This is a genomic window from Mesobacillus foraminis (genome assembly GCF_004340465.1).
Classification (GTDB): domain Bacteria; phylum Bacillota; class Bacilli; order Bacillales; family Cytobacillaceae; genus Mesobacillus_B; species Mesobacillus_B foraminis.
This window is the reverse complement of record NZ_SLVV01000002.1, coordinates 1-115,343: the sequence shown is the minus strand read 5'-3', so window position 1 is coordinate 115,343 and position 115,343 is coordinate 1. Positions and strand designations below refer to the sequence as shown.

Here is a 115,343-nt window from a genome sequence, read left to right as displayed (position 1 = left end):
GCACAAAAGCTGGAAATAAAGGCTGGGAAGCAGCTGCCTCTGCAATTGAAATGGCTAATCTTCTCAGAACTATTGGCTAACGACCAGCACAGGCAAGTTACTTAAAAGAAGAAATAATTTATACTATAATGATAAGGGATAGCCAAATGGTTATCCCTTATTTTTTATGCAGAAGCAAAGAGAGGATAAAGGATGAAACTTGTATCATGGAATGTTAACGGCTTACGTGCCTGCTGCAATAAAGGTTTTTTAGAATACTTTAAGCAAGTGGATGCTGATATTTTTTGTGTCCAGGAAACAAAGCTTCAGGAGGGCCAGATTCAGTTGGACCTCGAGGGCTATAGTGATTACTGGCACTATGCACTGAAAAAAGGATATTCGGGGACTGCCATTTTTTCAAGGATAAAACCTCTTTCGGTTAAATACGGAATTGATATGGAGGAATATGATTCTGAAGGAAGGGCCATTACACTCGAGTTCAATGATTTTTACCTTGTAAATGTTTATACCCCAAATTCACAGCGGGATCTGGCGAGGCTTTCTTTTAGACTGGCATGGGAAGACAGGCTGGCAAGCTATTTGAAGGAACTGGATAAGGAAAAACCGGTCATCCTTTGTGGAGATCTGAATGTTGCCCATCAGGAGATAGATTTGAAGAATTCTAGATCCAACAGGGGGAATTCAGGTTTTACAGATGAAGAAAGAGGAAAAATGACTGCTTTGCTCGAAGGCGGCTTTATCGATACATTCAGGCATTTTTACCCCAATCGGGAAGGGGCCTTTACTTGGTGGTCCTATATGAATAAAGTCCGTGAGCGGAATATTGGCTGGAGAATCGACTATTTCATAGTATCTGAAAGATTAGGATCGTCGCTGGTTGATGCCAGTATCGATTCCCAAGTAATGGGCAGTGACCATTGTCCAATTTTATTAGAAATTGATTGTGTTTAATTGATTTAAACAGGAGAGTACCCTCGTCACACGGATGGGGGTACTCTTTTTTTTTATGTGGTTTGTATCAGGAACTTGACCGGCTTAAGGAGAGGGAAATTATGTTTTTCCCACATAATAAAAAGGGTGTAGAAGATTTATAGCATTTACCTTAATAATCTTTTTGAAATTTTATCTTCCAATTTAATCACCAATATATTAACCTTAGTTTTAATATTTTAAAAATTCACCAAAAACACAAAAATATCTTGCCAACTCAATCAGCTTAAATGTAATATACTATATATTAATAAGTGTAACACATTTGGTGGCTGGTTGTGGCGTTACTAAATTGGTGAAGGCAACTCAACATTTATTCCGGGGCAGTGATTTTACTAGCCTAATATTAAATGAGAAATACCTAAGTGGTAATCGCAGGGAAGATAACGGAGAGAGCATATCCGTACATTTCTTGCTATACATGAAATGAAAGGGAAGGATGCATTGGTGGAAAAGGAAGTAGTATACGTAGTATCGGATTCCGTTGGTGAAACAGCTGAATTTGTTGTGAAGGCTGTTGCCACCCAGTTTAATGGAGGGAGTGTGGATATCCGCCGGAATTCATATGTGGAAGATGCAGAGGATATTGAAGATGTCATCGTACTGGCAAGCCAGAACAATAAATCTGTCATTGCTTATACAATTGTTGTATCACATTTAAAAGAATACTTGGATCGGCGTGCGGCAGAAGAAGGAATCCTTGCTGTCGATCTATTAAATCCTTTAATGAACGCATTTGAACAAAAATTTCATAAAGAGCCCAACCACCAGCCGGGGCTGATGAGGAAGCTCGACGAGGAGTATTTTCGCAAAATTGAAGCAATTGAATTTGCGGTGAAATACGACGATGGACGGGATCCTAGAGGAATCATACGTTCCGATATTGTACTGATAGGGGTCTCGAGAACCTCTAAAACCCCTTTGTCCATGTATTTAGCACATAAGCGATATAAAGTGGCCAATGTGCCGCTTGTTCCGGAAGTAACACCTCCTGATGAACTGTTTAAGGTTTCCCGGAATAAGTGCATAGGGTTAATCATCTCTCCTGATAAGCTGAACGAAATTCGGAAGGAACGTTTGAGAGCACTGGGTCTTACTGCGCAGGCTAACTATGCCAGCTTCGAACGAATTCTGGAGGAATTGGATTATGCTGAAAAAATTATGAAAAGAGTTGGCTGCCCTGTCATCAATGTATCTAATAAAGCAGTAGAAGAAACGGCCAGCTTAATATTAGATCTATTAAAAAGCGGGAGGCGAATTACATAATGAGTAAATTTGTTTATATGTTTGACGAGGGCATAGCGGCATGAAGGAATTATTAGGGGGAAAAGGTGCTAACCTGGCTGAAATGACCAAAATTGGCCTTCCCGTTCCGTTTGGTTTTACCATTTCCACTGAAGCCTGTAATGCCTATTATCAAGCAGATAAAAATATTCCGCCTGACGTTCAAGATCAAATCCTCCAATCTTTAAGAATCCTTGAGGAGAAAACCGGGAAGGTGCTGGGTGACCCAGAACGCCCTTTGCTGGTGTCTGTCCGGTCGGGGGCTGTATTTTCGATGCCTGGAATGATGGACACTGTCCTGAATTTAGGAATGAATGATGAAACGGTTGAAGGAATGGCCCGGCTGACAAATAACTCCAGGTTTGCCTATGATTCTTACAGAAGATTTATTCAAATGTTTTCTAATGTAGTTCTTGATGTGGATGTTTTCTTCTTTGAACAGCTGCTCGAAGAGACACGTGAACTCAAAGGCTATGCCTCCGATCCGGAACTGACGGCAGAGGACTGGAAAGAGGTGATTGAAGGCTATAAAAAAATTGTTAAAAAGCATACAAGAAAAGCTTTTCCGCAGGACCCAAAGGAGCAGCTCTTTTATTCCATTAATGCTGTCTTTAATTCATGGAATAATCAGAGAGCGATTATTTACCGGCGCCTGAATAAAATTCCTGGTCACCTAGGTACGGCAGTCAATATTCAGAGTATGGTCTTCGGAAATATGGGACCTGACTCGGGAACCGGTGTCGCCTTTACCCGGAATCCGTCCACAGGTGAACATCAACTCTACGGAGAATATCTGATAAATGCTCAAGGGGAAGATGTTGTCGCAGGAATTCGCACTCCGCAGCCTATTCATACCCTAAAAACGGAGATGCCTGATGTGTACCAGCAATTTGTTGAAACATGCCATCTCCTTGAACAGCATTATAAGGATATGCAGGATATAGAATTTACTGTTGAAAGAGGAATATTATTTATTTTACAGACAAGGAATGGAAAACGGACTGCACAGGCTGCAATCACAATTGCAGTTGACATGGTAAAGGAAGGAGTTATCGAGAAAAAAGAAGCACTTTTGCGTGTAGATCCTGATCAATTAAATCAGCTCCTTCATCGCAGGATCGATGAAAACTATCAGCGGACTCAGCTTGCAAAAGGACTTCCGGCTTCTCCAGGGGCCGCCACAGGGGAAGTCACTTTCGAAGCAGATGAAGCTGAGCTTTTGGCGAAGGATGGGAAAAAGGTCATCCTGGTCCGCCCGGAAACCACTCCTGATGATATCCACGGTATTGTTGCCGCCCAGGCGGTGCTCACCAGCCGAGGGGGAATGACCAGCCATGCTGCAGTTGTGGCCAGGGGAATGGGAAAAGCGTGCATCTGCGGCTGTGAGGCAATCAAAATTGATTTGCGTGCCAGGGAATTTTATGTTGGTGAGACAGTTGTAAAAGAAGGTGATGTTATTACCATTGATGGTGCAACCGGGGAAATCATGCTTGGTGAGATCCCGATGATTGATCCTGAGCTTTCCGAAGAATTTCAGGTGCTTCTGCGCTGGGCTGATGAAACAAGGAAACTTGGTGTCAGAACCAATGCCGATAATCCTGAAGATACAAGGAAGGCCCGTGAATTTGGGGCCGAAGGAATCGGGCTTTGCAGGACAGAGCATATGTTTATGGATCCTGCAAGAGTGCCGATTGTTCAGGAAATGATTCTTGCTGAAAATTATTCGGAAAGAAAAGAAGCACTTGTAAAACTGCTTCCGATGCAGCAGGGCGATTTTGAAGGAATACTGGAAGAAATGCAAGGATTCCCTGTGACCATTCGTCTACTGGATCCGCCGCTTCACGAATTCATGCCGGAAAAAGAGGAATTGATCATTGAAACAACCATGCTTCGAATCACAAGCCCAGGTTCCGCTGAATTAAAGGAAAAAGAACAGCTTCTTAAAAAAGTGCGCCAGCTGGAGGAATTTAATCCGATGCTGGGGCACCGTGGCTGCAGGCTGGGGATGATTCATCCGGAAATCTATGAAATGCAGGCGAAGGCGATTTTCTATGCAGTCGCAAGGCTTGCGGAACGAGGAATGGAGGCAAAGCCGGAAATTATGATCCCGCTGGTCGGGCATGTAAATGAGTTGAAGGAAATGCGGAAGCTTGTCATCGATGCAGCCAATCTTGTGACAGAAGAAACTGGTTTGAATTTAACCTATAGCATTGGAACGATGATTGAAATACCACGTGCTGCAATAACAGCCGACCAAATTGCCGAGGAAGCGGATTTCTTCTCTTTTGGGACGAATGATTTGACGCAAACGACCTTTGGCTACAGCCGGGATGATGCAGAAGGAAAGTTCCTTCAAGCCTATATTGAAAATAAAATCCTGCCCGAAAATCCATTCGCCGTCCTGGATCGTGATGGAGTCGGAAAGCTCGTTGAGACCGGTGTTCAGCTCGGACGTAAAACGAAACCGCAATTAAAGACCGGCATTTGCGGTGAGCATGGCGGGGAAAAGAGTTCTATTGAATTCTGTTATCAGGCAGGTATTGATTACGTCAGCTGCTCTCCATACCGTGTTCCAATTGCACGGCTTGCTGCCGCACAAGCAACCATTCGCCATGAAGATCTCGCAGGCGAGCGTACCCTTCAAGTACTATAAATTAAATTTACTCAGGATGTACCGGATTTTCGGGCATCCTTTTTTTACGTTGCATTAACTCTTGTATTGTGTATATCCAGTCTTACATGCACTGGAGATTGGGTAATGTGTACGCCTTTTTTATAGTTTTCATAGTCTGGACACAGGTTTTTCAATAAACGGGAGGAATCGATGCATAACCAAAATTTAACGATGCATAACGGCGGATAATCGATCGATAACTTGAACGAATACATCTATAAATGATGAAAAGCCCTTTATTTAGACATCAACTAGTTAAAATCAAGTGTGTTGTTGAGTTACCTGCCCAAATGGAAAAATTGATTTCTTTTTTCTGTTCCTTGACCAATATAACCTTGGTTATGCCCGTATTTGGCCCTAAGTAACCTCCGAATTATTTTATCCTTAGAAGGTGTATGTTTGGGGATCTTGAATGAAACGATAATGTATAAGATTGACAAGAGTGTGGTTAATGAAGGAGGAACAGTGATGTCATGGCTGTTATATGCGATTCTATCTGCGATTTCTGCAGCTTTGGTTTCTATTTTTGGCAAGATTGGTCTCCAGGATATTGACTCGAATACCGCAACAGCAATCCGGGCCGTGATCATGTCTTTGTTTTTATTCGGAGTAGTAGCAGTGGAGGGGAACCTTGCAAGGATCCCTGAAATCATTGGTGATAAGAAGGCTTTATTCTTCATCACGTTAAGCGGAGTGGCAGGGGCGACATCATGGTTATTTTACTTTCTGGCGCTAAAGACAGGAAAGGTATCCCAGGTTGCGCCGATTGATAAACTAAGTGTAGTACTTGCTGCTGTATTAGCTATCCTTTTCCTGGGAGAAAAGATTTCAATGCTAAACGGGATGGGAATTGCCCTTATAACGATTGGCGTCATTTTAACCGCGTTAAGCTAAAATATTGTTAGAGAAAGGCTGGCCGATTTATGGAGTGCTCTTCTAGCGAAGAACTAAAACAACTGGTAAAAGAGGCAAAAAAACAAACCAAATTTGGAAAGGTTGCGGATTATATCCCAGCCCTCAAAAAATCAAGCCCCCATGATTTGTCCGTAGCCATTTACTATCCGGATGGAATTTGCATATCTGCAGGGGACATCGAACAAAAAATTACTTTGCAAAGCATATCAAAGGTGCTGACTCTTGCCCTTGCATTAATGGATTGCGGGGAGGAATGTGTTTTTAATAAGGTGGGCTATGAACCAACAGGAGACCCATATAATTCAATCATCAAGCTTGAGACCAGCCATGCAAAACCGCTGAACCCCATGATAAATGCTGGCGCTCTGGCGGTTACTCACTTAATTAAGGGAGCGTCGGTTAAGGAAAGACTTGGTCGGATTATTGAATTCATTAGAGAACTGGCAGGGGATAAAGAAATATCTTATTCTGCCGAGGTTGCCCAATCCGAATTTGAGACTTCACATCTTAATAGGTCTCTTTGTTATTTTATGAAGCAGGATGGAATCATTGAAGAGGATGTAGAGGACCTGTTGGAGCTATATACAAAACAATGTGCGATTGAAATGAATTGCCTTGATTTAGCGAGAATTGGACTGATTTTCGCCATGGACGGAAGGGATTCGGTAACCGGAAAAGCAATCATGCCTGTTCATGTGGCCAGGCTGTGCAAAACATTTATGGTTACGTGCGGGATGTATAATGCATCTGGCGAATTTGCGGTAAGAGTGGGGATTCCGGCTAAGAGCGGTGTTTCAGGTGGAATTATGGGGTCAGTCCCCAATCGGTTCGGGATTGGCATTTTTGGTCCTGCCCTGGATAAAAGGGGCAATAGTATAGGGGGGATCCGTCTACTTGAAATGATGTCAGAAAGATACAAACTAAGTATTTTTTAAGTTCCCGTCGCTGGTTCAGTATCAGGATTGTAACTTTAGCGAAAAGATATTGAAATGAAGGACTGATAAAATACATCAATAAGCTTTTTTTCTAAAGTACATATGATACGAATGAAAAAGGAGACGAATGATGGAACACCATGTAAAGAAATCATTGGATGAGTGGAAAGAAGAAATATGCGAGCTGTTGAATGAGATTGATAAAGAATATGAACATATTAAACAGGAACTGCAGGTCTATTCTTATAAATTCAGCATTACCAAGCAGGTTGTTCAATCGACTGTTAATGAAGATATCATCAGGAACATCCGGGAGCTCTATCATAAGCCATTTGAACAGAAATTCAACGAGTTAAAAACCGAAATAAAGGACCTGGAAGAGAAGAAAAAGGTATTTCAAATGTTTGTTGATAAAATTGATAAGGTTAATGGCAGCGAAGAAACGAAATCTGTTGCGACTACTATATAAAAAATGTATATTGGCAATATTTTCTCATTTCTCGTTGATTTTTTCTATTTTTCTGATACTATTAAATCAAATGTGAATACATATTGACCACTAGGGGAGCCCTTGTTAAGGGCTGAGAGAAGAAGTATTGACTTCTAAACCCTTATAACCTGAACAGGTTCGTGCCTGCGTAGGGAAGTGACTAGTAATTTTGTGCTTTTTTTCAGTGCAATTTCCAAAACCACTTCCCTGTGCGAAGTGGTTTTTTTGCTGTTAAAAATAGTTGTGGGGGGTGGACGTGCTGGAGCTGCTGGCCATTACAAATGACAGGTTCCCGGTTAAAGAGCTTGCTTTAAGCATCATTGAAATGCAGGAATCCATAGACTATATCCATATACGGGAAAAGTCAAAGTCTGTACAGGAGCTCTATCTTTTGTTGCAGCTCCTGCGACGAGAAAAGGTTCGGGTAGAAAAAATTGTTGTTCATGACAGGCTTGATTTAGCGCTATTAAACGGAATACCGAATGTTCATTTGCCGGGACACGGCCTGCCTGTTTACCAGGTAAAAAAAAGGTTTCCTGAACTCCGCATCGGCCGTTCCGTGCATTCCTTTCATGAGGCAAAAAGTGCGGAGCAGGAGGGAGCCGATTATGTGTTATTTGGACATGTGTTTGACACAAAGTGTAAAGCAGGAATGCCTGGCCGGGGACTTGATGAATTTAGCAAGATCAAGAAAGCTTTGGATATTCCGGCATATGCAATTGGTGGAATAACACTATGCAAATTGGATCTGGTCCGGCGAGCCAATGCTGCAGGAGCGGCTGTAATGTCGGGGATTTTTGATTCTGAAGATCCTGTGGAATCAGCTCTGGAATATTCCATTAAGGCGAAAGCCCATGTAGATATTTCAATTTCACAGGCAAAATAGACAAATCATATTTGAGGGTTTGTGCAGTCAATTCGCTGCAAGATGAAAGAGGTGATTTTTAATATGACCATCCAGTTAAATGGGAAAACTGTAACCTTGCCACAAGAGGTAGCAACTGTACAGGATCTTCTTAGCCATTATCAAATTGAAAACCGTATTGTGATTGTGGAACTTAATAAGGAAATCCCCGGGAAAGAACAGTACGAAACCCTGCTGCTAAACGAAGGAGACAGGGTTGAAATGATTCATTTTGTAGGAGGAGGATAACAATGCTAAATATAGGTGAAAAGACATTTAACTCAAGACTCTTGCTGGGAACAGGAAAGTATCCAAGCTTTGAAATACAAAAGGAAGCCGTCAGGCAATCGGAATCAGAGATTCTAACCTTTGCGGTGAGGCGGATGAATATTTTTGAGGAAAGCCAGCCGAATTTTCTTGAACAGCTGGATTTAACACGGTACAGCTTGCTTCCTAACACCGCTGGTGCAAAGACAGCTGAGGAAGCAGTCAGGATCGCCCGCCTTGCAAAAGCTTCAGGGCTGTGCGACATGATCAAAGTAGAGGTCATTGGCTGTGACAGGTCACTTTTGCCTGACCCAGTTGAAACCTTAAAAGCCTCCGAGATGCTGCTTGAAGAAGGGTTTATTGTGTTGCCATATACCTCTGATGATGTAGTGCTGGCAAAACGGCTGAATTCTTTGGGTGTCCATGCCATCATGCCAGGTGCATCACCAATAGGGTCAGGAAAAGGAATTATCAACCCGTTAAACCTTCAATTCATCATTGAACAATCAACCGTTCCGGTTATTGTGGATGCGGGAATAGGTTCACCTAAAGATGCCGCATTTGCGATGGAGCTGGGAGCGGACGGTGTCCTGTTAAATACAGCTGTATCCGGTGCCAATAATCCGGTGAAGATGGCGGCAGCGATGAAGCTGGCAGTCGAAGCGGGCAGACTGGGATATGAAGCAGGAAGGATAGATGAAAAGAATTATGGCATTGCGAGCAGTCCGGCGGCCGGAATGATTACTTCATGAGCAGCAGGTATTCAAGACAGGAGCGATTTTCTCCAATCGGGATTGCGGGACAGGAAAAGCTCCGTGACGCTCATGTTCTGATCATAGGCGCCGGAGCATTGGGATCCTCCTCAGCCGAGATGCTTGCAAGGGCAGGAGTTGGCAAGATTACAATTGTCGATCGCGATTATGTGGAAATGAGCAATCTGCAAAGACAGCAGCTGTATTCAGAGATAGATGTGATCAACAAAAATCCAAAAGCAGTCGCTGCTCAAAAAAGGCTGGAAGCAATCAACAGCGATATAAGAGTACAGGGCATTGTTGCTGACGTCAATGGCATGAACGTCGAGGATCTGGTAATAGGCAAGGCCTTAATTGTTGATGCCGGAGACAACTTTGAAACAAGATTAATTATTAATGATGCCGCCGTTAAGCATAATGTCCCTTTCTTGTTTGGGGCTTGTGTCGGGAGCTACGGCATCACATTTCCCATGATACCAGGAGAAACTCCATGCCTGCACTGCCTCATGGACCATTTGCCGGCCCAGAATCTTACTTGTGACACGGCAGGGGTAATCTCACCGATTGTCCAGCTTGTTGCATCCTACCAGGTCACAACTGCTTTAAAGTTTCTGACGGGGGCCAAGTTATCTCCACTTTTACAATCAGTCGATATCTGGAATGATGAAAACGCCAAAATCAGAGTCGACCGCTTAAAAAAGGAAAATTGCAAGACATGCGGGAATAACCCTTCATTTCCTTATCTATCTTTCGAAGGTCAAACCAAGACAGAAATACTTTGTGGCAGAAATACCGTGCAAATTCGTCCTGGCGTTGCAAGGATTTTATCTTTTGAAGAACTGGGCCGCCGTTTAGAAAGTCTTGGCTGTGAAATGACTGTGAACTCTTACCTGCTGTCATGCTCCTTTGAGGGCCGAAGAGTTGTACTATTTAAGGATGGCCGCGCCTTAATTCACGGAACGAATGATATAACAGAAGCGAGAGGGATATATAATAGACTTATAGGCTGAGGACAAAAATGCTCCCCTTTTCTAAAAATTATAAATAGTATAATATTGATGTATCAAACGGATTAAGGGAGTATTGATGTCAATATGGATGAAGACAATGATTATGCAAAGAATCCCTGCAATTTGGATGACATGCCACAAATAGAAAAAGACACCTTCCATTATGAGTTAAAAAGTCTCCTTCACCTGCAGAGGGGTATGACCTTCAAATTAGAGAAAATAAACGGCAAGCTCGTCCATACTTTTGTTGCAGGGGAGTTGGTACGGTCAATGGGGTACAGCTGTGAGCAAGTCATCGGCAAAACAATCGAAGAGTTATTGCCTCCTGAGTACACCAGCGAAAAAAATGATTATTACGAAAAAGCATGGGCTGGGGAAGAGGTATCCTATGAAGGATATATGAATGGAATTCATTATTTGGCATCTCTTAAACCCATCGTACATAGCGGATCAGTAACAGAAGTAATCGCCACCTGTGTGGATATTACCGAGCAGAAAAAGACGGAAGAAGAGCTTAGAAAGACGAAGGAACTTCTTGAATCCATCATTCATAATACTGCAGATGCCATTGGTGTTTTCGATCTGCAAGGGCGCATGATTCAAGCCAATCCAGCTTTTGAAGTCATGTATGGGTGGGGACACGAAGAAATACTTGGTGAGGACCTCCCTATTATTCCGTCTTTTAAAATCGAAGAAACAAAAAGGATTATGGAAGAAGTAAAGGCCGGGAATATCATAAAAGGGTTTGAGACGATCAGACAAAAAAAAGATGGAAGTTTAATAGAAATAAGTGCTTCCTATTCCCCTGTCAGAGATATCCAGGGAGAAATCATCGGCGTATCATTTACTGCAAGGGATGTTACAGAGCACAACAGAACAGCCGAACTGCTCCGTAAATCCGATCGCCTTTCCATTATTGGGCAGCTGGCGGCTTCCGTGGCCCATGAGATCAGGAATCCCCTGACAGCCCTGAAGGGTTTTTTACAGCTTTTGACGTCAGGGGATAAAAATAATCCCTACTATCCCATCATGCTTGATGAAATGAACCGTATTGAAATGATTACAAATGAATTTTTAGTACTGGCCAAGCCTCAGGCAAAAGCTTACGAATTGAATTCGCTGCAAGAAATTTTGAGAAGGGTCATCACTCTTGCACAAATCCAGGGCCTGATGAATCAAGTGGACATTCAGACTCTATTCGAACCTGATTTGCCGCCGGTTCTTTGCAATCAAAATCAAATCATTCAGGTATTCCTGAATGTAATCAAAAATGCGATTGAGGCAATGCCAGGGGGCGGAACAATCACTATTTCCCTTGAAAAACTGGAACCAGGCTACCTTCTGGTCCAAGTTATTGATCAAGGGACCGGAATTCCCGGGGACCGGATTTCCAGTCTGGGTGAACCTTTTTACAGTACGAAAGAAAAGGGGACCGGTTTAGGGTTGTTGGTAAGCTACAGAATTATTGAAGAACATAATGGGAAAATTGACATTTACAGTGAGATTGGAAAAGGTACGTTGGTCAATATCATCCTTCCAATTCACTCTCCGTCGGAGTAACAAAAAAATAGAATAAAAAGTCACTAGGGGTGCTTCCGATAAGCTGAGAAAGATGCAGGACATCTTAACCCTTACAACCTGAACTGGGTAATTCCAGCGGAGGGAAGAGGCATGATAAAAAATGATTGTTCCAGCGTAGTTCTGTGCCGGAGCATTATAAACGATCCCGCTTCTCCTATTAGAAGCGGGATTTTTATTTGATGAAATGAAAGGTAGTGGAAAGATGAGCTTCAGCAAAAGATTGCATGAGAAACTGCAGCCAATTTGGAGGAAGAACCACTCACATCCATTTGTCCGCGGTATCGGTGATGGTTCTTTGGATCAAAAGAAATTCAGATTTTACATGGTACAGGATTATTTGTATTTGATAGAGTATGCAAAACTGTTTGCTCTTGGGGCTGTCAAAGCTTCCGATGTAGAGACAATGGCGAGGTTTGCGTCCTTGCTGGATGGTACACTGAACGAAGAAATGAGCTTGCATCGCCAATATGCTGCAAGATTTGGAATTTCAGAAACAGAGCTTGAACAGGCAGCTCCATCGCCAACTACGCTTGCTTATACTCATTATATGCTGCATATTGCCCAGAACGGAACACTTCCCGAGCTCCTGTCCGCTCTTCTCCCTTGTTCATGGAGTTACTGGGAAATAGGCAAAGAGTTAAGCAGAAAACCTGGAGCAATTGATCATCCACTGTACGGGGAGTGGATTAAAATGTACAGTTCCAGGGAATTCGGGCAGCTCGCACAGTGGTGCATCGAACTTCTGGATCAACATACAGCCGGTAAAACTGAGGAGGAGCTGGCAAGACTGGAGGAGATCTTCCTGAATACCACCCGTTTTGAATATATGTTTTGGGATATGGCCTACAATGAATCCATGTGGCCTTTCGATGAGAACGAAAATGCTGCAATTTAGGAACATTTCCTTTCAATATAAACACAATGACAGGACGTCTCCTCTCATCAAGTCTCTGGATATGAATGTTCATAAAGGGGAACTCATTTCTATTCTTGGGCCGAGCGGTTCCGGGAAAAGCACCCTGTTCAGACTGATTACAGGTCTGGAGCAGCCTGATGCAGGTGAGATCAGGCTTGACGGCAGGGTATTTAAAAGCCTGCTTGGCCGGGTAGGCTATATGCCGCAGCAGGATTTGCTCATGCCGTGGCGCACCGTTCTGGACAACGCCCTGCTGCCGCTGGAGTTAAAAGGAATCAAAAAGGAAGAAGCGAGAAAGGAAGTATTGAAGCTTTTGGAGGAATTTGGCCTCTCCGGGTTTGAATATCATTTTCCAAGTGACCTGTCAGGAGGTATGAGGCAGAGGGTCTCCTTTTTAAGAACCATCTTAAGCGGTGCAGATTTGCTTCTGCTGGATGAACCCTTTAGTGCCCTGGACGCAATTACAAGGCTTTCCATGCAGGAGTGGCTGCTGCTTCAGTGGGAAAAGCGAAAAAAGACAATATTGTTTATTACGCATGATGTGAACGAGGCACTGTTTCTGTCTGACCGGATATTGATTGTGAACGGTACGCCTGTACATAATCTCGAGGAAGTTCAAGTGCCTCTTGGAAGGCCGAGGACCATCCAGGATTTAAATCACCCTGCCCTTATTCAACTAAAAGATGACTTACTGCATCAGTTGCGAATGAAGGTGAGCAGATGAAAAAATGGAAGGCGTTCTTGCCGCCGGTTACTTTAGTTATGTTTTTTATCTTTATATGGGAAGCTGGAGCGAGAGCAGTAAACGTTTCTTTCATTCTTCCAGGTCCTTCAGGAATCATTATCAGGCTGTGGGAACTGAAGGAAATTTTATTCTTTGAGCATCTGCCGGCTACCTCGCTGATCATCTTATTGGGGTTGTCCATTTCTGTCTTGCTTGGAGTTAGTTTGGCAGTTTGGATGCATGCAAGCCAGGCAGTCGAGAGAGCGTTTTACCCGATCATCATTTCTTCGCAAATGATTCCGATAATCGCCCTTGCCCCGATATTTGTCCTGTGGTTTGGCTATTCCATATGGAGCAAGGTGGTAGTAACGGTCCTGATCACTTTTTTTCCGATCACGGTCAGTACCTTTGACGGGTTTCGGTCCAGCAGCAAAGAGTTAAAGGAGTTGCTGCTGACTATGGGGGCAGGAAAGAAAGATATCTTCTTGAAGCTGAATGTACCATCTGCACTGCCTTATTTTATGTCGGGTTTAAAGGTAGCAGTCACACTGAGTGTGATAGGAGCAGCCATTGGCGAATGGCTTGGAGCACAAGCCGGCCTTGGCTATTTTAGCAGAAGAATGATGACTCAATTCGACGGGGCGGGGGTATTTGCTCCAATAGTCCTTTTATCAGTCATTGGCATATGTTTATTCTTATTGGTAAATTTGCTGGAAAAGTATGTACTTAAGTGGAGGAAAATTTAATGAAGAAGTGGATTTGTTCATGTTTGAGCATTTTGATGATCGTAATGCTTGCCGCTTGCGGCGGGAAAGAAGCCAATTCAGCAGCACAGAGCGGTGAAAAAGGCTTGAAAGAGGTTAGTGTCATGCTAGACTGGTATCCAAACGCAGTCCATAGCTTTTTGTATGTGGCAGAAGAAAAGGGTTATTTTAAAGAGGAAGGCATCAAGGTGGATATTCAGTTTCCAGCCAATCCAACGGACCCTATGAATCTTGCAGCCGCAGGCAAAATTACTTTGGGATTCTACTACCAGCCAGATGTGGTCATGGCACGTGCCAATGAGGATGTTCCGGTTAAAGCCGTTGGAGCCATCGTCCGGTCCCCTTTGAATACTGTTATTTTTCCCGAAGACAGCACGATCAAGACTCCAAAAGACCTTGAAGGGAAAACAGTTGGCTATCCTGGCATTCCATTGAATGAATCCTTATTAAAAACAATGGTTTCAAGTGATGGCGGGGATTATAAAAAAGTAAATGTAGTGGATGTAGGGTTTGAACTGGGAGCATCTGTCGTCAGTAAACAAACAGATGCAGTCATCGGGGCTTTTATTAATCATGAGGTCCCAGTGTTAAAGCATCAAGGCCACGAAACTCGAAACCTGAATCCAACTGATTATGGTGTCCCGTCTTATTATGAACTTGTAGCAGTGACAGGTGATCAAACACTAGAAAAAGAAAAGGAGGCCATTCAATCTTTCTGGAAGGTTGCTGCCAAAGGCTATGAGTTTATGGCCGAGCACCCTGATGAAGCCCTTCAAATCCTGATGGACAACCAGGATGAGGCTAATTTCCCGCTTGATCAAGAAGTAGAAAAAGAGAGTATGGAGATTTTGCTTCCTAAAATGCACAGTGAAGAGGGATTTGGCACTCAAAGCAAGGAGTCTTGGGAAGAAACAGGAAAATGGCTAAGGGATTCAGGATTGATAAAAGAAGTTCCGGCCGTCGAGGACCTGTTTATTAATCTTAAATAAGAATAAAGCCATTCCTTACATTTGACCTTATTCTTCCTGCGTTTTACAATAAATATATAATATTCATAGTTCTCAACCTTTTTAAAGGGGAGTAGCTGGGAAGCAAAGTCGTCAGTACAGGGTTTTTCCCTCGGCTTTGCTGGCAACGATGGTTGTTTGCGAGACCTTTACCATTTATTTGGTGAGGTCTTTTTTATTTGATTCTTTCAGGAAGGAGAGTGGCCATGATGTCATTAAAGAGAATGTTGAAGAATTATATAAAGAAGGAAGGAGTTAAGTTTGTAAAGGAGAAAGGAATTCCTCTTATAAAAAAAGAGCAAAAAAAGCGGAGCGGGAAGAAATAAGAATGGTATGTGAAATGGGTGAGGGACATTAATGAACATTGGAGGCAGCGAGATGAAGAAAATGATTGCGGTATTATCAGCGGTTTTTATGCTTTTTGCTGGCGGGTGCTCAGCACTCGACCAGGCACAGGATACAATTGGCTACGTTAATGAAGCAACCGATTATCTCAGCAAGGCAACAGAATTTGCGAATGAGGCGCCTGCACTTGCTGAGGAGGCAGTAAAGAATATGGGAAGTGCGGAAGAATTAGAAGCAAGACTGCAGGAAATGAAGGAAGAAATAGCAGCTTTCAGTGAGCTGCAGGAACCTGAATTTGCATCCGAAATCCATCAAGCCATACTAGAACAAAATGAAAAGATTTCTGCAGGTATTGATGGGTTATTAACTGAGCTTGAGGATGGCTTGCTCGACCCTGCTGTTCTGGAAAAAACGGAGTTATTCCAGACCGTACAGGAAATGGGGGACTTGGCAGATCAACTTAAACAATTGGGAGAGTAAAATCGAAAGTATTTCCAACCCTGATTGGGCGATAAATTTAAGCCAGTTTAGAGTTTGTGCTAGACTGCAGAACAATTCGGTGAAAATCGAGTTGATCTGCAGTCTTTTTGTATTGTGAGTATATATATTGCATGGTTGTTTTCCTTTTTCTCTTGTTTCGCCGGGGAATCCTGACCTCCGGCACTGCCAGGGCGTTTAAAGCAAAGCAGGATTTCAATTTCAAAAGACCTTTTTCCCTGGGGGTTGCCCTTATATTCCAAACAAATGTAGTCTAATTTTGGTTATTGTATAAAGGTTACTTTTTGTGTAAAATTACACTATAGTAACCATTTTTTAGTAAATCGTGTAAAGTCAGGGTTTCAAGGGGGGAATCGCCATCAGAATCCTTAGCAAGGCATTGATATTGATATATGGTCTTTTTTTCATTTTATCTGTGACCATCTTCCAACGGCAGCCCATATTTGCTGAAGATGCCGGTAAATTGCTCCCGACGGCAATTAAGGAGATCCGGCCTGCTTCGACAGCGGTGTCACTTGAAAAATGGGTGAAGTCGGCAAATGAACATCATGGGAAACTGTCCGTTGCCGGCATGCAGCATTCACAGGGCGGGCATACCTATTATCCGGGCGCTACCATGATTGATATGAAAAGTTATAATAGAATCTTAGATTACAAGCCTGATGAAAGATTGATTACAGTCCAGAGCGGAGTAACATGGGAACAAATCCAAAGGAAGATTAATCCGGATGGGCTTGCTCTGCGCGTTACCCAATCCCAGGCCATCTTCACGGTCGGAGGATCTCTAAGTGCGAATATTCATGGCCGGGATATCCGTTTTGGCTCAATATATAATACCGTTCAATCACTAAGATTATTGACTCCGACAGGCCAAATCATAGTGGTATCCAGGACAAAAAACCCGGAATGGCTCCCAAATGTTATTGGAGGCTACAGTCTGTATGGAATCATTTTAGATGTAACTTTGAAGCTGACGAGTGATGAACTATACCAAATTGAAACAAAAGAGATGAGTGCCGAAAAGTACCCAGCTTATTTTGCTGAACAAGTATTGCGAGACGATGCAGTCAGGATGCATATGGCGAGAATATCCGTTGCCCCCGATACTTTTTTTAATGAAATGTATGTGATTAATTACAGGCTGGCAGAGAATCAATTGCTGCTGGATAAACACAGGGAGCTGCATCATGAACGGATTATTGCTCTCCCAAAAGCATTGCTTGGATTCTCTCGTTATAGTGAAAAGGGGAAAGAACTGTTTTGGCAGATTCAAAAAGATTACATGCTAAACAAGGGCGGAGATTATATAACCAGAAATAACGTGATGAGGTCGGAAAGTGAGTTTATGGAATACGAACAGGCAGGGCGGACGGAAGTGCTGTCAGAACTCTTCATTCCGGTAAGCAAATTCACCGTTTTTGTTCGGGATCTTAAAGCAATTTTAAGAAAAGAACAATTCAATCTGCTCAATATTACCATCAGGTACGTGGAAAAGGACGAACAGGCAACTTTGTCGTATGCCAAGGAGGATATGTTTGCCCTTGTATTATTGATCAATCAGGGAACCGGACAGCATGAAATCATGGAGACGCGGGAAGTAGTGCAGAAAATGATTGATGCTGCGTTGGTTCATGGAGGGTCCTATTATCTTCCGTACTATCCATATGCGTCAAAGGAACAACTCAGGAAGGCCTATCCGAACATAGATGAATTTTTTAAGCAAAAACAAACAATCGATCCCAATGAAGTATTTGTGAATCTCTTTTATAAGGAGTACAAGTGATGGATTATCATCGTTTTTTGCGTGCGCAAAGTATAATGATTTCTGCAGGAAGTGTGGTCTTTCCTTTTTATCTTTTGTTTATTAGGAACGTCGGGGAAAGCTTTTCTCAATTTGGCTGGGCCTATGGCCTATTTACTTTAATGTCTGCCTGCTCTTTCCCTTTTATAGGGCGGATGGCTGATGCTGTCGGGGAAAGGAATTTGCTTTTGCTTTATACATGGGGGATGGCGCTGGTCATGCTTCTTATCCCCATAGCCGGAGGTATTTGGGCTATCTATGCCATTCAAATTTTGATGGGATTTTTAGGGGCTGTTCAAAAGACGGCAGAAAAATCGGCTCTTTCCCGCCAGGCTTATGAAAAGCGGCATACTGATATAGGGAAGTCGATTGGACATTACCACCTATGGACCTCTGTCTGGTCGGCTGCAGCAATTATTGTAACTGGCTATTTAATTGATTTCCTGACAATCGGCTCGATTTTTTATCTGGCTTCCTTCATGTACGCGTATGCGGGAATAACGCTTGCTGGCAGAGCGAAGCAGCTCGCAGATTAACCTTATTCTTGGGGATAAGGTTTTTATCTTGACGGTATACGGTAAAAATTTGCTATTTTAGTGATAAACAAGCAATATTAATATGGTTAGAATTTACTCAGGAAGACAGGAAAGTAGGGATTCAATTGCCTGATTTTTTATCATTAGGTATTTCAGCATCATTTGCTGACAAACTCCGGGAGCAAGGAATCGTAACAGCTACTCCTATTCAGGAGCACGCACTTCCATTTGTGATGGAAGGCAGAGACGTCATAGCCCAGGCACAGACCGGGACCGGAAAGACATTGGCGTTTGTTTTGCCAATACTGGAAAAAATAAACCGAAATGTTCCTTATATACAGGCTCTTATCGTTACTCCAACACGGGAACTGGCCCTGCAGATTACCGCCGAAGTTGAAAAGTTAATTGCCGGCATGGAAGGATTAAGCGTCCTTGCGGTATACGGAGGGCAGGACGTAGACAAACAATTAAAAAAGCTGAATAAAAACGTCCCGATTGTTGTGGGAACCCCCGGTCGGTTATTAGATCATATTCGCAGAGGAACAGTTCAATTGTCGGATGTTTCATTCCTGGTTCTCGATGAAGCGGATCAAATGCTGCATATTGGCTTTCTTAAAGATGTGGAGGAAATCATCAGGGAGACCCCGGCCGTCAGGCAAACAATGCTTTTTTCTGCGACTATGCCCGCTGAAATTAGAAATTTGGCACGCAAGCATATGAATGAACCGGAATTTGTACAGGTGGAGAAAAAACAGGGGCCGGCGGATAGTGTAAAACAGCTTTCTATCCATACAACAGACCGGGCTAAACAGGGTACCTTGATTGAATTGATCAACACCCACCGGCCTTTTTTAGCTGTCATCTTTTGCAGAACAAAACGAAGAGTCAGCAAATTATATGGCATTTTAAAAGAAAATGGATTTTCTTGTGATGAACTTCACGGCGACTTATCCCAGTCTAAGCGCGAGCAGGTGATGAAGCGGTTTAGAGAGGCGGAATTCCAGCTTCTGATTGCAACCGATGTGGCAGCAAGGGGCCTGGACGTTGAAGGTGTTACACATGTCTTCAATTATGATATCCCTGCTGACGCGGAAAGCTATGTCCATCGCATAGGCCGAACTGGCCGTGCTGGCATGAAGGGATTAGCCATTACCCTTTACTCAACGGATGATCGGCCTATCCTTGATGGTATTGAAGCAGAGCTAAATCTGAGAATTGATAAACAGAATAACGGGCAATCAAACCAAGAAAAAAAGTCTCAAAAAAACCAAGGAGAGCAGTTGCCTTCAGACGGACAAAATCGCAGGAGGAGATCATTCTCAGGACAAAGCAATCAAACCAGAAAACACAGGTCCGGCAGCAATGCACCTAAAGATGGACAAAGACCGGAAAGGGAAGGACAGGAATCAAGAAGAAACCGCGGTCCGAAGGCAGGAAAATTGGAGGCCAAGGCAGGAGCAACCTTTAACGCGGGAGGGAAGCGGCCAGCAAAACCCAAAAAAACTTCATCTGCAAGAGGGGAATCACGCACGAATACAAGAAAACCTAAAGGCAGAAACGAAAGATCCAGGAGGCATTAAAATTGCTTAAGAAAAATTTAGAAAACTATATCTCAGAAACAGTAAAAGAAGATAATGTCATTGAACTTTTTCAGGAGGAGAAGGAGTACGCAGAAAAGAACCATCTGCTTGGAGAAGAGATTATCATAAAAGAACGATCTGAAGATACACGCTTTTTGACTGCGTACATTGAACGTGGCGACAAGGAAACAGAGGAGTTTCTCGGGGAGGAAAATCCAGCGTTTCTGAACCAGTCCATAGATTATTTCAAGAAGAACAAAAATGAGTTCATGTACCTTGAATCAGAATGGTTCGGGCTGCTTAGAGTGGACGCTGTTTCCTTTGAAGCAGATGATGTTTTTGGAACCTATGATGTGATGCTGGGCCTTAAGCTGCAAAAAAAATATGAAGCTGCCCTGAAAAACCGGCTGAAAACATCCTTGAAAGAAGAGGAAGCCAAGTTTGATGTCATGTTTGATGCAAATGAAGGACTGTGGAATGTTAACTTTGCTTTGAACGATGTTGCAGGATATAAGGAAGATATGACCATTCAGCAGGCCTACATCTTGATATATCGTTTCCTTTTCTCACTTGTCGAAGCAGTCGAGAACGCAGAGTAGCAGTGTCAGAGAGTGTCCTCGTTAGGTGAGGCACTCTTTTCTATTCTATAAAACGGCAATGTCCAATGGCATTTACGAACACTAGTATTTTTAGTCATAAATGGAACGGCTTTGCCCGTATTTAAGAACGAAGACAAGCACACTGGCATCGGTCCGGTGTGCCTCTTATTATGGAATCGTGTATATAATAATCGTTTTTGGGAATCAGAATAGTAAGGTGGAAGGCTGGGTTAAGGAGAAAAAATTAATGCCCAATTACTTGTGGTTTTTTTTGCTAGCAATACTTGGATTGTTTTTTATCATTTTTTCTTTAAAAAATTCAAAGATTCCCAAAGCGCAGGCTGTTTGTATATTCCTGGTAATGTCTGGCATGGCCTACGCGTTTGAGTACATTATTTTCATCCTGTTAGGCTCTTATGAATATCATGTCGGCTTCTTCCAGAATCAATGGCTGGATTCTACGTTCGGCTCTATCTTTTCACAGGCGCTGGTAGTGCCGGCTATTTGCATGTGCATCGCCTCACTCAGGCTTAATGTCTTTTGGATGATTGGCTTTGCAGGATTACTCATGGGAATTGAAGAGCTGTTCTTAAGACTGGGATTATACGAGCATCACTGGTGGAGGACCCCTTATACGGGCATGTTTTTAATGCTGGCTTTCGGTATCGCAAAATGGTGGGCCAGGATGCTGTCGCTGCAGAAGTCCTGGATTAGATGGTTTAACCTGTATTTTACAATCAACCTAATCAACCATTCCGTCGCATTCTTTCTAACTGCATTTTTTAACAGCCATAAATTTAATCCTGGCTGGTTCTCTGACAGTTCAAGGGATTCGCTTGCCTTTGAAGCACTTTGGTGGTTTATCCATTCTGTTCCTGTTACGTTCTTAGTTCAACGATGGTTCAAATGGTATTCCCTGTTTATTTTACTTGTGGCGGATTGGATGATGTTCATGCTGATGGAGCAGAGTGGATGGCTTGTCTTAAAGCACGGGTGGAATATCACTCTTTTCAGTTTGCTTCCTGTAGGGGTTGCATTGAGTTCATATTTAATCAATAAGATTATTTTAAGAAAAACTTAACAGAGGGATGTGGTTGACGAAACTTTAACCCATTAACCGGCTGCTTTGGTAAATTACTAAAATTTACCAAAACTGTTGACTTCTTCTTTTGTCCTCCCATAAAATAAAGGCAGCAGATAAGATATTAGTCTACAGTTAAATTCAATAACCGGGGGCTGTTATGAGCCAAAAAATAACAATTGGAAAGCTTGCCCTGCTTATAGCCTCTTTATCAGATGAGGAGCTACAAGCCTTTCGTTCAACTCTGGATGATGTTGCCTTCTGCCAAGGAAAAGTAGGGAGCATGAATTTGCAGAAAGTCATTTCTGCAGTTGAAACAGCTGCAAAGCGGAATCGTATCATTCATGATAGCCTTTACAGAGAAACGCATGCCCTTTATCACGCTATATTGGAAGGGATTGATGGAGTAACAAGGGGGCATCCTTCCATTGGGGAAATGAGCAGGACAGTGGGCCTGCGCTTTTCCATTGTACGGGGGCGACCATATAAGGATCCCGATGAAGGGGAATGGATTGCTGTAGCTTTCTATGGTACCATTGGTGCTCCTGTAAAAGGCGCAGAGCATGAAACATTTGGACTGGGAATCAATCATATATGAACTGCATTGCCTGTGGGTTATTAGACAATAGGAGGCGGTGATGGTATTTCTATGCCATTATCGCCTCCTTTTTCTTTCATTCAGTGATATGGGAGGCAGGTTGAGGGCATGGTCGAACTTACTGGAAATACATTGACAATCGAGCAAGTTGAAAGAGTTTGCTATGGATTGGAGGAAGTCTCCATTTCTCCGGAAAGCCTGGGGAAAGTGGCAGACAGCAGAACAGCTGTGGAAAGAATCGTTATCGATAAAAGAAAAATATACGGAATTAATACGGGCTTTGGAAAGTTCAGTGATGTCATGATTGCCAAAAAGGATGTCAACGCCCTTCAGCAGAACTTAATTAGATCACATGCATGCGGGGTTGGAGAACCATTTCCCGAAGTTGTATCAAGAGCAATGATGCTTTTGAGGCTGAATGCGCTGCTTAAGGGTTTTTCGGGAATCCGTCCAGTGGTCGCCGAACAGCTGGCTGGTCTCCTGAATCGTCAGATCCATCCTGTTATTCCCCAGCAGGGTTCACTGGGAGCCTCGGGGGATTTGGCGCCGCTTGCCCACCTGGCACTCGTTCTTATGGGAGAGGGAAAGGTTCACTATAGCGGGCAAATACTGGATACAGGCGATGTCTTTATACGTGAAGGACTGAGGCCAACTGTTTTGCAGGCAAAAGAAGGTCTGGCTTTAATCAATGGAACTCAGGCAATGACAGGCATGGGAGTCATCAACATGCTTGAAGCCACAAAGCTAGCCTTGCAAAGTGAGTGGATAGCGGCGATTTCGATGGAGGGACTGGAAGCCATACTGGATGCTTTCCATCCGGCTATTCATCAGGCAAGGGGGTATTCACAGCAAACTGAAGTGGCAAACCGCATCCGGATTATGCTTCAAGACAGCAGGCTTATGACAAAACAAGGGGAAAAGCGTGTTCAGGATGCTTACTCTCTGCGCTGCATTCCTCAGGTGCATGGAGCCTCCTGGCAGGCTCTTGATTACGTAAAAGAGAAGCTTGAAATTGAAATGAATGCAGCAACCGACAATCCGCTGATTTTCGATCAGGGAGCCGCAGTGATCTCAGGGGGGAATTTTCATGGTCAGCCAATCGCCATAGCGATGGATTTTATGAAAATCGCTGTTGCAGAGTTTGCCAGCATATCAGAACGCAGAACAGAACGATTAGTTAATCCACACTTAAATGATTTGCCTGCTTTTCTATCTCCAGAGCCAGGACTTCAGTCAGGAGCCATGATTATGCAGTACGTTGCAGCATCCCTGGTTTCAGAAAATAAAACACTGGCCCATCCGGCTAGTGTGGATTCCATCCCGTCTTCTGCAAATCAGGAGGATCATGTCAGCATGGGCACGATTGCCGCAAGGCATGCCTACAGCATCATTCAGAATACCCGGCGTGTACTGGCGATAGAATGCATCTGTGCTCTTCAGGCAGTCGAATACCGAGGGGTGGAAAAAATGTCTTCCAGGACACGTTCCTTTTTTGAAGCCGCGAGAAATGTTGTTCCCTCCATAACTGCCGATCGAGTATTTTCAGAGGATATTGAGAGAATGACAGAATGGCTAAAAACCCAAAACCCAGAAATCACCGAAAATGAGGAAAGGACTAAACCTGCATGAGTGAATAGGCTAAAAAACAAAACAGTGAAAGGGGTATATGCATGGAGACCAGAGCGAACAGGCTGGTTACGGCCAAGAAAGGGTTGAAATTGGAATGCAAGGGATGGGAGCAGGAAGCAGCATTAAGGATGCTGTACAACAATCTTGATCCCGAAGTAGCAGAAAAACCGTCAGAGCTGGTTGTATATGGGGGGATTGGAAAGGCTGCAAGGAACTGGGAGGCATTTGATGCAATCGTCCAGACACTTAGGCGTCTGGAAAATGACGAAACCTTGTTAATACAGTCCGGGAAACCTGTAGGAGTCTTCAAAACTCATAGGGAAGCTCCCAGAGTGCTGCTGTCCAACTCCATCCTTGTTCCAAAATGGTCCACATGGGAGCATTTTCATGATCTTGATAAAAAAGGACTTATGATGTATGGACAAATGACTGCAGGGAGCTGGATATACATTGGAACGCAGGGAATCCTGCAAGGGACGTACGAAACCTTTGCAGAAGTAGCACGCCAGCATTTTGGCGGATCCCTAAAGCACACAATCACCTTGACTGCCGGTCTCGGAGGCATGGGTGGGGCGCAGCCCCTGGCTGTAACGATGAACGGAGGAGTATGCCTGGCGGTTGAAATAGACCCTGAAAGGATTAGAAAACGGCTGAATACCCGGTACTGCGATAAAATGACCGCTTCCCTCGATGAAGCGGTCCGGTGGGGAATGGAGGCCAGGCAGAGGGGCGAGGCACTTTCTATTGGATTAATTGGCAATGCTGCAGATGTTCATCAGGAACTCCTGAAAAAAAATCTGCCATTTGATATTGTCACAGACCAAACCTCAGCCCATGACCCGTTAAATGGGTATGTCCCTCAAGGCTTCTCGATCGAGGAAGCGAGTGATTTACGGAAAAACGATCCAGTGGCCTACACGAGAATGGCATGTAAGTCGATGGCGTCACACGTCGAGGCGATGCTGGAGTTCAAGCGGAGAGGTTCTGTTGTTTTTGACTATGGCAACAATATTCGCCAGGTGGCAAAAGATCAGGGCATTTCTAATGCATTTGATTTTCCCGGCTTTGTCCCCGCCTATATCAGGCCGCTATTCTGTGAAGGGAAGGGGCCATTCCGGTGGGCAGCTTTATCAGGAGATCCTAAGGACATTTATCGGACTGACAGGCTTATTAAAGAGTTATTTCCGGACAGTCCCCGCCTTAACCGCTGGATTGACATGGCACAAAAGAAGGTGGAATTCCAGGGGCTTCCATCGAGGATATGCTGGCTTGGGTATGGAGAGCGTGCAAAAATGGGGCTTGCGATCAATGAACTGGTTAGAACCGGGGAGCTAAAAGCGCCGGTTGTCATCGGACGGGATCATCTTGATTGTGGTTCGGTTGCATCGCCAAATCGGGAAACAGAAGCGATGAAAGATGGCAGCGATGCTGTAGGTGACTGGGCCATCCTAAATGCCATGATCAATGTTGCTGCAGGGGGTTCCTGGATCTCGCTGCACCACGGGGGTGGTGTAGGGATGGGTTACTCCCTTCATGCCGGAATGGTTGTGGTCGCGGATGGTACGGAGCTAGCCGAAAGTCGTTTGAAAAGAGTACTGACTACTGACCCTGGAATGGGCATCATCAGGCACGCCGACGCTGGATATGATCAAGCGGCCGCGGTTGCGAAAAAGTGGGGAATTGATATTCCGATGCTTCCTTGAAAGCGCCTAAGAAGTGAGTGGATATGAAAAGGATGCCAAACCAATAGCCATTGATATAAAGGTATAAAAGGGAGGAAGAGGCGTGATATATGATTTACTGGTAACCAATATTGGCCAGTTGCTTTTGCCTAAAAGGAGCCCGAAGCCACTTAAAGGAAAAGAAATGGCCCATCTGCCAATCCTTAAATGTGCAGCCATGGCAGTTTCTGACGGAAGGGTTGCCTGGATTGGATCAGCCTCGGAGGCAGTTCATGTTGAAGCCAAGTTAAAAATCGATGCCAAGCAAAGAGTGGTATCGCCTGGGCTAGTTGACCCCCATACCCACCTTGTCTTTGGCGGATCCCGGGAAAATGAGCTTCCCTTAAAGCAGGCGGGGGTTCCATATCTTGATATTCTTGCAGGCGGTGGAGGAATATTGGCAACTGTAAATTCTACCAGACTAGCATCTGAAGAGGAACTGATAAATAAAGCTTCGTTCCATGTGGAAAGAATGGTCAGTCATGGAGTAACGGCGATCGAAGCGAAAAGCGGCTATGGACTGGAGCGGGATACAGAACTGAAACAGCTTCGTGTCATAAAAGCGCTGAATAAAAAGTATCCTATTCATTTTGTATCAACCTTTTTGGGTCCGCATGCCATTCCCCCAGGTTTTAGGGGGAAAGAACACATGTTTATTAAGGAAATGGCAGTACTCCTTGACGAAATAAGAACCGAAAACCTTGCTGATTATGCAGATATATTTTGTGAGACTGGTGTCTTTACTGTTGAACAGTCCCGGCGGTATTTGCGGGAAGCAAAAACAAAAGGCTTTGGTCTTAAAATTCATGCGGATGAAATCAATCCTCTTGGCGGGACTGAACTGGCCGTTGAATTAGAAGCCGCAAGTGCAGACCATCTAGTAGCAGCATCAGACAAAGGAATTAGAAGTCTTGCAGAGAGCAATACGGTTGCTGTACTTTTGCCTGGAACGACCTTTTATCTTGGCAAGGAGCTCTATGCCCGTGGGCGATACATGATCGATTCCGGAGCTGCCGTCGCACTAGCCACCGATTTTAATCCAGGAAGCTGTGTAACGGAAAACATTCAGTTCATTATGTCTTTAGCAGGATTAAGGCTGAAGATGACGCCGGAGGAAATTTGGAATGCGGTTACAGTTAATGCCGCCCATGCCATAGGAAAAGGAGACGAAGTAGGTGGGTTGGAGATAGGTAGCCAGGCAGATTTTGTAATCTGGAATATACCAAACTATCAATATTTGCCTTATCATTTTGGGGTAAACCACGCAGCAATTGTTTATTGTGAGGGAAAAAGAATCTGGGAGTGTGCCTCTTATGGATAAGTTCAGTTTCCTTCACCCAGGCATGAAATCTCATTTTAGCGACAGATTTGTGACAAGAATCAGTGATTGTTTAGGATGGTATAAGGAGGGGATGTCTGGTGATGTTGGACTCATTGGCCTTCCAGCATCAAAATCCTCCATTACACCTTCCCATTCCTCCGGGGCACCGCAAACAATCAGGTCATGCCTAAATAGTTATACAACGTATTCTGGTGAAAGGTCCAAAGATTATAAAGACCTTCGTATTTTAGATTTTGGAGATGTACGGATACATCCAACCAATCTTGATGAAACCATCTCAAGGTTGTATATCAGTGTTAAAGAAATGCTTGAAGTGAGAGCGTGTGAGCGATACGTCCTGCTGGGCGGGGATCATGGAGTCAGTTATCCAGCGATTCGGGCATTCCAGGATCATTACGGAACAGTAGGAGTTATTCAATGGGATGCACACCATGATGTTAGAAACCTGGAGGACGGCGGACGGACCAATGGGACACCATTCAGAAGCTTGGTAGAAAGCGGACACCTTAAAGGTGATCATCTTGTGCAAGTCGGAATCCGTGATTTTTCAAATGCAATGAAATACCATGAGTTTGCAAAGGATCACGGAATTAAAGTCTATACAATGGGCGATGTCGAACAGACTGGCATCGTGCCCATTGTAAAAAAAGAAGTAGAGCGCTTATCCAAAATAACCAACATTATTTATCTATCAGTGGATATGGATGCAGCCGACCAGGCATTTGCCCCGGGGTGCCCGGCTATTGGCCCGGGGGGGTTGACGAGCAGGGAGCTGCTGGCAAGCGTATCAGAAGCTGCGAAGCATGAAAAGGTAAAGGCCATGGATATCGTGGAAGTGGATCCCGCCGTTGATTTTCGCGATATGACAAGCAGGCTTGCGGCCCACGTAATGGTCAGGTTTCTGTTTTTATGAGGGAAGCCCCCGATATTCAGGGGACTTCCTTTTTTTTAGTTTCTATTTGGTGCCTTAAAACACATTGCTTGAAAAAGCTTGAATTTATCCTGATAATCAAAAGAGATAAAAAGGAGGTGCCAGATGAGATTAAAAGGAAAGAAGATCATCAGTCTTGTCCATCATGAGTTTGAAGACCTGGAGCTTTGGTATCCAATCCTCAGGCTTCGGGAAGAAGGGGCTATTGTTCACCTGGCCGGAGAAAAGGCAAATGAAAAATATATCGGTAAATATGGGGTTCCTGCCACTTCAGACTTTGCATATAGGGATATAAAAAGTGAGGATTATGATGCCTTGCTTGTGCCGGGCGGCTGGGCGCCGGACAAGATCAGAAGGTTTCCAGAGGTGCTTTCACTTGTTCAGCGCATGGATGAAAGCAAGAAGCCGATCGGGCAGATCTGCCATGCAGGGTGGGTACTAATATCAGCTAAAATCCTTGATGGAAAACGGGTTACCAGTACTCCGGGGATTAGGGATGACATGGAAAATGCAGGGGCCGTCTGGCTGGATGAGCCTGTTGTCGTGGATGGACATCTTGTCTCCAGCCGCCGTCCTCCTGACCTTCCTGATTACCTGAGGGAGTTTATTAGGGCAGCAGAAAAAGATAATCTTTAAAACTATCTTGACATTTTTTCTGCTCCGTCTTAATATTTAGAAAATAGGAGAACGTTAACGAAGGACTAGTACGCGTACCCTTTTGTGCCAGAGAGCAGGATTTTTAGCTGGAAGGTCCCGCCACAGTAAAGCCGCAGAACCTGCCTTCGGAGTCCCATGCGAAAACATGGGCGCATACCTGGCGTTAACAGGCAAAGCGGGATGTGCATTTTTTACATCCAATATAGGTGGTACCGCGGAAGCCAAGCTCTTTCGTCCTTGTTTATGACAGGATGATTAGGGCTTTTTTTATTATTCGCCAGCAGTGAATTGATTAATTTGATATAGGAGCTTGAGCAAATGGAGAAAAAAAGGATCGTTGTTAAAATTGGCAGTAGCTCATTAACGAATGAAAGAGGGGAAATTGATCAAGAGAAATTTAATGATCATGTTCAGGCAGTGGCTGCTCTTCGCAAGGAAGGCCATGAAGTCCTGCTTGTCTCCTCCGGGGCAGTGGCCGCCGGCTTCAAACAGTTGGGATATCCCGCCAGACCTGTAACATTAATGGGAAAACAAGCGGCGGCGGCTGTTGGACAAAGCCTGCTGATTCAATCATACATTGAAAAATTCAGCCCATTCTTGATTAGTCCTGCGCAAATCCTGCTTACACGTACTGATTTTTCGAATCGGGAACGCTATCAAAATGCCTATGCAACCCTTATGGAGCTGCTCGAACGGAAACTGCTGCCAATCATTAATGAAAATGACACGGTATCTGTAGAAGAATTGACGTTTGGGGACAATGATATGCTGTCTGCTCTAGTAAGCGGCCTGATCCATGCCGACCAGCTTATTATTTTAACTGACATCAACGGACTTTATGATTCAGACCCAAGAACCAACCCGCTTGCGAAGAGGTTGGATCAAATCGAAAAAATCACTGATGAAATGGTCGGGTTCGCCGAGGGTGCTGGTTCGAAGGTAGGAACAGGCGGGATGAGGTCAAAGCTCATTGCTGCAAAAACCGCCCTTTCGTTGGGAGTTCCTGTTTTTATTGGCCACGGAAAAGGAACACGCAAGTTAGTAGAAATTCTTAATGGAAAAGGGGATGGTACATATATCCGCAATCACTCTTTATCGTCCATTAATACGAAACGGCAATGGATTGCTTTTCATTCTGAGGTTTCAGGTGCGATCTTTGTGGATGAAGGGGCAGAAAAGGCAATTGTATTTAATGGGAAGAGCCTGCTGCCTGCAGGGGTCTTTAAAATAAAGGGAGATTTCAAAAAAGGCGATGTCGTCGAAGTCATTGGAAAGAGTGGATTGCTAGGCAAAGGGGAGGTTATGTATTCATCTGAAGAATTGACCGGGGTGATTGGGAAAAGAAGCGGAAGTGACAATCCGCTAGTTGAAGTCATTCATCGCAATAAATGGGTAAAAGTGTAGATTGGAGGAAATAAAATGGGTGAGGTACTACAGAAAGGTCAAAAAGCTAAGGCCGCCAGCCATGCTCTTATAGGCATAACAACGGAGGAAAAAAATCATGCTTTAAGGCTGATTTCGGACCAGTTAATTCTCGACAGGGAAAGAATACTCGCAGAGAATGAAAGGGATTTGAAAGAGGGGAAAAATTCAGGGCTGACTGACTCCATTCTGGATCGGATTATGCTGAATGATAAACGAATAAATGATATGGCCGATGCTATTTTGCTTCTCATTGATCTGAAGGATCCAATAGGGGAGACTTTAGAAACCATTCATAAAGAGAATGGACTTCTGATTAAAAAGAACCGCGTGCCAATCGGCGTAATTGGGATGATCTATGAGGCAAGGCCAAATGTTACGATTGACGCTGCAACGCTCTCACTAAAAACAGGGAATGCGGTCATACTGCGTGGAAGCTCGTCTGCACGATATTCCAATATGGTACTCGTGGATTCCATTCACAAAGCACTTGAAAAAAGTGTGCTTCCTGTGGATGCAGTCCAGTTAATCGAAGACACAAGCCGGGAAAAGGCAAAGGAGCTTTTCCATTTAAATGAATACCTTGATGTGTTAATTCCTAGGGGTGGGAAAAACCTGATCGAAACAGTGGTTCGGGAATCAACTGTTCCTGTTCTCGAAACCGGTGCAGGAAATTGCCATGTTTACATCGATGAAAGTGCGGACCTCGAAATGGCCCGATCCATTGTAATAAATGCCAAAACGCAGCGTCCGTCTGTATGCAATTCCATTGAGACTGTTCTTGTACAGGAAGACTGGTTCCATGCTCATGGGAAGGAGCTTTTATCTTCGCTACAGGAAAATGAAGTGGTCATTTACGGCGACGATGCTGTCTGTAAAGAGTTTTCATGGGCTAAGCCTGCAGCAGAGGAAGACTGGTACACAGAATATCTTGGCCTGACAGTCAGTGTTAAAGTGATGAAGAATGTTGAAGAAGCTATTCAGCACATTAACAAATATGGAACAAAGCATTCCGAGGCCATCATTACAAAGGATGAAAATAAGGCAAATCTCTTTTTAACAAAAGTAGATGCTGCCGCCGTCTATCACAATGCATCGACTAGATTTACAGATGGATTTGAATTTGGCTATGGGGCGGAAATAGGAATAAGCACCCAAAAACTGCATGCAAGAGGGCCGATGGGTTTAGAGGCATTAACTTCTAGCAAATTTTTTGTCTATGGGCATGGGCAAATTCGGAAATAAGTGTCATAATATTATTAAAATATAGTTTTTAGACAGGGGTATGAAAAATGACAGAGTACAAGATTGAGATCAATCTAAGTTCATCAAGAAAACAAAAGCCATCATTTGACAGCCTGGAGTTTGGTAAGAATTTCACCGACCATATGTTTATTGTTGATTACACAAGGGGTATCGGATGGCATGATCCACGCATTGTTCCATATCAGCCGCTGACACTGGACCCTGCCTGTATGGTATTTCATTACGGACAGACCGTTTTTGAGGGTCTCAAGGCATACTTGACACAGGAAGAGGAAGTACTCCTTTTCAGGCCGGAAAAAAACATGGAAAGGCTTAACCGCTCCAACGATCGCCTTTGCATTCCTCAAATTGATGAAGACCTGGCTCTAAGTGCATTAAAACAGCTGATTAATGTTGACCGTGAGTGGATACCAAATGCGCCGGGAACTTCCCTGTACATTCGTCCTTTTGTTATTGCAACAGAACCATATTTGGGAGTGGCTCCTTCCGGACGGTATAAATTCATCATCATTTTGTCTCCAGTAGGTGCTTATTACAAGGAAGGAATCAATCCAGTAAAAATTGCCGTTGAACGTCAATATGTCCGGGCTGCTATCGGTGGAACAGGCAACGCTAAAACAGCAGGCAATTATGCTGGAAGCTTAAAAGCGCAGGAAGTTGCTGAAAAAGCTGGATACTCCCAGGTATTGTGGCTTGACAGCAAGGAAAACCATTATATCGAAGAGGTTGGAAGCATGAACATCTTCTTCAAAATAAATGGAGAAGTAGTTACACCGGCTTTAAACGGAAGCATTCTTGAAGGTGTCACGAGGGATTCGATCATTCAGCTATTGAAACACTGGAATGTTCCGGTAACAGAACGCAAAATTTCAATTGATGAAATCTATCAGGCACAGAAGGATGGCATCCTTGAAGAGGTATTCGGTACCGGAACGGCAGCTGTCATCTCACCAGTTGGCGAGTTCTTCTGGCAGAATGAGAAGCTGGTAGTCAATGGAGGAAAAACAGGAGAACTCTCCAAAAAGCTGTACGACACCCTTACAGGAATTCAGCTTGGGACAGTGCCTGATCCATTCGGCTGGACCGTAAAAGTTGAACAGCAGGAAGGTTCCAAATACACTCATAACAGGTGATCAGGCTTCAACACGAAAAAATTTGAAGGAAAACATCTTCTTTCGTCGAATTGCTTTCTTAAGGAGATGAAATGCTTTGGAAACAGTCATTATTGTAACCTTTAAAATTAAGGGTTTGCCTTTGCCGATAAAAATAGCATCACAAAAAGAGCCCAGCATAAATCAAATCTACAAGATGATTTCAGATATCGTAGAGGCAAACGACTTTAGTGGGGAAATCCAATTTAAAAAGTTCCTTCAGGAAAGTGGACAAAAAATGTTCATATATGAAATAGGCGAAAGAAAGTGTGTCGTTCTGGTTGAAAAGCTTGAAAAAGTGATTGAATTTGATAGTTGAGACTTTCTGACAAAACCTGACCTCCCGCTGGGGAGGTTAGGTGCAGTATGTCGACAAAAGGGATTCGGAATGTTCTCAGTCCGAATCTTTTTTAGTTTTAATGGGGTTTTCTTGGAAAACCAGTCTCTTTTGACTTTACTTTTAGGTCAAAAGAATGTTGGCAAAGTCGAATTTTTATCGAGTTTGTCTAGATTCTAAATCCAACCTCCCACTGTGGAGGTTGGATTTTTTTATGCCCTTAAACCCTATAGATGCCATGCAGAATTATATAGTTACCTGGCGGCTCCCTGGAGCACTCTTTGAATGCGAAAGCGCCTGAAAATGATCGTCATAAATGGAAGGAAAAAGGGGATGCTAAGAAAAAAACAGGTGAATGAATTGAAAATATTATGCATTGATGGCGGGGGGATTCGTGGTGCTTTTGTGATTGCGGTCCTGCAGGCAATGGAAGAGGAATATAAACAGCCGATTGCCTCCCAGTTTGATATGGTTTCGGGAACGAGCACAGGAGCAATCATTGCAGCATCGGCCGCTCTTGAAAAAAACATGAGTGAACTACTGAAATATTATCGTACATTCGGGAATAAAATCTTTATCCGGCAGGCTACAGTGGGGCTGTTTAAAAGTATGTACAGCGACCGTTTCCTGAGGAGAATGCTGAAAAAAGCATTCGGGGATCTTGAGCTTCGGGATATAAACAAGCCACTGATTATCCCGGCTGCAGACATCACTCATGGAAAACCTTTTGTTCACCGAACATATAGGGCAGAAGATAAAGATGATTCCGGGATAAAGTTATGGGATGCTGTTCTTTCATCCTGTTCAGCCCCTATCTACTTTCCGCCCAATAATGTCGATAATGATTATTTGTCAATCGATGGAGGTTTATGGGCGAACAATCCTTCATTAGTATGCTTAACCGAAGCGATGCACTATTTTAATAAGGGGATTGGCTCCGTACGAATTTTTTCCCTAGGCACCGGTAAACAGGAAATTGATTTTTCCAGCCGGGAAAAAAAGTACTGGGGAATTCGGCACTGGCTGCCTGTTGAATTTCCATCATTTAAGGTCACCCCAAAACTGCTGGACTTAGCATTGGATCTTTCCTCCGAATCCATTTCCTATTATTGCAGTCATTTGATGGGGGACCATTATTTCCGGCTGAATACTAAGTTAGGAAAAGAAATGCCGTTTGATGATGTGGATTTTATCGATCAGCTTATCGATCTGGGCAGAAAGGCTTTCCGGGTTAATCAGAAGCAAATTGAAGAGTTTCTGGAAAATTGACTCAGTCGTAATTGGTTAAAATTAGGCTTTACTTAACTGGATGGATATGGTAATCTAAGGCTGGAAACTAATTTGTTTACTAAAGGAGTATGTTTTATGTTAGGTGTCGTTCTTAACTAATCCGCTAATTGGATAATTTCATTCCTGGGTGATTTCTGCTCGATTTGTATTTGGCAGAGTCTTCTTTACTGTGGAATGAAAAGTTAAGAACAATGGTCACTACCAGCATACTATCCTTAACCGATTGTAGCTGTCTGCCACTGTGTAGCAGCTTTTTATTTTGGTTAAAAATAGTGCGGAAAAGGGAGCAGGAAACTGCCCCAATTTTGCGTAAGCCGTGTTGACTCTGTTCAGCACGGCTATTTTTATTTTTAGGAGGAAAAAAAGTGAATAAACAGACATTTGGTGTCTTGGAGTTCGGAACCGTAAAAGAATCAATCGCACACTATGCATTGACAGCGGCTGGGAGAGCTAAGGTCATGGATCTTCAGCCTTCAACAAATATAAAGCAGATTAAAGCATGGCTTGATGAACTGTCTGAGGCCACAGAAATCATGAAAGTGTCGACAAGTGTGCCAGTGCATGGCCTTGAAGGAATTGAGGGACTGATGAATGGATTAAATAAAGGAATCGCACTTCGGCCGGAACAATTTGCAAAGCTGCAGGATTTTTTGGACTGCTGCGGAAAGATGCGTAGGTTCATGAAGGATAAGGACTATATTGCACCAAGGGTATCGAGCTACATTTATTCGATTGAGGAATTGCCCGGTTTGGCAGGAGAAATCATCCGCTGTATCAGAAATGGCCGGGTGGACGATTATGCGAGCAAAGAGCTGTTAAAAGTCAGGAAACAAATTTCCATCCAGGAAGAACGCTTAAAAGAGAAAGTACAGCAAATGGTTCGTTCGAGCAAATGGAAGTCATTTTTGCAGGAGAACGTCGTCAGCCAAAGGGATGGCAGGTATGTCCTTCCTGTAAAAAAAGAATATCGGACTAGAATAAAAGGCAGCATCCTCGATAAATCGTCTTCCGGGTCCACTCTATTTATCGAACCGGAAGAAATTTCCCTTTATCAGGAACAGCTGACCTGGCTGAGATCGGATGAAGAGGCAGAGGTTCAAAAGGTACTGATTTACCTGACAGGCCTTGTGGAGGAAAAAGCTGAACAAATCCGGCTGGCTTCAGAAACAATGGTCCATTATGATTTCCTGTTTGCCAAGGCAAAGTATAGCCGTACTATAGATGGCAGAAAAGTAGAAGTCAACGAATCGCACTACATTCACCTGAAGGAGGCCAGACACCCATTATTGGGACAAAAAGCAGTGCCGCTTACAATAGAGATTGGCAAGAAAGAGAATGCCCTTGTCATCACAGGCCCAAATACAGGCGGGAAGACTGTGGCGATTAAAACAGCAGGGCTTCTGACCTTAATGGGGCAGTCCGGGCTGCATCTTCCTGTAACAGAAGGCAGCACGATCTCCATTTTTCAAAACATTCTCGTGGATATCGGTGATGGCCAAAGCATTGTCGAGAATCTCAGCACTTTTAGTTCCAGAATAGTCAACATTATAGAAATTTTAAACGACACTAATGACAGAACTCTCGTACTGCTGGATGAACTTGGGTCTGGGACGGATCCAGGGGAAGGAATGGGGCTCGCAACTGCCATTCTGGAACAGCTGTACGCAAAAGGAGCGACATTGCTGGCAACAACCCACTACAGTGAAATAAAAGAATTTGCAGATCGGCATGAGGGGTTTCTGAACGGATCCATGGAGTTTGACCTTGAAACTCTCAGGCCAACCTACAGGCTCAATATTGGCAAAGGGGGCGAGAGCCAGGCTTTTGCCATCGCCTTAAAGCTTGGAATTCACCCGAAAATAATCGAGCGAGCTCATCAGATTACTTATAAAGAAGAAAAGAAATATCTTCCGTCTGAAGAGGATTTAGAAAGGAACCGTAACCTGGAAAAGCAAATTATGGTTAACAAACACAAGTCCCGAAAACCAAAACCTGCAGCACCAGCTGTCAAGACAAAGACGTATGTGCGGGGGGACAATGTTCTTATTTCACCAACAAATGAATATGGAATCGTCTACAAGGGCCCTGATGAACAAGGAAATTATATAGTCCAGGTAAAAGGCGAAAAAGCATTGTTTAATCATAAACGATTAACTCTCCATGTTCCTGCTCGTGAACTATACCCTGAGAATTATGATTTTGATATTATCTTTGAGTCCAAGGAAAACCGTAAAAAGAGGAAGCTCCTTTCGAAGAAGCACGTTGATGGGATCAGCATTTCTCATGAAGAATAGCGAAAAGACATCCATTTTCGGATGTCTTTCCGGCTTTACTTCTTCAGTTTATGTATTTCCTGTGTAACCACAAAAGCCAGGTCTTCATTGCCGAACAATGATAATACCCCGAGCAAAGTCTGATCAGGAACCTCACCTGCTTCTTCCTTAGGAACGGTTAATTCGATCGCTTCACGCAGGACTGGATTGGCGGCCTGATTGGGATAGGCACGGAGGTAAAGTTCTTCAGGATCCAAATCATGGTTGATGCACCACTGGGCGAAGACAAGAACCATCATCTTCTCTTCCCCTTGATAATTCTGGATAATTTTTTCCTGCAACTCTTTTTGATTCATACGACCTCTCCTTTAAACATGTCATAGCTCATTATAAACGGAAACGAAATAAAAATAAAAAATTGATGTTTATTTCTTTGGACAAGGGAAGATAATGTATGTAGTCCTATGAGATGTAGAGAGGAGATCGTTAAATGGAAAAAGTGGAAATTGGCGAAGTATTTACGATTAGTGACGAAAACGAAGAGGATCAGGAAGTAGAAGTTGTAGGAATTATTGAAATTGAAAGTGGAGAATATGTGGCAGTCAGTTTTGTTGAAGACCTTCAGGAGGAAAACGCAGACGAACAGGATATTGATATTTTCTTCTTAAAGATTGATGAAGAAGGTGATTTTTCCGCAATCGAAAGCGATGAAGAATTTGAGAAGGTTTCAGGTGCATTTGATGAAATGATGAGAGAAGAAGAATAACCTGCTGTTTAAACAAGAGGGGGCATGTTACCGTGCCTCTCTTTATTGTTGCCTGTACATATCCGGAATTTTCATGTCCATAGGAAAAGCATAACTTAATAGAAATCCAATTAATCACGATGACTGATTGTTGATCCTAGATCCTTTTTTATGCTGTTCGTAATCGAACATAAATCAGCAAGAACGGTCCTATCTCATCCGCTTGTAAAAAAGTACTTTGTAACATCTATATTTCGTAAACATTTAAAATGAATGTGAATTTTCTTCCGTCCTCCTTTCCTTCGAAATTTTATAATCAAGGATTTATCATTTTTACCTCCTATTAAGGGAATATTGATATTGTATCAATTCTTAGGAGGACCAGCCATGACATTAGAATCCAATATTGAACATAAGACCGTGTGTTACAGTGAATATGATGAATTAAAACGAGTAATTTGCTGCCAGCCACAGTATATGACCATCAGGGATGTGATCAACGAGACTCAAAAGCACTTCAAGAACGAAGGAATACATATTGAGACTGCACTGGAACAGCATAATCAGATGGTGCAAACTATGCGGAATTATGGCGTGGAAGTGATTTTGCTTCCTTACCATAAAAAGTACCCGGAACAGGTCTTTACAAGGGACATCGGTTTTACACTCGGGCATACTGTTTTTGTCGCCGATATGGCGAGCGACGTAAGGAAAGGAGAAGATAATGTATTAAAACAATGGCTGGAGGACGAAGGATTTTCCTACTATAATATTGTCGGAGACCGGATTGAAGGCGGTGATGTCATAATTGACGGAGACACAGTATACATTGGCTTAAGTAATCGCACCAGCAAACTGGCCGTTGATCATTTAAAGAATCTGCTTCATCATTTTGATGTTAAAGCCATACAATTTAAGGCCGAGTATCTTCATTTGGATTGTGTTTTTAATGTAGTTTCACCGGAAATCGCCCTGATCTTTCCAGAGGCCCTGACAAAAGAAAATATCGATTTATTTGGATCAAGGTATGAACTCATTGAAGTATCCGAAGAAGAACAGTTCACGCTGGGGACGAATGTCCTTGGAATCGGAAATAAGCGAGTACTGAGCCTGCCAGTGAATAAAAACGTAAATAAACAGCTTCGTAACCGCGGGTTTGAGGTAATAGAAGTGGATATAACGGAAATCATTAAATCAGGAGGTTCTTTCCGCTGCTGCACACTCCCTATTCTAAGGTCTGCCCCGGAAGCTTGACACACCTTTGACTTTCCAGAAAAACTTTCCTCCTAACTTATTACGGGGAGGGTTTTTTTATGAACAGTATTCCATAAAGAGCTATAATAAAGATGAACAATATGAATCTAACCTGTAAGAATTTATTGGAGTGAAATTATTCTGTGAGTAAAACATTCTCAAAGTGGTATGATTTTTTTATGATTCCTCTTGAACAGGGGAAGTTTAAAAAAATCCGCCGGCAACTATTGAAAGAGGCAACCGGAAAAGTACTTGAACTCGGTTCCGGAACAGGGATTAACTTTCCTTTATATGATGGTGTGGAGGTTACGGCGATTGAACCGAGCGCTCACATGATTGAACGTTCAGAACCCAGAAAAAGTGCGTCGAAGGTACCCGTCGAACTGATTCAGGCAGGAGCTGAAAAGCTGCCGTTTGCTGATGATACTTTTGACAGTGTTGTGGCCACCCTGGTTTATTGTACGATTCCGGATGCCGAAAAAGCATTTGCCGAAATGAAACGGGTCTGCAAGAACAACGGTAAAATCCTGATGTTTGAACATGTAAGGATGAGACAGCCTTTTTTAGCCCGACTGCAGGAAAGATTAACTCCTTATTGGGGGAATATTTGTGATGGCTGCCGCCTCGACCGGGATACAGTCAGGTTGGCGAGGGAGAGCGGGCTTACCATTGTCCAAATAAAAGAATACTATAAAGGATTGTTTATAGCGATGATTCTTAGGAATGTAAAGTCATAATAGGAAATATATTTTTCAATAATGGTTTCTTTTTTTACAAAAGACCAGTGGAGTTGATTTAATGGATGAAAAAGAAAATGTGCGCCGTCAGTTTGGCGCTAATGCAGCCAATTATGTTACCAGTCCATCACATGCAAGAGGGCAGGATTTAGAAAAAGTGGTGGAAATGATTTCAATTGCGGCTCCCGGCGGGGAATTGCTTGATATTGCGACGGGAGGAGGGCATGTTGCCAATGCGCTTGCACTGTTTTATCAAAAGGTTACGGCTCTGGATCTGACCCCACAAATGCTAAAAAAAGCTCAGGCGTTTATTGAGTCCAATGGTGTATCAAATGTTTCATTTGTCCAGGGAGATGCCGAAAAACTACCTTTTCCCGATGAATCTTTTACTACAGTGACTTGCCGCATCGCGGCTCATCACTTCCCGGACATAGCTGCATTTGTCAAGGAAGCGTACCGCGTACTCAAGGCAAACGGGCTGTTTATCCTTGTGGATAATGTTGGTCCAGAAAGAAATGAATTGGATTATTTTTATAATTTAATAGAAAAGAAAAGAGATGCTAGTCATGTAAGGGCACATAAAAAAACAGAGTGGATCTCACTTATGGAGCACCAAGGGTTCGATATTCATCATATGACAACATTTAAAAAGAACTTTATATTTAAAAACTGGTGTGAGATGATGCGTCTTCCTGAGGAGGAACAAAATGAACTCAGTGGACTAATGAAGTCAGCGCCAGAACATATACGGATCTTTTTTGATATAAAAATAAATGAAAATACGGTACAATCTTTTGAAGGGCAGTCTATGCTCATCGCTGCACAGAGAAAGTGAAGTTTAGCTTTTTATTTGATAGTTTTACAGTCTGGAAGACAATAGTAAACATACAGTCATTAAACGTTTAATCCAACATATAATGATGAAGAATTTAAACCATGCGGAGGATTTTGGCAATGAGATTGGTTGTTCTATCCATATTAACTGTTCTATTAGGTGTTCTGATCTATATCAACTTTTCTTCACCAAATTCTAAAGAAGTGTTTAACGACCAGGAAAAAGAATATTCAACACGAGAATATGTCATTACGAGAATAGATGAAGATGGCTATTATGGAAAGTCTGAGGACGGCCAAAAAATATACTTTAAAAAGGAAAAGGTAGAGTCGGGACAAAATTTAAAAGTAAATGATCCGATTATCGTTTATTTTGAAAAGGATGGACGGGTAGATGGCTTAGTAAAAGTGGAAGAAAAGTCAAGGGAGTAATTGGATAAGCGTCGACGCCATTATGTGACTTCAATCAAAAAAGTGCTTCGATTTTGGAAGATTTTCCGGAATCAAAGGCATTGTGAAAATATGAAAGGCAGAATCCACCGGATCTGCCTTTTTATTAATATTATTTATAGAATACCTTGTCTATATTGTACTTGGCCTGGAGTTTATTGATGATATAGGTCTCATATATTTCTCTCTCCATCGGTTCTTCAACAAGGGCAATTTCTATCTTATATACTTCATCTCGATGCAATTTTATTGGTGAAACTTGATCTTCAAAATGCTTCTTTACTCTTTGTCTCAGCTTCCTGGCTTTTCCGACAAACAGTAATTCGTCCTGCTTATTATAAAACATAAAGATGCCGCCTTTATCCCTGGGGATGAGGTGGAAATCAATAAAGCCATGGATACTAGGGATTTCTGGTTCATTTTCCTGTCTAATTTGATTTCGTTGAACGATTGTAACATCTGGTTTTGGGATTTCAATTTTTATCATCGTATCACTTCCTTCATAATCTAAGGATAAATACTACCATAACCTGAATAGAATTGCCATCATGTCCATGACCTTATATCTTAGAATGCGTAAAAAACCGGGTTTCAATGAGCCCGGTTTTTTGTTTTATTTACTTTTAGTATTCTCAGTATAAAATTTATTCGCTTTGGGTTGATCCAGGACCTCCCTCATGGTGGAGGCTAAGCTATTTTCCCCTGGCGCATCATGCCCAGCCTCCCAGAGCATCATACCCCCAAATCCATGCTCCAGTGCCAGTTTGGTTTTCCTTTTAATTGTCCCTTTCCCATTATAATAATAGGTTGTGTCATTCAGTTCTGTTTTGTCATGCTGCGCATTGGCAGGACTATGGTCAATGATCGCGGCATATGAAACCTGTTTGATGGAGGGATCCTCAGGCTGGGCATACAATGGAACACCTAATACAAGTTTTTCTTTTGAAAGCCTGTACTCGTCAAAAAGAGTTGTCCAATATTGGACGATATTCTCAGTAAACGAATAGGGAGACAGGTTTGCTGCATTGTATCCATCATCCCACTGGCCATCATAGGCCATGATATTCACATGGTCAACTACCTGGAACATTTCTGGTTCAAAGACAACGGAGGTTAATTCCGTGCCTGTAACACTGTGAACCTTGGAGTTAACTGCAATCGACAGTTCTTTATTTTCTGGATGAAGGGCTGAGCTTAAATCGTTCATAAATGCAGAAAGATACTTTGCGTCTTCCTCTGAGCGAGGATGTTCAAAATCGATATCAATCCCGTCCAGATTTTCACGGGCTGTTATATCAGCAATTTCGGTGACTAAATGTTTACGTGAAGCAGGGTTGGCTATAGCCGTCCTAAAATAATCATAGGATTCCCCTCCTTGTATATGAGACCAGCCGCCAACTGCAAGCATAACCTTGGTGCCATGCTTATGGGCATTTGCTGTAACTGCTCTTAAATTTTTATAGGCAGCATCCCCATTTAGTAAAAGATCTCCCGCTGTGGTCGGATGAGCAAAGGAAAAAACAACATGAGTAAGTTTGCTATAGTTAATTTTTGCAGGATCCCGAAAGTCCTGTACATAGCCGATCAGTACCTTAGAATTTTCAGCCTGAACTCCAGGCTTCGGCTTTTTCACGAGGTTCTTGTCGGATTGCGGGGTTAATTCCGCGTTTATGGGTTTGCTGGAATTCATCTTTTCAAGTTTCGCACTCAAGGTCCCTGCTGTGAAGCCCGCGATAAATGTCATTAAAATAATGGATATATATATAAGTTTGCGTTTTGCCATAGGCCTCATTATTCCTCCTAAGCTTTAACTCTAGCATTGTAACAAAAAATGAAAGGGTTAGGGATGGTAATATAAACCTTCCAAAGAATCATTGGTGTATGAAAATGAGGAAAAAGGTGAAAGAAAGAAGTTTTTTCGGGATTCTGTTTTTAAAAAATGAATAAATAAAAGAAAAGATGATTATTTATTCATTTTTTACTTGCTAAAGAAGTATTTCATCCATTATATTAAAAGAAGGAAGTATTTCCTTCGTCATTTTGGAAAGGGGAGTAAATATGGAAGAAAAAACTCTGTTCCATATCATTAAAGAACGCTTTCCTTCCTTATCACCTGGGCAAAAAAAAGTCGCAGAATTTATAAAAAGGCATATGGATGAAGGGGCATTGCAGACTGCCTATCAGATTGGACAAAAGGTTGGTGTCAGTGAAACTACGGTTATTCGTCTGGCTTATGCATTAGGATTCGGCGGTTTTTCGGATTTGCAGGAAAAGATCAGGAAAGACTGGCTCTTCAAACAGCAGGCGGAGAATGAAGGGACAGTTGCAGGAAAAGATAGGGATGTACCAATTTTCGAGAGGATTATTGATCGGGAACGTGTCCTTTTAGATCAATTGCTTCCACAGTTAAACCCTGATGATTTATGGAAGGCTGTTGAGTCCATTATTGAAGCAGACAGAGTATATATTGGAAGCATAGGAAGCACCTATGCGGCAGGATATTGGCTGTATTACAGTTTGCGGCAAATGAGGAAGGATGTATTCCTTTCAAGTCCAAATGGCTATCTGCCAGAAGAAATATGTGAATTGACAGGGAAATCCGTTGTCGTTGTATTCTCCTATCCGCGTTACCGGAGGGAAGTTCTTAAACTTGTAAACTTGGCAAAAAATCAACATGCAAAAATATTAGCTATTACAAATCGACAGTTATCTCCTGCAGGACAAGCAGCAGACATAGCTTTAACAACAGAGGAACAGACGGATTTCAGCCATAATTCCATCGCGTCGGTCATCTCCTTGCTTGAGGTCCTGATTGCGGGGATACAAAGCAGGGACGAGGAGAGGATCAATCTCCGACAGCAGCAATTGGAGCAGCTTTATGCAAACCAGGAGTTATTTTTAGAGTAAACAGAAGCTTATAACTTAACAAATTATGAAATAGAGGTGCACATAGATGAACAGTTTAACAAAAACAGAGGGGAAGCTTGAGGGGAAATCCTTTCCTCTAAAAGATTTAATGAAATTTCTGATTCCTTCATTAATTGGAATCCTTTTATTTGTCATTCCAATCCAGACAAAAGATGGGATCACCATTCCTGTCGCATTTTTCTCTAATAAGATTAATTCCTTTGCAGGAACGTATATTCCGGCTATCACAGTAGCTGCCATGGCGCTTTCGGTCCTTGTTTCTATTGTTGCCCTGGTATTTAAACCTAAAGGAATTATCGAGAATAAATCTATGAACGCATTGTTCAACGTAAGCAAGTTCTGGCTGGGAGCACGGATTCTTGGAACGATTTTTGCTGTCATCACTGTATTCAAGTTTGGGCCAGAAATGATTTATTCGGAAAATACAGGGGGCCTTCTACTTTACGATCTAATTCCCATTCTTTTTACAACATTTTTATTAGCCGGCATTCTTTTGCCGCTGCTTTTAAACTTTGGCCTTCTTGAGTTTTTTGGCGCATTGGTTATGAAGGTAATGAGACCAGTCTTTAAATTGCCCGGCCGGTCGGCTCTGGATTGCCTGGCATCATGGGTGGGGGATGGAACAATTGGCGTCCTTTTGACAGCTAAGCAATATGAGGAAGGCTACTATACAAAAAGGGAAGCAGCTGTCATTGCAACAACATTTTCGGTTGTTTCTATCACATTTTCGATTGTCATTCTTCAATATTTAAACCTGGAGAAGTATTTTGCTCCATATTATTTAACTATTATCCTTGCCGGTCTTGTGGCAGCAATTGTGATGCCGCGGATACCGCCATTATCCAGAAAAGCGGACACCGGGTATGAAGGTACAGATTTGAAGGTTGAGGAACAGATTCCTGCCCATATCTCTAATGTTCAATGGGGTCTGAATGAAGCTGTCAAAAAGGCTAGAAAGAATGACCGTGTTTCTAAAATTTTTACAGAAGGATTTCAAAACGTTTTGGACATGTGGCTGGGGGTTCTTCCAGTTGTTATGGCGATTGGGACCATAGCATTGGTGATTGCAGAGTTCACGCCATTTTTCACCATCATAGGAAAGCCGTTTGAGCCAATCCTGTCTCTCTTGCAAATTCCTGAAGCTGCTGAAGCTGCCCCAACAATGGTCATTGGCTTTGCTGATATGCTATTGCCGGCTGTAATCGGTAGCGGCATTGAAAGTGAACTTACAAGGTTCGTCATTGCCTGTGTTTCTGTCACCCAGCTGGTCTATTTATCCGAAATGGGCGGCTTGCTGCTTGGGTCTAAGCTTCCGGTAAGTTTTAAAGATTTAATCCTAATTTTCTTGCTTAGAACGTTGATTACTCTGCCAATCGTTGTGTTCATTGCCCATTTGATTTTTTAAATAAAAGGAACGGGCATACGTTTTATGTGTTTTAAACAATAGTGCGCAAGAGTGGGAGGTGCCAAGCTTTTATTTGATTTTCAAATGGAAGCTTGGTGCCTTCATTTTATATAAGTATTAATCGTGATAGACAAAGTCTGAAACAAATAGGTATTTAAGCATCACCTGAACAGGGGATGACAGTGCACACAGCAATAAGGGATCCAAAAGTTGAAATACGGTGTTTTTATATACTTGAGAGAAACCCTCGGGAGGGAGAATATTCATGGAAATTAACAGCATCACCCTTAGACAAATTAAAATGGACCTTTTATACCCTTTTACGACAAGTGTCGGTACTGAGTACGATAAGGATATTATCCTAGTAGAGGCATCGGCTTCATCTGGGGTGAGTGGCTGGGGGGAATCGGTTTCAATCTTGGAGCCGATTTATAATGAGGAGACTGTTCAGACAAACTGGCATATAATGACTGATTTTTTAATACCGAAATTGTTGGCGGAACCCATCCTCCATCCGGATGAGGTTACGGATCGTTTCAAAGGAGTACGTGGCAATTATAACGCCAAAGCAGCTTTGGAAGGTGCGATTTGGGACCTCTATGCCAAAACAAAGAATATATCCCTCGCAAAGGCCATCGGGGGAGTGAAAGATAAAATTGAAGTTGGCGTCAGTGTGGGAATCCAGGATTCCGCTCGGGAGATGCTGAAACAGATTGAGGGGTATCTGCAGGAAGGGTATAAGCGAATAAAAGTGAAAATAAAACCGGGGTGGGACCTTAACATTTTGAAAGCTATCCGCCGGGAATTTCCAGATATCCAGCTGATGGCAGATGCAAATTGTGCCTATGGCCCTGAGGATATTGATCATTTGAAGGCGCTGGATGATTTTAAATTAATGATGATTGAACAGCCGTTTGCCCATGATGACATAATTGATCATGCCAAGCTTCAGGCAGCTCTTAAGACCCCTATATGTCTTGATGAAAGTATTCATTCAGTTGAAGATGCCCGTAAAGCTATCGAACTTGGAAGCTGTAAGATAATTAATTTAAAGATAGGGCGAGTGGGAGGGCTGACAGAATCAAAAAAAATTCATGATCTTTGTGAAAAGCATCAGATCCCGCTCTGGTGTGGAGGAATGCTCGAGGCGGGAATTGGAAGGGCACATAATATTGCCATTACTTCCCTGTCCAATTTTACACTGCCAGGGGATACGGCTCCGTCTGCCCACTACTGGAAACAGGACATTATCCAGCCGCAGGTGGAAATGAAAGATGGTTATATCTCAGTCCCTGAAGGCCCGGGGATCGGTTATGAACCTGACTTGTCGAGAATTCAAGAATTGACAATCAAATCCAAAACCTTCAAAAATTGAATAGGAAGAATGACCAATGTAAAGGTATAGGTTTATTTTAGGCTGTATGGTGTTACCAGCACCATCAGCCTTTCCTTAAATAAACTTTTTGCAGTCGAACGCTTTTCGTAATTAAATCGAATGCCTCGTCTTTGATCCTTTTCCTTGCTGGAGATTTTATCAGGGTGTTTTATTATGGTATAATGAATGAATACTCATTCATTACCCTTCAAACTAGATTATAAAGAGGTGAAAAAAATTGCAGCAGTTTGGACCGATCATGATAGTGGAAGGCCCCAACAACAGCAGTAAGGTTCCATACTCCCGAAGTTTGTTCATTGATTCCGATGAGAAGGTTTTGATTGATTCTGGAGGGGACCCGGCAGCCTTAATGGATATTAAACGGGAACACGGAATTGGATTAATTATCAATACGCATTATCATCCCGATCATACAAGACATAACCACCTTTTTCCGGATACGATAAAATGGATCAATCCCATTGAGTTTGAGAGCTCGCTGTCAGTAGAGGGAGTGGCACGAATGAATGGTGTCTACCAGGAATGGGGGCCTGAGGGGGTGGAGCTTTGGAAAAAAAATCTTCCGCAGGAATGGGTGAAGAACCTGGGGGAGATTTCCGGAACTTATGAATATGAAGAGGAGTATTCGTTTGGGGGCGTGAAGGCTGTTTTTTTACATACACCTGGCCATACGAATGGTCTATCCTGCCCTTATTTTCCGGAATTAGGACTTGTATATGTCAGCGATTATGATATGACATCCTTTGGACCATGGTACAACGGAACCGACGGGGATATTGATGCATTTATAAAGTCGGCAAAGCGTCTCCTCGACCTTGATGCGAAAACATACATTACCGGCCATCAAAAAGGAATCTTCAGCAAGGCTGAATTCAAGGAAGCCATGGGGAAATTCCTTGCCATTATTGAAAAGCGGGATGAAAAAATTGCGAAATATGCATCTCGGGGAATAACCTTCGAAGAACTTTCTACAATGGGTATCTTTTATCCAAAGAAAGCATTGGAGCAGCCAATCCTGAACACATGGGAACGAAGCGGCATTCGAAAACACCTGCAGCGCCTTGGCCTGACTGTGGAAGAAGCCGGACCTGTCTACCTAAATGCCCGGTAGCTTTACCACACTAAAGGGTGCCTGACCCGCTTTAGTGTGGCAGGGTACACTTATGGTTTTATTTTTTTCTACTTTAAAGAATTGAGGGTTTTTTTGGCTATTGCTGCGAGCTCCAGCTTTTGGAGTGTCTGGCAGTAGTCTTTTTTTATGTCACCTGTTGTTTCTTCTGCCGAACTTGCCAGGTGGTAAATTATTTTCCAGTTTTTATACCAGTCACCTGATTCTGCTTCTTTATGTTCTTGTTCTTTCCAGGCAAACTCAAGCTTGGGACTGTAAAATTTAGAGAAACCGGGGAGCAGATGGCAGGAAACAAGTCTTGGCAGCAGCAAAACGCCCGGTTTTCCTTCGTGGATGAAATTAAAGAGATGGGGCCAGTAATCTTTTCTTGACCCTGTATGAGGGTATTTGTTGGCCCATCGAATTGTCCCATGTAATCTGTCTTCATCAGAAAATAACAAAGTATATAAACGCTTGCCAATGCCAATCCGCTCCAGCAAGCTTTCAAATTGGTGAACAGTCTGCCCACTAAGCTTAGTGGCATTGTTTTTTAAATAGGGAAACAGGATATGGTTCATCGACAGATAATCCTGCAGTTTGAACTCCAGGCTGCCTAGGACATTTTTTTGAAACTCAGGATGATTCACGACTCTTGTTTCCACATAATTCTGTTCATTTACAATAAGCGCATGAGTAAGGAGTGCGGAGTCGCGGGTCTGCCAAAAATGATTCCAAAGGACCTTCATAAATGATGAAATGTTTAAATGTGGAAGCAGCCTGCTAAGGTTTTTCTTTCTTTGAAGGCCTGCCTGGTAAATGAGGAGCTGTGGGTAGGCATCCTGAAAAATCAGCCAGTTGGCCCGTTCCAAAAACAAGAAAAAACTTTTTTGCTCTTTTTGACTCATAAGCCTCGTTAACAGCTCCCCCTTTAAATCGGTCATGTTCCAGCCGCCGTTCCTTGACACCATATGTGCCAGTAAAGCCCAGTGGATTTCAGGGCAGGCATTATAAAAATCAAGATAAGCTTTGGTCCTTGTCACATTATTTTGGTTCAGTTCTAAAGTCTTTTCCTTTACCTCCTGAAGAATTCGACTGTCTTCTATTGATAGTTGTGAATCTGGATCAGAAGTTTTTCCAATTGCTTTTAATTCTTTTTTGATTGGCAAGAGAGATTTTGGAAGTGGCGATTGTTTCTTTTTGAACATCTTTATCAAGAACTATCCCCCCTAATGAATGTACTGGTTTTGTTGCGAATATGTATGGTGAGGAGGAAAGCATGGGAAAGGTTGATGATAGTGAAGGAGAGAATACAAGAAGGAATGAATCAGATTATAGCAGCATTAAAAATGGACCAATCCCAAAGAGGATCATGGGATTATGCTTTTGAAACAGGAGTTGCCACCGATTGCTATATGATCATTTTATTAAGAACATTGGAAATAAATGAGGAGAAATTAATTCAAGGACTCGCGAAGCGCATCATAAGCAAGCAAGAGAAAAATGGATCATGGAAGCTGTTCCATGACGAGAATAACGGCAATATAACGGCAACTGTTGAAGCCTATTATGCACTCCTTTATTCCGGATATCTTCCTAAAAGTGACAGCAGGCTCCGGGCAGCCAGGCAATTCATTTTAGCAAAGGGCGGAATGGAAGAATCCCATTTGTTTACAAAAGTTCTGCTCTCTGTAACTGGCCAGCAAAATTGGCCGTCATTTTTTCCCTTGCCACTCGAAATCCTGCTCCTTCCCCCATCGTTTCCAGTTAATTTTTACAGCTTTTCCGAGTTCGGCCGGGCAAATATGGCACCGATTATGATCCTGGCAGATCGAAAATTCCAAGTAAAGTCTACTAAAAGTCCCAATTTAACCGACTTGTCGGCCTATAGAAATCCTGAATTTTTTAGCAGGAATGAACAGGATGAATGGCGCGGGCTTGCTTCGGCCATCAGTGAAGGAATTAGCCATTTAATTGGCATCCCGGGCCAGCTTCACCGGATGGCTACAGAAAAAGCAAAGCAGTACATGCTCGATCGTATCGAGCCGGACGGGACATTATTTGGCTATTTTAGTGCAACTTTCATGATGATCTTTGCCCTGCTTGCCCTTGGATACCCGAAAAATCATCCTGTTATCATGAAGGCAGTAAAGGGATTAATGGACATGGAATGCACGATTGATGGATTGCCACATATGCAGTACACCACTGCAGCCGTCTGGAATACATCGTTGATCAGCTATGCCCTGCAGGAAGCAGGGGTTTCTCCGCTTGATTTTGCCGTGAAGAAAGGGAATGAATATTTGCTCAGCCGCCAGCATTATAAGTACGGAGATTGGGTCATCCACAATCCGTCCGGTTTTCCGGGAGGCTGGGGCTTCGCTGACATGAATACTGTTCATCCAGACGTTGATGATACCACTGCTTCCCTGAGGTCCATTGCCAGAATGGTGCAAAGTGACTCCAGCTTTCGCCAGTCATGGGACAGGGGAGTCCTTTGGGTCTTATCCATGCAGAATGATGATGGAGGCTGGCCGGCTTTTGAAAGGAATACAGACAGCAAACTGCTGAAGCTTCTGCCTATCGACAAGGCTGAATTCATTTTGGCTGATCCATCCTCGGCAGACCTGACGGGAAGGACATTGGAATTCCTTGGTGCTTATACCAATCTGCCCAAAAATTCAGAAGCCATAAGGAGCGGGGTCAACTGGCTCTTTAAGAATCAAGAAAGCAACGGGTCCTGGTATGGACGTTGGGGGATTTGTTACATTTACGGAACCTGGTGTGCAGTAACCGGGCTTAGGGAAGCTGGCGTTCCTTCTGAAAATCCATCAATATCAAAAGCCAGCAACTGGCTAAAGGCGATACAAAATGGGGATGGGGGCTGGGGGGAATCCTGCAGAAGTGATATCAAAGGATCTTATGTTCCGTTGCAAACAAGTACCTTGACACATACCGCTTGGGCCGTTGATGCATTAATAGCCTCTTTTGATCAGCCGACAAAAGAAATCGATGGCGGGATCTTATTCATGCTGGAAAATCTCGACCGGGATGATTGGACAACGGACTACCCCAAAGGCCAGGGGATGGCAGGCAATTTTTATATTCATTACCACAGTTATCGCTATATTTTTCCGCTGCTGGCCCTTTCCCATTACCAGAAAAAATATATCCATGATTAAATACTGGAGGGAGCTCTATGGAGAGAAGAAGTGCCGAGCCATTTAAAATTAAGACTGTGGAAGCATTAGCCATGCTGTCACGCCAGGAAAGGGAGGAGGCCCTGAAAAAAGCAGGGTATAATACGTTTTTAATTGATTCAAGTGATGTATACATCGACCTTCTTACCGACAGCGGAACAAGTGCCATGAGCGACCGGCAGTGGGGAGCACTCATGATGGGGGACGAAGCATACGCAGGAAGCAAGAGCTGGAAACGGCTTGAAAAAGCGGTGAGGGATGTATATGGCTATAAGCACGTTCTTCCAACCCACCAGGGGCGCGGAGCGGAAAACATACTGTCACAGCTGAAAATAAAACATGGTGATTATGTGCCGGGCAACATGTATTTTACAACAACAAGGGCACATCAGGAACTGAACGGGGCTTCATTTGTTGACATTATAATTGATGAAGCACACGACCCGACTCTAGAACACCCCTTCAAAGGAAACATTGACTTGAAAAAACTAGAAAATCTTATTTATGAAGTAGGCGCCGAAAAGATTCCATATATATGTGTTGCAGTGACAGTCAATATGGCGGGCGGACAGCCGGTCAGCATGAAAAATCTCAGGGAAGTCTACCATTTTTGCAAATCATTAGGTATAGACGTGATGTTTGATGCGACTCGATGTGTTGAAAATGCCTATTTTATTAAGGAACGTGAAAAGGGATATGAAAATAAAAGTGTAAGTAATATTTTAAAAGAAATGTTTTCCTATTCGGATGGCTGCACGATGAGCGGAAAAAAAGACTGCCTTGTAAATATCGGCGGTTTCCTTGCAATGAACGATGATGAGCTTTATGCACGCTCCCGGGAATTGGTTGTTGTATATGAGGGCATGCCCAGTTATGGGGGAATGGCAGGCAGGGATATGGAAGCTATGGCACAAGGTATTTATGAATCGGTAGATGACCATTATATAGCACACCGAATTGGCCAGGTAAGATATTTGGGACAGCAATTAATTGACCAGGGCGTTCCAATTGTTAGGCCAATTGGAGGCCACGCAGTTTATTTGGATGCAAAGGAATTCCTCCCCCATCTTCAACTGGAAGAATTCCCGGCCCAGGCACTTGCTGCTGCGCTTTACCTGGATTCGGGCGTACGGGCAATGGAGAGAGGAATTGTATCGGCGGGCAGGGACCAGAAAACAGGACAGCACAACAAACCTAAACTCGAGCTTGTCCGTCTGACGATCCCCCGAAGGGTTTATACGAACAACCATATGGATGTGGCGGCAGATTCCGTTCTTTCGCTCTTTCAAAAAAGGCACGCCATTAATGGGTTAAAAATGGTTTATGAACCGCCTGCCCTAAGATTCTTTAATGCCAGATTTTCTCCGGTTAAGTCCAAATTAATAAATGAGGAAACCTGAGCTCGCGCAGGGCACATTACTTCTGGTTTTGAAGGATTGCAGTGAAAGAATCGCCACTTCTTGTTTTATAGAGCCCTTAAACACTGTACGGAAAACTCTGATAATTAAATAATAGTTGTTTGAATAATCAATTAAATTCTAGTATACTATTTTTATATTTAATTTTAAATTTTTGAGTTGAGGGGAGTAAAGCTGAGAATGGCAAGCGTAACCACAGAGACAACAGGGTATTTCGGAGAATTTGGGGGCAGCTTTGTTCCTGAGGATCTCCAAATTGTTATGGACGTTTTGGAACAGCAATTTTTGCGCTATAAAGATGATCCGGAATTTAAAGAAGAATTTAACTTTTATCTGAAAGAATATGTTGGACGCGAAAATCCTTTAACCTATGCTGAAAACCTGACAAAGGAGATTGGCGGAGCCAAGATTTATTTAAAAAGGGAAGATTTAAACCATACAGGTTCTCATAAAATCAATAATGTCCTTGGGCAGATTTTACTAGCCAAACGGATGGGGGCAAGGCGTGTAATTGCCGAAACTGGTGCTGGCCAGCATGGAGTCGCTACAGCCACAGTCTGTGCTATGTTCGGCATGGAATGTGTCATATACATGGGGAAAGTGGATACGGAACGCCAGGCATTGAATGTTTTCCGCATGGAGCTTTTAGGTGCAAAGGTCGTTGCAGTAGAGGAAGGGCAGGGCCGCTTAAAGGATGCTGTAGACGCAGCTTTAGGAGACCTGATTGAAAACTATGAGAACACCTTCTACCTCTTGGGGTCTGCCGTTGGTCCGCATCCTTACCCTACAATGGTAAAGCACTTCCAATCTGTTATCAGCGAAGAATCAAAGCGGCAGGTACTGGAGAAAGAAGGAAAGCTCCCTACGGCTGTGATTGCGTGTGCGGGCGGCGGAAGCAATGCGATTGGTGCCTTCGCCCACTATATCGATGAACCTGATGTAAGGCTGATTGGTGTAGAGCCAGAAGAAGCACCTACACTGTCTGAAGGAATCCCAGCCGTCATTCATGGTTTTAAATGTCTTACCCTGCTTGACGAGGAAGGACAGCCGAAACCTACCTATTCCATAGCAGCCGGGCTCGATTACCCGGGAGTTGGGCCGGAGCATAGCCATCTGAAAGTCACCGGCAGGGCTGAGTATGTGACCGCAAGCGGTAAGGATGCATTGAATGCATTCCAGGTGCTTTCTAAAACAGAGGGAATTATCCCTGCATTGGAAAGTGCTCATGCTGTTTCCCATGCTATTAAGCTTGCTAAAACTCTTTCTGGAGAAGACGTCATCATCGTAAATCTATCAGGCCGCGGGGATAAGGATGTAGAGCAGGTATTTCAAATGATAAATAAAAGGTAATATAAAAATGCAGCCTTTGGTGGCTACATTTTGCTATTTTACTGATTATTTTTGTCTTCATTTTTGCTTCTGACATCCGGTTTTACCACAGCCAGTTCTTCGGATGCCTCTGTCTGGTATTGTAGATTTCCGAGTTGCTGGCCATCGCTGGCTGCATTTACAACATTTTTATTTATATACTTGTGGAAGAAATATTCGAAAAGGGTTACCCCCAGAGCTGCAATCAATGAAGGCCAGAAAGTGTTATCACCATCGGTTAAGTTTTGGCTCATGATCCAGATCAGTAAAAATGCTAATCCGAAGTCGGCAAGTGTCGCCACGGTATTGCTGGTTCTTGGCAAAATCATCATATCCCCCAGAATATATGAAATGATACCTAGGGCTAATGTAATCAAGAATACATTTGTAAATGACATACCAAAAAATAGTCCGAGAATTACATACAAAAGAACCAGGCTGGATACAAATTTGATTGCCATCGCTGTTAAGTGTCTCATTGCAGAAACCTCCTTTTTTAAATATTGTGCATGTTTATTGGAATATTATTCGTTTTAAGGAGGAATGAATTAGAAGACCTGCTTCCCATGCGGGGAAAGGCCAGATAGACTGCCTAAACAAAACGAAGCCGAGAACTAATATTGAATTGTTCTCGGCTCATTATGGCAGTTGCTTATTTGTCTGTACTAAGCAGCTTTTGTATCCCCACTGTTGTTCTGCAAGTTTCTGTGTTTATAAATCTGCACAATATACCAGCTGATTACAACTGTACTTATGACTGAACCAATCACCATGGATGTTTGGTACGAAAGCTGGAAGCCTTCCGGCGCATAAAAAATATATGATGAGACAACTGCAGTCATAAAGAGGGCAGGAAGGCCGCAAATCCAGTGGAATTTCCCTTGTTTCAATAAGTACATGGTTCCTGTCCAAAGCATGACAGTAGCTACCACCTGGTTGGTCCAGCCCACATACCTCCACAGGAATGAATAATCAATGGTTGAAAGGTAAAAAGTAGGAACCCCAACAGCTATCGTAATGAGAAGAACCTTCCATTTACCGTTGGTGTCCATTACAGAAGCAAGGACTTCAGTAAGCATCATCCGTGATGACCGCAAAGCAGTATCACCAGTAGTAATTGGTAGAATGATGACTCCCAGGATTGCTAATATACCTCCGAGCGTTCCCAAAAGGCTTTGTGATATTTCATTTACTGCACCAGCCGGGCCCCCAGCTGCAAGCGCCTCTTGAAGACCGTTCGTCCCGCCAAAAAACGTCATTCCTGCAGCAGCCCAGATCAATGCTATGATACCTTCTCCGATCATGGCTCCAAAAAAAACCTTTCTTCCTTCAGATTCCTTCTTTAAAGTTCTTGCTACGATCGGACTTTGCGTCGAATGGAATCCCGAAATGGCACCGCAGGATATAGTCACCATCAATAATGGCCAGACAGGCAGTTCTGCGGGATGAAGATTTTTCAGTGTCAAATTAGGGATTTGTTTATTGCTGAACAAAAGAGCAATCCCGATTGCTGCAGCCATGAAAATTAAAATTGCGCCAAGGAGCGGATAAATCTTGCCAATAATTTTGTTCACTGGCAAAACAGCAGCAAGAATAAAGTAGGCGAATACTAATACCAGTGCAGCCATAAAACTTAAAGGAGTAATGCTTGAAATTAACTGGGCGGGTCCCGCAGTAAAGGCAGCAGCCACCAGGATCATCAAAACAATTGAGAAAAGATTGATGAATTTCTTCATTGCCGGCCCTATATACCGCCCTACGAGGGCTGGGAACTGTTCGCCATTATGTCTTAAAGACATCATCCCTGAGAAGTAATCATGCACGGCACCGGCAAAGATACAGCCAATGACTATCCATATAAAAGCAACGGGTCCATATAATGCACCACTGACAGCCCCAAAGATAGGCCCCAGCCCGGCAATATTCAATAATTGAATGAGGCTTCCTTTCCACCAGCTTATCGGTACAAAATCAAGCCCATCTGAATGTTGATAGGCAGGTGTAGGATTTTGATCATTAATGCCAAATATTTTTTCCACTGCCTTTGAGTAAATTATGTAGCCTGCGATCAGCAAAAAGACCGATCCCAAAAATGTTGCCATTTGACCATCCCCTGTTGTGTTATTATTCAGAAACTTTTGACTTGGGGTTTATTTTACTAGATTTCATTCTAAAATCAAGTTATTTTCTGAAAAAAATGTTATTTCAAAAAAGTTAAACGCTTTCTTTCCTATCGCAGGAAACAAGTCCTAAATTTTATGGAATGGTGTTAGCAAAGGAACATTAAGTACCGGACTCCCAGTGAGGTGACAGCAGTATTTGCGCAATACAATATTGCAGAGGGGATAAACAGAGTGCTTTTCGATGGATTCTTCCGTGGAGTATTAACCTGATAAAATAAAAAGCTAAAAGACCGCTCTTTTAGCTTTTCGTAATTTTAGAAGGATTGTTGATTTTATACGGAACAGGCTCCTCAACAACCATTTCTTCCTCTTCAATATCTTTTCCTTTTGGCAATTTCTTTTTGACGATCTTCCCGTCGAATTCAAGAACTGTACCAGGAACGAGCTCATGTTTCTTAAGGGTTTTGGAATGTGCACACCAGCAGAGACCGACCTCTATCGGAGATTCTTGCTGAATGACGACATTCTCCAGGACGACAACTTCATCATTTTCTTCATTAAAATGATTCCAGGTCAAACCGAATTGCTTCACCTTTGCGGTAAAATGCACCTTTTCTTCCGGAAGGTCCAGTTTTTGAGGCTTATCTTTCTTTTCTTTCTTTACTGGAGCCTCAGCTGCAGCTGTCTCGGGCTTGGGTCCCGCGGGATTCGAGACTAGTTTTGCTTCAAGTTTTGCGGCAGTGGGACCTTGTTTTGCTTGAGGCTTTGGCGGAGCAGGCTTTTTTTCCCCAGTGTCGGCTGAAAGAGCCTTGCCGAAACTGGAAGCCTGCATCTCCTTTAAATAAGCAGGGTGAATGCAGCTTAGGTTTCCATCCTGAAACTCAATCACAAGAGTATAAAAATCTGCGCTTTCTCCATACACTTGATATCCTTTAATCGAGACAAGACGCTGATGATCCTTTTCCTTGTACCAAAAATTCTTTTTTACATCTTTGGCGGAAGATAAACCCCATACTCTAACCTTTTCTGCATAATCTATCTCGTCCGCAAAAACTTCATAATCACCCTTCGGAGGAAGGTAGGTTGTCCTGTTCAAGTCTTCAATATGTGGCAGTGTAACAGCCATATCTCCACATCCTTTCAAGAGTATTGTACAACATTATTCCCTGGAGAAAAATTCTTTCCGCTTTCGCTCATGATGTTTTAAGGTTTTAAGGAAGGATAAATGGAATATATTCTGTAATATTAAGATAGCCAGAACAATTTAATAGCGGGGGTGTCTTTGTGAATACGTATAAGAGCAGAAATGAAGTGCCAATTGAGGAAAAATGGAATTTGGGTGATCTATACCCAGACATTGATCATTGGGAAAAAGAGTACGGTATAATTGAAAAATTAACAGAATCCCTAAAAGAATACGATGGAGAGATTACAGATGGTCCGAGCCTGTTCGGATACTTAGAAACCAGGGAGGAAGTATCTTACTTATTCAGCAAATTATACGCCTACGCGATGCTGTCTGTTGATGAAGATACAAGGAGCACCAGTGCTCAATCCTTTCTGGACAAAGCAAAGCAGCTTGGTGTCAGGATAAGCTCAGCGACTTCCTTTTTTATGCCCTATCTCTTGAGTCTTAATGAAGAAACATTGAAGGGCTATATCAAGGAAGAAGACGGCCTGTCCTATTTTGAAGAGGATTTAATGGAATCCTTCCGATATAAACCCCATGTTTTGATGAAAGAACAGGAGGAGATTCTCTCGCAGCTGGGAGAGGCATTGTCCGCACCGAGCAATACGTTCGGGATGCTGAATAATGCTGATATTAAGTTTGGAGAGGTAACCACTGAAACTGGTGAAAAAATCGAACTGACCAGGGGGATGTACTCCAGGCTAATTGAGGATGAGGACCGTGAAAGGCGAAGGGAGGCCTATAAAGCATATTATCAGCCTTATCTCCATTTGAAGAATTCAATTGCTTCCACTCTTTCGGCTGCCGTTAAAAACAATGTGACAATAGCGAAAATCCGCCGGTATCCTTCTGCTCTTGAGAAAGCTTTATTTGGCGACAGGGTACCTAAAGAGGTTTATAAGAATCTGATTGAGACTACTAAAAACAATATTGCTCCAATGCATCGTTACAGCAAGCTGCGCAAGGAGAAGCTTGGGCTCGAGGAACTTCGCCAGTATGATATGAGTGTTCCTTTGGTAAGCGGAGTCAGGCAAGTAATTCCCTACGACGAAGCTTATGAAATTATGTGCAAAGCTCTTTCTCCTCTGGGAGAGGAATACATTTCGACGCTAAGGGAATTTAGGGAAGCCCGGTATATTGATGTACGGGAAACTCCAGGAAAGCGTTCAGGTGCCTATAATTTAGGTGTATATGGAGTGCATCCATTTATTTTGCTGAATCACCAGGATGACCTCGACAGTTTGTTTACACTCGTACATGAGTGCGGCCATGGGGTCCATAGCAAACTCAGTTCACAGCATCAGCCACAGATTACGGCAAGATACAGCATTTTTGTTGCCGAAGTGGCTTCCACGGTGAACGAGGTGCTTTTAATTAATTATTTATTGAAGCATGAAAAGGACGAAGAAATTCGCAAGCATCTTCTCAACCATTTCATTGATCAATTTAAGGGAACTTTTTTCACTCAGGTGATGTTTGCGGAATTTGAAAAGAATACACACGAAATGGCAGAAAAGGGGCTGCCGCTTAACGTGGAAGTCTTTAATCAACTCTATGAAACACTCTTCAGGGAGTATAATGGGGATGAACTTGTGTTCGATGATGAAGTTAAACATGGGTGGTCAAGAATCCCTCACTTTTACCGGCCTTTTTACGTATACAAATATGCGACCGGTTTTGCTTCGGCCATTCATCTTGCAACTAAAATTTTCGAAGGAGATAAGGAGACCCTGGAATCCTACCTGGAATTTTTGAAAAGCGGAAGTTCCGACTATCCTCTTGAATTATTAAAAAAAACCGGTGTAGATTTAACGTCATCAGAGCCAATTGAAAATGCGCTAAAAAGATTTGGAGAATTGGTTGAAGAGTTTGCTGTTTTGTAATTCTTTGGAGAGGTCAGTAAAATATTGGATATTCACTTACTTAATACACCTCTTAAGATATTAATAAAATGTATGTTCATAAATATCACTGAAGGGGCATGAGAAAGAAGTGTTTCCCCTAAATTGTGAACGGAGATATATCTTCATACAAATGGGAAGGATGGCCGCTGTCAGCTCTGCTCCTGGCCAAAGAGACCCGCACTAGCATCCAGTGCGGGTCTCTTTGGCTATTATATCCACGGCAAAGGGGAAACAGCAGCTAATGTACTTTAGTAAAATAAAGCGTGCCTGACCCCGTTCACGCTAGCTGTTGTTGTGCGAATTCCCTGTATAAAGGGTGTGACTTGGCCAGCTCATCGTGGGTCCCCGTACCTGTTACTGAGCCTTGCTCAATAAAAATAATTTTATCTGCATTCACGATGGTGGCCAGCCGATGGGCGATGACAAAGGTGGTTCGGCCTTCCATTAAACGGGACAATGCCTGCTGTACCACGCTTTCTGACTGGCTGTCCAGGCTGGCGGTTGCTTCATCCATCATCAAAATTTTTGGATCACGCAGGAAGGCCCTCGCTATCGCAATTCTTTGTCTTTGTCCTCCTGACAGCCTTACTCCCCGCTCACCAACTTCTGTATCCAGCCCCTTAGGGAACGAATGAATAAATTGGTCTGCATATGCCATCTCGGCTACCTTCCATAATTGCTGGTCAGAAATATGGGATGAGCTTTCTAGCCCGTAGCATAAATTTTCCCGGATTGTCCCCGCCATCATGGCACTTTCTTGAGATACGTACCCTATTTGACCGCGCCAGGAGTTCAGCGATATCTGGCTGATGGGGGTGCGGCCAATAAGGATTTCTCCTGAACCCGGCTGATAAAAGCGTTCCAGCAATCCAAAAATGGTGGTTTTCCCACCGCCGCTCGGACCTGCCAAAGCAATCATCTGACCTGGCTGAGCTTCGATTGAAACGTTGTCCAGCACCCGTTCCCCTGAATGATAAGAAAAAGAGACATTCTTAATGGAGATGGGCAGATTCCTAATATCCATGTCCAAGCCATCCTGGCCATCCTCGGAGTACAGTTCAAGTATATCGATAATTCGCTCGGTAGCTCCTTTCGCTTTCTGAAGCTGTGTGAAAAAAGTCGCAAAGGAGGTGATAGGCATAATGATTTGAAAAAGATAAAGCAAAAAAGCTATTAAAGAGCCTGTCGACATGGACCCTTCTGCTACCCGTATGCCGCCGTAAGCGATGATCATGACAATGACAACCATAACTACCAGGTACATGGATGGTCCTATCAACGCAAAGATCCTCGCTTCCTTCAAGCCATAACCCAGCAAATTCTCAATGCCAGTTAGCCCTTTAGCTTCTTCCTTTTGTTCTGCCGTAGAGGCTTTCATTAAGCGTATCTCGCTAAGCGTCTGTTGAATTTGTCCTGTAAAAGTGGCTGTTTCATTCTGAAGCCCCCGGGATATTTTAGCCATTCTTCTTCCGAGCGGCAGCATGATTACTAAGCTGATGGGAACCGAAATCAGCATGAGCAGCGTCATTCGCCAATCCATTATCAGCAAAATGAGGATTGCTCCGAATATGGAGACCATTCCGGTGATGAATTGGGGAAAATGATTGGAAATAAGATCTCGGACTACACTCGTGTCGTTGATAATCCGGCTCACGCTTTCACCGCTGGATTGTTTGTCAAAATAACTGACCGGCAGCTTAATCATTTTCTTCCACATCCGCTCGCGAAGCCCCGCTACAATTTTCTGGCCGACGAAGCTTAACAAATACAGAGAAAATCCGCTGATGATGGCCTGGATCAAAAAAACAGCCCCTATTCCTGCAATGAGCGGGGCGCTTAACGAATCCATGGAAAAGCCATCAACCAGATTTTTTGTGAGTAAGGGAACAATAAGACCTGCCACAGTAGTAAGGACACTCGCCGAAAGTCCCGCGAAAAAAGCTGCCTTTGGGATTTTGGCAGATAAGATTAAAGAAATAAACGGCTTCATTCCCTTTCTGTCATGTCTAACCATTCAGGACTCCTGTTTATTTAGATTTTATTTAAGAATCACTTACATCTTATCTTGACAGAGAGTCCGGAATCAACTAATACATGATTAAACCAATCCTAAAAAGCATATTAAGGGTTGGGCATCCATGTCATGCTTCTAATTGCCTCTAACAGAACGTAAAACCGGGATAGTTAACAGCCGTTTTAGCCTGCCGAACGAAAGTTGAATAAATCAAAAGGTAAATTTGCATACTATAGAGGGGTATGGTAAAATAAGCATATAGGCAAAAACATAATAAATGAGAGGGGCAATAACAGATGGAAAAAGTCAAATTAAATGTAAGTGGTATGTCTTGCGGGCATTGTGTCAAGTCGGTTGAGGGGAGTGTCGGTGCCCTAGAAGGAGTAAGCAGTGTGAAAGTTAATCTGGAGGCTGGCCAGGTTGAAGTGGAGTATAACAAGGAAGCAGTCACTCTGGATAAAATTAAGGAAACAATTGACGATCAAGGCTATGATATTGTCTGATTTTAAGCATATTAGCAAAGGTTTCCTTAATTACTAGGAACAAATTTCTTTACCTTGGATTAAAAAAGGTACTATAATACTATAATGGTGATAATAATCACAGGACCCGGGGCTTCTTTTTTGTTCTTGGTCCTGTTTTATTTAGAATTAGTTAGGTGGTTACTGAAATGGAAACGACAGCATATAGAGTTTTACTTTATTATCAATATGTCCATATCGAAAATCCAGAAGAACTGACTGCGGAGCATTTGGCCTTTTGTAAGGACTTGGGTTTAAAAGGCCGGATATTGATTTCAGAGGAAGGAATCAATGGAACTGTTTCAGGTACAGTGGAACAAACAGAGCAATATATACAAACAATGAAACAAGATCCTCGCTTTGCCAATATGGTCTTTAAAATTGATGAAGCAGAGGGTCATGCATTCAAAAAAATGCATGTCCGCTATAAAAAAGAACTTGTAACCTTAAGGCTTGAAGACGATGTTAATCCGCTTGAATTAACGGGAAATTATTTAAGCCCCGAAGATTTTTACAAACAAATGCAAGAAGAAGATACGGTTATTGTGGACGCTCGAAATGACTATGAGTATGATTTAGGGCATTTCAAGGGGGCCATCAAGCCTGAGATTAATTCCTTCCGTGAATTGCCTCAATGGATCCGGGAGAACAAGGACTTGCTGGAGGGCAAAAAAATTCTCACCTATTGTACTGGCGGAGTACGCTGTGAAAAGTTTTCCGGCTGGCTAAAGCAGGAAGGGTTCGAAGATGTATCACAGCTTCACGGCGGAATTGTCTCTTACGGCAAAGATCCAGTCGCCAAAGGACAGCTTTGGGATGGGCAGTGCTATGTGTTTGATAATAGGATCAGCGTGCCAATCAATAAAGTAGAGCACGTAGTTGTCGGGAAGGATCACTTTACAGGGGAGCCATGTGAACGTTATGTCAACTGTGCAAACCCTGAGTGCAACAAGAAGATTTTTGCTTCCGAGGAAACTGAACACTTCTATATGCGCAGCTGCAGCCATGAGTGCAGGACACACTCAAGAAACCGCTACGTCCAGGAACATGGCTTAACGGAAGATCAGGTAAGTGCACGATTAAAACAAATTGAAGAAAAAAATAAAGTAGTTACAGGGTAAAAGAGTCTCTTCTTTTGCCCTTTTTTTGTTTAATCAACAAATTTGCTCCGCTAAATTTCAAATGATATTATTTCCATACCGAAGAAATGGAGGAGAATGATTTGGAGAACACGATAATCCTGGATGATACGTTAATTCCCGTTGATGAATACCTTGAGGAGAAGATAAATGGATTGAGAAGGATTTCGGTTAAGTTCAAGGTCACAAGTGATGATTATCATGATATAACAACACTATTATATAAAGGGACTTTTTTGGTGAAAGTTCCAAATACGGAAGAATCTTTTAAAGCTTCAATTGACCAATACTCCACCTCAATCACCAATCTATACGAAAAAGGTAACATAGGAGTATTTTCACTGAGCTTGCTTGAAGCCGTGAATTAAAAAGGGTGGAAGAGAAATGAGATTAAGTATACTGGACCAAGCCCCGATTTCCGCGGGTCAGACCTCGAGGGAAGCTTTGAGTGAATCAGTGAAGCTGGCACAGGCTGGAGATGCTCTTGGTTATTCAAGATACTGGATTGCAGAACACCATGACCTTGAAGGATTGGCCTGCTCTGCTCCTGAAGTGATGCTTGGTATTATAGGTGCACATACTAAGAAAATACGCCTTGGTCCTGGAGCTGTTTTGTTGCCGCACTACAAACCATATAAGGTGGCAGAGATTTATAATACGCTGGCTACATTATTTCCAGGCCGGATCGATATTGGGATTGGGCGTGCCCCCGGAGGATCCGCTGAGGCAGCGAATGCTTTGTCCGACCATTTCCTCCAGAAGGTATGGAATATGCCAAACGCTGTAAAGGATCTTCTTCACTTTTTAGAACGCAATTTTCCTAAAGAACAGGAGCATGCCAAGCTGAAAGCATCTCCGGTTCCGGAAATTCCGCCTGTCCCCTGGCTGCTTGGCACCAGCAAAAAAAGTGCTTTGCTTGCCGGAGAAAATGGTTTGCCATACGTTTTTGGAAAGTTTATGAGCGATAGCGAAGGCCAGGATATTATTAGTGAATATTTCGGCAGTTTTAAACCAAGAAAATCAGGCCAGTCGTCTCCCGAGGTAATCCTGACTGTATCAGCAGTCTGCGCGGAAAGTGATGACCGGGCCCAGGAGATTGCCCTTAGTTCACTTGTCTGGGCGCTGCAGAGAGGAAAGGGAGAAGGGCAGCAAGGAGTCCCTGCAATCTATGATGCAAAGAACTATCCCGTGACAAAAGCTGATGCTGAAGCCCTAAAAAAAATGAAGCAAAAGATGATCATTGGAAACCCAGGGAGAGTCAAGGAGAAGCTTATTGAGCTCAAGGATCTGTATAAGGCTGACGAAATAATGCTGGTGACAATAACTCACTCTCCTGAAGACAAGATTAGGTCCTACCAGTTGATTGCTGATGAGCTGCTGAATTCATGAGAAGAATTAATATCACTGTAAAAAGTGCATCTGGACAGATGTGCTTTTTATTTGCCTTCCTCGGACACCCCAATCGTTTGGTGAATATAATGCTAATAAGACGATAGGATGGGCGTGATTATTTTATGGATAATCAAACTAAGATAATAGCCGCTTCCTCGATACAAGCGATAGGCACTGTTGTAGCGGCTTTTGGAACAACCCCGGCAATTATTCCGAAAGAGAATCTCAGAGATCAGCTAATAGTGTATGGTAATGTATTACAGGGTACAGGGAATGCTTTACTAGCCGATACAGAAGAAGCTTGAACCAGGAGGATTCAGTTTAGGAGATGCAAAATCCGACGGACAGTACCTGGATAAGCTGGGCAGCTGGGTCCAAGCCATCGGGGCAATCATTTCAGCCATGGCGGGCCAAAAGGAATTGCTGGAGGAAAATAAGTGGTCAAGATTTATTTCGGACCAAGCTATAAAGTCAATTCGGGTTGTAAATTAGAATATGGTAAAATGGTACTATAAAACATCATGGAGGAACGGCCCATTGTTTAAAAATGTCGTGTTATCCGATGGCACCTTAAATGAACAGGAAATTTTAAAGTCAGAACCCATTTATCAAGGGATGAATGGCCGATTTGTTGAAAGATTTTACCTTACTCCAACAAGAAGCTATATTTTTAAGCCGCTGACTCACTTTTCTCAGTCAGGGAAGGAAGTATGGATTCATGAACATGTTTTACAGGAATTTCCTGCTGTTTATCCAAAAATAATGGCACATTCAACAAGTGATGTCCCTGAAAGGAATTGGATAATACTAGAAGATCTAGGTTCAATCAAGCATGTTTTTGAAGAAAAACTGATCATGGGACTAGTAAAATTGGTTTCAGCGTGGCACAGTCTGTCAAATTCAAAACTGCAGAATGCCGGTTTTAAAGGGCCAAAACCTTACATAGAAGAAATTTCAGCTTCCCTTTCGTGCAATAAACAGGAAGTTATGAGCACCGATTGGGGTCTTGATTTACCGCAATCCGTTATAAATACTGTGTTAAATCAGATTGAGTGCTATACCTTTCATGAAAAAAAAGTGATTTCACATGGGGATTTACATGTGGGCAATTATGGTTATGCCGGGAATAAAATTGTTGTCCTAGACTGGGAGCATGCCCATTTTAATTCACCTTATTGGGATCTGTATCATTTACTGGATATCTCTCATCCGGACTTTCCTAAAAACATAAACATAGAACTCAGGAAGCTAGCCATTGAATTTTATCTTGAGGAAAGTAACAGCTCCGCCGAATCTGCTCACAGAGATACCTTTTATCAAGGTTATTTATTATTTGCAGCAGCTTTTTCGATTTGGATGCTGCTTCTGATTAAAGAGGATTTAAAAAGGGAAGAGGCAAGGTGGAGCCATGAACAGCTGAATCGGCAGCTGCAAGAGACGAAATCAAGTTTGCGGCAATGTGCGAAGGAGCTCGAAAGAATCAATCTTAATAACAAGGTGGTCATACAATGACAAAAGTTGGATTAGTCATGAGAAAAATCCAGTTTAGTGAAGCTCAAGGACCAAGGATCTTCGCTGAACGGCTAAAATTAATTGGAGAAGATTTGGGAATTGAAATTGTATTTATTTCCCCTGAACGTCATGTCAGCGGCTATGATTGGGTTCCAGGATATGAACATGAAAAGGGAGACTTAGTCAACTATGATATCGTGCTTGATCAAATTCACTCCCAAAATATTGAGCATGTCATCTATACGGTATCCGGTTTTACATACTTAAAAATGTTTCTGGAGAAAAGCGTCCTATTTCCCCATAGTTTTCCGGATCCGGCTTTAACTGGGTATGAAATGATGAAGCCTTTCTATCAAATTGTTGATAAGGCAATCGTACAAACCCAGTTTTTGAAAAGGGAAATGGCCCGAAATTTTGGTGTGGATGACGTGTCAGTGATACCAATTGGTTTTAACGAGAATCTGGCCAGTAAATATTATAATCCTGACCAGGTGGTAAATAATCGAATCCTGTGGATTGGGCGTGATGAAGAAAACAGGCGGCCGGATCTTGTCATTGAGTATGCTAGAAAAAATCCTGACAAAGAAGTATTCATGGTTTTCGGGGGTGAGCGTTACCGGGACAGTATGAAAAAGTACCAAATCCCTGAAAATGTGAAACTTCGGTTCGCTCTATCACAGGAAGAAGTTTTCGAGCTGATGAATTCGGCAAAAGTCTATTGGAGCTGTTCCAAGTTCGATACTTTTGCCATGCCTCTTACAGAAGCACTTGCGATGGGAAAAATGGTGGTGAAACCCGAACATCCTTGTTATGACCATATCAGTTCCACTCACTCTTTTGCAGGCAACGAAAAAAACTGGTTCGAGCTGGTGAATATGGCTTCCGCTTTGCCGTTGAAAACATCAAAAGAGAATCGGGAGTATGCGTTTGAAGCATTCTCCAGCAAGGTGATGAAGGAGGGATACCGGAAATTCTTAAATGAATGGATAAAATAATGCAAAAAATCCACCTTCTTTCAGGTGGATTTTTCCTATTTCAGTGTTTCTGCATATTCCCGGACCATCTCTCTGGTAACGATTTTTCGAACCGGTGTGAAGCGAAGATTGATTTTGTTCATGGCATTCGTCACTTCGTTGATTTTATCTGTCGTGAAAGGTTTTCCTTCTTTACATTGCGCAACAGCCTCTTCAATATATGTTTCGCGCATATTGTCCAATTTTAAAAACTGCTGGTACATTTTATTTTGTTTACCTGCATGCTGTGCCAATTCCATATGTACGCTCATTTGAACACTCCCTAACCTATTTGCTGGTGTTGATTTGAAATGGCCCAAAAAGAGAATCATACTGTTTGATTAACTTTAGGTCCAATTCAGTAATCCCATTTGCTCTCCAGGAAGTCAATTTCAATGTAACCACCTTGAAATCAACCGAAATAAATGGATGGTGATTTTCTTCTTCTGATAATTTCGCAATCTGATTCACAAATGAAATACTATCTAAAAAGGAACGGAATCGATATTTTTTAATCAGCCATTTTTCATCTTCCAGCTCCCAGCCCTGACTTTCAGCTAGTTGTTCCTTAACCGATTTGAGGGGCAGTTTTTCCATTTCAGTCACCTCGGGTCAATGTGATTCTAGTAAGTATTTTCATTGTAATAAGAAGCTTCAGTTATTATTTAGTATAGTAGAAACTTCAAGAATAGCAAGAAGTGATAAGAATGAACTATTTCTGGAGACTGTAAAGTTGGGAAAGTCCGCAAAATAGTTGTAAAATGAAAGTGGAAGTCATGATTTATATCAGGATGGTTTCTTATTGAAAAAGGAGGGGCACTATGGATAGAATGCCATTGGAGAAGCGTGAAATTACAAATAGCCGTCTTGTTTTAGGGTGCATGGGCCTAGGGGGCAGCTGGGATAAGAGCCCTTTGACAGAAAATGATGAATACATAGCAGAGAAGGCAATAGATTCCGCATTATCAATAGGAATCAGCATGTTTGACCATGCGGATATTTACAAAATGGGGAAATCTGAGACGGTTTTCGGAAAAATTCTCAAAGGACGCCCAGATTTACGAGAAAAGATCACTCTTCAGTCGAAGTGCGGAATCCATTTCCCGGAAGGTGATCTTCCAGGAAGATATGATTTTTCCAGAAAGCATATCCTCCAGTCTGTTGACGGAATTTTAAGCAGGCTTGAAACGGACTATCTGGATATTTTACTGCTCCATCGTCCGGATCCTTTGATAGAGCCAGAGGAGGTAGCAGAGGCGTTCCAAACATTAAAGCAATCCGGAAAAGTACGAAACTTTGGAGTTTCAAACATGACTGCCGCCCAAATTAAATTTTTGCAGTCATATACTTCCTCACCGCTAATCGTTAATCAGCTTGAAATGAGCCTTAAACGGATCGACTGGCTTGAGCAGGGAGTGTTAGTGAATCAAAAAGCAGGGACTTCCATCAATTTTGCTGATGGGATAATGGAACATTGCAGACTTGAGGACATCCAGATCCAGGCCTGGGCACCTATGGCATATGGTTTATACTCTGGGGGGCCAACGGACGATGCAATACAGGCAGAGCTGAAAACAAAAGAACTTGTTCAAAAAATGGCTGCTGAAAAAAATACAACAGCGGAAGCTATTATTCTCGGCTGGCTAATGCGGCATCCTGCCCGAATTCAGCCGGTGATCGGTACCAGCAATGCCGAACGGATTACAAACTGCCAGGACGCAGCGGAAATTGCGGATTCAATGACTCGTGAAGAGTGGTATTCATTATATGTGTCAACGAGAGGAGAAAAGCTGCCTTAATATTAAAGCTTCCCTATCAGTCACGCAGTGAATTTTCTGCGTGACTGATTGATGGCAGCGTATTTTACAAAATGGGTCATTATATCTGTAGTAAGTTTCCGGGACTATTCGGATGTGTCCACCTGGTTCCCAGTTATGTGATTACTTACTTGGGTTCGAACAACCGGTCCCAGGGCACGAAAGAAGAAAATGCATGACCAAACAAGTGTTGAAACCAGTACCAGGGGACGAAAGGGCAATATAACATGACCTTAACAGAAAGTGAATGGAGTTCTAGGTCCCGTAAAAAGAAAATGAAAGAAATCAAGGTGGAGAATACGGCCCCTGATTATATAAAAAGTGCGGCTTCCATTGAAGTAGTCTCTATAAATTAAGAAAAAGGAGAAAGTACCGTGATTCGGCGTTTTTTTACTTATTATAAACCTCATCGAAGGTTGTTTATCATTGATTTCAGTTCTGCTGTTATCGTTGCTGCCCTTGAGCTTGCTTTCCCTTTAGCCGTTCAGTGGTTTATTGATACCCTTTTGCCAGGGGGCAACTGGAATGCAATTGTGGGTGTCAGTGCTGGACTTCTCCTTTTATATATTATCAGCACCCTGCTGCAATTCATTGTCAATTATTGGGGCCATAAGCTGGGAATCAACATTGAAACAGACATGAGGCAACAGCTGTTTCAGCATGTACAAAAACAGTCTTTCCGTTTTTTTGATAATACAAAGACTGGACACATTATGAGCCGGATAACCAATGACTTATTTGACTTGGGTGAGCTTGCCCACCATGGACCCGAGGATTTGTTCATTGCTGTCATGACCTTTGTGGGGGCTTTTTGGATTATGCTCACGATCAATGTTAAGCTCGCCCTCATTACAATGATCATCGTACCTTTTTTAATCTGGCTTATCACTTATTCTAACTTAAAAATGAATGACGCCTGGAAAAATATGTACAGCGATATAGCGGATGTCAACGCCAGGGTGGAAGACAGTGTGGCTGGGATCAGAGTTGTCCAATCATTTACAAATGAAGATTACGAGATTAAGAGATTCACTGGAAATAACCAGCGGTTCCGGTCGGCCAAGCTTCGTGCCTATAAGGTGATGTCATTCAGTTCATCGGGGATCTATATGCTGACCCGCCTGATCGTTCTCATTGTCCTTGTGTTTGGGTCCTATCTTAGTTTCAGGGGCCAGCTTAGCTACGGCGAGCTTGTAGGTTTTGTCCTCTATGTAAACGTCCTTTTTAAGCCAATCGATAAAATCAGTGCCATCCTGGAGCTATATCCGAAAGGGATGGCAGGCTTTAAACGTTTTACTGAGTTAATGGACCAGCATCCTGATGTGGAAGATGAAAAAGATGCCGTGGAAATGCCTGGTTTAAAAGGGAACATTGTATTTCACAATGTAAGCTTTAGCTATGATGAAAACAAACCGGTGCTTAAGGGAATCAATCTCGGAATAAGCAGGGGACAGACAGTGGCATTTGTAGGGCCATCAGGTGCAGGGAAATCGACCATTTGTTCATTGATCCCGAGGTTTTATGATGTGGATGAGGGAAGTATAACAATTGATGGCGTGGACATCAGGCATATGACAAAAAAATCTTTGCGTTCCCAGATTGGAATCGTACAGCAGGATGTTTTTTTATTTACCGGTTCATTAAGGGGAAATATTGCCTATGGGTCATTGAATGCGACCCAAGAGGAAATAGAACACGCTGCTAAACGGGCCCACCTTGAGGATTTTATTGCGGGTTTACCAGCGGGATACGAAACGCAAATAGGCGAGCGGGGTTTAAAATTATCAGGAGGGCAAAAACAGCGGATCGCCATTGCGCGAATGTTTCTTAAAAATCCGCCTATTTTGATTCTTGATGAAGCAACTTCCGCCCTGGATACGGAAACGGAAGCAATTATTCAGAATGCGTTGACAGAGCTTTCAAAAGACCGCACCACTTTAATCATTGCACATAGACTAGCCACAATTAGGAATGCGGATAAAATTGTAGTTGTTACTGAGGACGGGATTGCCGAAGAAGGGAATCATAATGAACTCATTGAGAAGGGCGGAATATTTGCCGGCCTCCATAAGGTACAGTTTCAGAGATAATCGTGGAAAAGCAGGCCGTTAACCGGCCTGATTTTTTGATTTTGTGTTTAATATTCTTTCTGTTCGGAACTCAAATTAAACTCTTTTCTCTTTTCTCCAGGCGAATAAGAACCAGGCAGCCCCTGCAAGGAATGCAGCAAGACCAATTAGGATATTAGCGAGGTATGGTGAAGCGGTATCCGGCAGTTTTTCATGTTTCAAATGGGTTAATTCTCCTGCAAGATCCCCAATATCGGTCAATTTCTCTCCTGCATCAAGAACAAATTGACTGTCAAGCATCTCGGCAGATACCTGAAGGTCAAGTAGGCGTGTTCCCTTCAGATTATATAATTCCAGAAGCAAAGCACTGGAAGGAAGACTTTCCATATCTGCGAGTGCATTGAAAGCAATCGGAGTTTTCCCTCCTGAATTGTCGACCAGGTAGAATCGAGGCGCAAGCTGGACTGTTGTCAGGATCTCCTGCCAGATCCCTAAAATTTCTGTTTTTTGCTCTTCAGTAATCTCTGCCTCAGGATCCGTAAGCATCAGGCTTTCCAAACGCCCGCCAACTTGCTCCATCCTCGTTTCCAGGTCAGTTTGATCCAACGCCATAAAATGAGTAAACAGAGCATCTGCTTCATTCTCAGTAACTCCGATTGTTGTCAGGAAGCTTTCGAATTGTTTCATTAAATTGTCATGATCCTGGTAAAAGGCAAGGGCGAGTTCTAAATCCTCGAGAAAAAAATAATCCTTTTCCACTGATTCCCCGAATCCCTCTAAAAGAATGTCAAGCTCTTCTCTGGTTAAGTCATATTCCTCAAGCATCGAATCCAAATTCTCTGGTGTTATCGGTGTTCCAAGCATAGCTTGAAGGTCTTCCATTGTTTCAAAGTCATTTAGTGTCAGTTCGTAGTATGCAAGATATGATTCAAGGTCGGTCATTTTCCATCCCAGTTCAGCCAGCAGCTGATCTACCTCCTCCTCAGGGGGCTGGGCAAGTGCGGCAATAGCGCCATTTTGAAGCACCAATAAAACAATGATTAAACCTTTTAGTATTACTCTCATAGATTTACCTCCACACAGCAATTTGGTAATGAAGGTATTGTTTGTAGTGAAAGGAAAAAAATACTGTTTTTTATCAAAAACTCTGAACGGTTTTCCTTTCATAATTTTAGCTGGAAGAGAAAATGATAATGGAAGGAGTGGATACGGGACTCTAGTAGAAGGGCAACGCAAACCAAGGTACAGCAAGTTTCTGAATAAGTTAACGTTCAAATTGATTTATCATTCAAAGTAACAAGACAGTAGGTGGAAAAGCTTTGATAGCGAGATGGTGCCCACGAAAAGAAGTTTTGGTCTCTCTTCTCATAACTATAGTTGTTCTTTATTTGCCAGCGCACCAAAAATTTATCGTGCATGCCGCATCTGACCAAACGACATTATTGGAGAGGAAAACATCCCTAAAGGCTAATTTGGACTCTATCTTAAAGGATGAAGCTTTGAAGGGTGCTGTAGTGGGAATCAGCATCCGGTCAGCCGAAACGGGAGAGATTTTCTATTCTTCAAATGGTGATATCAGCCTGCATCCGGCATCCAATATGAAAGTACTGACTGCTGCAGCAGCTCTGGAAATGCTTGGTCCAGATTATCAATTTTCAACAGAGGTACGAACAGATGGGAAAATCAAAGGCCATGTCCTCTACGGAAATCTGTTTCTATCAGGCAAAGGAGATCCAACTCTTACTAAGACGGATTTGAATTCGTTTGCTAAAGAGCTGAAAGCAAAAGGAATCAATCAGGTTAAGGGGAACCTTATCAGTGATGACAGCTGGTATGATGATGTCCGTTTGTCACAGGATTTGAATTGGTCGGACGAATCCAACCCTACTGGGGCACAAATCTCTGCGTTGACCCTTTCTCCAGACAGTGACTATGATGCCGGGACAGTTCTTTTGGAAATCACCCCTGCTTCTAAAGCTGGTAAAAGAGCTGATGTCAAAATAATTCCGTCAACGGATTTTGTGGAAATCATTAATAAAACAAGGACTGGCGGGCCAAAGGAGGAAGAAAACCTTTTAATAGAAAGAAAACATGGTACCAATCAGATCAAGATTAGCGGCAGAATACCATTAAATGCCAAAGCACTGAAATCCCGGGTCGCTGTTTGGGAACCGTCAGGATACGCACTAGATGTATTCAAGCACTCCCTGGAGGAAAACGGCATACGTCTCGGCAAGAAAATAAAAATGTTAAACGGAGTAGTGCCAGGGAATGCTGATTTACTTGCTTATAAAAAATCTATGCCTTTGAAAGAACTATTTGTTCCCTTTATGAAATTAAGCAACAATGGGCACGGAGAGGTACTTGCAAAGGAAATGGGGAAGTTTGTCTCCGGCGAAGGCACCTGGGAAAAGGGAATGCAGGTAATTCAAAAGACTGTTGCCACATTCGGCGTTAATGAAACAGCCATTCTGCTTCGAGATGGATCTGGACTGTCACATAAAAATTTGATTCCTGCAAATGAGCTAACCCAGCTGCTTTTTGCAATCCAGGCGAAAAGCTGGTACCCGTCGTTTGAAAATTCCCTGCCCGTTGCCGGGGAGCCCGGCCGCTTAAAAGGTGGAACCTTGAGATCAAGGCTGACTGAAGCTCCGGTCAAGGGGAATGTCAAAGCAAAAACAGGGTCGATAACGGGTGTTTCGACTCTATCCGGATATATTACTACCCAAAATGGAGAAAAATTTATCTTTGCCATCATGATCAACAACTACCTTAGTCCTTCGGTAAAGTCTGTTGAGGATCAAATCGTGAGAGCCTTGTGCACCCTATAGAAAACTTTTATGAAAGAGCCACAAAAAATCGTTTCCCTGTCAATCGACTGTCTTGAATCATAGTTTTCTAATCCACTCAGGGGTGTAATCCCGCCGTCAAAACTATCCTAAATTCAGTTTTTTCCACACAAGCTTGCGAACCTCATTCGGAGGTTCGCTTATTCCTATTTATTAAAAAAATTTAAAATTAACTTTTTTAATGTAAGGAAATCTCTCATTTATTAGGACGCTAACCATAACTATTGATATATTCATAGTGTCTTAATTAAAAGGGGGATTCATAATGGGAAAATGGTATCGAAAACCGTTTGCTTTAGCAGCGAGTTTAGCAATGGCTGGAAGCTTATTCTCTACTTCGGCAGCCGCAGCACCAAAAGCAGCACATCCAATTGAGAAAGGGCGTTTTACGGAGCAGATTGAGGAGGCATCCATTTTTGAGCTGCAGCATGCGATGCAAAAGGGTGATTTGACTTCCGAGCAATTGGTTAAATTCTATCTTGACCGGATTGAGGAATATGATGACAGCATCAATTCAATCATTGCGATTGATGAAGATGCCATAGCCGTCGCGAAGCAGCTCGACAAGGAGCGCAAAGGGGGCAGAGTCCGCGGGGAATTGCATGGCATTCCTGTTATTTTAAAAGACAATTATGATACATATGATATGCCGACTACAGCGGGATCTCTGTCTCTTGAGGGATCGGTGCCAACGGACGATGCCTATCAAACGAAAAAATTAAGAGAACAAGGAGCTATTATTCTAGGAAAAGCCAACCTTCATGAATTTGCCTTTGGCTTCCACACGATCAGTTCACTTGGCGGCCAAACCTACAATCCTTATGATCTGACAAGATATCCGGGCGGATCAAGCGGCGGCACGGCAGCAGCTGTGGCTTCCAACTTTGTTACAGTCGGCCTGGGCACAGATACTGGCGGTTCTATTCGGATTCCTTCTTCCTTTAACAATCTGGTCGGTATTCGTCCAACTATGGGACTGGCCAGCCGTGACGGCATTATTCCACTAGCTCTCACCCAGGATGTTGGCGGACCAATTGCGCGTACCGTTGAGGATGCAGCGGTTGTCCTGGATGCCATTGCCGGCTATGATCCAGCCGATCCCGTTACTGCCGCGAGTAAGGGACACGTACCTAAGACGTATACACATTATCTCAAGAAGAATGGACTTAAAAATGCGCGCATCGGCGTTGTGAGGGACTTGTTTGGGGATGAACCACAGATCAATGCGGCCATGGAAGACGCTATTGAAGATATGAAGGAGATGGGAGCAGAAGTGGTCGAAGTGACCATACCGAACCTTGATAAAATCCTTGCCTATCCAAGCCTCAGTTCCTATGAATTCAAGTTTCAGCTAAATGATTATTTAGCCTCCCTGGGCTCTGATGCACCTGTAAAATCCCTTTCAGATATCATTGAAAGTGGAAAATTTGATTCTAGCCTTAGGAGTGGATTAGTTTCCAGAAATAATGTGCAATCATTGGAAAATCACGCGGAATACCAGGAGATAATCACCAACCGTCCGAAGGTGGCAAAGGATAATGTCAATGCTGCGTTAAATGACAATGAACTGGATGCCTTGCTTTATCCAACATCAAATGCATTACCAGCCATTATTGGGAAAAACCAGGGAGCTGGAAATGCCAATCGATTAAGCCCATTTACTGGTTTCCCTGCACTTTCTGTACCAATTGGTTTCAGTGATAATGGACTACCAATTGGAATGGAACTCCTTGGCAGGGAATTTGCAGAGCCGACTTTAATCAAAATTGCTTATTCTTATCAGGAAGGCACCCATCATAGGAAAGCGCCAGTCCTTGAATAGAGAGAAAAGCCAATCATCCTCGAGGGTGATTGGCTTGAATTTTAATAGTCTATTAGGAAATATTAAATAATATTTTAAAGTTTATACCTATGTACCTAATTGGTCTCCTGTTCTAGTGCTATTTATTTATTTAAAGGGCAAGCAAGCCGAAACTTTGGAAATCGCTTAAACCAAAATTTTATAATGATAGGGAACAAAACACTGCAAAGGAGATTGATTAAATGAAAAAGAAAATGTTGGCGCTATCAATAGCAACAACACTTGTTTCTGGTTCTGCCTTAGCCATTACTCCGGTTCACGCTGCCGGAAATGGACCGGACGTAAAGGGAAATGAAACAGTTCAGACAGCTATGCTCACTACCTATGACGAAATGGCGGATTTCTTAAAAAAAGAGGATGCCAGACAAGACGCCATGCAGCTTGAAGTCATTGGCCAGTCAGTAAAGGGACGAGATCTATATTTAGCGAAATACATAACAAACCCAGAAAATCCTACCATTCTATTTCTGACCCAGCAGCATGGGAATGAAGCGATGACTACAGAAGGTGCGCTGGATTATATTAAATACTTGGGTTCAGACAGCCGGAAGATCCAGGATATGCTTAAAAAGGTGAACATTTTAATCGTCCCGATGCTCAATGCAGATGGCGCAATGGGTGATGTCAACTTTCCTTTGGATGACTACATGGCCAGCGGACGCCACCTTACTCGGTATAATGCTGACAGGATTGACTTAAACAGAGACCATGTTAACAAGGCAGCACCAGAAACTCGAGCCCTGCATGAAATGGTTCTTAGTAAATATAAGGTTGATTATATGATTGACTTTCATCATCAGGGGACTCAAGAGGATTACTACGGTAAGCTGACTACCGGTTCTATCCTTACTCCTCAAAATCCCGATGTTGATCCACAGGTTGCCCTAAATTCAAAGAAGCTTGCAACTATGCTCTATCAGGGAATTGAGCCGACAGGATGGTCCTTTATCCTAAAATATGACGAGCCAAGTCCCAATCCTAATGTAGCCTCAAACGCTATGGCGCTTCAGTATGGAATCTCCGTGATGTTATTTGAAATGAGGGGGATGGCTGATCATTCCTACGAGCCTTATGTTCTTGGCCAAAAATCAAATGGCTATATCATTAAACAGGCATTCCTGGCCATGGACTCCACAGCAAAAGCAATTGCAGACGGCACAATAAAAACAGCGGATCCTGCAGTTTACGATAAACTGCCTGAGCAGCATTACTCGTACGAATAAATCGTCCTGCATCTTTTCGGCGGGAAGACAGTTACACCGATCAGGCAGTGCTTTCCCCAGGGAATTGCACTGCCTGATGTAGATGAATTCCTTTTATGGATAATATAGTCCTTCTGAATTATATTACCGTTACGTTTTTATAAACTATTAAAGGATAAGAGAATAAGCACCTAGTCATTTTTTCCTAAGGGATGGGGACCTTGCAATGATTTTAAATAGCCAATAGCACTGTTTTTTGGTCCAGCCAGTTATCATGCACCTAAGGAGACAGGCAGACTGGCATCCGGTCATGGAAAGGCTCGGTGATAGTATTGTGTTCAATGGTAATGATGGAACAGGTGGTTAGTGGAGCCCATCATGCTCCCAGTCCTGAAGCGATTAGTTGAGATAACCGTAAGAATCGCCTGGCAAGGGGCTATGTTAAACTTGGGCTCAATCTATAAGCCTAAATCTTCCGCACAATGCATCCACCTCCCATCTATTTAACCTGTAATCACTATTACCCCGGTAAATTAGTTGCAACCTTAAGTCAAATTTGTATGGTAAAATAAGACTAGGCCAAAACAATTAGATGCAGGGGTAATACTATGTTTACTGAGGAAGAATATCTGCTGTTCATTAATGAAATAGGCAGATTAATTGAAGAGTATAAAAGCTGTCCATGCCCGTCAACCAAATTGCTGATCGAGGAGCATATTGCCTTGATGGGGGAGGCAATTTCCTAACGCTTTGCAGCTTATGAATTCATGATCTACTGTTTAATTGATAAATAAACATTGATTCCAACTCGAGGGGGCAATGTGGAATTTAAAAGGGGAAGGTACCTTAGGTTCCTTCCCCTTTTAAATTTAGTTAACCCACTGAACAATATCCTCTAATTGTTTTCTTGTTTTTGGACGCGGCTCTCTTGCCCGATAACCAAACGCTGCCATGACGGAAATGGCTAAATGGCCATCCTCCAAAAGTCCTTCCTCACTCAGGATTTTTTGTACCTTATCAAAATCAAAGCCTTCGATCGGACAAGAGTCAATGCCAATCAGCGCTGCTGCGGTCATCATGTTCGCCAAGGCTATGTATGTTTGTTTGCCTGCCCAATCAAGCATGGTCCGCTCGTTTTCCAGAAGGTTGAGGTCATGTTCCTGAAAGCTCTTGTAGCGGACAAGCATTTGTTCAAAAATATCTTCAGGAATCTGCTTGACATTCAGCATTTGATCGCGCACATATTCTGAATCGTACTTCGTATCCTTTATGGTCCTGGCGAGAATCAGCATAAAGTGGCTGGCGGTCGGCAGTTGTCCTTGAGCCCCCCAAGAGACTTCCCTTAATTTCCTCCGTAAGCTTTCATTTTGGACAATGACAAATTTCCAGGGCTCGTAGCCAACCGAACTTGGAGACAATCTTCCTGCTTCTAAAATGTACCGGAAATCCTCCTCTGAAATTTTCTTATTTGGGTCAAATTCCTTTGTAGCATGCCTAAATTCAAAGGCGTCTAAAGTTTCCTGCTTTTTTGATTCACTGCTCATTAAAAAATCCTCCTTTTAATCCCTGTACCCATTTTTGGCCTATTTTCAATATGGTATTTTGATAACAAAGGTAGCTTTTCAAAAAATGGGCGTAGTTATGTATTCATCTTAATAAAGCTGGTTTATCCATCTGGCCCAAGAGGTACAATTTTAAAACATCAATAATAAGATGATAGTTAAAAGATTACCATAAATTGAGAGGAGTTTTCAGCATGCGATCTATTAAGTCTGGTGAAAAAGGTTTTTTTATAGAAGAGGGCGGCCGGCAGCTTGCAGAGATAACATATACACCAGTGGACGAAAACACTCTTAGTATTGACCATACCTATGTAAGCGAGGAACTTCGAGGGCAGGGAATCGCTAAGCAGCTGGTTGAAAAGGTGATTGATAAAGCCAGGGGAGAAAATAAAAAAATTATTCCTATTTGTTCCTATGCTCAGACCCTGCTTAAAGACAATAAAAATTATGAGGATGTATTAAAACCTGGATCTCTATAAAAAACAACGAATAAACTTGGTGAACCCTCGCCTAACATCTAAAGCAAATAAAATTGCCAACGTGGAATAAGTCCATATCCAAAGTAGCCATTCTATAAAAAATGCGTGGGGCAGATTAACGTTTGGAAATAAGGGTACTGTTACATATACCCATTAAAGGAGGTGGCATTACATGGCACGCGACGTACTTTGCAATGTAGAAAATTGTAAATATTGGGATGAAGGAAACAAATGTATTGCCGATACCATTTATGTGATTGGGACTGAAGGTGAAAAAGCTTCTGATGTGGATGAAACTGGCTGTAAAACCTTTGAATTGAGAGGGTAGCCGGATATTTTTACTGGACGGTCCACGGACCGTCCAGTTTTATTTTTTCGTACCGCATGGTCTTTTATAATACTCGCTGCTTAGAAATCTGAACAGTTTTTAAGAGGAGGCCTCGTGAAGGAGAAACTGATCCTCCAAATTCAGTTTTCCTTCAGACCAAAAGCACTTCCCAATTAAATAAGAGTTTTTAATCTCAATACTACCTGTACCTGCATGGTACATTGAGGCACGATCCCTCATGCTAAAAGTAAAATTCATTACCCCCAGCGTATTGATCCAGCCAATAATCTGGCCAAAATGCTCCTCTCCTCTGTAAAAGGAGCCTTGAACAATATGGCCATACTGTTTAAAAGAGTAATTGACAGACCCTTTTTCACCGAACGCAGAGGAGCTGACAAACTTTCTATTCTGGAAATCAATCACCATCCACCCCTTCTTAACCACTAGTGGGATTTAAATCGACATCTTGGTTTATGAATCTTCCCGTCATTGGTGAAAAAAATCCTCCGCGGATTCCATTGCAGTTACCTGGATTTGTTGGCCTGATGCTTTTAGACAAGCATAGGCGGAAAGATAAACGTAGGTGCAACAAATAATTAATCCAGCCAAGGTCAATCTCCTCACTTTCGTCTAGAGTTGACTTCAGTGTAAAATATGAAACGCGTTCCATAGCAAGAAGTAATAATAAGAAAATAAAAAACTTCCTTATAGGGTACCAGTCGCGTTAAAACGGTGAAAAAACAGCAAGGTTTCCAGTCAAGCAAAAAATGGACAGTTGAAGCTCTATATATACAGTCTCAGCATTAATCGGTCTTTTGGCCATTTGACTCGCCTTCTCTAGACCAAACCAGGACCTTTTTAAAGTCACCTTCTCTTTGTCCTGCAGGTACAATCCTTTCCCATGCCAGGGACACTAAATGTTTTATTGGGCCGCACCCGGGTATCGTAATAATAAGCAAAGCCGGAAGGAGGAGATACTAATGCCCAAAATGAACATACTGTCTGTCCCGCTCTCAGTGGGTCTTCTTCTTTTAGCCGGGTGCAGTGATGGAGAAGCCACAAAGGATGCGGAGAAAACAGTAAAAACAGCAGAGGAGAAAACCGGGGAAGCCGCAAATAAGGCGGGTGAATTAGCCGGCAACGCTGAGGATAAAGCCAATGAAGCGGCTCAGATGATTAAAGAGAAAACTCCTGTGCTGGTAGAGAATATGAAGAATACCTATCAAGAGGGAGAGCAAAAGCTGAAGGAAAATACTTTGCAAAAAGGGGATAAAGCAACAATTACAAAGGATGCTTATCTTGCTTATACTCCCGAAGCCTATGAAGAACTGTACCAGTTAATTGAAATCAATGACCTGAAGGGGATTCAAAATATCGAACAAAATGATCAGGTCACTGAAATTTCAAAAAGCAATGAAGTTGAGGTTCTTGAAAGAGAGATTCGACGTACAAAGGTAAAAGTTATTAATACTGGTAAAGAAGGGTATTTGCCGACCAACATGCTTTCGCCAATTAAATAGTAATTTAAAATCCGGGTATTGGCCCGGATTTTTCATTGAGACGGATAAAGGAATTTTTAGTCATTGAAACGGTTAGTTGTTAGCTTTATCCCGCTGTTGAAATAAAGAATAACCACAATATAGTAAAAAAACAAAAGCCAAGGAAAGACAAAACAAAATAAACCAGATTGTATTTATGAAATGAGCATAAAGCCAATTCATCATTCTTAACACCTCAAAGGATATTTTCCCCAATTCACATCGATATAATGAAGAACTTTCTCAAAAATCACCCTTTAAAACAAAAATTTTAATTTCACTTGAAATGGAATTAATTTCTATTGTATAGGACAAGTTAGGTTCTGGAAAAAATGGATGGTAAGGAGGCGATGGAGGTATGGAGACATTTGAAGTGTTATCTCTAATGATTGGCTTTGGGATGTTGGTGATCGCCGTTTTGGATTTTAAGAATAAAGACAGAGATTCATAATTTACCTGGAAAAGCATATTCGAACAGCTCAGTTAGAGCTGTTCTTTTTTTGTTTTGCTAAGAAGGATTGCGAGGAACACGAGAAATTAAGAAATAAGCTGGAAAGCAGGAGGGATTTGGATCTTCCTCCATTTATAACTTCTTTAAAATAAATGAGCCAACCGAGATCCTAATTGGTTAAAATTTTTTAAAGCTGCATTAATATAATTTGATTCCCTTCCATACCAAATTAGTGATATGTTCTTATTAGAAGAATAATAGGGAGACCATCAATGAAAGGAAAACAAAAAAAGAAACAGGTTCAGAGAAACTTTAATATAGCTATACTATTGCTTGGCCTATGTTTCGCAGGAGCTATTGGGAATAAGTTCATCAGACTCCAACATCAGGGGATCACTGAACCTGCACATAAAATGAATCCATCAGACGAAATTCAGCAGTACACCCCGCTGCTATACAGTGAACTCGAAAAAGTTGATCTTGAGGATTACACGGCCGTTCTGGTTGCAATCATGCAGCAGGAAAGCAACGGGAAGGGAGGAGACCCCATGCAGGCTTCCGAATCTGCTGGTCTCGCACCTAATTCCATCAGTGATCCTGAACAAAGCATTAAACAAGGAGTTAAGCACTTTAAGCGGACCCTCGCCTATGGAAATCAAAAACAGGTAGACTTCCCAACCATTATCCAAGCATACAATATGGGGGCCGGCTATATTGACTATGTGGCAAAGCATGGGGGAAAACACAGCGAAACGATAGCGAAGAATTTTTCAATGATCCAAGTTAAAAAAAATCCATCTGTTTACAACTGCAATGGTGACAAAAATAATTTTCGCTATCCATATTGCTATGGGGATTTCTCTTATACTACTAAAGTAACGAAGAATATGGAAACCCTGACTGTGACCTTGCCAGGTGTGAACGGGGAAGAAACTGCAGAAAGTTCGCTATAGGATTAGGAGAAAGCCGATTCTTGATGAATCGGCTTCTCCTGTGTTCAGGTGCATAATTAGAGGGGTGATAAAGAAAGTGAACATGCCAGAAGGGTATATCAGTTGAGGAAAAGTTCGAGAATACCTAATATAAAAATGCCAAACAAGACAATGCCGATGAAAAGAAAAGTATCTTTAAGCTCCCTGGTTTTGTCTGATTTTCCATATTTGAGACGTTCCTGGTAGATTTTCTGGATATGTCTTTGTTTGAAATCGAATGGTCCTTTTTGCTTCATCATTATTTTTCCTCCCCCCTTTACCGTATCTAAACGTTTAGACGGTCCCATTCAAGAATGAGTTTCTGAATTTTCTAAATTTATATTGATATTTGAAGAGGGGGAAAATCAAAACAAGAAAGGAGTTACAAAAAAAAGCCAACCCGGTTTGCCGGATTGGTCTGCTTTACCTTTACATTATAAACGGAATACTTGAATAAAGCTAAAATAATTGGTTTAGGTTGTTTTTTGTGGGGGGAGAGACTTAATATTGCCGCTGCCTTCACAATAGTAACAAGCTTCTTTTACATTTGGGAATTGAACCAAAGTATAGCCCGAGCCACCGCAGTACGTACATTCCCTTGATCCTGGCATGTACAATTCCTCCTTTACCCCATTATAAGTTTTTCAACATTCTTCAGGTCCTTTTTATGGATCAGTTCAATCGGACCAACAGAACTTAATCTTTTTATTTCACAATATCCTGTCTCGTAAACCTCTATTACTTCATATTTTTGATTATTGTAAAGAAAGACATCATGAACCTTTATCAAAATGATCACCTATTACCCTTTAATTCCATCACAAGGAACATGCTGAGCCCTGTTTGAATTAATAACATCAGAATGTATTTTGCACATCCACTAACATTTCCTAATTATCCTTATTCTATACATGTTCCGCGACAATGGGTTTAATTTACCTAGGATTTGTCAAAAAGTTATAACAGGCTCACGAAATCTGTTGCAAAAGAAGATCGGGGATGGGACAGTCATGAATAATGAATTAGCGACAGCAATAAAAAATAAAGAAGTGATCCTGTTTGTAGGGTCGGGAGTTCCAAAGAATCTAGGGCTGCCTACTTATGCAGAGTTAATTGATCAAATGGCGGAGCATCTGGGATTTAACCCGGAAACTTTTAATGCTTGGGGAAATGGGGATTTTCTGGTTTTAGCTGAGTACTACTTCTTGCAAAAAGGAAATCTGGGCGGTCTAAGAAGCTGGATGGACAGAACCTGGCATGACTCCAAAATCGATATTTCTAAATCAAAAATATACAAGCTTATCGTAGAAATGGATTTCCCCATTATCTACACCACTAATTTTGACCGCTGGCTGGAGCGTGCCTATGACTACTATGAAAAAGAGTATGTGAAAATTACAAATGTTGCAGACATCGCAAGAACAAGAAACGATAAGACCCAAATTATCAAATTCCATGGAGACTTTGATGACGACTCGTCACTCATGCTCACAGAATCGAATTACTTTAACCGGCTGGATTTTGAAACATCTCTGGATATTAAGCTCCGCTCGGACTCATTGGAGAAGTCAATATTGTTTATAGGATACAGTTTGTCGGATATTAATATTCGCTATATGCTGTATAAGCTGCATATGCAATGGAAAGAGTCCAGCTATGAACACATAAGGCCCAGGTCCTACATCTTCCTGGTCGATCCAAACCCCATAAAGGAGCGGATTTTAAGAGAGCGGGGAATCATTCCCATTGTAGCGGAAGGTGAGGAACCCGGAGTCTCCCTGGCCCACTTTTTAAAACAATTAAAAGATCAGATGTAAAAAAACATTGAGTGTTGTGCTCAATGTTTTTTACTATGGCGGATTAGGCCGAGATTCTTATTTGTCAATGATCATGGCAATGTACGAGGCAGCTTAATCTTTGGTAAGCAGGACCATATACATACCTAAAACAATAAAATCAATAGGAAATTGGAGATAAATAAAGTTGTTGCCGCTTACATGGAGGTAATTTGAGTTCTCACGGCATTTCACAAAGCGGACACGACCCTATATAATCTTCATGTTAACTACGGCCCCGACTTTCATGAGAGTTGAAAGTCACCATAAATATTACAAAAAATCGAAAGAGGTGTCGTTTTGAATTTAAACACAATTAAATATCAATGGTTTGGCAATATCAAGGGCGATATTCTTGCTGGAATCGTAGTTGCACTTGCACTCATTCCAGAAGCGATTGCTTTCTCGCTGATTGCCGGAGTCGATCCGATGATTGGGCTTTATGCTTCTTTTTGTATTGCTGTGACAATAGCCTTCGTGGGCGGTCGTCCAGGAATGATTTCTGCTGCAACAGGAGCAACCGCCTTGCTTATGGTTACATTAGTCTCGGACTATGGACTGCAGTATCTTTTGGCTGCTACCATCCTGACTGGTATCCTCCAGATTATCATGGGGTTTTTAAAAGTTGGACGTTTGATGAAGTTTGTCCCTCGGTCCGTAATGATCGGCTTTGTTAATGCTCTCGCCATATTGATCTTCACCGCCCAATTAACCCATTTTACAGGTGAAAGCTGGCCAATGTATGCCATGGTAGCAGGAGCACTTGCTATTATATACATTTTACCTCGGTTTACAAAGGCTGTTCCTTCCCCTCTAATTGCCATTATTGTTATGACCGTTATCGCCGTCATGACTAATAGTAATGTCAGGACGGTAGGGGATATGGGGAATCTGTCACAGCAGTTGCCGGTATTTTTATTGCCGGATATTCCATTTAATCTGGAAACACTGCAGATTATTTTCCCATACTCCCTTTCCATTGCAATCGTTGGCCTGGTCGAGTCATTCCTGACTGCACAAATCGTCGATGATATGACAGATACAACCAGCAATAAGAACACAGAAGCAAGAGGACAGGGAATTGCCAATATTGTTTCTGGATTTTTTGGAGGAATGGCTGGCTGTGCCATGATCGGCCAATCTGTCATCAATGTGAAGTCAGGAGGCAGGGGAAGACTTTCCGCATTTACAGCTGGCGTGGTTTTAATGCTTATGATCATAGTCTTCAATGAATACCTGGTCCAAATTCCGATGGCGGCATTAGTTGGTGTTATGTTTATGGTTTCAATTGGGACATTTGACTGGGCTTGTCTTACAAGCTTTAATAAAGTTCCAGTAACAGATACTGTTGTCATGCTAGCAACAGTTATAACGGTTCTTATGACTCATAACTTGGCAATTGGAGTATTGGTCGGTATATTGCTAAGTGCTATATTCTTTGCCGCAAAAATATCAAAAGTGGAAATTACAAGCCTTTCTGCAAAAGGCAAAAATAAGAAAATCTACCGTGTTTCCGGCCAATTATTCTTTGCTTCCGTTACAGATTTTGTTGACAGCTTCGAATATAAAGAAGATGTTAAGGAAATCGATCTTGATTTAAGTAATGCCCATTTGTGGGATGACTCTGCTGTGGGTGCGATTGACAAGGTCATCATTAAATTCTACCAAAATGGGATCAAAGTGAATTTAATCGGTCTAAATATGGAGAGTAATAGATTGGTCGAAAAAATTGCGGTTCACAATAAACCGGGCGGGCTAGATAAAGCTGTAGGCCATTAATGAAAAACCCATGCTGGTATTATTCCAGCATGGGTTTTCTGTTTATTTTTTAGTTAAAATGCATTTTGCTTGCACAAACATCAAAATTGTAACGATATCAACTTGATGCTGGCTGCTTATGAAATGCACAAAATGCACAGCATCCCCGAGAGCATGAATTTTTAGAACCGATAACGTTTTATTCCTGATTGGAACTCGTTTATTCCTGATTAATAAGATGATATTCCTGATTGTTCATCAATTATTCCTAATAGATGTAAGATATTTACTTATCTTCGCTGAATCCAGTACTCATTAACACCTTATGACGTAAGAGATCTACTACGGCGGGCTGGTTATTATCTATTACACCACACAATGGTTAAGATTTATGTATGTTTTTTTCAGCAATGAACCAGGGTAGCATGTACAAAAAGAGCCCTATTGTGCTGAGAACCCAAACCATAATTTTAGTTCCAAAATTTGACAGTAAATTTCCTGCCTTTCCAGTTTCGAGGTAGAGGCCGGAAGTGGGAAGTGCGACAATAATGCCTGTTGTCAACAGTAACTCAAGAAGGATAAATGAAATCAGGCAAAAAGCATAAAGCATTTTTGTTAGCCCGAAAAGGAAAATCGTGCTGGTTATCATAAATAAGGACAGAGTGATAAAAAATAAATAGGCCCAGCCCAAAGCTTGCAATTTTACCAAGGCAATAAAATAATGGATCAGTAATGCACATCCAATTTGTCCAATTAATAATGAATAAGGCAAAAGAATGAGTTTTTCATTTATTTTTAATTTTTCTTCGAGAGCAATACCCAGGATGGCAATGATAATAAAACTTATTCCAAGAATCCAATACAAGCCGGAAGAAATTTCAACCCAGGAATGGTATGGTTCTTGAAGTGGCATTTCAATTTCATCCTCTGCCATTCTCATATCCAGGTGATGAATCATCACAAACCAGCCAAACCATAAACCTGCGAATAAAGATCCCACCAACATTAAGCCATGCTTGAAATTTTCAATCCTTGTGTTTTGTCGTTTTTTATTCTTTTTATTCTTTTTTACCAGATATACTCACTCCTTTTTAATTGATAACACTATATAACATTGATAGAAAAGAATCGGAAAATCAACTGATTTTATAGTTAATGTTATTAATAATATAAAAACCTATGTTTAGGAAAAAGCTGTCTTCTAAATTTATAAAATAAGATCGCTGTAATGCTAATCTTGACCATTAGCCTAATCGGATGTATCATAAAATGAAACCATAAGGTGTTATATTTTATTGGATGGAGGAAATGATTTGGAACACAATCAACAAAACAAGCTTGAGGATATAAAGAAGACGGTCCTGTTCCAGGCGCCGATTCAAAGGGTGTGGGAAGCTGTTTCGTCTTCTGATGGGATTGCTGCCTGGTTCATGCCAAATGACTTTGAACCTAAAGTCGGGCATGAATTCCATTTGCAGTCACCATTTGGACCTTCACCTTGCAAGGTAACAGAAATTGATCCGCCAAACAGGCTATCCTTCACCTGGGATACTGACGGCTGGTTCGTCACCTTTATTTTGAAAGAACAGGGTGATAAAACTGAGTTCACTCTTATTCACGGAGGCTGGAAACAATCGGATGCAGTTGTACCAAAAGCCAGGGAAGATGCTTCTGTGATACGTGACCGGATGTCCCATGGCTGGACAGGAATCATTGAAAAACTAGGGAATATCGTGAAGCAGTAATGCCTGGCTCCGCACAAAAGCACGACGTATTTCAGGCTATTGCTGATCCAACTAGAAGGGACGTTCTTAAACTGCTCGCAAACGAAGAAATGCCCATCTCAAAGATCACCTCTTATTTTTCAATGAGCCGAACAGCCGTTGTTAAGCATTTACACGTTCTTTCGGAAGCCAAGCTGGTCATCGGACAAAAGGTAGGCAGGGAAAAAGTCTACCGATTGCAGCCTGAACCCCTGACGGAGATCAAACAATGGTTATCCTTTTATGAACAATTTTGGGATAACAAACTCTCGATGCTAAAGCATTTGGTTGAAGAGGACAATGAAGATCAAAGACAGGATCGTTAAAGGAATATCTGAAAAATAAACCTGCAGAAAAAGACTCGTCCCATTGGCGAGTCTTTTTCTTGAACATATGAAGTATTCCATTTGAACAAGCGGTTTCAAGTTAAAGGAGGGTTAAACTCATGGCCCTGGCTCTCATACGCGGGTTCTTCCAAAGGCAATTTGTCGTCCTTTTGCAACCATAATCACCACTACTGGGTTTACATTGGTTCCTCCTTGAGCATAAATACTCTCAAGTGAAAGTGACCTCGCTTAATTTGTTTCCACTGACATACCTTCTAACCATTATTTCATTGTGTGCTAACGATTACTTTCATTGAAAAATATCAAATAACACGTGAATTATTATGCGAATGGTCTTTTTATACATGAGTGCCCATCGTATGTAAAGAAAAGCATCTGGTTACAATTATTTATATATCTTTAGCAATGGATTTATAGCAGTATTGAAATATGGTTTGAATTAATGGGAAAAGACGGACAGGGAAAATCCTCTCCGTCTTTTTGTCCTTAATGAAAAAGAATCAATGAACCGAGAAAATGGCATTCCAGTTAAATGCAATCGAAAATACAACTGCACTTGCTACCAGGACAAAAGAAAATAAAGCATACTTCTTACCTAACCAGCAAAGCAATATGATTGCCAATCCAACCGGCGCACCAAGCAGGGCGAACCAAGGGAATTTGCCATTTGTTAAATGAAGAAGGTATGCATAGTCTGCAGTTAACCATAAGGCAAAAAGGACTTGATTTAAAAACCTAAGTTCTGATTTGGTATTATTACTCATTATTTTTCACATCCTTCGTTTTGCTCAAATATTTAAATTAAGATATTTCGGTTTACAAAATATTTTACAAGGGTATAATGGTTAACTGTCAAAAGGTAATTGTTATATTTATATAATACTATATTCATATTGGAAACTGTAGTGAAAAGATAAAAAGGGACATTTCACTGCTGATTAATTGATATCCTTTTTCTTTCTTCAACGGTGATTGCCGAAATTCATTATAGAATTATAACGACTTCATGGATTTGAATCTACATAGCCAACCAAACAATGGTACTTGAAATCTGTTGCACTGTATTTTTTGGAGGGTACTTTTACCGAAAATTTATATATCATTTGTTTTGGTGTCAGGGTTGACATCACTAATCGTAATGTTTTTATTTTCTCTTCTTCCCAAAAAATATAGGAATGGGTTTTTGCAACTTAGACTGTTTTTAGTTCTATATCTGATTCCCAGTCTTATGGGTCGCTTGGTTATCAACTTGCTGCAGTTTGGTCGTCCAGCTTTTCAATATGGTTCGTATTTCCTAATGCAATAAAAAGTTACGAAGTGGGGGATGTATAGGTGTCTGAAAAAGAAAAGGTACAAAACGAGAAAAAATATTCACGGCGGACTTTTATGAAAAATTCGGGACTGACGGTTGGGGGGCTTGTCCTTGGTGGAGCTGTAGGAAGCTTGTTTGGCAAAAGCGAATCACAGCCAGCAGTAGGACATATACAAAAACCGGCAGCTGAAAATCATAATCAGGCTTTAATGTATTTCACACCTGATCAGTTTAGTGTTGTGGATGCAGCATGTGAAGCTATTTTCCCCAAAACGGAGACAGGTCCGGGAGCAAAAGAACTGCTTGTTGCTTATTATGTCGATCACCAGCTTGCAGGGAGTTTTGGTTTAAATACAAAGGAGTATATGTCCGGTCCGTTTCACTTAAATGAAGCTGTGCCAGAACAAGGGTATCAGACTCACCTAAATAGGCAGCAAGTTTTTGACCTTGGGATCCAGGCATTGAATGATGAAGCAAATAAGAGATTTAAAGCCAAATTCCCAGATATAAAAGAAGAAGAGCAGATTGAGATTTTAACAGACTTTGAAGCAGATAAAGTGAAAATCAAAGGAGCTGTGTCTTCTCAGTTCTTCTTTGCGCTCCTTCGGAAGGTTACCTTGGAAGGGGTATATGCGGACCCTATGTACGGGGGGAACAAAGATATGGCTGGTTGGAAAATGAAAAACTTCCCTGGTCACCAGGGTGCCTATGCAACCATCATTGATAAGGACAAATTCGCAAAAATTGAACCAAAGAGCTTGCATTCTCAACATAATCACTAATAGCAAAGGGTGAACCATAATGGCGAAACAATTGCCAAAAACAGATGTCGTGTTAGTCGGAGTAGGCTGGGTTGGAGGAATCATTGCATCAGAGCTTACTAAAAAAGGAAAAAAAGTAGTCGGGATCGAAAGAGGGAAAGAGCGTTCGACAAAGGATTTTATGATGGCGCACGATGAGCTTCGTTATGCTGAGCGAAAAGGCATGATGCAGGATTTATCAAAAGAAACTGTTACTTTCCGCCATAATACCAAGCAGCGGGCTCTACCTTACCGCGAATGGGGATCTTTCTTAATCGGGGATGGCCTTGGCGGTTCTGGAATGCATTGGAATGGGCAGACCTACCGTTTTCTCCCTTACGATTTCGAAATCTATTCCAAAACGGTTGAGCGTTATGGGAAAGGCAAAATTCCTAAAGGGATGACCATTCAGGACTGGGGCATTACCTATAAGGAGCTGGAGCCTTATTTTGATAAATTTGATGCGATGGCGGGTGTATCCGGCGAGCCTAATCCGCTGCCAGATGCACCTCAAGTCAAGTATCCAAATCCACCGATGAAAGAAACTCCGGTAACGGAATTGTTTAAACAGGCGGCAAAAGACCTGGGATACCATCCTTACCATATGCCTTCCTGCAACCTTTCGCAGCAATATACAAATCCGGACGGAATCACTCGTTCCGCTTGCCAATATTGCGGATTCTGTGAACGTTTTGGATGTGAATATGGTGCGAAAGCTGATCCGGTTGTTACTGTTCTGCCAGTCGCAAAAGAAACAGGCAATTTTGAGGTTCGAACACATTCAGTGGTCCGGAAAGTGCTGCATAAAGACGGAAAAGCTACCGGAGTTTTATATGTGGATACCCGCACAGGGGAAGAGTATATCCAGCCAGCAGAAGTAGTCGTCGTTTCTGCTTATCAGATGAACAACATTAAACTCCTGTTAAATTCTAAGCTTGGAACTCCTTATGATCCAGCTACGGGTCGTGGCGTAATCGGCAAAAACTATGCCTACCAGACCTATCTGGGAAATGCTTATGGTTTCTTTGATGAAAAAGAATATAATATTTTCGCAGGTGCAGGTGCCCTTGGTGCACAAATCGATGACTTTAATGGGGACTTCTTTGACCATACAGACATGGATTTCCTTCATGGAGCGACCATCCATATTACCCATCTCGGAGACAGGCCAATAGCCAATAATCATGTCCCTGAAGGTACACCGTCATGGGGCAGGGAATTCAAGGACAAGTCCGTTCACTATGCGAACCGGACAATGGTCATTAAAGCCCAGGGTGCCAGCATGCCGTGGCAGGATAACTATATTGACCTTGATCCCACCTATCGCGATGCTTTCGGGGATCCACTTCTCCGCATGACTTTCAACTGGAAGGACCAGGACCGTAAACTGATGGAATTTATGGGTGGGAAAGCAGCTGAAATCATGAAGAAAATGGGGGCAACCCATGTTAATCAGGGCGGAAAAAATATTAAGGATTATGACATCCGAAATTATCAATCTACTCACAATACCGGCGGTGTCATTATGGGATCAGACCCTGAAACAAGTGCTTTGAACAATTACCTGCAAATGTGGGATTGTGAAAATGTCTTTGTTCCAGGTGCAAGTGCATTCGCCCATAATTCAGGCTATAACCCAACAAACACTGTTGGCGCATTAGCTTATCGTGCAGCTGAGGGGATTGAAAAATATCTGTCTAAAGGCGGATCATTGGTATAAAAGTTTCATAGAAAAGTGGTGAATAAAATGGCCAATATTGGCGTCCCAGGACTAATCCTTATTTTACTTCTGGCATTGATCGTTTTCGGGCCAGCCAAGCTTCCGCAATTGGGAAGAGCGGTTGGACAAACTTTAAGAGAATTTAAAAACTCAACTAAAGGTGAAGTTGATGGGGTTACAGAAGAATTTAGGCTGGAGGAAGGCCCTTCTGCAGTTAAAAAGAATCTAAAATAATCATCTCCCCGTTATTCTGGCACAGGAAGATACCTGTGCCAGTTTTATTAATTAATCTATAATGGCAAACCCGAACAATCGTAAAAATAAAAAATTTTATAGTCCTTAATCGTGGGTGGCATGTTATCACTCTTACTGTGTGAAAATTAAAACTTAAATTCTTTTTTTGGTTGAACATTTTTTAACACCGCTTCATAATGTATATATGAACACATATTCATATAGGGGGTTAATCGATTGGGACATCACCATCATGGCCACGGCCACCATCACGGAAATGGCAATAAAAAAGCTTTATTTCTATCTTTTGTTCTGATCTCAATGTTTATGGTTGTTGAAGTAATCGGAGGTATTTGGACGAACAGCCTGGCTCTTTTGTCTGATGCGGGGCATATGCTAAGCGATGCGGTGGCATTGGGTCTTAGTTTTTTTGCAATAAAATTGGGTGAAAGGACTGCAACAAAGAGCAAGACGTATGGATACAAGCGCTTTGAAATTATTGCAGCGGCCATGAACGGACTCACTCTAATTGGTATTTCTTTGTATATCTTTGTGGAAGCCTATCATCGTCTAACATCTCCTCCTCAAGTACAAAGCTTGGGAATGCTGGCAATAGCAGTAACAGGGTTCCTGGTGAATATTGTTGCAGCCTGGATCCTGATGAAGGGAGATAAAGATGAAAACCTGAATGTGCGCAGTGCATTCTTGCATGTAATTGGAGATCTGCTAGGTTCAGCAGGAGCGATCATTGCCGCGTTGTTGATTTATTTCCTTGGGTGGACGCTGGCGGACCCCATAGCCAGTGTCATTGTCGCAGTGCTTGTCTTGGTCAGTGGCTTGAGAGTGGTAAAAGAAGCTTTTCATATTCTTATGGAAGGTGCACCTCCTCAGATAGAAATGGAAAAATTAAAGACCGCGTTGGGACAGATCCCATATGTAAAGGGTGTCCATGATTTGCATATTTGGTCCATTACTTCAGAGGTGCCAATGCTTAGCTGTCATTTGGCTGTTGAAAGCGAAAGTCGGCAGCATCTAGTGCTCAACTCGGCGGTGTCCATTCTTCATGATCACTTCGGGATAGAACACAGTACCATACAGGTTGAAACCGAAGGCTGTCCAAGTCACCACGGTACATGTAATTAGTGCATGGCATGTTGAATCGTTTGCTTCAGGATGCTCATGACGTGTTCATCATCATGAGTATAGAAGACCGTTGTTCCCTCTCTTCTAAATTTAACAAGCCGCAGATTTTTTAAAAATCTCAGCTGATGGGAAACGGTTGATTGGAGAAGGGAAAGCTTTTCAGCAATATCATTTACCGAATGTTCACCTTGAAATAATAGATGCAGAATCCGAATCCTGGTAGGATCAGAGAGAGCTTTGAAGGTCTGTGAAACCATAAAAAGGGTTTCCTCATCAAGTGATTCCAATTCTTCTGGCAATTTATCCTTTTCCATGCATGCCCACCTCCTAAAAGCTATTATACCGAAAGAAAAAACGAAAATCATGGATACTTATTCCATGGTTTTTTGGATAAGAGATTTTACGTTCCGCGAAGCAGTTGAAGCAGGGGATCAGAAAATCACTTAATTGTGACCGTTCTAATTTTAACTGGAGCTTTTTTGTACGCTCTTTCTAGCCCTGCATCCCTAATCGCTTCTTTTGTAACCGCTTTAAAAGGGAAGCTCACACCCAGCCCAGTTTCAAACGGTGACAGAGAAAGAGAGATCGTCTGGTTATCTTCCCAGTAAGCATGGATACGCTTATTTTGAGCAAAAGGGAACTGCTGAGGGAATCCATATCGGAAAAATGGATGTTCATTTTCCTTCTTTGCACCAGGCTCATTTAGACAAAGATAAAGGCTCAGATTATCACACAGCTTTAGGATTTCTAAATGGTATTGATAATCAAGATTGTTAATTCTCAATTCATTCAAGAGGAAGCTCTGCCTATACTTTTCATGTGAACAAAAATCCCGGCTCGGTTGATCCTCAGCTTCTTCAAGGAAGGAGGCAAAATGCAAACTGCACAGAAGGCCGGCGTATTTATCCATTTGTTCTACCTCATCAATCGCTTTGCGGTAAGATGCAATTTTCGGTCCGACAGGGTAATCATCAAAGCTGTGGGGCCGGTTACTTTCTACATTCCATAAAGGAGAGGCATCCAGGTCCGTCCAGCCTCTGTCATGCTGATGGATTGCCAGAATCACTTGTTGTTTCTTTTCCTTCCCAATAAAGTATTCATCCTTCCAGTGCTGGGCTATTTCTCCTGAAACCTGGGCATGATCATGCTGATTCACCATGAGGAATTCGTCTTCCCGTTCTAATATAATCATTTCACCCACCCAATCTTCAATAAAATGACTCTTCCTTTTAATCATACTTTTTTAACAAGGCAATGACACTGTTTTAATCCAAAATCGCAAAAATCTTTTTGACACTCTATAATAAACATGTTAACATTTCATTTAAATTCAGAACCTATGAATAATTAAGAATTTAATACATAAATGCATCAGGTGCTGAGCCTATTAACACTCAGCTTAAAAGGGAAGTCCGGTGAAAGTCCGGCACGGTCCCGCCACTGTAATGGGGAGCAACTTGTCGAAAAACCACTGTTTCGTCTGAAATGGGAAGGGACAAGAAGCGTTGAACCAGAGTCAGGAGACCTGCCTGTTGTATGCACTTGTACTCTACGGGTGAATAGAGAGGAGTGAGGGATAGGTGTTGAGGAAACCAGCGGGTCTCAACTCTAGTTAGCTATGCGCACTAATCTCTCTTTTCTTCGGAAAAGGGAGATTTTTTGTTTGGGACAAAAATACAGCAAGGTAGGGGAGATTAAAATGGGGAAAGCAAGAAGCTCTTTATTGGGCTATCCAAGAATAGGGGAACAGCGGGAGTGGAAAAAAGCGCTGGAGCAATTTTGGGCAGGCAAAATGAATGAACTGGAATTTAGGGATAAAATGGAGCAGATTCGCCTTGGACATGTGAAAAAACTCGCAGAGATAGGCATCGATCTGATTCCGGTAGGAGATTTCAGCTTTTATGACCATGTACTTGATACATCCGCCATGTTCGGCCTTGTTCCTGAACGTTTCAAATATGAAGGTGGAAAGGTTTCCCTTGAAACGTATTTCGACATTGCCCGGGGAAATCAGGGTGCTGTAGCTTCTGAAATGACAAAATGGTTCAACACCAATTATCACTATATTGTTCCAGAACTGGATAAGGAACCAGTGCTAGCCGATAACCGGCCACTTCGTTTTTTTAGGGAAGCGAAGGAGAAGCTGAACATCGAAGGGAAGCCAGTTATTTTAGGGCCGGTCACCTTTGTAAAGCTATCTAAGGGATATAAAAGAGGATTCAAAGATGTCGTTGAACAATTTGTGCCGCTATATGCCAAAATTTTAAGAGAATTACAAGAAGAGGGAGTGAAGTGGGTACAAATAGATGAACCAATCCTATCTACTGCCATTTCTAATGAAGAGTTCGAAATTGTTGAAGATGTTTACCATGCATTGCAGGAATCAGCACCAAAAGTAAACATTCTTCTGCAAACATATTTTGATTCTGTTGAAGACTATCAAAAAGTGATTACACTTCCTGTGAAAGGAATCGGATTGGACTTTGTCCATGATCGGGGAGAAAATCTAAAAGCCTTGAAAAGGCATGGTTTCCCCGCAGATAAGGTACTTGCAGCCGGAGTCATTGACGGAAGGAATATTTGGCGGGCAAATCTTGAAGAAAAGCTGCTTAATCTGGAAGAAATCCTTCAGAAGGTACATAAAGATTCATTGATTATTCAGCCGTCTTCCAGTTTGTTGCATGTTCCGGTCACAGTGAGAAATGAGAATTTGCCTCAGCCACTAACCGGAACTTTGGCCTTTGCAGACGAGAAGAGTGAAGAAGTAGTGTTGCTCGCAAAAGCTGTAAATCATGGCAAACCTTCCATTGCAGCAAAGATTGTTGAGGCAATTGTTGCGTTTCAGCATTTGAACTCTTCCACCTTCCGTAACAATAGACAAATCCAGGAGGAATTAAAGAAACTGCCATCGATGAAAGTTAGTCGGGCAGCGACATTTTCCATCCGCCAATTGGAACAGGAAAAAGCTATTCCGCTTCCATTGCTTCCGACTACCACCATCGGGAGTTTTCCGCAGACGGCCGATTTAAGGAAGCGCCGGCAGGAGTGGAGGAAGGGGCAGCTCTCAGATGTTGAATATGATGACATTATTAAATCGGAAATTAAAAGGTGGGTGGAACTTCAGGAGGAAATCGGTCTTGATGTATTGGTTCACGGGGAATTCGAACGGACTGATATGGTTGAATTCTTTGGCGAGAAACTTGCTGGTTTCCACTTTACCAAATTAGGCTGGGTTCAATCCTATGGCTCCAGATGTGTAAAGCCTCCGATTATTTTTGGAGACGTCACTTTCGAATCGCCTATGACATTAAAAGAAACTCTATACGCGCAATCCTTGACAGACAAGCCTGTAAAAGGCATGCTGACAGGCCCTGTTACCATTCTGAATTGGTCCTTTGTTCGTGAAGATATAAGCCGCTTTCAGGTGGCAAACCAAATTGCGCTTGCACTAAGAAAAGAAGTGGAGGTTCTTGAAGAAAACGGGATATCGATGATACAGGTAGATGAACCCGCACTCCGGGAGGGACTGCCACTAAAGCCCAAACATCAGGAGGAATACCTTAATCGAGCGGTATATGCTTTTAAGTTAGCCACCTCCTCTGTTAAAAATGAAACACAAATTCATACACATATGTGCTATTCCAATTTCAAGCAGATTATCAAAGCAATCAATGCACTGGATGCGGATGTAATCTCAATTGAAACATCAAGAAGCCACGGGGAACTGATACAGACATTTGAGGAAAAGACCTATGGGAAGGGCATCGGTCTCGGCATCTATGACATACATAGTCCTCGGGTTCCATCTTTGGGGGAAATGTTGAAAAATATCGAACGCGCTTTGCGGGTGCTGGATAAAAAATTATTCTGGATCAATCCAGACTGTGGATTAAAGACCAGAGGGGAAGCAGAAACGATTGCTGCGCTTAAAGTGATGATAGAGGCTGCCAGGCAGACAAGGGAGAGACTTCTTGTAAAGGAAAGATAACCAATAGAATAATCTTTTAACGGGCTCCTCAGGAAGGGCCCGTTTTTTTGCACGCAAAGCGACTGGATGTAAGGAATGATTAAAACCTTTTTAGATAGATATTGATATACAGGAGGGTCTTTAAAGGGAAATAGAAATGGAAAAGTATTGAAGCTGAAAGCAGAAAAGCAGAGCCCCCCGTACTGGGAGAAAAGCCGAACAATCTTCCACAACCTACTTTTCAAACTATGACCGTAAGGGTAGGAAAGACCATTCCAATTTTGCGGAATAAGAGCTCACATGGCATTGCAACGATTTTTATTCTCTGGATCATTCAGTCTGAAAATTCTGGGACTAATTTCTTGCATATGCTGCAAAAGGAACTTTTCCCTCTGTTGCTGGAGTGACTGGGGATTTTGGGGAATTATGGGAAAACTTATGTTGGCGGAAAATTGACCAGAAATGCGATTTATCCAAAGGATGCCGGATAATTAAAATCGAATTTAAAATGACCCGGTGAATGTCACCGGGTTGTTCTTATTTGAGATGGTCATTTAGAACGCTTTCCTCTAGCACAGAGAATTTATCTCCATATATCTTTGTGATATGTTTTTCTCCCCAAGCACATAAAGAGTCCAAGATGCCTTGCAGACTCCAACCGTATTCACTTAACTCATATTCCACTTTCGGCGGTACCTGGTTATAAACAATCCGGTTAATGATTCCGTCTTCCTCCAGTTCCCGAAGCTGCTGGGTCAGCATTTTCTGTGTGATGCCCGGCATTAGTCTCTTTAATTCGCTTGTTCGTTTTTTTCCATGTGTCAGGTGGCAGAGAATGACGCATTTCCATTTACCGCCAATGACCTCAAGTGTTGCTTCTACAGAGATATTGTATTTCTTTTTCTGCATGTTCGGTTCATCCTCCTGTTATCTATAGGAACTAAAAAGTGCCTATGTCACTTTTCGGTATCTATATTACTTAAAAGTACGTACTTTTCATTCTGCATGCTATATTACATAATAACATTTGCCGGTCGAGTTTTACTATTCTTTACAATCCCATTTGCTAGCAGCGGGTGAAGTATACAGAAAAAATGGAGGGTTTTAACAGATGGATTTCCATGAAAGAAAAAATACATTGTCTCTTCTTGCATTGGCAGTCAGTGCCTTTGCAATTGGAACAACAGAATTTATCAGTGTCGGCTTACTGCCGCTCATTTCGGCGGATCTTGATATATCCGTAACAAGCGCAGGATTGACAGTGTCCTTATATGCTCTTGGAGTAACCTTTGGAGCGCCGGTTCTCACTTCATTGTTATCCAATATGTCACGCAAATCCTTATTGCTGTTAATTATGGTCGTCTTTATTGTCGGAAATGGCTTGGCAGCTACGGCCTCTTCTATTGGAATCCTTTTGGCCGCAAGGGTAATATCTGCACTTGCCCACGGTGTCTTTATGTCTATCGGTTCTACTATAGCTGCCAGCCTGGTGCCTGAAAACCGCAGGGCAAGTGCCATTTCCATTATGTTTACAGGTTTGACAGTTGCAACCGTAACAGGTGTCCCTATCGGAACTTTCCTTGGCCAGCAGTTTGGCTGGCGGCTCGCATTTACGGCAATAATCGTTGTTGGAATTGCAGCCCTTATTGCAAACAGCTTGTTGATTCCATCAAGCCTGGCTAAAGGAAATAAAACATCGTTACGCGACCAGATCTCCCTGCTGACCAATGGCCGTTTACTTTTAGTGTTTATCATGACAGCACTCGGCTACGGGGGAACATTCGTGGTCTTCACTTATTTATCCCCCTTGCTGCAGGAAATAACAGGATATACTCCTAAAGCTGTAGCGGTTATTTTAATGGCTTATGGGATTGCTATTGCAATTGGAAATATGATTGGCGGAAAAGCGGCAAACAGAAATCCAGTTACAGCTCTATTTTATATGTTCATTGCTCAGGCTGCTGTTTTGTTTTTATTGGCATTCAGCGCACCATACAAGACGGCAGGACTAATTGCCATCCTTTTTATGGGCTTATTTGCTTTTATGAATGTTCCGGGACTGCAAGTATATGTTGTCATGCTCGCGGAACGAGATGTACCTGGTGCCGTTGATGTGGCCTCTGCAATGAATATTGCCGCATTTAACGCCGGGATTGCAATTGGTTCTTATCTCGGGGGTATTATAACCGACACAATCGGGCTGGTTCATACGCCGTGGATTGGAGGAATCATGGTTCTGGGAGCTGTAATCCTGACTGGCTGGAGCAGGGTGCTTGAACGAAAGGATCAAAACATTTTACCGAATAAACACTTTTCAGCATAAAAAAAAAGCTCTGGCTTAGGCTATAGAGGCAAAGGCTGGCGTTAATCAAATTTATAAATTACTGGAGGAAATTAAAGATGGCAAAAAATCTGCAGGATACTGTAACACTTAATAATGGAATCAAAATGCCATGGTTCGGCCTTGGTGTATTCAAGGTTGAGGAAGGCTCTGAGGTGATCCATTCGGTAAGAACCGCTATTAAAAATGGTTACCGCCTAATCGACACAGCCGCTGTATACCAAAACGAGGAAGGTGTAGGAAAGGGAATCCGTGAAGGAATGAAAGAAGCCGGAATTTCGAGAGAGGACCTTTTCATTACATCAAAAGTATGGAACTCAGACCTGGGATATGAATCGACATTGGCCGCCTATGAGACAAGCTTAAAGAAGCTCGATCTGGACTATCTGGACTTGTACCTAATTCACTGGCCGGTCAAGGGAAAATATAAAGAGGCCTGGAAGGCATTGGAGGCCATTTATAAAGAGGGAAGAGTAAAAGCAATTGGTGTCAGCAACTTTCAGGTTCATCACCTGGAGGATCTCTTAAAAGCTGCAGACGTCAAACCTGTGATTAATCAGGTGGAGTATCATCCGCGTTTGACACAAAAGGAACTTCAGCAATATTGCAGGGAGCATGATATACAGCTTGAAGCGTGGTCACCTCTGATGCAGGGGCAGTTGCTGGATAACCCTGAACTTCAGGGAATTGCCACTAGACATGGCAAATCCGTGGCACAGATTATTTTGCGCTGGGATCTTCATAATGGAGTCATTACGATTCCAAAATCCATAAAAGAAAACAGGATTATCGAAAACTCCTCAATCTTTGACTTTGAACTGAGCAGCGATGATATGGAAAAGATCGATGGACTCAATAAAAATGAACGAGTTGGTCCAGATCCGGACAATTTTGATTTTTAACATCCAGTTTGAGAAAGATCCTGGTTCTGTCGGGGTCTTTTTCATGGTTCCCTTTAACTGGAGAATGTTAAGCAGGGGTTTCCCTGTTTATTTAGGGTCACAAACTTCTTGTTCCGCCGATAAAGTTTCATGATCTTTTACCATGCTGTATTTAAGTTTTTGTAATCCCGTAACTCCAATTGCAGAAAACAATTCAAAGAAGAATGATTAAAATTAAATCTAAGGCCGTTATCTTTTCCTTGTAGAGCAAAATGTTGATATTCTAAGGGAAGAGAATATAAATTCAAATGAGTTTTTAAGAATTTATTTTAAGGAAGTGTGTAGAACGTGATTTAAAGGAGGAAGGAATGAATGGGCAGCATAGAACTGCGGAAGCAGGATGTAACTCACATTCTCACAGAACATCACCAGTTCTTTGATACAAATAAGACTTTGGAGCTGGATTTTCGGTTGGAGCAATTAACCCGGCTAAGGGAAGGGATCTTGCGATATGAGGAGAAAATGAACGAAGCCCTTCATAAGGATTTAGGCAAGCATCCTTTTGAAACTTATACTTCGGAAATTGGATTTGTTTTAAACAGTATCCGGCATACCATGAAGCAGCTAAAAAAATGGGCAAAACCTAAAAAAGTGAAAACACCGCCTGTCCTGTTTCCCTCAAAAAGCATGATCCTATACGAGCCTTACGGGACAGTCTTGATTATTGGTCCATACAATTACCCTTTTCAATTATTGATTGAACCAATGATTGGAGCTATCGCCGCGGGAAATTGCGTTGTCCTGAAGCCTTCAGAAGCAGTTCCACATGTGTCTGGTGTGATTCAGGAAATGATTCAATCAATCTTTGATCCATCCTATATACGATGTGTTCAAGGCGGAATTGAAACAAATACATCATTAATTCATTCCCGATTTGATTATATTTTTTTTACAGGGAGTGTGCAGGTCGGAAAAATAGTCATGGAGGCAGCTGCCAAAAATCTAGTGCCCGTGACACTTGAATTGGGCGGGAAAAGCCCTGTTATTGTGGATGAAAGTGCGGACATCAGAGTTGCAGCAAACCGGATTATCTGGGGGAAAACCTTGAATTCCGGACAAACCTGTGTAGCACCGGATTATCTGCTGGTCCATGAATCTGTAAAAAAAACGTTGGTGGAAGAAATGAAGAATGTTCTACAAAGCTTTTTCGGGGACAATATTGAGAGCAGCAAGGATTTTGGAAGAATTGTGAACGATAAACATTTCACTCGATTAAAGAACATTATAGAGAGGGATCAAGGCGGAATCTTATTTGGGGGTGGGACAAATCCAGAAACAAGATTTATTGAGCCTACACTCATTGAGGCGGATTGGGATTCAGCGTCTATGAAAGATGAAATTTTTGGGCCGATCCTGCCGATATTAACCTATAAAGATTTGGACAAGGCAATCGCTTCAATCAAAAAACTGTCTAAGCCACTGGCCCTATACCTTTTTACTTCTAGGGATGAAACAGAAAAGAAAGTGTTAAGGGAGGTCTCGTCGGGTGGTGTCAGTATCAATGATACGGTGACGCATCTGGCCAACCCGGAACTGCCCTTTGGGGGAGTTGGACATTCAGGTATTGGAGCCTACCATGGATATTACAGTTTTACAGCTTTTTCGCATGAAAAAAGCATCCTGAAAAAAAGCAGTAAAGTAAACCTCTCGACCCTGTTTCCCCCTTATACCGACAAGAAATTGGAATTAATCCGGAGATTGCTTAAATAAAAAGGGTACTAAAACCCTGCTTCCACTCAGGCAGGAAATGTAAGGGAATTAACTTTATAGAAATGAATGTGGTTATCATTAAGTGTTATGCGCAATTGATTTCGCTCAATATTCGATCCATGATTCAGGTAATTCAATTGGTTGAAGAGAGCATCTACTTTAGAATAGTCATGGTTGCACAGCCAGATTAATTTGAAAACCTGTTGATCTTAGCGGAAGGCGCGCAGACTCATGCGGGATCAGCTGAACAGGTGTGACCCCACAGGAGCCTGCGGAGAGTTCGGCTCCAGCCCCACGGAACGCGAAGCGGCTGGAACAGAAATTAGCAGTCTGCTTTATCCACAAACCATAATAAAAAGACTGTAGGAGCTAATCGAATTTTTATCGAGTTTGCCTACAGTCTGAGAGGATGGCCAAAGGTCATCCTTTTTTTATCTTTGTTAAATTTCCTTGCTGGAATCATGGAGGATATTTTTAGCCATATAACTGTGAAACATCCATTCACCCAGTGCAATCAATAGAGCAGAAAACAGAGCCCCGCTCACAAGGTTATCATTCGAAATATTTAACATTAGCCCAAAACCCCAAATAATTAGGAATGATAGTACAAAATCTGACACCGTTGCAATCAGGTTCCCGGCTTTAGGAAGGATAAACAGGTCCCCGGCTATATATGAAATGACGCCGAGCAGCAGTGTAAGGATAAAGACATCTCCGAAATCAGCCTGGTACCCCAGTCCTAGTACGAGGTAAAGTATAACGAGTGTCATCAGCGCTTTTATTCCAAGAGCTTTTGCATGTTCCATTTTATCAGCCTCCTTTGATATAGCTATATCCCGTGGAAATCCTTGTTAAACATGAAGCCTAAGCTATAGAGCAGAAGAAGATATCGGAGTTCAAAGGTTTTTTTACAAATTAATTTATCTAATTGGTATGCAAACAAGCCATTCTAGAAAAAATGAATAATGGATTGGCTTCAAAATTTGTAGTAAAGGAAGTTACCATATTGAGTTTGCTGGATGTACACCTCCTTATTTTATTATTGACTTTTTTCATTACTAGTATTGGCTGTGTTTATATCTTAAGAGACAGCGTTTTTCATTATGGCATCGTTCTTATCATTAGCTTGTTCGTTACGGTTTCATTATGCCTCTTTTTTTATTGCCTCGGATTTTATCGCTTTACTCTTCCTGTCCCATATGTCCTCCCGGTGGTAGCTGTAAGCTTTAGCTTTTTAGCCTTGTTTCTCGTCAGATATCGACCGAAAAGAAGGACGTTCCCTTTTTTTTTCATGACCTTAACCTTCATTTTTACACTGGAAGTCCTTTTAAAAGAATATGCAGGCATCATTAATTTCAAAAATGGCTGGGATTATTGGGATTCTTATTCCCTTTATTGGGTATTTTCGCGGCTGTTTGACTGGATCGGGGAAGGAGTTGTTCCAGCAAAGCATCGGTCTCCCATTCGGTCGGAGACAGCGGGCTACTGGAGTCTCTTTCTCTTGTCGGCAATTTACTTTGCCATAGGAGTTTTTATCCTGCGGTTTTAAGTCAGGCCGCAGGAGGGACATCTTAAACGTTATTTTACAAGTTTAGAATGTGATTTATGTGGGTAAAAGTATTTTTTGTAGTTAACTTTTTTCTTCTGCTGGAAGCACTGTTAGTTAATTAAACAAAAACTTTATTTACATAGAGAAAAGGAGAATGGAAGCTTGGAAACAATGCCTAAGTGTTCAGTTGCGGGGATCAATTTCGGTTGGGACCTGGAAAAAGGGAAATTTTTATTTGAAGGAGATGACGCGGTACTATTCTGGATTTCTTCGGCGATGAAAACTTTTTTTGACACTATAGAAGAAATTTCTGGCGAGGAGTCCTCGAACCTAGTGTTTGAAACGACGGGTTTCCGGCAGGGACTCGTGGTAGGGCAGTACTTTGAGAAAATGAAAGAAGTCAGTGTTGCAGAGGCGGCGGAGATGATTACCGCTACATATGCAACCGCGGGCTGGGGACTCACGACCATCAAGGATTTAGATTTTAATTCTAAGACTTTGACTGCTCATATGAAGGACAGCTGGGAGCATAAAATCAATGTTGCCCAGGGTAAAACAGCAGGAGGGAGTTTTCTGCCTGCACACTATGCCGGTGTGTTTACAGGCCTCTTTGGAACTAATATTTGGTATAAAGTTACTCAGCACCAGCTTGAAGGGCATGAGTACAGCATGATTGAGTACTTCCCTTCTGATATTACAATTTCGGATAATATCCATCAGCTAGCCAGGAAAAAGGAAGCGCAGAAGATTCAAGAACTTGAGGCTTTAGTTGAAGAAAAGACCAAAGAATTAAAAGGGCTTGTTGACAGGCTCTCTTCACCAATCATTCCTGTCCTGGAAGGAATAGTGGTTGTACCATTGATAGGAAAATACGATGAAGACCGTTCCGAACAGTTGATTGTCAGAACTCTGAATAATCTTCCACAGTATCAGGCAAATTATCTTATTTTGGATTTGACAGGAATTGATGAGGAAATTTGCGAACATACAGCCAGCCTTCTTGAAAGGATAGGCAGGGCAGCATCCCTCATAGGAACGGAAACCATCCTTGTGGGGATTACAGCGGAACTCGGCATCTCCATTACTCAGTCAGCGATTAATTTATCCCATTTTAATTGTTTCCAAACTTTGCAGCATGGAATCCATTTTGCTTTCAGCCAAATGGGAAGAAGTATTGTCTGAAGAAAGAGAGGCATCAGGCATAAGGACGCCAAAGAAAGAAACGGCACTTGATTTTGATAGGTGATAGCATGAATCTCAAACGAAAAGAAGTGGTTAAAAGATATCGGAATTATAATATACAATTGGAGACCAAATTACGGAAGCACAAGATAAATAGCACTTCCAGATAGCTTGCTTCTATGGAGTCGCTGAGCAGGAGCTCGAAGCTCTGTGTTTCGTACTTTATTAAGTATTCATCGGGTGTGCCGATTGTTGATACGATGGTGGCTAATCAAATATTCCAGCTAATAAACGCTCACAGGCTTCTCGTGGTAAAAGCCGTTTTAAGCGGATTACGACCTGAAATGCCCAGACAATAGTTGCTTTAGGCCGGGATTTTCGGGATATTAAATCCTGCTCCACGCTCCTGCAGGCAATTAATAAATCGAAATACTTTTATGAGGGAAGTTGCTAATGGATCATGAAAATTAATTTAAAAACGGCTCATGCTGCATAGCGTGAGCCGTTTTGTTTATGAATCCATTTTTCCGGATGGTGTAATTTTGACTGCAGCCGGCAACGAACCGTTCAGGGATTTTAGAAAGACTTCGACATTTTGCTTGTTCCTCATTACCGGTGAATACACATAGGAAAATGTTCTTGTGAAGGAATGGTCTTTTACCCGTATAATCGAAAGCTCGCCATACTCCACTTCTCGTTCAATCACGCTTTGAGATAGAAGAGAAAGCCCCATTCCTTTAATTATTGTTTCCTTTATTCCCTGATTGCTGCTTATGGACAGTATGGATTTCGCCTTGAGTCCGTTTGACCGGATTACATGGTTTAAATATTCCCGGGTGCCTGATCCGTTTTCTCTGGTAATCCACTCCTGGTTCTGAAGGTCGGCAATCGACACATTTCTTTGCAGGGCTAGTGGGTGGCTGGGTGAAGAGACGATAAACAATTCATCTTTCATGAACGAATGGACGGACAGTTCCCGATCGTTCGTCTGCCCTTCAATCAAGCCAATATCTACTTGGTACAGTCGTACAGACTGAACGATTTCATCGGTATTGCCGATGACTACCTGCAGCTCAAGTTTAGGATATTGTTTGTGCAAATCGAACAGGACGGCCGGCAGGATGTATTCTCCAATGGTAAAGCTGGCACCAATTTTCAGTTCCCCTTTGATGGAGTGATGAAGTTCAAGGATGTCTTGCCGTGTCTGTTCATAAATGGAAACCATTTGCTTGGCGCGGTCATAAAGGACTTCCCCGGTAGGGGTGATTTTTAAATACTTTGGAGAACGCTGAAAAAGCTTTGTTTGGAATTCCTTTTCAAGGTTTTTAATATGCAGGCTAACACTTGGCTGCGAGATATGAAGCAGTTCCGCAGTTTTTGTGAAATTTTTCACCTCAGCTAAGGTGATAAAGGTTTTTAAGGCATCATAATACAAACGAACACATCCTTGTTATTAGAAATATTAATAGTTTAAATAATTAATATGTATTTTACTAATGCTTCTAAATTAGGTAAAGTCTTATTAGAAAACTTTTATTAAATATGGGCCGGATAATTAAATTATAGGCTGTTTTTAAAGGGGTGTCCCTTTAAAACCGACTTGACTTATAGGAATTGTCAAACTATGATTATATTAACCAATTTAACATGAGTAAATACCTTGAAAAATTGTTAGAATCCGTCATCAACTATCCGTGACGTATGATAAGATTTATATTCCTTTGTGAGGTGGATACATTGCAACTTCAGGTAATGAACAGTCCGTTTAATCAGGAGCAGGCAGAGCTCCTTAACCGCCTTCTGCCAACCTTGACGGAATCGCAGCGGTTCTGGCTCAGCGGCTATTTAGCAGCATCCCAGTCCGGTACTCTTTCAGGAGGGATTGATGCTCTTCCGGGAAATGTTCCAGCGGGGAACTCTGTATCCAAAGAGGTTACTATCCTTTTTGGGTCGCAAACTGGAAATTCACAGGGACTTGCGAAGAATGCTGCCAAGACGCTTGAAGCCCAGGGGTATCAGGTAACCCTTTCTTCCATGAGCGATTTTAAACCAAACAACTTAAAGAAAGTCAAAAACCTTCTAATTATTGCAAGCACACATGGTGAAGGCGAACCGCCGGATAATGCATTGTCATTCCACGAGTTTCTCCATGGAAGGCGTGCACCGAAGCTGGATGACCTTAATTTTTCAGTTTTGGCTTTGGGGGACAGTTCCTATGAATTTTTCTGCCAGACAGGGAAGGATTTTGACAAAAAGCTTGAAGAACTTGGCGGAACAAGGCTATATCCGCGTTTTGACTGTGATCTCGATTATGACGAGCCGGCAGCAGAATGGCTTCAGGGTGTTATTGGCAGCCTGAACGAAGGACAGGGAGGAAGTGCAGCTCAAGAACTGTCATCGGCTGCTCCGCAAGCGATTGGTACGTCTTTTTCCAGAACAAATCCATTTAAGGCAGAAGTGCTCGAAAATCTGAATTTGAATGGACGCGGCTCCAATAAAGAAACACGCCATCTGGAACTATCCCTGGAGGGTTCTGGCCTTGTCTATCAGCCAGGTGACAGTCTTGGAGTTCTTCCGGAAAATGATCCAGTACTGGTTGGCGCACTCCTTGAGGAATTGAAATGGAATCCTGACGCAACAGTGACCGTTAAGCAGGGAGATGATCGGTCACTAAAGAATGCATTGGCGTCTTACTATGAAATAACAGTGTTGACGAAGCCGCTGCTTCAAAAGGTGGCTGAGCTTTCAAATAATGAAGACTTGCAAAAGCTTGTGGCACCTGGCAATGAGGAACAGGTCAAAGCTTATCTGGATGGACGGGATCTGCTTGATTTTGTCCGCGATTTCGGAGCTTGGGGGGAGACTGCACAAGAGTTTGTATCCCTTCTCCGTAAAATGCCTGCTCGGCTCTATTCGATTTCCAGCAGCTTAAATGCTAATCCCGATGAAGTTCACTTGACAATCGGTGCGGTCCGCTACCAGTCCCATGGACGGGAGCGAAATGGGGTCTGCTCCATCTTTGCAGCGGAGCGACTGCAGCCTGGAGACAGCGTGCCAGTTTATATTCAGCATAATGATAACTTTAAACTCCCTGAAAGTCCTGACACTCCAATTATCATGGTTGGTCCAGGAACAGGCGTTGCCCCATTCCGTGCCTTTATGCAGGAGCGTGAAGAAATCGGAGCGGAAGGGAAATCCTGGATGTTTTTCGGAGACCAGCACTTTGTAACGGATTTCCTCTATCAGACAGAATGGCAAAAATGGCTGAAAGACGGGGTACTGACAAGAATGGATGTCGCTTTTTCAAGGGATGGCGAAGAAAAAGTTTATGTTCAGCACCGTATGCTTGAACAGAGCAAGGAACTGTATAAATGGCTTGAAGAGGGAGCGGTGGTCTACATCTGCGGCGATGAGAAAAACATGGCGCATGATGTCCATAAGACACTGATCGATGTCATCGCTAAAGAAGGCGGGATGAGTCCTGAACAAGCGGAAGAATATCTTGCAAACATGCAGCAGCAGAAACGTTATCAGCGTGATGTATACTGATTTAGATTGAAGGGAGTACAAGACAACATGGTGAACCAAATTTTAAAAGCGCCTGATGGCCCGCCAAGCGATGTTGAAGGGATCAAGGAGCGAAGCAACTTTTTACGCGGTACATTGAAAGAGGTTATGCTCGACCGGATTTCTGCAGGGATTCCTGAAGATGACAACCGATTAATGAAACACCACGGAAGCTACCTTCAGGATGACAGGGATCTCCGCAATGAGCGTCAAAAACAAAAGCTTGAGCCTGCATACCAGTTCATGCTGCGCGTCCGTTTGCCGGGAGGGGTTGCAACACCCTCCCAATGGCTAGTAATGGATGAGCTTGCTGATAAATATGGAAATGGAACTCTGAAATTAACAACCCGGGAAACGTTCCAGATGCATGGAATCTTAAAATGGAACATGAAGAGTACAATCCAGCAGATCCATGGAGCCCTTATGGACACCATTGCTGCTTGCGGTGATGTAAACCGGAACGTTATGTGTACTTCAAATCCCTATCAGTCGGAAATCCATGCTGAAGTATACGAATGGTCAAAAAAATTGAGTGATGACCTGCTTCCAAGAACCCGCGCCTACCATGAAATTTGGCTGGATGAAGAAAAAGTAGCTGGAACTCCAGAGGTTGAAGAAATAGAACCTATGTATGGACCGTTATATTTGCCGCGTAAATTTAAAATCGGGATTGCCGTTCCGCCATCTAATGACATTGATGTCTTTTCACAGGACCTTGGGTTTATTGCCATCGTTGAAGATGGAAAGCTTACAGGGTTCAATGTGGCAATCGGAGGCGGAATGGGGATGTCGCACGGCGATAACGCAACCTATCCTCAGCTTGCGAAAGTGATCGGTTTCTGCAAACCGGACCAAATGTATGAGGTTGCAGAAAAGGTAATTACAATTCAGCGTGATTACGGAAACAGGTCAGTCCGTAAAAATGCCCGCTTTAAATACACGGTTGACCGTCTCGGACTGGAAAATGTCAAGGCTGAACTTGAGAACCGCCTTGGATGGAGCCTTGATGAGGCTAAGCCGTATCATTTCGAAAGTAACGGAGATCGCTATGGCTGGGTTAAGGGCATTCAAGGCAAATGGCATATGACATTGTTCGTTGAGGGTGGACGTGTAGCTGATTTCGATGGATACCAGCTTAAAACAGCATTGAGAGAGATTGCAAAAATCCATAAAGGGGATTTCCGTCTTACAGCCAATCAGAATTTGATTATTGGGAATGTTTCAAGCCAGAAGAAGAATCAAATCAATGACCTGATTGAACAATACGGTCTAACAGATGGCAGTCAATATTCAGCGATTCGCCGCAGTTCAATGGCATGTGTAGCACTGCCGACCTGTGGACTTGCCATGGCTGAAGCTGAACGCTATCTTCCTCGTCTGATTGATAAAATTGAAGAAATTGTCGATGAAAATGGCTTACGCAATGAAGAAATTACCATCCGTATGACTGGGTGCCCGAACGGATGCGCACGCCATGCGTTAGGGGAAATTGGTTTTATTGGAAAAGCTGTAGGCAAATACAATATGTACCTGGGTGCGGCCTTTGACGGGAGCCGTTTGAGTAAAATGTACCGAGAAAATATTGGAGAAGAAGAAATTCTCAGTGAATTGCGTGAACTTCTTCCGAGGTACGCAAAAGAGCGCCAGGAAGGCGAGCATTTTGGAGACTATGTCATCCGCGCCGGAATCATTAAAGCGACAACAGACGGCACAAACTTCCATGAATAAATAGTACAAACATAGTCGGGTCCTTTTCCTGTCAAGTTTGTATCAAAGGGGTTCAGAATGGTCTCATTCTGAACCCCTTTTGAGTTTAGACATTAATGTCAGACGACCTGGAGAAAAACAGGTTCCAATTTTTGACTAAACAGCAATCAAAATAAAGCTGCCAATATGACAGCCATTACATTATTGCTCAAAGTTCTTATCTTCAAGGACGTCAGAGTCAAAAAAACCGAGTGCATATTTCACCGCTTCTTGTATATCGTTTGTTTCATATCCAGCCAGATCTTCATGTGAAATTTTCATTACTACATCTTCCAATTCATAGCCGCTGTCCAAATCCATTTGCAAACGTACGGCAAAGCCTTCTGGCTGGACTGTGGTTTCAATAATGTTAAAGGTCCTGATAGCTGTACCTGTTTCATAATCCTTTGAGTTCAAGGAATCTGCCATACAAACACCACCAATAGATTCAATTTTGCCTCCCTGAGCCTGCTCAGAAAAGCTGAGGGCACCGCCGAATGCTTAGAAAGGGTTATCGTCTGACGGTGCTCATGTGCAGTATTGTGTCCTAATTGCCTGTGAATATGCACCATTGCGGTCATGCAAGGGTTTTATATAGCAATGCCGAGGAAGAAAATATTTCGCTGAAATACAGTGATATAAACAAAAGGAATATCCAATACTAATAATCCGTCAGAACATTGGAGGGGATTTATTTGGGGACATGTGAATTATGCAGCCGAAATGACGTTGAGACAACCGTTCATCATTTGCTTCCAAAGGAAATGGGAGGGACTTTCGAGCCGACTGCAAATTTATGCATTTCATGTCATAAACAAATACATGCTCTTTATACGAATGCTGAAATAGCATCCCGGTTAACGTCAATTGCAGAACTAAGGGAAGATGCTCAGCTGTCAAGATTTATAAAGTGGATTCGAAAGCAGCCTGCGACAAAATTGATGAAGATAAAAAAATCGAATGATCGGAAACGTAAACGGAAATAAAAAAATTTCAAAAATAATCGTTCTTGGATAATGATAAAATAGTGTTAGAAATAAATGAAGATTAAAATTTAGAAGAAACAGAGGGGTTTAAATGATTTACTTAAAAAAATTTGAACCGTCCGATTTTAGCCAGCTGATAGACTGGATTGACTCGCCAGAATTGAATCTTCAATGGGGAGGTCCAGCCTTTGATTACCCACTGACAAAACCTCAGCTGGAGGCATACATAAAAGACGCAAATCATCCCGGGTCCAGCCGGTATATATATAAAGTGGTGCTGAAGGAATCAGGCCGGTCTATTGGCCATATTTCCTTGGCCAATATTGATTTGCATCATCGTTCTGCAAGGATTGGCAAAGTGTTAATTGGGGACAAGACGATTAGAGGGCGGGGGATTGGGCAATTAATGATCAAAGAAGTATTGAAAAAGGCTTTTGAAGATCTAAATTTACATCGAGTGAGTCTTGGAGTATTCGACTTTAACGACAGTGCGATTGCCTGTTATGAAAAGGCCGGTTTTCGAAAAGAAGGTTTGCTTAGGGATTGCAGGAAATTGGGAAACGAATATTGGAGCATGTGGGAAATGAGTATATTGGAGAGCGAATATCAAAGAAAATAGGAGATATGCCTTTATGAGCTGTCATCCACTTATTCTATGTTTCTATTAAAATTGAGAGGGAATAAGGGGTATAACAATAGCTTGAAGGAGGGTTCCTATGAACAGCAATAATAAGAAAAATGTAAACAGGCTCGAGGATAAAGAGCGGGAATTTTTAAGCAACAGTAACCAGGTAAATGAAGAATTCAAGAATCAGAAACACATACCTGACCAGCAAAATCGTTTGAAGGACCAGGAAAACCGCCAGTAGTTAAATGTTGAGCTTATAAAAAGCACTTGTTTTTGAACGGCAGGGAGACTAAGCCAAAGATTTGGAGTTTATCCAGATCTTTGGTTTTTTTTGCAGAAAGTGCAGAAAGTGCAGAAAGTGCAGAAAGTGCAGAAAGTGCAGATTGAAATGTGGCAGCCAGCAGTTATTAGCAAATAGAGGAATACAGGTTTATTATTCTGTTTTTTTTTAGGTTATGGGCTCAACAAAGACTGTTCGTCATGCATATTGTCTTCAAATCGAATAATTTAAAGGAATTTGAGAACGAATAAGCGAATAACTCAATAGCTTATTTTTACTTTTAATTCGAGGAGTCAGAACCATGAAAAATACTGTAACCGAACTTTTAAATATTGATTTCCCTATTTTACAGGCACCGATGGCAGGAGGAATTACAACCCCGGAATTGGTAGCTGCTGTTTCCAATCATGGGGGACTGGGCATGATTGGAGCAGGATACCTGGATCCAGATCAGCTTCGTAAACAAATAAACGAAGTAAGGCAATTAACCGACAAAGCGTTCGGAGTCAATCTATTCATCCCAAACACATTTACCTATGACAGTCAGGAGGCGGATGGAGCAAATCAATCCCTTCATTCCATCCGAAAGTATTTGAATATCTCAGAGCCTGAACCTCCCCATATTACATACAATGACAGTTTAAAGTCATACCAGGAACAGCTAAGGATCTTAATTGAAGAAAAGGTTTCGGTGTGTTCGTTTACGTTTGGACTCCCGTCCGATAAAGAGATAGAGAAACTAAAAAGACACAACATGATTCTGATAGGAACGGCTACGACTGTGGAGGAAGCAGTTAAAATTGAAAATATTGGAATGGATTTCGCAGTTGTCCAAGGAAGTGAAGCAGGAGGTCACCGTGGAACCTTCCTGAATGTTACTTCAGATCGCTCAGCAGGATTATTTTCGTTACTTCCCCAGGCTGTTGATCATCTGCATATTCCGGTTATAGCGGCAGGGGGAATTATGGACGGCAGAGGGCTGGTGGCAGCGATTTCATTGGGGGCACAAGCTGTTCAAATGGGTACTGCTTTTTTAACTTGTAAAGAAAGCGGGGCACACAAAGTACATAAAGCAGCCATTCTCCATGCAACTGAAGAAGATGCGATACTCACTCGAACATTTTCCGGAAAGTGGGCAAGAGGACTGAAAAACGACTTTATTTTACAAATGAGCAAGCATGAAGGGGCATTGCCACCCTATCCGGTCCAGCATTTACTTACACAAGATATCAGAAAAGCAGCGGCTGCCCAGAATAACCCTGAGTATATGTCCCTATGGTCAGGACAGAGTCCAACACTAGCCAAAGCCCATACAGTAAAAAAATTGATAGAAGAAGTCATGCGCGAAGCGAAGAAGGTTCAAGACGCTATCCATCAGCATGCCTTTTAACTTAGGTGTGTTTGAATATTCTTGCATTTATCGGAAAGTCATGAAAATAATGCTGTATTGATGTTATAATATCTCTAGTTAAAGAGAAAGAAGTCGATATCCAGGAAGTTTGCCAGTAATATTATAGGAAACATTCCTGTAGATGCTAGTTGATTTCTAAGAGTATGAATATACACGGAGGAGAATTTTTTGGAAGTTACGGATGAGAGACATTTCGATAAAACCCAGCGTACAGAACATACCAGAATGTGTGAAATGAAATCTATGCTTGATCTTCATTCTTTTCTGATTCAAAAAATCACGAATGGTGATTCTTTATATGATATTTTAAAAACGCTAACATTCAAGCTTGAAGGGCATTTTAAACGAAAAATGTACTGTTCGATCATGTTAGCTGCAAATGAGGGGAAACTCGCTTTAGGAACAGCTCCTAACCTTCCTCAGGATTTTATTCAATCGATACAGTGTATAAAGGTTGGCCCAAAGGCGGGTTCATGCGGTACTGCAGTTTATCTGAATGAACCGGTTATTTCCTCCGATATAGAAAAGGACCCGCTATGGGAAGGCGGCAGGAATGCAGCCCTCCGCCATGGGCTGAGAGCATGCTGGTCCATTCCAATCTCTGTTGGCGGGCGGGCGGAAGGGACGTTCGCCTTTTATTTTACTGATGTTTGTACCCCTTCTTCCTTTGAGCTGGAAATGCTGAAGACATGTGCGAATCTGGCCGGATTTGCCATAGAGCGGGATAAGCGGAATGAACTGGAAAATCAGCTGCGTGAAAGTAAACAGCGTTTTAAATCGCTGTTTGATTATTATCCTGACTCGATCCACATGGTTTCTTTGGAGGGGACTTTTCTGGGATTCAATAGGGGGACAGAATCAATCTTTGGATACAGCCAGGAGGAACTGCTGGGGAAAAGCTTTATCCCGCTGACAGCTTCCGACTATCAGGAAAGCGCTCTTTTTCATTTTAATGAGGCCAAAAAGGGAAAGGTCCAGCAATTTGAGTACAAGATCATTCACAAGAAAGGGCACGAAGTCTTCCTCCATACAACTTTCCTCCCCATCTTTGTAAAGGGAAAGATCCAAGGAGTATATGGCATTTCCAGGGATATGGCTTATGAAAAGAAGCTCGAACAGGAGCTTGATGTGAGCCATAGAGAAGTAGAGCAATTAATGAAAGATCACCAGGGTATGATTTATAAATTCAAAAAAGAGAACGGGCAGTTCATCCATACCATGGGAACGGGACAGTTATTAAAGAAATTAGGAATAAACGTGAAGGAGTCGATAGGGAAGACTCTTTATGACATATTTCCTGAAGAAATTGCTGACTGGAAGAACCTTCATTACCAAAAAGCATGGAATGGAATAGAGACTACCTATGAGTCCGACTATAAAGGGATTTACTATGTGGGTTCCCTGAAGCCTATTTATCAGAACGGCAATATAGTTGAAGTGATTGGCTCCTGCAATGATGTCACTGAACTAAGGAAAACTCATGAAGATTTAAGGGCGACCAAGGAACTGCTTGAATCATTTATCAACAATACGGTGGATGCCATTGCCACGATGAATCCACAGGGCGAGATCACCTTCGTAAACCAGGCTTATATTGATATGTTCGGTTTTCCGGAGGACGAGGTGATCGGGAAGAAGATTGCCAATATTCCTGAAAAGTATAAAGAGGAATTTGAACGGCTGTTCAAGACAGTTGCTTCCGGCAAGAAGATAAAGGGCTATGAGACCGTGCGGCACAGGGCGGATGGCACCCTCGTCCCAGTCAGTATAACTCATTCGCCGATTAAAGATAAAAATGGTGTTGTGACGGGGGTATCAGGTATTATTCGCGATATTACCGAAAAAAAGTCCATTGAACAGGAGCTGGAGGAAAACAAACAGCGTTATCAGTCTCTGTTTCTCGCCAACCCGGACTTAGTCCTAAGCCTTGATGTGAAGGGGAATGTGACAAACATTAACCCTTCTGTAGAAAAATTGATTGGCTATACACCGGAACAGGTGCTGGGACAAAGCTATGCGGAATTTATCGAAAAAGAAACCCTGATTAAAACGAGGGACGGTTTTAAAAAAGCGCTGCAAGGCATTCCTCAAACTTACGAAACAAAGCTTATTCATAAAAATGGCACATCGGGAATCTTCCAGGTTACTAATCTGCCAATCATTGTAAACAATAAAATCGTAGGTGTATATGGCATCGCAAAGGATATCTCACAAAATAAAAGGACCGAGGAATATTTGCGGAAATCCGACAGGCTGTCTGCCATTGGCCAGTTAGCAGCAGGCATCGCCCATGAGATTCGTAATCCGCTTACATCGATTAAGGGCTTTTTACAGCTTATGATCGAAAAGAGTTCCAACAAAGAATACTATCAAATCATGCTTAGAGAAATCGACAGGATTGAATTGATAACCAACGAGTTTCTGATCCTGGCAAAACCCCAGGCAAAGAAATACTGCAAGAAGTCCATAACCGCCATCCTTGGAGGCTTTCTGCCGCTTGTCGAGACACAGGCAAACATGAGAAATATTGAAATCATAACCGAAATCGATGAATTGTTGCCGGCTATCTACTGTGACGCCAATCAAATCAAGCAGGTATTCCTGAATGTAATGAAAAATGCCATTGAATCCATGCCTAAGGGCGGACAGATTACCATGAAGGTAAAAAGGAACGAAGAAAGCCTTCTCATCTCAATAGAAGACCAAGGCTGTGGAATATCTCCGGAAAGGTTAAAGCGGATTGGGGAACCTTTTTACAGTACCAAGGAAAAAGGAACAGGCCTGGGTCTGATGATTATTTTTAATATTATTAAAGAGCATCAGGGTACTATTCAAATTACAAGCCAGCTTCACAAAGGAACAAAAGTACAGATACGGCTGCCGTATATTCAATAACTCCATAAAAAGAGGCTGGGCCATAACTAGCTTCAAATAGTGAGAAAGGTGAAATTGAGCGCACTCAATTTCACCTTTCTCTGTTTTTACTTGTCTTTCTACTATATTCTTAGCTGTTGGCCGTGAATTTTCGTAAATTCACGGCCATTAATGCTAGACCCATTTCGTTTTCAACCTTCGATTT

Annotated in this window: 108 protein-coding genes, 1 pseudogene and 3 riboswitches (1 of these 112 running past the window's edge); of the genes and pseudogenes, 86 read left to right on the top strand and 23 right to left on the bottom strand. The window is 42.3% G+C overall.

Annotated elements, in window-relative coordinates; translation table 11 throughout:
- The 34 genes and pseudogenes from ribH to EV146_RS02830 form a co-directional block, all read left to right on the top strand.
- Window positions 1–80: the final stretch of a 6,7-dimethyl-8-ribityllumazine synthase gene (gene ribH / locus EV146_RS02995; protein WP_277873200.1), read on the top strand. 388 nt of this gene lie to the left of the window's left edge; 80 of the gene's 468 nt are visible here — the last part of the coding sequence; its start codon lies off the left edge, out of view; the stop codon is at window positions 78–80.
- 112 nt (window positions 81–192) lie between these two features.
- The gene (locus EV146_RS02990; RefSeq protein WP_132001724.1) at window positions 193–951 is read left to right on the top strand and encodes an exodeoxyribonuclease III; all 759 of its coding nucleotides are present in this window, start codon (window positions 193–195) and stop codon (window positions 949–951) included.
- A gap of 483 nt (window positions 952–1,434) precedes the next feature.
- The gene (locus tag EV146_RS02985; RefSeq protein WP_121613130.1) at window positions 1,435–2,256 is read left to right on the top strand and encodes a pyruvate, water dikinase regulatory protein; all 822 of its coding nucleotides are present in this window, start codon (window positions 1,435–1,437) and stop codon (window positions 2,254–2,256) included.
- A pseudogene (gene ppdK / locus EV146_RS02980) lies at window positions 2,256–4,927 on the top strand (pyruvate, phosphate dikinase). Before EV146_RS02985 ends, ppdK begins: the two are co-directional and overlap by 1 nt.
- A gap of 486 nt (window positions 4,928–5,413) precedes the next feature.
- Entirely contained in the window at window positions 5,414–5,842 is a 429-nt protein-coding gene (locus EV146_RS02975) for an EamA family transporter (protein ID WP_132002560.1), read from the top strand.
- 29 nt (window positions 5,843–5,871) lie between these two features.
- On the top strand, window positions 5,872–6,798 hold the full coding sequence (gene glsA, locus EV146_RS02970) for a glutaminase A (RefSeq protein WP_132001721.1): 927 nt from the start codon (window positions 5,872–5,874) through the stop codon (window positions 6,796–6,798).
- Window positions 6,799–6,928: 130 nt separating this feature from the next.
- Complete coding sequence (locus EV146_RS02965; protein ID WP_132002557.1) at window positions 6,929–7,267, top strand: hypothetical protein; 339 nt, start codon at window positions 6,929–6,931, stop codon at window positions 7,265–7,267.
- An 82-nt stretch (window positions 7,268–7,349) separates the two neighbouring features.
- Window positions 7,350–7,460, top strand: a riboswitch (TPP riboswitch).
- An 87-nt stretch (window positions 7,461–7,547) separates the two neighbouring features.
- The gene (locus tag EV146_RS02960; RefSeq protein ID WP_132002554.1) at window positions 7,548–8,174 is read left to right on the top strand and encodes a thiamine phosphate synthase; all 627 of its coding nucleotides are present in this window, start codon (window positions 7,548–7,550) and stop codon (window positions 8,172–8,174) included.
- A 63-nt stretch (window positions 8,175–8,237) separates the two neighbouring features.
- Window positions 8,238–8,441, top strand: a complete 204-nt coding sequence (thiS, locus tag EV146_RS02955) for a sulfur carrier protein ThiS (protein ID WP_121613125.1) — start codon at window positions 8,238–8,240, stop codon at window positions 8,439–8,441.
- 2 nt (window positions 8,442–8,443) lie between these two features.
- A complete protein-coding gene (locus tag EV146_RS02950) occupies window positions 8,444–9,211 on the top strand; it encodes a thiazole synthase (protein ID WP_132001718.1) in 768 nt (255 codons plus the stop codon).
- Window positions 9,208–10,221: a ThiF family adenylyltransferase gene (locus EV146_RS02945; protein WP_132001715.1), complete on the top strand. Its 1,014-nt coding sequence runs from the start codon at window positions 9,208–9,210 to the stop codon at window positions 10,219–10,221. The genes EV146_RS02950 and EV146_RS02945 overlap by 4 nt, the downstream gene beginning before the upstream one ends.
- A gap of 198 nt (window positions 10,222–10,419) precedes the next feature.
- The gene (locus EV146_RS02940; protein WP_158286980.1) at window positions 10,420–11,781 is read left to right on the top strand and encodes a PAS domain-containing sensor histidine kinase; all 1,362 of its coding nucleotides are present in this window, start codon (window positions 10,420–10,422) and stop codon (window positions 11,779–11,781) included.
- A gap of 15 nt (window positions 11,782–11,796) precedes the next feature.
- Window positions 11,797–11,903: riboswitch (TPP riboswitch) on the top strand.
- Between the two features lie 101 nt (window positions 11,904–12,004).
- Window positions 12,005–12,697 carry a thiaminase II gene (gene tenA, locus EV146_RS02935; protein WP_132001709.1) on the top strand — a complete coding sequence of 231 codons (693 nt, stop codon included), beginning with the start codon at window positions 12,005–12,007 and terminating at the stop codon, window positions 12,695–12,697.
- Window positions 12,672–13,442 carry an ABC transporter ATP-binding protein gene (locus tag EV146_RS02930; RefSeq protein WP_132001706.1) on the top strand — a complete coding sequence of 257 codons (771 nt, stop codon included), beginning with the start codon at window positions 12,672–12,674 and terminating at the stop codon, window positions 13,440–13,442. Before tenA ends, EV146_RS02930 begins: the two co-directional genes overlap by 26 nt.
- Window positions 13,439–14,188: an ABC transporter permease gene (locus EV146_RS02925; protein ID WP_132001703.1), complete on the top strand. Its 750-nt coding sequence runs from the start codon at window positions 13,439–13,441 to the stop codon at window positions 14,186–14,188. The genes EV146_RS02930 and EV146_RS02925 overlap by 4 nt, the downstream gene beginning before the upstream one ends.
- Entirely contained in the window at window positions 14,188–15,195 is a 1,008-nt protein-coding gene (locus EV146_RS02920) for an ABC transporter substrate-binding protein (protein ID WP_132001700.1), read from the top strand. Before EV146_RS02925 ends, EV146_RS02920 begins: the two co-directional genes overlap by 1 nt.
- A gap of 396 nt (window positions 15,196–15,591) precedes the next feature.
- On the top strand, window positions 15,592–16,038 hold the full coding sequence (locus EV146_RS02915; protein ID WP_132001697.1) for a DUF6376 family protein: 447 nt from the start codon (window positions 15,592–15,594) through the stop codon (window positions 16,036–16,038).
- A gap of 397 nt (window positions 16,039–16,435) precedes the next feature.
- Window positions 16,436–17,839 (top strand): FAD-binding oxidoreductase, encoded by a 1,404-nt coding sequence (locus EV146_RS02910; protein ID WP_219916222.1) that lies wholly within the window; start codon window positions 16,436–16,438, stop codon window positions 17,837–17,839.
- On the top strand, window positions 17,839–18,393 hold the full coding sequence (locus tag EV146_RS02905; protein WP_121613115.1) for an MFS transporter: 555 nt from the start codon (window positions 17,839–17,841) through the stop codon (window positions 18,391–18,393). Before EV146_RS02910 ends, EV146_RS02905 begins: the two co-directional genes overlap by 1 nt.
- A 125-nt stretch (window positions 18,394–18,518) precedes the next feature.
- A complete protein-coding gene (locus tag EV146_RS02900; RefSeq protein WP_132001691.1) occupies window positions 18,519–19,973 on the top strand; it encodes a DEAD/DEAH box helicase in 1,455 nt (484 codons plus the stop codon).
- Window positions 19,974–19,975: 2 nt separating this feature from the next.
- The gene (locus EV146_RS02895; RefSeq protein ID WP_132001688.1) at window positions 19,976–20,572 is read left to right on the top strand and encodes a branched-chain amino acid aminotransferase; all 597 of its coding nucleotides are present in this window, start codon (window positions 19,976–19,978) and stop codon (window positions 20,570–20,572) included.
- A gap of 247 nt (window positions 20,573–20,819) precedes the next feature.
- A complete protein-coding gene (locus tag EV146_RS02890) occupies window positions 20,820–21,653 on the top strand; it encodes a hypothetical protein (protein ID WP_132001685.1) in 834 nt (277 codons plus the stop codon).
- A gap of 160 nt (window positions 21,654–21,813) precedes the next feature.
- Window positions 21,814–22,251, top strand: coding sequence for a hut operon transcriptional regulator HutP (gene hutP / locus EV146_RS02885; protein ID WP_121613111.1), 438 nt, complete (start codon window positions 21,814–21,816; stop codon window positions 22,249–22,251).
- A 108-nt stretch (window positions 22,252–22,359) separates the two neighbouring features.
- Entirely contained in the window at window positions 22,360–23,880 is a 1,521-nt protein-coding gene (gene hutH, locus EV146_RS02880; protein WP_132001682.1) for a histidine ammonia-lyase, read from the top strand.
- Between the two features lie 41 nt (window positions 23,881–23,921).
- Window positions 23,922–25,583, top strand: a complete 1,662-nt coding sequence (hutU, locus tag EV146_RS02875; RefSeq protein WP_132001679.1) for a urocanate hydratase — start codon at window positions 23,922–23,924, stop codon at window positions 25,581–25,583.
- Window positions 25,584–25,668: 85 nt separating this feature from the next.
- Window positions 25,669–26,922: an imidazolonepropionase gene (gene hutI, locus EV146_RS02870; protein ID WP_132002551.1), complete on the top strand. Its 1,254-nt coding sequence runs from the start codon at window positions 25,669–25,671 to the stop codon at window positions 26,920–26,922.
- Window positions 26,915–27,856, top strand: a complete 942-nt coding sequence (gene hutG, locus EV146_RS02865) for a formimidoylglutamase (protein WP_132001675.1) — start codon at window positions 26,915–26,917, stop codon at window positions 27,854–27,856. Before hutI ends, hutG begins: the two co-directional genes overlap by 8 nt.
- A 123-nt stretch (window positions 27,857–27,979) precedes the next feature.
- Window positions 27,980–28,510: a type 1 glutamine amidotransferase domain-containing protein gene (locus tag EV146_RS02860; RefSeq protein ID WP_132001672.1), complete on the top strand. Its 531-nt coding sequence runs from the start codon at window positions 27,980–27,982 to the stop codon at window positions 28,508–28,510.
- A 339-nt stretch (window positions 28,511–28,849) separates the two neighbouring features.
- Complete coding sequence (gene proB, locus EV146_RS02855) at window positions 28,850–29,935, top strand: glutamate 5-kinase (protein WP_132001669.1); 1,086 nt, start codon at window positions 28,850–28,852, stop codon at window positions 29,933–29,935.
- Between the two features lie 15 nt (window positions 29,936–29,950).
- Window positions 29,951–31,198: a glutamate-5-semialdehyde dehydrogenase gene (locus EV146_RS02850; protein WP_132001667.1), complete on the top strand. Its 1,248-nt coding sequence runs from the start codon at window positions 29,951–29,953 to the stop codon at window positions 31,196–31,198.
- Window positions 31,199–31,245: 47 nt separating this feature from the next.
- A complete protein-coding gene (locus tag EV146_RS02845; RefSeq protein WP_132001665.1) occupies window positions 31,246–32,352 on the top strand; it encodes a branched-chain amino acid aminotransferase in 1,107 nt (368 codons plus the stop codon).
- Window positions 32,353–32,428: 76 nt separating this feature from the next.
- A complete protein-coding gene (locus tag EV146_RS02840; RefSeq protein WP_121613103.1) occupies window positions 32,429–32,689 on the top strand; it encodes a hypothetical protein in 261 nt (86 codons plus the stop codon).
- A 303-nt stretch (window positions 32,690–32,992) separates the two neighbouring features.
- A complete protein-coding gene (locus tag EV146_RS02835; protein ID WP_241993787.1) occupies window positions 32,993–33,976 on the top strand; it encodes a CBASS cGAMP-activated phospholipase in 984 nt (327 codons plus the stop codon).
- A 386-nt stretch (window positions 33,977–34,362) separates the two neighbouring features.
- The gene (locus tag EV146_RS02830; RefSeq protein WP_132001662.1) at window positions 34,363–36,291 is read left to right on the top strand and encodes an endonuclease MutS2; all 1,929 of its coding nucleotides are present in this window, start codon (window positions 34,363–34,365) and stop codon (window positions 36,289–36,291) included.
- Between the two features lie 35 nt (window positions 36,292–36,326).
- On the opposite strand, the gene EV146_RS02825 is transcribed toward EV146_RS02830, so the two are convergent.
- Window positions 36,327–36,626, bottom strand: coding sequence for a hypothetical protein (locus EV146_RS02825; RefSeq protein WP_121613101.1), 300 nt, complete (start codon window positions 36,624–36,626; stop codon window positions 36,327–36,329).
- Window positions 36,627–36,760: 134 nt separating this feature from the next.
- Between EV146_RS02825 and EV146_RS02820 the strand changes: the two genes are divergently transcribed.
- The 5 genes from EV146_RS02820 to EV146_RS02800 all read left to right on the top strand — a co-directional run bounded on the left by EV146_RS02820 (window position 36,761) and on the right by EV146_RS02800 (window position 40,272).
- On the top strand, window positions 36,761–37,036 hold the full coding sequence (locus EV146_RS02820; protein ID WP_132001659.1) for a DUF1292 domain-containing protein: 276 nt from the start codon (window positions 36,761–36,763) through the stop codon (window positions 37,034–37,036).
- 366 nt (window positions 37,037–37,402) lie between these two features.
- Window positions 37,403–38,269 carry a dimethylarginine dimethylaminohydrolase family protein gene (locus EV146_RS02815; protein ID WP_132001656.1) on the top strand — a complete coding sequence of 289 codons (867 nt, stop codon included), beginning with the start codon at window positions 37,403–37,405 and terminating at the stop codon, window positions 38,267–38,269.
- 143 nt (window positions 38,270–38,412) lie between these two features.
- A complete protein-coding gene (locus EV146_RS02810) occupies window positions 38,413–39,006 on the top strand; it encodes a class I SAM-dependent methyltransferase (RefSeq protein ID WP_132001653.1) in 594 nt (197 codons plus the stop codon).
- 61 nt (window positions 39,007–39,067) lie between these two features.
- Window positions 39,068–39,841 carry a class I SAM-dependent methyltransferase gene (locus tag EV146_RS02805; RefSeq protein WP_132001651.1) on the top strand — a complete coding sequence of 258 codons (774 nt, stop codon included), beginning with the start codon at window positions 39,068–39,070 and terminating at the stop codon, window positions 39,839–39,841.
- A gap of 119 nt (window positions 39,842–39,960) precedes the next feature.
- Window positions 39,961–40,272 carry a hypothetical protein gene (locus tag EV146_RS02800; protein ID WP_132001649.1) on the top strand — a complete coding sequence of 104 codons (312 nt, stop codon included), beginning with the start codon at window positions 39,961–39,963 and terminating at the stop codon, window positions 40,270–40,272.
- A 130-nt stretch (window positions 40,273–40,402) separates the two neighbouring features.
- On the opposite strand, the gene EV146_RS02795 is transcribed toward EV146_RS02800, so the two are convergent.
- Window positions 40,403–40,777 carry a nucleotide excision repair endonuclease gene (locus EV146_RS02795; RefSeq protein ID WP_121613095.1) on the bottom strand — a complete coding sequence of 125 codons (375 nt, stop codon included), beginning with the start codon at window positions 40,775–40,777 and terminating at the stop codon, window positions 40,403–40,405.
- 126 nt (window positions 40,778–40,903) lie between these two features.
- Complete coding sequence (locus tag EV146_RS02790) at window positions 40,904–42,073, bottom strand: glycosyl hydrolase family 18 protein (RefSeq protein ID WP_132001647.1); 1,170 nt, start codon at window positions 42,071–42,073, stop codon at window positions 40,904–40,906.
- Window positions 42,074–42,348: 275 nt separating this feature from the next.
- On the opposite strand from EV146_RS02790, the gene EV146_RS02785 reads away from it, so the two are divergent.
- The 4 genes from EV146_RS02785 (at window position 42,349) to EV146_RS02770 (ending at window position 47,130) form a co-directional block, all read left to right on the top strand.
- Window positions 42,349–43,197, top strand: coding sequence for a MurR/RpiR family transcriptional regulator (locus EV146_RS02785; protein ID WP_132001645.1), 849 nt, complete (start codon window positions 42,349–42,351; stop codon window positions 43,195–43,197).
- Between the two features lie 46 nt (window positions 43,198–43,243).
- Window positions 43,244–44,623: a YjiH family protein gene (locus tag EV146_RS02780; protein WP_132001643.1), complete on the top strand. Its 1,380-nt coding sequence runs from the start codon at window positions 43,244–43,246 to the stop codon at window positions 44,621–44,623.
- 265 nt (window positions 44,624–44,888) lie between these two features.
- Complete coding sequence (gene menC, locus EV146_RS02775; protein WP_132001641.1) at window positions 44,889–45,998, top strand: o-succinylbenzoate synthase; 1,110 nt, start codon at window positions 44,889–44,891, stop codon at window positions 45,996–45,998.
- Between the two features lie 238 nt (window positions 45,999–46,236).
- Complete coding sequence (locus EV146_RS02770) at window positions 46,237–47,130, top strand: MBL fold metallo-hydrolase (protein WP_132001639.1); 894 nt, start codon at window positions 46,237–46,239, stop codon at window positions 47,128–47,130.
- A 68-nt stretch (window positions 47,131–47,198) separates the two neighbouring features.
- On the opposite strand, the gene EV146_RS02765 is transcribed toward EV146_RS02770, so the two are convergent.
- The gene (locus EV146_RS02765) at window positions 47,199–48,332 is read right to left on the bottom strand and encodes a DUF2515 family protein (protein WP_132002545.1); all 1,134 of its coding nucleotides are present in this window, start codon (window positions 48,330–48,332) and stop codon (window positions 47,199–47,201) included.
- Window positions 48,333–48,446: 114 nt separating this feature from the next.
- Between EV146_RS02765 and EV146_RS02760 the strand changes: the two genes are divergently transcribed.
- The 3 genes from EV146_RS02760 (at window position 48,447) to trpB (ending at window position 53,092) form a co-directional block, all read left to right on the top strand.
- Complete coding sequence (locus tag EV146_RS02760) at window positions 48,447–50,306, top strand: terpene cyclase/mutase family protein (protein ID WP_241993786.1); 1,860 nt, start codon at window positions 48,447–48,449, stop codon at window positions 50,304–50,306.
- Between the two features lie 17 nt (window positions 50,307–50,323).
- Window positions 50,324–51,724, top strand: a complete 1,401-nt coding sequence (locus EV146_RS02755) for a tyrosine phenol-lyase (RefSeq protein ID WP_132001635.1) — start codon at window positions 50,324–50,326, stop codon at window positions 51,722–51,724.
- Window positions 51,725–51,922: 198 nt separating this feature from the next.
- The gene (trpB, locus tag EV146_RS02750; protein WP_132001633.1) at window positions 51,923–53,092 is read left to right on the top strand and encodes a tryptophan synthase subunit beta; all 1,170 of its coding nucleotides are present in this window, start codon (window positions 51,923–51,925) and stop codon (window positions 53,090–53,092) included.
- A gap of 38 nt (window positions 53,093–53,130) precedes the next feature.
- Here trpB and EV146_RS02745 read toward each other — a convergent pair whose 3' ends face one another.
- The 3 genes from EV146_RS02745 to EV146_RS02735 all read right to left on the bottom strand — a co-directional run bounded on the left by EV146_RS02745 (window position 53,131) and on the right by EV146_RS02735 (window position 56,359).
- The gene (locus EV146_RS02745; RefSeq protein WP_132001631.1) at window positions 53,131–53,589 is read right to left on the bottom strand and encodes a YndM family protein; all 459 of its coding nucleotides are present in this window, start codon (window positions 53,587–53,589) and stop codon (window positions 53,131–53,133) included.
- Window positions 53,590–53,775: 186 nt separating this feature from the next.
- On the bottom strand, window positions 53,776–55,212 hold the full coding sequence (locus EV146_RS02740; RefSeq protein ID WP_132001629.1) for a carbon starvation CstA family protein: 1,437 nt from the start codon (window positions 55,210–55,212) through the stop codon (window positions 53,776–53,778).
- Window positions 55,213–55,531: 319 nt separating this feature from the next.
- Window positions 55,532–56,359 carry a hypothetical protein gene (locus EV146_RS02735; protein WP_132001627.1) on the bottom strand — a complete coding sequence of 276 codons (828 nt, stop codon included), beginning with the start codon at window positions 56,357–56,359 and terminating at the stop codon, window positions 55,532–55,534.
- A 158-nt stretch (window positions 56,360–56,517) separates the two neighbouring features.
- On the opposite strand from EV146_RS02735, the gene pepF reads away from it, so the two are divergent.
- Window positions 56,518–58,305, top strand: a complete 1,788-nt coding sequence (pepF, locus tag EV146_RS02730; RefSeq protein WP_132001625.1) for an oligoendopeptidase F — start codon at window positions 56,518–56,520, stop codon at window positions 58,303–58,305.
- Between the two features lie 298 nt (window positions 58,306–58,603).
- Here pepF and EV146_RS02725 read toward each other — a convergent pair whose 3' ends face one another.
- A complete protein-coding gene (locus EV146_RS02725; RefSeq protein WP_132001623.1) occupies window positions 58,604–60,340 on the bottom strand; it encodes an ABC transporter ATP-binding protein in 1,737 nt (578 codons plus the stop codon).
- Between the two features lie 296 nt (window positions 60,341–60,636).
- Between EV146_RS02725 and copZ the strand changes: the two genes are divergently transcribed.
- The 7 genes from copZ (at window position 60,637) to EV146_RS02690 (ending at window position 65,899) form a co-directional block, all read left to right on the top strand.
- Entirely contained in the window at window positions 60,637–60,843 is a 207-nt protein-coding gene (gene copZ, locus EV146_RS02720; protein WP_121613082.1) for a copper chaperone CopZ, read from the top strand.
- A gap of 167 nt (window positions 60,844–61,010) precedes the next feature.
- The gene (trhO, locus tag EV146_RS02715) at window positions 61,011–61,982 is read left to right on the top strand and encodes an oxygen-dependent tRNA uridine(34) hydroxylase TrhO (protein WP_132001621.1); all 972 of its coding nucleotides are present in this window, start codon (window positions 61,011–61,013) and stop codon (window positions 61,980–61,982) included.
- Between the two features lie 101 nt (window positions 61,983–62,083).
- Window positions 62,084–62,368 carry a DUF3219 family protein gene (locus EV146_RS02710; RefSeq protein WP_132001619.1) on the top strand — a complete coding sequence of 95 codons (285 nt, stop codon included), beginning with the start codon at window positions 62,084–62,086 and terminating at the stop codon, window positions 62,366–62,368.
- 16 nt (window positions 62,369–62,384) lie between these two features.
- Window positions 62,385–63,389, top strand: coding sequence for an LLM class flavin-dependent oxidoreductase (locus tag EV146_RS02705; RefSeq protein ID WP_132001617.1), 1,005 nt, complete (start codon window positions 62,385–62,387; stop codon window positions 63,387–63,389).
- A 125-nt stretch (window positions 63,390–63,514) separates the two neighbouring features.
- Window positions 63,515–63,697: a DUF6944 family repetitive protein gene (locus EV146_RS02700; protein WP_132001615.1), complete on the top strand. Its 183-nt coding sequence runs from the start codon at window positions 63,515–63,517 to the stop codon at window positions 63,695–63,697.
- Window positions 63,698–63,929: 232 nt separating this feature from the next.
- The gene (locus EV146_RS02695; protein ID WP_158286979.1) at window positions 63,930–64,904 is read left to right on the top strand and encodes a phosphotransferase family protein; all 975 of its coding nucleotides are present in this window, start codon (window positions 63,930–63,932) and stop codon (window positions 64,902–64,904) included.
- Window positions 64,901–65,899, top strand: coding sequence for a glycosyltransferase (locus EV146_RS02690; RefSeq protein WP_132001611.1), 999 nt, complete (start codon window positions 64,901–64,903; stop codon window positions 65,897–65,899). The genes EV146_RS02695 and EV146_RS02690 overlap by 4 nt, the downstream gene beginning before the upstream one ends.
- A 35-nt stretch (window positions 65,900–65,934) precedes the next feature.
- Here the strand turns inward: EV146_RS02690 and EV146_RS02685 are convergent, their stop codons facing one another.
- Both EV146_RS02685 and EV146_RS02680 read right to left on the bottom strand, forming a co-directional pair.
- Window positions 65,935–66,189 (bottom strand): DUF2533 family protein, encoded by a 255-nt coding sequence (locus EV146_RS02685; RefSeq protein ID WP_132001609.1) that lies wholly within the window; start codon window positions 66,187–66,189, stop codon window positions 65,935–65,937.
- Between the two features lie 16 nt (window positions 66,190–66,205).
- Window positions 66,206–66,514: a 4a-hydroxytetrahydrobiopterin dehydratase gene (locus EV146_RS02680; protein WP_132001607.1), complete on the bottom strand. Its 309-nt coding sequence runs from the start codon at window positions 66,512–66,514 to the stop codon at window positions 66,206–66,208.
- A 224-nt stretch (window positions 66,515–66,738) separates the two neighbouring features.
- Between EV146_RS02680 and EV146_RS02675 the strand changes: the two genes are divergently transcribed.
- Complete coding sequence (locus EV146_RS02675) at window positions 66,739–67,716, top strand: aldo/keto reductase (RefSeq protein ID WP_132001605.1); 978 nt, start codon at window positions 66,739–66,741, stop codon at window positions 67,714–67,716.
- A gap of 392 nt (window positions 67,717–68,108) precedes the next feature.
- Window positions 68,109–69,824 carry an ABC transporter ATP-binding protein gene (locus EV146_RS02670; RefSeq protein ID WP_132001603.1) on the top strand — a complete coding sequence of 572 codons (1,716 nt, stop codon included), beginning with the start codon at window positions 68,109–68,111 and terminating at the stop codon, window positions 69,822–69,824.
- 75 nt (window positions 69,825–69,899) lie between these two features.
- Here EV146_RS02670 and EV146_RS02665 read toward each other — a convergent pair whose 3' ends face one another.
- Window positions 69,900–70,868 carry a processed acidic surface protein gene (locus tag EV146_RS02665; RefSeq protein WP_158286978.1) on the bottom strand — a complete coding sequence of 323 codons (969 nt, stop codon included), beginning with the start codon at window positions 70,866–70,868 and terminating at the stop codon, window positions 69,900–69,902.
- A 254-nt stretch (window positions 70,869–71,122) separates the two neighbouring features.
- Between EV146_RS02665 and dacB the strand changes: the two genes are divergently transcribed.
- The 4 genes from dacB (at window position 71,123) to EV146_RS26750 (ending at window position 76,461) form a co-directional block, all read left to right on the top strand.
- Window positions 71,123–72,634, top strand: a complete 1,512-nt coding sequence (dacB, locus tag EV146_RS02660; RefSeq protein ID WP_132001599.1) for a D-alanyl-D-alanine carboxypeptidase/D-alanyl-D-alanine endopeptidase — start codon at window positions 71,123–71,125, stop codon at window positions 72,632–72,634.
- Between the two features lie 283 nt (window positions 72,635–72,917).
- Window positions 72,918–74,474 carry an amidase gene (locus EV146_RS02655; protein WP_132001597.1) on the top strand — a complete coding sequence of 519 codons (1,557 nt, stop codon included), beginning with the start codon at window positions 72,918–72,920 and terminating at the stop codon, window positions 74,472–74,474.
- A 221-nt stretch (window positions 74,475–74,695) separates the two neighbouring features.
- Entirely contained in the window at window positions 74,696–75,736 is a 1,041-nt protein-coding gene (locus EV146_RS02650; RefSeq protein ID WP_132001595.1) for a M14 family zinc carboxypeptidase, read from the top strand.
- 587 nt (window positions 75,737–76,323) lie between these two features.
- Window positions 76,324–76,461, top strand: coding sequence for a hypothetical protein (locus EV146_RS26750; protein WP_158286977.1), 138 nt, complete (start codon window positions 76,324–76,326; stop codon window positions 76,459–76,461).
- Window positions 76,462–76,584: 123 nt separating this feature from the next.
- Here EV146_RS26750 and EV146_RS02645 read toward each other — a convergent pair whose 3' ends face one another.
- Window positions 76,585–77,259, bottom strand: coding sequence for an NAD(P)H-dependent oxidoreductase (locus EV146_RS02645; RefSeq protein WP_132001593.1), 675 nt, complete (start codon window positions 77,257–77,259; stop codon window positions 76,585–76,587).
- Window positions 77,260–77,471: 212 nt separating this feature from the next.
- On the opposite strand from EV146_RS02645, the gene EV146_RS02640 reads away from it, so the two are divergent.
- On the top strand, window positions 77,472–77,756 hold the full coding sequence (locus EV146_RS02640) for a GNAT family N-acetyltransferase (protein ID WP_132001591.1): 285 nt from the start codon (window positions 77,472–77,474) through the stop codon (window positions 77,754–77,756).
- Window positions 77,757–77,928: 172 nt separating this feature from the next.
- On the top strand, window positions 77,929–78,084 hold the full coding sequence (locus EV146_RS02635) for a DUF1540 domain-containing protein (RefSeq protein WP_121613064.1): 156 nt from the start codon (window positions 77,929–77,931) through the stop codon (window positions 78,082–78,084).
- Window positions 78,085–78,183: 99 nt separating this feature from the next.
- On the opposite strand, the gene EV146_RS02630 is transcribed toward EV146_RS02635, so the two are convergent.
- Window positions 78,184–78,528: a hypothetical protein gene (locus EV146_RS02630; protein ID WP_158286976.1), complete on the bottom strand. Its 345-nt coding sequence runs from the start codon at window positions 78,526–78,528 to the stop codon at window positions 78,184–78,186.
- Window positions 78,529–79,064: 536 nt separating this feature from the next.
- Between EV146_RS02630 and EV146_RS02625 the strand changes: the two genes are divergently transcribed.
- From EV146_RS02625 to EV146_RS02620, 3 genes are all read left to right on the top strand, one after another.
- Window positions 79,065–79,604, top strand: a complete 540-nt coding sequence (locus EV146_RS02625) for a hypothetical protein (protein ID WP_132001587.1) — start codon at window positions 79,065–79,067, stop codon at window positions 79,602–79,604.
- Between the two features lie 376 nt (window positions 79,605–79,980).
- Window positions 79,981–80,073 (top strand): putative holin-like toxin, encoded by a 93-nt coding sequence (locus EV146_RS27750; protein ID WP_219916221.1) that lies wholly within the window; start codon window positions 79,981–79,983, stop codon window positions 80,071–80,073.
- Window positions 80,074–80,345: 272 nt separating this feature from the next.
- On the top strand, window positions 80,346–81,026 hold the full coding sequence (locus EV146_RS02620) for a lysozyme family protein (RefSeq protein WP_132001585.1): 681 nt from the start codon (window positions 80,346–80,348) through the stop codon (window positions 81,024–81,026).
- Between the two features lie 98 nt (window positions 81,027–81,124).
- Here the strand turns inward: EV146_RS02620 and EV146_RS02615 are convergent, their stop codons facing one another.
- Both EV146_RS02615 and EV146_RS26745 read right to left on the bottom strand, forming a co-directional pair.
- Window positions 81,125–81,304, bottom strand: coding sequence for a hypothetical protein (locus tag EV146_RS02615; RefSeq protein ID WP_132001583.1), 180 nt, complete (start codon window positions 81,302–81,304; stop codon window positions 81,125–81,127).
- A 365-nt stretch (window positions 81,305–81,669) separates the two neighbouring features.
- Window positions 81,670–81,834 carry a hypothetical protein gene (locus EV146_RS26745; RefSeq protein WP_158286975.1) on the bottom strand — a complete coding sequence of 55 codons (165 nt, stop codon included), beginning with the start codon at window positions 81,832–81,834 and terminating at the stop codon, window positions 81,670–81,672.
- 220 nt (window positions 81,835–82,054) lie between these two features.
- Between EV146_RS26745 and EV146_RS02610 the strand changes: the two genes are divergently transcribed.
- Together EV146_RS02610 and EV146_RS02605 are read left to right on the top strand one after the other, a co-directional pair.
- On the top strand, window positions 82,055–82,861 hold the full coding sequence (locus EV146_RS02610) for an SIR2 family protein (protein ID WP_132001581.1): 807 nt from the start codon (window positions 82,055–82,057) through the stop codon (window positions 82,859–82,861).
- A 318-nt stretch (window positions 82,862–83,179) separates the two neighbouring features.
- Entirely contained in the window at window positions 83,180–84,658 is a 1,479-nt protein-coding gene (locus EV146_RS02605) for a SulP family inorganic anion transporter (protein WP_132001579.1), read from the top strand.
- A gap of 361 nt (window positions 84,659–85,019) precedes the next feature.
- Here EV146_RS02605 and EV146_RS02600 read toward each other — a convergent pair whose 3' ends face one another.
- The gene (locus EV146_RS02600; protein ID WP_199232652.1) at window positions 85,020–85,637 is read right to left on the bottom strand and encodes a hypothetical protein; all 618 of its coding nucleotides are present in this window, start codon (window positions 85,635–85,637) and stop codon (window positions 85,020–85,022) included.
- A gap of 313 nt (window positions 85,638–85,950) precedes the next feature.
- Between EV146_RS02600 and EV146_RS02595 the strand changes: the two genes are divergently transcribed.
- Window positions 85,951–86,382: an SRPBCC family protein gene (locus tag EV146_RS02595; protein ID WP_132001575.1), complete on the top strand. Its 432-nt coding sequence runs from the start codon at window positions 85,951–85,953 to the stop codon at window positions 86,380–86,382.
- On the top strand, window positions 86,382–86,726 hold the full coding sequence (locus EV146_RS02590) for an ArsR/SmtB family transcription factor (RefSeq protein WP_132001573.1): 345 nt from the start codon (window positions 86,382–86,384) through the stop codon (window positions 86,724–86,726). Before EV146_RS02595 ends, EV146_RS02590 begins: the two co-directional genes overlap by 1 nt.
- A 521-nt stretch (window positions 86,727–87,247) precedes the next feature.
- On the opposite strand, the gene EV146_RS02585 is transcribed toward EV146_RS02590, so the two are convergent.
- The gene (locus EV146_RS02585; RefSeq protein ID WP_132001571.1) at window positions 87,248–87,511 is read right to left on the bottom strand and encodes a hypothetical protein; all 264 of its coding nucleotides are present in this window, start codon (window positions 87,509–87,511) and stop codon (window positions 87,248–87,250) included.
- Between the two features lie 568 nt (window positions 87,512–88,079).
- Between EV146_RS02585 and EV146_RS02580 the strand changes: the two genes are divergently transcribed.
- From EV146_RS02580 to EV146_RS02565, 4 genes are all read left to right on the top strand, one after another.
- Window positions 88,080–88,841, top strand: a complete 762-nt coding sequence (locus tag EV146_RS02580) for a gluconate 2-dehydrogenase subunit 3 family protein (RefSeq protein ID WP_241993785.1) — start codon at window positions 88,080–88,082, stop codon at window positions 88,839–88,841.
- 19 nt (window positions 88,842–88,860) lie between these two features.
- The gene (locus EV146_RS02575; protein ID WP_132001569.1) at window positions 88,861–90,579 is read left to right on the top strand and encodes a GMC family oxidoreductase; all 1,719 of its coding nucleotides are present in this window, start codon (window positions 88,861–88,863) and stop codon (window positions 90,577–90,579) included.
- A 27-nt stretch (window positions 90,580–90,606) separates the two neighbouring features.
- Window positions 90,607–90,813 (top strand): twin-arginine translocase TatA/TatE family subunit, encoded by a 207-nt coding sequence (tatA, locus tag EV146_RS02570; RefSeq protein WP_132001567.1) that lies wholly within the window; start codon window positions 90,607–90,609, stop codon window positions 90,811–90,813.
- A 237-nt stretch (window positions 90,814–91,050) separates the two neighbouring features.
- Entirely contained in the window at window positions 91,051–91,956 is a 906-nt protein-coding gene (locus tag EV146_RS02565; RefSeq protein ID WP_132001565.1) for a cation diffusion facilitator family transporter, read from the top strand.
- Here EV146_RS02565 and EV146_RS02560 read toward each other — a convergent pair.
- Both EV146_RS02560 and EV146_RS02555 read right to left on the bottom strand, forming a co-directional pair.
- A complete protein-coding gene (locus tag EV146_RS02560; RefSeq protein ID WP_132001563.1) occupies window positions 91,953–92,270 on the bottom strand; it encodes an ArsR/SmtB family transcription factor in 318 nt (105 codons plus the stop codon). The two genes, EV146_RS02565 and EV146_RS02560, sit on opposite strands and share 4 nt — an antisense overlap.
- 125 nt (window positions 92,271–92,395) lie before the next feature.
- A complete protein-coding gene (locus EV146_RS02555; RefSeq protein ID WP_158286974.1) occupies window positions 92,396–93,148 on the bottom strand; it encodes a DUF3891 family protein in 753 nt (250 codons plus the stop codon).
- Window positions 93,149–93,312: 164 nt separating this feature from the next.
- Window positions 93,313–93,503: riboswitch (cobalamin riboswitch) on the top strand.
- 152 nt (window positions 93,504–93,655) lie between these two features.
- Here EV146_RS02555 and metE point away from each other — a divergent pair.
- Complete coding sequence (metE, locus tag EV146_RS02550) at window positions 93,656–95,944, top strand: 5-methyltetrahydropteroyltriglutamate--homocysteine S-methyltransferase (RefSeq protein WP_132001559.1); 2,289 nt, start codon at window positions 93,656–93,658, stop codon at window positions 95,942–95,944.
- Window positions 95,945–96,460: 516 nt separating this feature from the next.
- Here metE and EV146_RS02545 read toward each other — a convergent pair.
- Window positions 96,461–96,832: a winged helix-turn-helix transcriptional regulator gene (locus EV146_RS02545; protein WP_121613050.1), complete on the bottom strand. Its 372-nt coding sequence runs from the start codon at window positions 96,830–96,832 to the stop codon at window positions 96,461–96,463.
- A 202-nt stretch (window positions 96,833–97,034) separates the two neighbouring features.
- Here EV146_RS02545 and EV146_RS02540 point away from each other — a divergent pair, with 202 nt between their 5' ends.
- From EV146_RS02540 to EV146_RS02530, 3 genes are all read left to right on the top strand, one after another.
- Complete coding sequence (locus tag EV146_RS02540; protein ID WP_132001557.1) at window positions 97,035–98,246, top strand: MFS transporter; 1,212 nt, start codon at window positions 97,035–97,037, stop codon at window positions 98,244–98,246.
- A gap of 77 nt (window positions 98,247–98,323) precedes the next feature.
- Window positions 98,324–99,166 carry an aldo/keto reductase gene (locus EV146_RS02535; protein WP_132001554.1) on the top strand — a complete coding sequence of 281 codons (843 nt, stop codon included), beginning with the start codon at window positions 98,324–98,326 and terminating at the stop codon, window positions 99,164–99,166.
- A gap of 351 nt (window positions 99,167–99,517) precedes the next feature.
- Window positions 99,518–100,915: an aldehyde dehydrogenase gene (locus EV146_RS02530; protein WP_132001551.1), complete on the top strand. Its 1,398-nt coding sequence runs from the start codon at window positions 99,518–99,520 to the stop codon at window positions 100,913–100,915.
- Between the two features lie 440 nt (window positions 100,916–101,355).
- Here the strand turns inward: EV146_RS02530 and EV146_RS02525 are convergent, their stop codons facing one another.
- Window positions 101,356–101,721, bottom strand: a complete 366-nt coding sequence (locus EV146_RS02525; protein WP_132001548.1) for a YndM family protein — start codon at window positions 101,719–101,721, stop codon at window positions 101,356–101,358.
- A 485-nt stretch (window positions 101,722–102,206) separates the two neighbouring features.
- Between EV146_RS02525 and EV146_RS26740 the strand changes: the two genes are divergently transcribed.
- Window positions 102,207–102,464, top strand: a complete 258-nt coding sequence (locus EV146_RS26740; RefSeq protein WP_158286973.1) for a hypothetical protein — start codon at window positions 102,207–102,209, stop codon at window positions 102,462–102,464.
- 171 nt (window positions 102,465–102,635) lie between these two features.
- Window positions 102,636–103,646 carry an STAS domain-containing protein gene (locus tag EV146_RS02515; RefSeq protein ID WP_132002539.1) on the top strand — a complete coding sequence of 337 codons (1,011 nt, stop codon included), beginning with the start codon at window positions 102,636–102,638 and terminating at the stop codon, window positions 103,644–103,646.
- 511 nt (window positions 103,647–104,157) lie between these two features.
- Here EV146_RS02515 and EV146_RS02510 read toward each other — a convergent pair.
- Window positions 104,158–105,081 (bottom strand): LysR family transcriptional regulator, encoded by a 924-nt coding sequence (locus EV146_RS02510; protein ID WP_132001543.1) that lies wholly within the window; start codon window positions 105,079–105,081, stop codon window positions 104,158–104,160.
- 302 nt (window positions 105,082–105,383) lie between these two features.
- Here EV146_RS02510 and EV146_RS02505 point away from each other — a divergent pair, with 302 nt between their 5' ends.
- Together EV146_RS02505 and cysI are read left to right on the top strand one after the other, a co-directional pair.
- Complete coding sequence (locus EV146_RS02505; RefSeq protein WP_132001540.1) at window positions 105,384–107,195, top strand: assimilatory sulfite reductase (NADPH) flavoprotein subunit; 1,812 nt, start codon at window positions 105,384–105,386, stop codon at window positions 107,193–107,195.
- Window positions 107,196–107,222: 27 nt separating this feature from the next.
- Complete coding sequence (gene cysI / locus EV146_RS02500) at window positions 107,223–108,941, top strand: assimilatory sulfite reductase (NADPH) hemoprotein subunit (RefSeq protein ID WP_132001537.1); 1,719 nt, start codon at window positions 107,223–107,225, stop codon at window positions 108,939–108,941.
- Between the two features lie 180 nt (window positions 108,942–109,121).
- Here the strand turns inward: cysI and EV146_RS02495 are convergent, their stop codons facing one another.
- Entirely contained in the window at window positions 109,122–109,388 is a 267-nt protein-coding gene (locus EV146_RS02495) for a hypothetical protein (protein WP_121613041.1), read from the bottom strand.
- 266 nt (window positions 109,389–109,654) lie between these two features.
- Between EV146_RS02495 and EV146_RS02490 the strand changes: the two genes are divergently transcribed.
- The 5 genes from EV146_RS02490 (at window position 109,655) to EV146_RS02475 (ending at window position 115,159) form a co-directional block, all read left to right on the top strand.
- A complete protein-coding gene (locus EV146_RS02490; protein WP_132001534.1) occupies window positions 109,655–109,945 on the top strand; it encodes an HNH endonuclease in 291 nt (96 codons plus the stop codon).
- 91 nt (window positions 109,946–110,036) lie between these two features.
- A complete protein-coding gene (locus EV146_RS02485) occupies window positions 110,037–110,564 on the top strand; it encodes a GNAT family N-acetyltransferase (RefSeq protein WP_132001531.1) in 528 nt (175 codons plus the stop codon).
- Between the two features lie 97 nt (window positions 110,565–110,661).
- Complete coding sequence (locus EV146_RS26735) at window positions 110,662–110,814, top strand: hypothetical protein (protein ID WP_158286972.1); 153 nt, start codon at window positions 110,662–110,664, stop codon at window positions 110,812–110,814.
- 340 nt (window positions 110,815–111,154) lie between these two features.
- The gene (locus tag EV146_RS02480; protein WP_132001528.1) at window positions 111,155–112,243 is read left to right on the top strand and encodes an NAD(P)H-dependent flavin oxidoreductase; all 1,089 of its coding nucleotides are present in this window, start codon (window positions 111,155–111,157) and stop codon (window positions 112,241–112,243) included.
- Between the two features lie 189 nt (window positions 112,244–112,432).
- Window positions 112,433–115,159 carry a PAS domain S-box protein gene (locus tag EV146_RS02475; RefSeq protein WP_132001525.1) on the top strand — a complete coding sequence of 909 codons (2,727 nt, stop codon included), beginning with the start codon at window positions 112,433–112,435 and terminating at the stop codon, window positions 115,157–115,159.
- Window positions 115,160–115,343 lie beyond the last annotated feature (184 nt).

Bases quoted from the DNA above. Each gene is read 5' to 3' on its own strand.
- EV146_RS02480 (WP_132001528.1), top strand. From the start codon at position 111,155: ATGAAAAATACTGTAACCGAACTTTTAAATATTGATTTCCCTATTTTA.
- EV146_RS02740 (WP_132001629.1), bottom strand. From the start codon at position 55,212: ATGGCAACATTTTTGGGATCGGTCTTTTTGCTGATCGCAGGCTACATA.
- EV146_RS02560 (WP_132001563.1), bottom strand. From the start codon at position 92,270: ATGGAAAAGGATAAATTGCCAGAAGAATTGGAATCACTTGATGAGGAA.
- hutP (WP_121613111.1), top strand. From the start codon at position 21,814: ATGAGCCAAAAAATAACAATTGGAAAGCTTGCCCTGCTTATAGCCTCT.
- EV146_RS27750 (WP_219916221.1), top strand. From the start codon at position 79,981: ATGGAGACATTTGAAGTGTTATCTCTAATGATTGGCTTTGGGATGTTG.
- EV146_RS02825 (WP_121613101.1), bottom strand. From the start codon at position 36,626: ATGAATCAAAAAGAGTTGCAGGAAAAAATTATCCAGAATTATCAAGGG.
- EV146_RS02650 (WP_132001595.1), top strand. From the start codon at position 74,696: ATGAAAAAGAAAATGTTGGCGCTATCAATAGCAACAACACTTGTTTCT.
- EV146_RS02940 (WP_158286980.1), top strand. From the start codon at position 10,420: ATGACCTTCAAATTAGAGAAAATAAACGGCAAGCTCGTCCATACTTTT.
- EV146_RS02820 (WP_132001659.1), top strand. From the start codon at position 36,761: ATGGAAAAAGTGGAAATTGGCGAAGTATTTACGATTAGTGACGAAAAC.
- trpB (WP_132001633.1), top strand. From the start codon at position 51,923: ATGGCAAGCGTAACCACAGAGACAACAGGGTATTTCGGAGAATTTGGG.
- EV146_RS02705 (WP_132001617.1), top strand. From the start codon at position 62,385: ATGAGATTAAGTATACTGGACCAAGCCCCGATTTCCGCGGGTCAGACC.
- EV146_RS02535 (WP_132001554.1), top strand. From the start codon at position 98,324: ATGGCAAAAAATCTGCAGGATACTGTAACACTTAATAATGGAATCAAA.
- EV146_RS02635 (WP_121613064.1), top strand. From the start codon at position 77,929: ATGGCACGCGACGTACTTTGCAATGTAGAAAATTGTAAATATTGGGAT.
- EV146_RS02925 (WP_132001703.1), top strand. From the start codon at position 13,439: ATGAAAAAATGGAAGGCGTTCTTGCCGCCGGTTACTTTAGTTATGTTT.
- EV146_RS02760 (WP_241993786.1), top strand. From the start codon at position 48,447: ATGAATCAGATTATAGCAGCATTAAAAATGGACCAATCCCAAAGAGGA.
- EV146_RS02805 (WP_132001651.1), top strand. From the start codon at position 39,068: ATGGATGAAAAAGAAAATGTGCGCCGTCAGTTTGGCGCTAATGCAGCC.
- EV146_RS02680 (WP_132001607.1), bottom strand. From the start codon at position 66,514: ATGGAAAAACTGCCCCTCAAATCGGTTAAGGAACAACTAGCTGAAAGT.
- hutH (WP_132001682.1), top strand. From the start codon at position 22,360: ATGGTCGAACTTACTGGAAATACATTGACAATCGAGCAAGTTGAAAGA.
- EV146_RS02575 (WP_132001569.1), top strand. From the start codon at position 88,861: ATGGCGAAACAATTGCCAAAAACAGATGTCGTGTTAGTCGGAGTAGGC.
- EV146_RS02590 (WP_132001573.1), top strand. From the start codon at position 86,382: ATGCCTGGCTCCGCACAAAAGCACGACGTATTTCAGGCTATTGCTGAT.
- tenA (WP_132001709.1), top strand. From the start codon at position 12,005: ATGAGCTTCAGCAAAAGATTGCATGAGAAACTGCAGCCAATTTGGAGG.
- thiS (WP_121613125.1), top strand. From the start codon at position 8,238: ATGACCATCCAGTTAAATGGGAAAACTGTAACCTTGCCACAAGAGGTA.
- hutG (WP_132001675.1), top strand. From the start codon at position 26,915: ATGGATAAGTTCAGTTTCCTTCACCCAGGCATGAAATCTCATTTTAGC.
- proB (WP_132001669.1), top strand. From the start codon at position 28,850: ATGGAGAAAAAAAGGATCGTTGTTAAAATTGGCAGTAGCTCATTAACG.
- EV146_RS02735 (WP_132001627.1), bottom strand. From the start codon at position 56,359: ATGGCTGTTACACTGCCACATATTGAAGACTTGAACAGGACAACCTAC.
- EV146_RS02495 (WP_121613041.1), bottom strand. From the start codon at position 109,388: ATGGCAGATTCCTTGAACTCAAAGGATTATGAAACAGGTACAGCTATC.
- EV146_RS02835 (WP_241993787.1), top strand. From the start codon at position 32,993: ATGCGAAAGCGCCTGAAAATGATCGTCATAAATGGAAGGAAAAAGGGG.
- EV146_RS02675 (WP_132001605.1), top strand. From the start codon at position 66,739: ATGGATAGAATGCCATTGGAGAAGCGTGAAATTACAAATAGCCGTCTT.
- EV146_RS02685 (WP_132001609.1), bottom strand. From the start codon at position 66,189: ATGAGCGTACATATGGAATTGGCACAGCATGCAGGTAAACAAAATAAA.
- EV146_RS26740 (WP_158286973.1), top strand. From the start codon at position 102,207: ATGACCTTAACCTTCATTTTTACACTGGAAGTCCTTTTAAAAGAATAT.
- EV146_RS02700 (WP_132001615.1), top strand. From the start codon at position 63,515: ATGGATAATCAAACTAAGATAATAGCCGCTTCCTCGATACAAGCGATA.
- EV146_RS02815 (WP_132001656.1), top strand. From the start codon at position 37,403: ATGACATTAGAATCCAATATTGAACATAAGACCGTGTGTTACAGTGAA.
- EV146_RS02780 (WP_132001643.1), top strand. From the start codon at position 43,244: ATGAACAGTTTAACAAAAACAGAGGGGAAGCTTGAGGGGAAATCCTTT.
- EV146_RS02615 (WP_132001583.1), bottom strand. From the start codon at position 81,304: ATGATGAAGCAAAAAGGACCATTCGATTTCAAACAAAGACATATCCAG.
- EV146_RS02850 (WP_132001667.1), top strand. From the start codon at position 29,951: ATGGGTGAGGTACTACAGAAAGGTCAAAAAGCTAAGGCCGCCAGCCAT.
- EV146_RS02765 (WP_132002545.1), bottom strand. From the start codon at position 48,332: ATGTTCAAAAAGAAACAATCGCCACTTCCAAAATCTCTCTTGCCAATC.
- metE (WP_132001559.1), top strand. From the start codon at position 93,656: ATGGGGAAAGCAAGAAGCTCTTTATTGGGCTATCCAAGAATAGGGGAA.
- EV146_RS02965 (WP_132002557.1), top strand. From the start codon at position 6,929: ATGGAACACCATGTAAAGAAATCATTGGATGAGTGGAAAGAAGAAATA.
- EV146_RS02920 (WP_132001700.1), top strand. From the start codon at position 14,188: ATGAAGAAGTGGATTTGTTCATGTTTGAGCATTTTGATGATCGTAATG.
- EV146_RS02540 (WP_132001557.1), top strand. From the start codon at position 97,035: ATGGATTTCCATGAAAGAAAAAATACATTGTCTCTTCTTGCATTGGCA.
- glsA (WP_132001721.1), top strand. From the start codon at position 5,872: ATGGAGTGCTCTTCTAGCGAAGAACTAAAACAACTGGTAAAAGAGGCA.
- EV146_RS02625 (WP_132001587.1), top strand. From the start codon at position 79,065: ATGCCCAAAATGAACATACTGTCTGTCCCGCTCTCAGTGGGTCTTCTT.
- EV146_RS02945 (WP_132001715.1), top strand. From the start codon at position 9,208: ATGAGCAGCAGGTATTCAAGACAGGAGCGATTTTCTCCAATCGGGATT.
- EV146_RS02555 (WP_158286974.1), bottom strand. From the start codon at position 93,148: ATGATTATATTAGAACGGGAAGACGAATTCCTCATGGTGAATCAGCAT.
- cysI (WP_132001537.1), top strand. From the start codon at position 107,223: ATGGTGAACCAAATTTTAAAAGCGCCTGATGGCCCGCCAAGCGATGTT.
- EV146_RS02655 (WP_132001597.1), top strand. From the start codon at position 72,918: ATGGGAAAATGGTATCGAAAACCGTTTGCTTTAGCAGCGAGTTTAGCA.
- tatA (WP_132001567.1), top strand. From the start codon at position 90,607: ATGGCCAATATTGGCGTCCCAGGACTAATCCTTATTTTACTTCTGGCA.
- menC (WP_132001641.1), top strand. From the start codon at position 44,889: ATGGAAATTAACAGCATCACCCTTAGACAAATTAAAATGGACCTTTTA.
- hutU (WP_132001679.1), top strand. From the start codon at position 23,922: ATGGAGACCAGAGCGAACAGGCTGGTTACGGCCAAGAAAGGGTTGAAA.
- EV146_RS02845 (WP_132001665.1), top strand. From the start codon at position 31,246: ATGACAGAGTACAAGATTGAGATCAATCTAAGTTCATCAAGAAAACAA.
- EV146_RS02930 (WP_132001706.1), top strand. From the start codon at position 12,672: ATGAGAACGAAAATGCTGCAATTTAGGAACATTTCCTTTCAATATAAA.
- EV146_RS02915 (WP_132001697.1), top strand. From the start codon at position 15,592: ATGAAGAAAATGATTGCGGTATTATCAGCGGTTTTTATGCTTTTTGCT.
- EV146_RS02690 (WP_132001611.1), top strand. From the start codon at position 64,901: ATGACAAAAGTTGGATTAGTCATGAGAAAAATCCAGTTTAGTGAAGCT.
- EV146_RS02860 (WP_132001672.1), top strand. From the start codon at position 27,980: ATGAGATTAAAAGGAAAGAAGATCATCAGTCTTGTCCATCATGAGTTT.
- copZ (WP_121613082.1), top strand. From the start codon at position 60,637: ATGGAAAAAGTCAAATTAAATGTAAGTGGTATGTCTTGCGGGCATTGT.
- EV146_RS02745 (WP_132001631.1), bottom strand. From the start codon at position 53,589: ATGAGACACTTAACAGCGATGGCAATCAAATTTGTATCCAGCCTGGTT.
- EV146_RS02610 (WP_132001581.1), top strand. From the start codon at position 82,055: ATGAATAATGAATTAGCGACAGCAATAAAAAATAAAGAAGTGATCCTG.
- EV146_RS02990 (WP_132001724.1), top strand. From the start codon at position 193: ATGAAACTTGTATCATGGAATGTTAACGGCTTACGTGCCTGCTGCAAT.
- EV146_RS02725 (WP_132001623.1), bottom strand. From the start codon at position 60,340: ATGGTTAGACATGACAGAAAGGGAATGAAGCCGTTTATTTCTTTAATC.
- EV146_RS02545 (WP_121613050.1), bottom strand. From the start codon at position 96,832: ATGCAGAAAAAGAAATACAATATCTCTGTAGAAGCAACACTTGAGGTC.
- EV146_RS02950 (WP_132001718.1), top strand. From the start codon at position 8,444: ATGCTAAATATAGGTGAAAAGACATTTAACTCAAGACTCTTGCTGGGA.
- EV146_RS02785 (WP_132001645.1), top strand. From the start codon at position 42,349: ATGGAAGAAAAAACTCTGTTCCATATCATTAAAGAACGCTTTCCTTCC.
- EV146_RS02620 (WP_132001585.1), top strand. From the start codon at position 80,346: ATGAAAGGAAAACAAAAAAAGAAACAGGTTCAGAGAAACTTTAATATA.
- EV146_RS02890 (WP_132001685.1), top strand. From the start codon at position 20,820: ATGCCCAATTACTTGTGGTTTTTTTTGCTAGCAATACTTGGATTGTTT.
- EV146_RS02665 (WP_158286978.1), bottom strand. From the start codon at position 70,868: ATGAGAGTAATACTAAAAGGTTTAATCATTGTTTTATTGGTGCTTCAA.
- EV146_RS02515 (WP_132002539.1), top strand. From the start codon at position 102,636: ATGCCTAAGTGTTCAGTTGCGGGGATCAATTTCGGTTGGGACCTGGAA.
- EV146_RS02790 (WP_132001647.1), bottom strand. From the start codon at position 42,073: ATGGCAAAACGCAAACTTATATATATATCCATTATTTTAATGACATTT.
- EV146_RS02485 (WP_132001531.1), top strand. From the start codon at position 110,037: ATGATTTACTTAAAAAAATTTGAACCGTCCGATTTTAGCCAGCTGATA.
- EV146_RS02530 (WP_132001551.1), top strand. From the start codon at position 99,518: ATGGGCAGCATAGAACTGCGGAAGCAGGATGTAACTCACATTCTCACA.
- EV146_RS02755 (WP_132001635.1), top strand. From the start codon at position 50,324: ATGGAGAGAAGAAGTGCCGAGCCATTTAAAATTAAGACTGTGGAAGCA.
- EV146_RS02905 (WP_121613115.1), top strand. From the start codon at position 17,839: ATGGATTATCATCGTTTTTTGCGTGCGCAAAGTATAATGATTTCTGCA.
- trhO (WP_132001621.1), top strand. From the start codon at position 61,011: ATGGAAACGACAGCATATAGAGTTTTACTTTATTATCAATATGTCCAT.
- EV146_RS02640 (WP_132001591.1), top strand. From the start codon at position 77,472: ATGCGATCTATTAAGTCTGGTGAAAAAGGTTTTTTTATAGAAGAGGGC.
- EV146_RS02585 (WP_132001571.1), bottom strand. From the start codon at position 87,511: ATGAGTAATAATACCAAATCAGAACTTAGGTTTTTAAATCAAGTCCTT.
- EV146_RS26750 (WP_158286977.1), top strand. From the start codon at position 76,324: ATGTTTACTGAGGAAGAATATCTGCTGTTCATTAATGAAATAGGCAGA.
- EV146_RS26735 (WP_158286972.1), top strand. From the start codon at position 110,662: ATGAACAGCAATAATAAGAAAAATGTAAACAGGCTCGAGGATAAAGAG.
- EV146_RS02525 (WP_132001548.1), bottom strand. From the start codon at position 101,721: ATGGAACATGCAAAAGCTCTTGGAATAAAAGCGCTGATGACACTCGTT.
- EV146_RS02645 (WP_132001593.1), bottom strand. From the start codon at position 77,259: ATGAGCAGTGAATCAAAAAAGCAGGAAACTTTAGACGCCTTTGAATTT.
- EV146_RS02795 (WP_121613095.1), bottom strand. From the start codon at position 40,777: ATGATAAAAATTGAAATCCCAAAACCAGATGTTACAATCGTTCAACGA.
- EV146_RS02800 (WP_132001649.1), top strand. From the start codon at position 39,961: ATGAGATTGGTTGTTCTATCCATATTAACTGTTCTATTAGGTGTTCTG.